The following is a 115343-nucleotide window of genomic DNA, read 5'->3' as shown; positions in this document are numbered from 1 at the left end:
TCACCGCGCGCAGGAAGATCTGCAGGCCGCCGTAGCGACGGATGTCGTAGAACGTCGCCCAGGTAGCGTTCTGGTAGCGCGCAGCACCGTCGGCGATGATCGCGCCGGCCAGCCCGTCGAGCGTATGGCCGACGATCTTGGGCGGCCCGGATGTGCCCGAGGTCAGCATCAGCCACTCGGTCGCGCGTTCGGTCTTCCATCCCGCACCCGGCCGTTCAGGTAGACCGGCGCCGACGACCAGATACGCGCCATCATCCCATCGGTGCAGCGGCCTGTCGGTCACGATGGCGTCGATCTCGGCATCCGCAAGCAGGCCCTCGATGTGATCCGGATCGAGGTCGGGCGGGCACAGAAGCATGCGGCGAGCGACGCCGTCGAGCTCGATCATCGCGAGCGCAGACTGCAGCTGTCCCGACGTCGCAAGCAGCACCGAGCGGCCGGACAGCTCGCGATATCTGCCGATCAGACAGCTGTACCCGAGAATGTCGGTCAGCGATATGACGTGCCGGGCATCGGAAATCGTGCGGCCCTTCAGCTCCGGGCCGAGATATTCGCGAAGCGCTAAGACGTCAGGCTGGGACATTCTCATATGCTCTGATGAATTCGCCGACGGTCGACGGGAAGGCGGCGTCCTCCGCGATGGTGAACGGATCGATGCCGAGATCGTCCTCCAGCCGCGCGACCAGGATCGCGAACGCCAGAGAATCGAACCCGGTGTCCTGCAGCGCCAGATCGTCCCGCAGCGGGGGAAGAGTGACCTTTTGCTCTTCAGCGATTTGCTGCATCGCCGAAAAAATCTTCAACTTTACCGACATGAACACCTCACCTCTTCCAAAAAACGGCTCTTCGAGCCGATGCTAAAACCTGATTCCGCCCTCCGCGACGCGCGCGTAGACGGCCCGGTCGATCGAACGATAGGTGCGGGTCGCCGGATCGCGCAGGAACAGCCGATCGCTGACGACGGAAGGATCGAATCCCTCGCGGATCAACCGCTGCTTGTTCATCTTGAACGTCTCGGTGGCGTCGAGTTCCGCGCAGAACCTGACGAAGACCGGAATGGCATAGACCGGGAGCCGGCGCGACAGGTGTTCCGCGAAGATCGCAAGATCGAAATGCTGGTCCACGACCAAGGCCGCCATGCCGGCGCGGCCGTCGGCGCCGGGGACGGCGGCCCCGTAGGTTGAGGCGTCAACAACGCCGGGGCAGTCCCTGATCGCGTCGTTCACCTCGCTGGTCGCGACGTTCTCGCCCTTCCAACGGAAGGTATCGCCGACCCGGTCGACGAAATAGAAGTAGCCCTGCTGGTCCCGATGCATCAGATCGCCCGTCCGGAACCAGGCATCGCCTTCGGCAAAGACGTTGCGGAGAATCTTCTTCTCGGTCTCGGCCGGCTCCGTATAGCCTTCGAAAGGTCCGCCGCCCCGATCTGCGGTGCCGATGCGCCCGATTGCCTCGCCGACCTCGCCGTGGGTGCAGGCGATGCAGAGCCCGTCGTCGCCGCGGACCGGGCTGCCGCTGTCGGCATCGACCTTCACGATCGAGGCGGGAAAGCGATGCGCCAGCAGCGGCGGGATACGGCCGATCGCGCCGGGTTTTCCCTCGAAGTTGAAAAGCGAAAAATTACCTTCCGTCGCGGCGTAGAATTCCAGCACCTGCGGAATCGCGAACCGCTTCGCGAACGCCTCCCAGATGTCGCCGCGCAATCCGTTGCCAACGGCCAGCCGCAGCCCGTGTCCGACCTCCAGCCCCGACGCCGGTGCGTTCAGGAGGTAGCGGCAGAGTTCACCGATATACTGGAAGACGGTGCAGTCGAAGTACATGATGTCGTCCCAGAAGTTGTCCGCTGAGAACCTCTCGGCGATCACGACCGAACCGCCGGCGCGAAGCATGCTGCAAGGCGCGACGACACCACCCACCGAATGATTGAGCGGCAAGCAATTGTAAAGGCGGTCGTGGATGGAAGCGTCTGTCAGCCCGGCAAACCATCCTCCCCAGCTGAGGATGCGGCGATGACTGACGTTTACCGCCTTTGGCAATCCCGTGGTGCCCGAGGTGTAGATCAGCAGGGCGCGTTCATTGATCGTGACGTCGCCGCGCTCGACGGAGGACAGCGGGCGTGGATCCGTGCCGGCGAGCGCCGCGTCCAGATCGGCGCCAGTGCTGCCAGGACCCAGTCTCCAGATCTGGGGCACGCGATCCAGGTGCGGACGTGCAGCTTCGAACGAATTCATGCAATCGGCGGCAAGCACGATGTGGTCGGCACGCGCGACGTCGATGCAATGGGCAAGGGACCGGCCGACCAGCCGGGTGTTGATTAGCGCCACCGTACCGCCGACGCTGCTGATTCCGAGCCAGCAGGCAACGTACTCCGGCCGGTTCGGCATCAGCAGACAGACGGTGTCGCCGGCGCGGACGCCCAGGCTGCGCGCCCAACGCGCATATTGGCTGATCCGGGCGCTGAGCTCCCCGTAGGTGAAGGATTGGCGATCCGAGAGCAGTGCAAGGCGTTCGGGTTGCCGTTTCGCCCATTCTTCGACGACGTCGGCGAACAGCCGTTGCGGCTCGGCGTCGATCCGCGAGGTCAGTTCGATGGCCTTCAGCCAGGCTTTGGTGGCAGACGGTCTGGGTCGCGGGTCACCGCTTTCAGTCGCCCGCTGAAGTGCGCCTGCTTTCATGATCTGACCCAGATGATTTCGATCGTTGCTCGCGCCGACCAGGTCGCGAGGCGGCAGAGCTGCGGCGGAAGGAGCGACGAGGCGCACCGGATCGCGCGCGATCTTGCGATCACTGTCGATGAGGTTTTGCTCGATCGCACAAGACGCATCTCTGTCCAACTCCCTTATCCCGTCGCAGGTCCGAGTTGGTTGAGGATCATAACCTCCAGCGTCTTCACTGATTGGAAATTCTCGGGCGTGATCTCGGGCTGGGGAAGGGTGAGATCGAACTCGGCTTCGACCTTGAGCATCAGTGCGACCATATCCATCGAGTCCAGTCCGATATCCACCAGCCGGGATTCCGGGTGGACATCCGCAATGATAGCGTTCTGCGCAAGGACGTTCCTGACGACGGAAAGAACACGCTCTTGGACGTTGGCGGCAAAGTCTTGCATTTCAGCTCCACTCATCGCGTGACGGGGCAGATCTTGATCGATGTCACGATACCTGACTGCAGCTCAGGTCAGTAGCTCCACTTCGGGGGTACCCCGCTTGGGAGCACGTTCTCGGCAACATCCACCTTTGCGCCGCCGACACCGCAACTGCGGTCGGTTAGATTGCCGCCATCGCACTCACGGAATTCGTCTCGACCCGTCGGGTCTTCGACCATCAAACCATCCAAATGGGAGCTGTTGGGCCATGAATGTGCAGGAAGTCCAGTTCCGCAGTCTCGCTCGGGAAGCCAGCCGAGTGCCATTCTCTCCCGATCGCGCTTCGTTCCAGCAGCGGGCTGCCGCCGTCGCGGAGGCTGCGGCGTCGGAGGCCGTAGCGGTCGACCGCGAAGCGCGCTTCCCGCAGAAGGCGATCGACGCTGCGCGCGCGGAAAGACTTCTAGGCGCCCAGATCCCGGTCGAGTTCGGCGGCGACGGCGCGTCGATCTCCGAGGTGGCCGACATGTGCTACACGCTCGGACGCGCCTGCGCTTCGGCCGGGATGATCTTCGCGATGCATCAGACCAAGATCGCCTGTCTGGTCCGTCACGGCGCGGGCAGCGTCTGGCACGAACGGCTGATGCGTCGCGTGGCCGCCGAACAAATGCTCCTGGCGTCTTCGACCACGGAAGGCCAGAACGGCGGAAACATTCGCTTCAGCTCGGCCGCGGTGGAGCACGAGGGTGCCGAGATATCGCTGGTGCGCGATGCGACGGTGATTTCGTACGGCGCCGAGGCGGATGGCATCGTAACCATCGCCCGCCGCTCCGACGACGCCACCGGATCCGATCAGGTATTGTTGGCCATCACACGTGACGACTACACGCTGGAGCAAACTCTCGCATGGGAGACGCTCGGCATGCGTGGCACCTGCAGCGCCGGCTTCAAGCTGAGCTTCAAGGGCTCCGCGGAACAGATATTTCCGGTGGCATACGAAAAGGTCCATGCGCAGACCATGACGCCCGTCGCGCACCTGTGCTGGTCGTCGGTCTGGGCGGGAATCGCGGCTGCGGCAGTGGACCGGGCGCAGCTCTTCATCCGCAAGGCCGCCCGCGGGGCCGGCGGCAACCTTCCTCCCGGCGCGCCGCATTTTACCTCCGCCAAGATGACTCTGACGAAACTGCGCGCTCTCATCGCCGCAAACCTCGATTCCTTTGCGGCCCGCGAACAAGACGAGCGCGCGCTTTCGTCCATCGACTTCCAGTCCTCAATCAATCTTCTCAAGGTAGAGGCCTCGGAACTCGCGGTCGCGGTCGTCATGCATGCGATGCGCGCGTGCGGCCTGTCCGGCTATCGCAACGACACCGATGTCAGTGTCGGCCGCCATCTCCGCGACGTGCTGTCGGCTCCGATCATGATCAACAACGATCGCATCCTTGCCAGCATGGGTAGCGCCACTCTGATGAGCGCCGTCCCGGCGTCGCTGCGCGATTGATTTTTTTCTCTAGGAAATGGGGTTGATATGAACGTAGCCATGTTTGCTGCACCGGCGGAACCCACTCAGGCTGAGGCTGATCCGCTGGACCATCTTGCCGACGTGCTGTTCCACAAGATGGGCTCTCCGGGTGTCTATGCCCGCACCGCGCTCTATGAAGACGTCGTGGAGCGGCTCGCGGCGCTGATCACGCGGCACCGCGAACCGGACACCGAGGTGATGCGCTTTCCTCCCGTCATGAGCCGCGCGCAGCTTGAGAAGTCGGGCTATCTGAAGAGCTTTCCGAACCTGCTCGGCTGTGTCTGCGGCCTGCACGGCACGGACAGTGAGATCGACGCGGCGGTCAGCCGTTTCGATGCCGGCGGCGACTGGACCATGTCACTTTCACCGGCAGATCTCGTGCTGTCGCCGGCGGCCTGCTATCCGGTCTATCCGATCGCGGCGAGCCGGGGTCCCCTGCCGGCGGGCGGCTTATGCTTCGACGTGGCCGCCGATTGCTTCCGTCGCGAGCCCTCGCGCCATCTCGACCGGCTGCAGTCCTTCAGGATGCGAGAATACGTCTGCATCGGCAGCCCCGACCACGTCTCGGCGTTCCGCGAGCGTTGGATGGTGCGCGCTCAGGAGATCGCCCGCGATCTCGGACTGACCTTCAGGGTCGACTATGCCAGCGATCCGTTCTTCGGTCGGGTCGGCCAGATGATGGCGGTGAGCCAAAAGCAGCAGTCGCTGAAATTCGAGTTGCTGGTGCCTTTGCGCTCCGAGGAGAAACCGACTGCATGTATGAGCTTCAACTATCACCGCGATCACTTCGGCACCACCTGGGGCATTAAGGACGCGACCGGTGAGCCGGCCCATACTGGTTGCGTGGCCTTCGGAATGGATCGTCTCGCCGTCGCCATGTTCCATACCCACGGCAAGTCCGTCGCAAGGTGGCCGACTGCGGTGCGGGATCTGCTCGGCTTCCCGCGGAACGACCGGTAGCCGACGACGGCATTCGAGGAACTGAAATGCACCAACGAACTCCCGAGGTAGCCCGCGACCGAAGAGCCGACGAAGGGCCAACCTCCATGAAAAGAGAGACCCTCGCCGTCCACGGCGGCTTCGACAACGATCCGACCACCAAAGCCGTCGCCGTTCCGATCTATCAGACCGCCTCGTACGCCTTCGACAGTGCCGACCATGGCGCCGCGCTCTTCAACCTCGAAGTGGACGGCTTTCGCTACACCCGGATCGGCAATCCGACCAACGCGGTGCTGGAGAAGCGCGTTGCCGCCCTGGAAGGAGGCATCGAGGCGATGAGCGTGGCGTGTGGCCAGGCCGCGGTGAACTATTCGGTGGTCAACATCGCGGAGATGGGCAGCAACATCGTCTCGGTCCCGCAGCTCTACGGCACCACGCATACGCTGTTCGCGCACATCCTGCCGAGGCAGGGCATCACGGTCCGGTTCTCGGAAGACGACAGTCCGGCGAGCATGGAGAAACTGATCGACGACGATACGCGAGCAGTGTTCTGCGAGAGCGTGGGAAATCCGGCCGGAAACGTTTGCGACATCGAAGCGATCGCCGAGGTCGCCCACAGGCATGGCGTGCCGCTGATCGTCGACAACACGGTTCCTACCCCGATCCTGCTCAGGCCGATCGAATACGGAGCGGACATCGTGGTCGAGTCGCTGACGAAGTTCATGGGCGGGCACGGCACCACGCTCGGCGGAATCATCGTCGATAGCGGCAGGTTCCCATGGGCGAAGCATCGCCGGCGCTTTCCGATGCTGAACGAGCCGGAGAAATCCTACCACGGGCTGGTCTTCACCGAGCGCTACGGGGCCGCCGCCTACATCGCTCGCTGCCGCGCCGTCTCCCAGCGGACCACCGGCTCCATCCTGGCACCCTTTAACGCCTTCCTGCTGCTGCAGGGCATCGAGAGCGTCGCGGTGCGTATCGAACGGCACGTCGAGAATGCCGAGAAGGTCGCGCGGTTTCTGCGCGACGACCGCCGCGTCGGATGGGTCAACTACGCGGGCTTTGACGATAACCCCTATCACGCGCTGACGCAGAAATATCTGGGCGGCCGCGCGTGTTCGCTGCTGACCTTCGGCGTGGCTGGAGGGTTCGAGGCCAGCAAGCGGTTCTACGACGCGCTAAAACTGTTCAAGCGGCTGGTCAATATCGGGGACGCCAAATCGCTTGCCTGCCACCCGGCATCGACCACCCACCGGCAAATGTCGCCCGAAGAGCAGGAACGGGCCGGCGTGCGGCCCGAGATGATCAGACTGAGCGTTGGTATCGAGCACGCCGACGACATCATCGCCGACCTCGATCAGGCGCTCCGTGCCGCAGATTGAATTGAGGTCAACCATGAAGGCATTCCGATGCCCGTCCTAGTAAATATAGACTCGTACGAACACCACCTCTTCTCAAGAGCGCGCAACGGAAGCGGCGCCGAGTCCCCGGGAAACCGGAAGGAGTGTCTCGATATCGGGCTGATCAACAACATGTCGGATGCCGCCTTGATGTCCACCGAGCGCCAGCTGTTCGACCTGCTCGGCGCGGCGGCCGGAGAGCTCCTGGTCAGGCTGCATTTCTACACGATGGAGACGACGCCCCGTTCGGACTGGGGGCGCGATTACGTGCGTCGCTACTACCGTGGCACCGACGATCTGCTGAACAGGAGCCTGGACGGAGTGATCGTGACCGGCGCCGAACCAAGAGCCGCCAGCCTGCCGGAAGAACCATACTGGTCCAGCTTCGTCCAAATCATCGACTGGGCCAGGGAGAGCACCGTTTCTTCGGTGTTTTCCTGTCTGGCCGTCCACGGGGCCGTCCTGCACCTGGATGGTGTGGAGCGCCACAGGCTGCCTGCCAAATGCATCGGCGTCTTCGCTCAAACGAAGACGAGAGATCATCCCTTGATGCGCAACGTTCCCGCAACCTTCAGAACGCCGCACGCCCGGTGGAACGAGGTGCAGGAGAGGGCTGTCGAGAGCTGCGGGTATTCCGTTCTCACCAAGTCGGCAGAGGCCGGCGTCGACTGCTTCGTCAAGCAACAGGGGAAGAGCCTCTTCGTCAATTTCCAGGGCCATCCGGAGTACGACACCCATAGCCTGTTGGCTGAATTCAGAAGGGACATGGGTCGTTTCCTCCGCGGCGAGAGCGAGGTCTGTCCGACGATACCGAGCGGCTATTTCGCCTCGGAGGCGGAAGAGATTTTGACGGCCTTCCGGCGGAAAGCCCTTTCCGACAGAAGTCCGGAGCTTTTCGCCGACTTCCCGGTCGACCAACTGGCGAAGGATCTGAGAAACGTCTGGCATCCGCCGGCACGGCGCATATACCGCAACTGGCTGCTGTACATGGCCTCGCAGCGAGCTGGACGCTCAAAGCCGTTTGCCTTCAACGGAAGTTATCGAACGAGGCCCAGGCCTGCCGCGGCGTAGATCATGGGTGCGTGCGGGCAACATGGAGAACTGGAGCAACGGCCGCGATCCGCTAGCCGGGCTCTCGCTCGCCGACCTGCCGACGAAGAAGCGGGAGCGGATTGTATGATGGAGTTCGGACCGTGATCCGATGCCGCGAGATAGGACCGGCCGACCTTGCTGCCATTGCCGATCTTCTGACGCGTGGCTTTGCCCGCCGTTCGCGCGACTACTGGATGGACGGGCTCCGGCGCGCTTCCGTGCGCGAGGTACCCGATGGTTTCCCCCGCTTCGGGTACATGCTCGACCATGAAGGGATGCCGGTCGGCGTTCTGCTGTTGATCTACACGGAACGGGACGATGACGGCGGGACCTCGATCCGCTGCAATCTCTCCAGCTGGTATGTGGAACCTGCGTTCCGCAACTATGCGCCGATGCTGACCAGCGTCGCGCAGCGCCACAAGCGCGTCACCTACGTCAATATCAGCCCGGCCTTCTCGACCTGGCGGACCATTGAGGCCCAGGGATTCCGCCCCTGTTGCGGCGGCTTGTTCTTCTCCTTTCCGACGCTGTCGCGTCCGACGAGGAGTATGGGCGTCGAAGTCGTTCAGCAGGGCACGCATGCGGTGGACGGCTTGTCCGACGCCGACGTCGCGCTGCTTGCGCGGCACGCGGGCTACGGCTGCCTGAGCCTGGTGTGCCGCGCGGGCGACGGCCGCGGTTACCCCTTCGTCCTGCAGCCGATGCGCAAACGCGGAATACCCGTGCCAGCGATGCGGCTGATCTATTGCCCCGACGTGGCCGACTATGTCGCCTGCGCCGGCGCCATCGGCCGCTTCCTGCTCCGGCGTGGCCGGATCCTGGTCGCCCTCGACGCCAATGGCCGCATGAAGGATCTGGTTGGCTTCTACAGGGGAGAGCGCGGCCGCAAATACTTCAAGGGACCGCGGTGCCCCCGGCTTGCCGATCTGTCGGATACCGAGCTGGTGATCTATGGACCGTAACTCTGCTGCCAATGGAGACCCGTCATGATACCCAACAGCAAGCCCGTCAGCCATTCGCAGACATGGACATTCTACCAAGGCCAGTGGCACGAGGGCAATGTGCCGATCATGGGGCCGCGCACCCATGGGCTTTGGCTCGGCTCGACCGTGTTCGATGGCGCACGCGCCTTCGAAGGCGTTGCGCCCGATCTCGACCGCCATTGCGCCCGCGTCAATCAATCCGCGCTCAACTTCGGGCTCAAGCCGATCGTCGATCTCGACACGTGGCTGGGTCTGGCGCGCGAAGGCATCGCGCACTTCGCGCCCAATGCCGAACTCTACGTTCGCCCGATGTATTGGCCGCAGAATGGCGTGGGCGGCGGCGTGCTGTTCGATCCGGAGACGATGGACTGGTGCCTTAGCATCTACGAAGCGCCGCTCCCGAAGCCTGTCGGCAACGCGATCACGCTGTCGCCGTTCCGCAGACCGACTGCCGAATGCGCGCCGGTCGATGCCAAGGCCGCCTGTCTCTACCCGAACTGTTCGCGGGCGCTGATCGAGGCCGCCTCGCGCGGCTTCCATAACTGCCTGATGCTGGACATGCTCGGCAACGTCGCGGAGTTCGGCAATGCCAATGTGTTCATGGCGAAAGACGGTGTCGTCTACACGCCGGCGGCGAACGGCACCTTCCTGAACGGCATCACCCGGCAGCGGGTGATCGAACTCCTGCGCGGTTCGGGCGCCACCGTGGTGGAGGCCACGCTGCGCTATGCCGATTTCCTTGCCGCGGACGAGATCTTCTCGTCCGGCAATTTTGCCAAGGTTGCGCCCGTCATTCGGATCGACGACCGGCAGCTTACGCCCGGGCCGTTCTATACGCGTGCGCGGAAGCTGTATTGGGAATTTGCGCACGCGGTAAAGCTTGCGGCGTGATGATGATGACCTTTCAACCGAGATCAAGTCGCATGGCTTTTCGAGTTGCCGATCTACTCGTGGATTCTCTGATCGCGCACGGCGTCGACCGGGCATTTAGCGTACCCGGCGAAAGCTTTCTTGCGCTCCTTGACGCTCTTTACGAGCGCGACGAGATCGATCTCGTGACTTGCCGCCACGAGGGAAGCGCCAGTCTTGCCGCAGTTGCCGACGCCAAGCTCACCGGCCGGGCCGGCGTGGTGATGGTAAGCCGCGGGCCGGGAGCATCCAACGCGGCGCTTGGTCTGCATGTAGCTTCGCAGGAGGCCATACCCCTCGTATTGCTCGTTGGTCAGGTCTGTACGTTTGAGCTGAATCGCGACGCGGTGCAGGAGATCGACACGGGGCGGGCGTTCAGTGGCCTTATCAAGTGGTCCACCAGAATCGATTCGGCGGCCCAGCTGCCCGAGATGATGGCGCGCGCATTCTCCGTGGCGCTTGGCGGCACGCCCGGGCCGGTGGTGATCGAGCTTCCTGAAGACGTTCTCGAGATGGAGGCGGGTCCGCTCTCCGCGAGGGTTCACGGCGTCGCGCGAGCCGAGCCCAGCCGGGCCGCCGTCGAGCAGGCGACCGTCATGCTTGGCAAGGCGGAGCGACCGATCCTGCTGGTCGGAGGAGAGTGTCGCACCGCGGAATTTCGTAAGGACTTGATCGCGCTGAGCGAGCGCTGGAATGTACCGGTCGCCGCCACCAACAAGATGCAGGATCTTTTTCCGAACGATCACCGGCTCTGGATTGGTCAGCTTGGCTTCTTCACGTCGCCGGCGCATGTTGCGCTCTTTGAGCAAGCGGATCTGATCGCTGCGATTGGAACACGGCTCGGCGACCTGTCTTCCCTGGGCTTTCGGTTTCCGCGACAATCGCCGCCGTCTCAGCCTCTGGTTCACGTCTATCCCGATCCGAATGCGATCGGGACTCACTTTCATACGGATCTTCCAATCGTCGCGTCGGCCCATCCGTTCTTGCAATCCTGGCTCGACCTGCCGGTCGTGTCGCGCGAGCGCGGTGGGTGGATCGAAGCCGTGGCGAAAACCCGAGAGGCGGTGCACGCATGGCCCGAGCCGGGTATCCCGAGCGCCGATGTTTTCGGGCATGCTGTTGCGGCCATCGCCAAGCGCTTCCCGGCAGATGGTATCGTCACGACCGACTCCGGCAACTTCGCCGCCTGGGTACACCGCATATTCCGCTTCCAGCCGTCGGCCCGGCTGCTTGGCTCCGCCTGCGGCGCGATGGGCAGTGGTGTTCCTTCTGCATTGAGCGCGAGCCTTCGTTATCCGAACAATCAGGTGATCGCGTTCTGCGGAGACGGCGGTTTTCTGATGACCGGGAACGAGCTGGCAACTGCCGTTGCCCGCCGGCTCAATATCAAGATTGTGATCTCCAACAACCAATCGTACGGCACCATCCGTTCGTATCAGGAGAAAGCGTTTCCGCAACGTCCTTGCGGTACCGACCTGTCCAACCCCGACTTTGCGGCTCTTGCCCGCGCATTCGGCGCGCAGGGCTATACGATCACGAACGCGGCGCAGGCAGCCGAGGTCGTCGCGGAAGCAATGTCGGCCAAGGGCCCCGTAGTGATCGAAGTTCGATCTGATGTACGCCAAACGCCCGACCGATCCCTCGCTGCCGCGCGTGCCGATGTATCGGAGCGCCGATAGGCTGTTTATCTGCGGCCCTCGGCCGCGAGCGCCTAATGATGCTGATTGTCCCCCGCTAGGTGTACCTCTGAAGGGTTACCTATGGATATCAGTTGCGTATTGATGGAGCGCGGGAGCCGATACCCATTCGTGCCGCCCATCTGTTCACATGATGAGGGCTCCGTGCAGAGCATAGCCCGGAAGGGTAGGTGTGATTCCCTAATGCAGGGAATAGGATGCGCAGGCGAAGGGCATAAAATCGCGCAACAACGGATTAGAAAAGGATATCACCATGGGACAGGTGATTGCGGTTGGGGCGCGGCACGCAAAAGCTGCGTTGCGCAAGCTGCTTGTGCTGGCGGCGCTCGCCCCGCTGCTCACGGCCGTTCAGCCGTCCGACGTGGATGCACAGACGCAACCTGCTACTCGTCAATTGCGACAGGTGCCGCCGCAAAAGCCGCAAGTGACGATGAACGCCTGGACGGTTGGCATCGCCGGAGGCCTTCTCGAGGGCGCGCCCATCCGTCTGGCGGCCGAAGTAGCCCGCGTCGTCGATGATGGTGACAAACTGCATGTCCTTCCGATCGTGACGCGCGGAGCCACGGAAAACGTGAACTCGCTACTTTACTTGCGCGGCATCGATGCCGCCATCATCAATTCCGACGTGCTTGAGGAATACAAGAGCCAGGTGCCCGATATTCAGCAGCGGCTGGCCTATGTGCTGAACTTGTTTCCGTCCGAGCTTCATATCTTCGTTCGTCCCGAGATTCAGAGCCTGAACGATCTTGTCGGCAAGAAGGTGAACTTCAATACCCAGGGCACCGCGGCGGCCTATTCGGGGCCGCTGATCTTCAGTCGTCTGGGCCTCGATGTGGAAAAGACCTTCATCCCGCATCAAATCGCGCTCGAGCAGATGCGAAAGGGCGAGATGGCGGCGGTCGTCTTCATTACCTCGAAGCCGGTGGATGCTTTCGTGCGCGGCCGCTGGGAGGCAGGGTTCAAGTTCCTGCCCGTCCCCTATGACCGCAAGTTCGAGGACTATTATCTTCCCGCAGCGCTCGATGCCACAGAATACCCCAATCTGATCAAGCAGGGCGAACGCGTAACGACGATTGCGGTGCCGACCGCGCTCGTCGCCTTCAATTTTCCAGCCAAATCGAACCGCTACGAGCGGCTAGCGCGCTTCGTGGACCATCTTTTCTCCCGGATTGAAAAGTTGCAGCAGCCTGGCTTCGACCAGAAGTGGAAATCGATCAATCTCGCGGCTACCGTTCCTGGTCTGGCGCGCTTCCCTGCGGCGCAGGCATGGCTCGATCGTGGGCCGCGTGCTGCGCATGCATCGCAATGAGACGCGCAGCCGTATGGTTCGTGGCTGGAATCACGCTCGCAAGCGGCAATGCGTTGGCGCAAGGGGCACAAGATCATCCGGCAGCGCAGCTTCACGATTGTTCCCCGGCTGAACGCGCAGCAGGCCTGGAGTGCCCCGAGAGGGCGCCGCGGACCACCGCGCCGCGTCAGGCGAACCAGGCAAACAACTGGATCATCAGCGTGACGATCTCACCCGTCGACTATTCACCGGTCGCTACCGCCACAACATCGTCACGCGATGGTGCAGGCGAATCCGGAGTGAAGCTTTCGATTCGCTGCCGCGGCGGGCGGAGCGAACTGGTGGTCGCCGGGCCCGGCGTTTCCGGTCGCGGCACCGATTATGCGATTTCCTATCGCGTCAACGATGGTCAGGGGCTGCAGATCGCGGCAACAGCGCCGACGTCCGGAATCGGAGTGGCGTTCGGGGGCGACGTTGTTCGCTTGCTGCAATCTCTTCCAGACAGCGGAAGCCTCAGTGTTCACCTTACATCCCGGATGGGGACTGCTCTGGATGCAGTGTTCTCGCTAGGCGGGCTGGAGGCGGTGCGTACGAAGATGGCCACTGTGTGCAGGTGGCCACATCCAGCCACGAAACCTAACGGATGAGCGGTCCAACAACGTGTATTGATAGGAGAGGCATCATGAGCATGTTTCAGTATATTGCGCGGGTAATCACCATGGCGGCGGCAACGGTACTGTTCGCCGCGCCATTCGCTGCGGCGGAGCAAGGCGGACGGTATTGGGTGCCGACAACGACGGAGCCCGCTCCGCCCCATCAGCGCATTGCGGCAAGGGCCACCACACATAACAAAGCAACCAAACAAAAAAGGGCACGAGCCCCTCTTGAAAGGGCACGATCCCCTCTCGCCGCCAACGCTCGGCTTGCCGACACCAAGGCGCACCGTTTGATTTTGCAGGTGAACACGAACGACCCCGCCGCCATGAATCTCGCGCTCAACAATGCAACGAACGTTGCGCAATACTACAAGGATGCCGGCGAGAAGGTGAAAATCGAGGTGGTCACGTTCGGGCCCGGCCTGCATATGCTGCGCGATGACACCTCGCCGGTAAAGGCCCGTATCGAGGAGATGGCGCTGAGCACGCCGGAGGTATCGTTCAAGGCCTGCGGCAACACTCAGGAAAGAATGCACAAGGCCGAGAACAAGGACATCCCGATTGTTCGTCAGGCGGAGGTGGTGAAGTCAGGCGTCGTGCGCGTGATGGAGCTGCAGGAGAAGGGTTGGTCCTATGTAAAACCCTAACCCGAAAGGGGTGGGGGTCCCCCATGCGAATCATAGGATTTGCGTAGCGGCGGGGCGTATAATAGCGCGACCTGAACGGGTCGCATCGCCAAGCGACGGGTGATTGCAGATGGGCCGCACGGTTATTCCCAGTGACGGATTAAATACCGTCTCCGATATCGAAAGCGCGTCGCGCAACGATTCGGACACGCCGCCGTTTGGGCAGAAGACATTGCAAAGGACAATGAGGCAACTGCCTGTGCCCGGACGATCCGTGCCCCTGTGGATGGCCGCCGCCATGCTCGCAATGACATGGGCGTCGGAAACGCAGGCGTCCCCCGATCGAGTGCGACCCTTGGCCGATGCGCAGCACGCGACGGCTGCCCGCAATCTCGATTCCGTTGGAACGGAGGGTGATGGCAATTTGGTAACCCTGCTGCCGAGCCGGGGCGGCTACGGCAAATCGGTGCAGGTTGTCCAAGCGACGATCGGCGACACAAGGCAGTCTCCGGAACAGGAACTTCACTGGGCGGAGACCCTGTCGCGCGAACTCAGCAATGCAAGGCGCGATATCGAGTTGCTGCAACGTCTCGAGCAAGAGCGCGATCGGGCCGAGAGGCTGGAGCAGGGTCTTGCCGCAGCGCGAAGGGATGTCGAAACCCAGAGCGCGCTAGCGGCTAAAGCGGTCGAAGAAACCGCGCGCATGAGGCAGGCTGCGCCGAGCGGTGCGGCGGAGTTGCAGAACTCCCTGCAACAGGCGCGTGAGCTGGCAGACCGGCTGGAGCAGGACCTCGCGGCGGCGCGACGCGATGTCGGGACCCAGACCGCATTGGCTGCAAGGGCAGGCGAGGAAGCGTCCCGGTCGAAACAGGCGGGGGAGAGCATCGCTGCGGAACTGCAGAAGTCCCTGCACCAGGAGCGCGAGCGGTCCGCGCGGCTGGAACAGGATCTGGCGACGGTGCGGAATGATGTCGAGACCCTGACCGCGCTGGCGAAGAAAGCGGGTGAGGAAACTGCCCTGTTGAAAGCGGCGGGAGAGAGCGGCGCAGAGCTGCAGAGATCCCTGCACCAGGAGCGCGAGCGGTCCGCCCGGCTGGAGCAGGATCTTGCGGCAGCGCGGGGTGATGTCGAGACCCAGGCCGCGCTGGCGGCAAAGGCAAGCGAGGAGGTTTTGCGGCGGAAGCAGGCGGCGGAAGCCGGGGCTGCCGAACTGAGGCAGTCGCGCGCAAGGGCCGACGCGCTGGCACAAGACCTCTCCCTGACGCGGAGCGCGATCTATGCATACGAAGCTCAGGCCCGCAAAGCTGGAGACGAAGCGGCAGAACTCAGGCAAGCAGCCGCAAACGGCGCGCCGTCGCCTGGCAAAGCCGCTCCGGACGAGCGCGAGCGGTTCGCGCGTCTGGAGCAGGATCTGGCGGTTGCCCGACGTGACGTCGAGACCCAGGCTGCGCTGGCGGTGAAAGCGGGTGAGGAAGCGTTCCGGCTGAAACAGGAAAGGGAGAGCGGCGCGGCGGAGCTGCAGAAGTCCCGGCAACAGGAGCGTGAGCGATCCGCGCGGCTGGAGCAGGAGCTTGCAGCGGCACGGCGTGATGTCGAGACCCAGACCGCGCTGGCGACGAAAGCAGGGGAGGAAACTTCCCGGCTGAAGGCGGCGGGGGAGAGCGGCGCGGCAGAGCTGCAGAAGTCCCGGCAACAGGAGCGTGAGCGATCCGCGCGGCTGGAGCAGGAGCTTGCAGCGGCACGGCGTGATGTCGAGACCCAGACCGCGCTGGCGACGAAGGCGGGTGAGGAAACTTCCCGGCTGAAAGCGGCGGGGGAGAGCGGCGCGGCGGAGCTGCAGAAGTCCCGGCAACGGGAGCGTGAGCGATCCGCGCGGCTGGAGCAGGAGCTTGCAGCGGCGCGGCGTGATGTCGAGACCCAGACCGCGCTGGCGGCAAAGGCCGACGAGGAAGCTACACGGCGGAAGCAGGCGACGGTAGCCAGTGCCGCGGAGTTGAGGCGATCGACCCAAAAAGAGCACGAAACGGCCGATTTGCTTGAAGGCCTCTCGATGACGCGGAGCGCTATCTATGCGTACAAGGCGCAAGCCCGCAAAGCTGGAGGCGAAGCGGCGGAACTCAGAGAGGCGGCTGCAAACGGCGCGCCGTTGCCTCGCAAATCGGCACAGGACCAGCGCGAGCGGCCCGCGTGGTTGCAGCAGGATCTTGCAGAGGCGCGTGCCGAGTGGGCACCAGCGGCGCCCCCGCGTGGCGATGCTCAGCTCGATTCCGAGCAAGCCGCGGTGGCGACAGGGTTGGTTGCGCGCGCGAGCGCGCTGCTCCGGCAGGGCGATATAGGCGCTGCGCGGCTTGTACTTGAGCGTGCCGTCGAGATGGGCAGCGCCCAGGCGAGCTTCGCGCTGGCAGAAACCTACGACCCATTGATCCTTGCGAAATGGAAAACTCAGGGCACGCGCGGCGATGCGAGCAAGGCGCAAGGTCTCTATGCCAGGGCCGACGCCGCGGGAATCCAGGAGGCGAAAGCGCGGCTGGAAGCGCTGCGTCGCTAGCGCATACACCAATCGACTGGCGACATCCGCGCAATCGTCTCCACGGCCGGCATCTCCCGGCAGGTGCTTCGTTCGAAAGCGGGCAGCGCCTTACGGGCAATTGTCCGCCGCCAATTACCCGTAAGGCTCACCGATGGTGTTCCGCTTCGTCTACCGCTCTCGCATCGACTCCTGCTTGTATCGCGCCAGCGGCGACAGAAGGTAGCTGATGATCCTGCGCGTGCCGGTCTTGATTTCAACCGTCACCGCCATTCCGGGGCCGAGCTTGACGAGCTTGTCCTCCACCTGCATCTCCGGACGGTCGAGTGAGATGCGCGCGGCATATTCCAGTTCTTGACCTTTCGGCTCACTGCTGCTCTGCGCTGTACCCGATCCCCGGTCATTCGAACCGCTCTGCGGCCTGTCGCGCGTGATGGCATCTGACGACACGCTGAGCACGTCGCCATGAAGGAGCCCATAACGCGTGAAGTTGAAGGTGTCGACCTTGATCTCGGCCTTCAGTCCCGGATGAACGAAGCCAATATCGCGATTGGAGAGCATGGCCTCGATCTCGAGCTGGCTGTCGCTCGGAACTACCACGGCCAGCGCCTGTGCCGGCGTCACCACGCCACCCACCGTATGAACGGCAAGCTGCTGCACGATGCCGTCGACCGGTGCGGTCAAGCGCTGTAGTTTCGTGCGCCGGTCCGCCTTGACCACCTCCTGCGCGGCGTTCGCAGCCTTCTGCTCGGCCTTCGCAAGTGCGTCATAGGTCGTGCGCCGATACTCCGCTGCGGTCCTTTCCTTCGTTTCCTTCAGCAACGCGGTGGCTGCGTCGGCTTCGAGCAGTCGACTTTGCTGCAAGAGGAGGTCCTGCTGAAGGCCGACCAGCTCCTGGTACTCCGAGAGGTAGATGACCTTCGAGGCCAATGCCTTCTCGACGAGGCCTTTGCGGATGTCGACGCGTTCCTGCAGCACCGGTATCGTCGCCTGCAGCTTCGCCGCGCTCGCCGACGTGGTCGCCCGTTCCGCTTCCTTCTGACCCAGCTGGCGCTCGATCTCCGCGAGCTTGGCGTTCTGTTCGGCGCGCTGGCTGATCAGGAACTGGCGATGCATTTCGACCTCGGCGGCGCTTGCGCTCTGCGGCGGCCGGAAGGCGGCGAGCGGATCAGCCGCCAGTGCCGCGCGCAGCCGCGCGACTTCGAGCTCGGCCGCAAGGAGATCGCTCTTTTGGCGCTCCTGGTCGGCTTCCGTCATCGTCGGGTCGAGCTCGATCAGGACGTCACCGGCCTTGACACGCTGTCCGTCGCGAACCTGGATGGCGCGGACAACGCCGGTTTCGAACGGCTGGATCAGCTTTGTGCGCCCACCCGGCACGATCTTGCCCGTCGCGCTGGCGACGATATCGACGCTGCCGAGCGACGCCCAAGCCAGCGCGACGCAGAAGAGTGCGATGATACTCGCCCCGATCGCACGCCCGATCGGCGACGGAGGCGATTCGGTGATTTCGAGCGCCGCCGGCAGGAACGCAATTTCGTTCTCGCGCCGGCGAACTTCGGCTCTCGGAAATGCAACGACGTTTCGGTTAGCGGACGTCATGGATACCAGCCTGCAAATAGTGAAGGTTTGCGTAACGACCGTTCGTGCGGATCAGCTCATCATGGCTGCCGTCCTCAACGATCCGACCATGCTCGATCGTAATGATCCGGTTCGCATTGCGCACGGTAGAGAGCCGGTGCGCGATGACGAAGACGGTCCGTCCGGCAGAAATTTGTTTCATGTTCTGCTGGATAGCGCGCTCGCTTTCGTAGTCCAGGGCGCTTGTCGCCTCGTCGAAGATGAGGATGCGCGGATCGGTGATAAGTGCGCGCGCGATCGCGATACGCTGGCGTTGCCCGCCTGACAGGCTGCTGCCGCGTTCGCCCACGACGGTGTCGTAACCTTCGGGTAGCTCAAGGATGAAGTCGTGAGCGCCGGCGAGCGATGCCGCCTCGATGACTCGCTCCATCGGCATGGCCGGATCGGCGAGTGCGATGTTCTCGCGAACCGAGCGGTTGAAGAGCACGTTCTCCTGCAGCACGACACCTATCTGTCGTCGCAGCCAGCTCAGATCAACCATCGAGAGATCGACGCCATCAACCAGCACGCGCCCGCTCTCCGGCACATAGAGGCGCTGGATCAGCTTGGTGATGGTGCTCTTGCCCGAACCCGAGGAGCCCACGATGCCGACGACCTGGCCGGGCTCGACGCTGAAGGAGACGTTGTGCAGCACCTCGGGGCCGTCGATGCGGTAGCGGAAGGTCGCGTGCTCGAACGTGACCTTGCCGCGGATCGCCGGCAGCGCGGCGCGGCCAGGATTGAAGCTCGGCTCGGGTTGGGTGTTGAGGATGTCGCCGAGACGATCGATCGACAGCCGGGCCTGATGGAAATCCTGCCAGATCTGTGCGAGCCGCAGCACCGGCGTGCTGACGCGCGCGGCCAGCATGTTGAACGCAACGAGCTCCCCGACTGTCAGTTCCCCGCCGATCACGAGCCTGGCGCCGAAGTAGAGGATTGCGGCGATGACCAGCTTGTTGATCATCTGCACTGCCTGGCTCGCCGTGTTGTTCAGGCTGAGCACGCGGAAGCTTGCAGCCACATAGCCGGCAAGTTGCTCCTCCCAGCGGCGTTGCATCTGCGGCTCGACGGCCATGGCTTTCAGGGTTTCGACGCCGGTGACGCTCTCGACCAGGAAGGCCTGATTCTCGGATCCGCGATTGAACTTCTCATCGAGGCGCCGGCGAAACAGCGGGGCAACTCCTGCGGAGATCCCGATGTAGAACGGGAAGGACGCGAGGACGATCAGCGTCAACGTCGTCGAGTAGTAGAACATTACCGCAAGGAAAACGACCGTGAACAGGAGATCGATGACCAGCGTAAGGGCCGAGCTCGTCAGGAACTGGCGGATATTCTCGAGCTCGCGGACGCGTGCCACCGAATCGCCGACACGGCGGACCTGGAAATAGGCGATCGGCAGCGCCATCAGGTGACGAAACAGCCGGGCGCCGAGTTCGACGTCGATACGGTTTGTCGTGTGCGCGAACAGATAGACGCGCAGCGTTTCGAGAATGGCCTCGAAAACGGTGAGGGCGACCAGGCCGATGATCAGAACGTCCAGCGTGCTCATGCTTCGATGCACGAGCACCTTGTCGATGACCACCTGGAAGAACAGCGGTGAAACGACGGCAAAGACCTGAATGAAGAAGGAGGCGACCAGCACCTCGCTGAGCAGGCTGCGATACTTGTGGACTGCACCGACAAACCAGCCGATATCGAAACGCCGGGAGAGATCTGTCAGGGTCGCGCGCCGGGCCATCAGGATGATGTCGCCGTCCCAGATGGCCTCCAGTTCGGCCTGCGTCATTGTTTCGGGTCGGGGGGACAACGGGCGCTGAACGAGGAGATTGTCGTCGACCACTTTGCCGAGGACCAGAAATCCGCCGTCGCGCAGCACGGCGATCCCCGGCAGCGGGGTAACCGCAAGCCGCTTCCAGCTCGTCTTCTGTACCCGTGCCTTGAGCCCAAATTCCTTGGCACAGCGCAGGATTTCGGTGACACCTACGCGCGCCGCGCCTATCCGATGGCGGATTTGACCCGGGTCGGCCGCGATACCATGGCTACGCAGCAATATCGTCAGCGCAACGAGCGCGGAGTCATCGGCATTGTCGGATTCGGGACTCGCCGCCGCGACTTCGGTGTTCACCGGCGGGGAAGCGATATCGCCTCGAGCGGCGAAACGTCCACGCATCAAGGTATCGCGGGCTTTCATCAAGGTATCGCGCGTGCGCATCAAGGTATCGCGCGTAGGCATCAAAGGCCCGACGGCACGCACCAGGGCGTCGCCGGCATGGCGCGCCAGCTCAACTCCGCGGGTGCTGACGCCGGCGAGTGCATGAAGCACCCGATTAGCGACGTTCTGAGGTCCGGGCAGGATCAAGCGGCCGTCCCAGATTTCCTCGAATTCCGCGCGCGTCATCACCCTGGGATTTGACCAGGTCGGATGCAGCACAAGCGCACCCCTGTCGTCGATTTTTCCGAGAAGCAAAAATCCGCCGTCACGCAGCGCTGCGATGCCGGGCAGCTGGATGCCCGCAAGTCGCTGCCAATGCGTCGTCCGCGAACCGAGATCGACTCCAAACTCGCGCGCGCAGCGCAGCATTGCGCGGATGCCGATTGCGTCGCTTCCGCATCGATCGCGGAGCTGCTCTGGCGTAGCGTTTACGCCATGAATCCGTAGGAACAGAGCCAGGGCTCGGAGCCCTAGATCTGCGGCGTGGGCATTTCCATTCTGGATCGCCATGTTTTCTACTCAACCCTTCGCGGCTACCGACCGCTTCCGATGTTCCTTCTCATGCATTCCCAAATTTCGATGTTGCCGCACCCGGGCGGCGAGCGCCCGGGTGCGGAAGCGGATCATGAAGCTGGTGGTCTGGTGAGGAACGATTCCTGACCCCAGGTCGTGCCATTCGATATGGCCGACACAATCTGACCGGAATCGACCCGGCCTGGGCTGGCGGCCATATACTGGTTCAGCAGCGCAAAGCTCTGGTTTGCCTGGGACGCCACGGCAGTGCTGGTCGCAGGCGCCGTGGCCGTGGTGGTCGCAGGTGGGCCAGCCGTCACGGTGATCGACTGTGGTGCGGAGGCCGTCAGCGTGCTGGTGACCGGGCTCGTGGTAGCAGTCGCAGGCGCCATTACCGTGGGGGTTTGCGGCGTCGTGGTGGTCGGCGTGGTCGGAGTCGTGGTGGTCGCAGACGGAGCATCCGACAGGGTCATCCACTTCGTCGAGGATGTCGTAACGGCGCCGGTGACCGGGTCCTTGGCGGTTGCGGTCAGCGTGATTGTGTCGACCGGATCGCGCGAGCCTCGGTAGTAGTTGTGCAGCGTCAGTCCGCTGTCAACCTGCGCCTTCGTCAAGGTGATGTCTCTGCCACTGAACGTGTGACCGAGGCCGTCGGTGATCGTCTCGTACGACGCCAATCCCCTGATGTTCACGGTCACTTTGTCGTTGGGATCGGTAGTTGACACCTTCACCCCGAGGTCGGCCGTACCGCCCCTGCCGTTCACCGTGAGCGTGTGATCCGCGACGGTGAGGACCGGCTTGACCGAGGATGGAGACGTCGGTGAAGTCGGGTTCGTCGGCAAGGTCGGGTTCGTCGGCAAGGTCGGGTTCGTCGGTGTGATCGGATCGACATCGACCTGGAGACCGGCGAAGGTCTTCAACGCGCCCGAAAGGTTCGCCGCCAGGCCTAATGCATCCTTGATGCTCCCGCCGGCCAAATTGACGCCGGTGATGGCAAGCGCCGAGGTATCGCGGTCGGTCGCCGCGACCGTCGTTTTGAAGGTGAGCGTATTCGAGCCCGACCCGCCGAAATAGGTGGCCTGGCCGCCATCATTGAGCGACAGCGTAGGCCTACCGGTGACGGTCACGGCCTCGCTGAAGCCGAGCGTCAATGTGATGGTATCGCCGACATGCTCGATTCCCGTTCCCGGTAAAGCGGACGCCTGCGTCACTGTCGGAGCGAGGTTTACCGGATTGGTTGGATTGGTTGGATTCGTGGGCGTGGTGGGCGTCCCCGGACCGGGTTCCAGGCCAGGCGCCGGATCTGCCGTCAATTGGGCCGGAGTGAGCGTAGTGAAATAGACCTGCTGATACTCGGTTGTCAGTTTGGTCCAGTTGTTGTTCCCGGCCAAGGGATTGTTGTTAAATCCGCTGACAAATCCAGCGCTGGGGCTTACCCACCAATCGGCGCCGAGCTGGGCCACCAGATTCGCATTCGGATCGTTGGTCTTCATTTCCGCTACGACGAAAATGCCGTCGACCGTTCCGGGTGAGTAAGTTCCGCGCCCCGTGGGCCAGAAATGGTCGTTGTATCCGCTTGTAGGCGCATCCACGCTTACGGTGCCATCGGACAATTTTTGCTGTTGCCATGGCACACTTGCATTACCAGCGAAGTCAGCGACATAATGGTGCCCACTGATGCCCTGCGTCGACTGGTTTTGCACCAGGACCCAGTCGCCATTTGTGAGATGCACATACGTACGGAAATTCGCGATCTGTACAGTGTCGTCCGACGGGCTCGGGCTGAGCGGCACTCCGGCCTGATTATAGACCACCCCCCATCCCGTGACAGCCGAGAAATTGGAAGGCGGGTTGTCGTTGGCAACCAGTGCGCCCTTATACCAGCCCCAGCTCGAAGGGACGCCTAGCGGGTATCCTTCGCTGTTCCCAGGCGTATTTTGATAGATGGCTTCGTTCAAAGCGCTTGTGGACACTAAGATCTCCTTTGCAGGAAAGTTGAAGTTGAAGTTGAAGTCGGAATTCCACTGCCGGGCATAGCGGGCGCACGACATATTGCTTGCTCGCAGTCTGGGACCGCGAACACATTTCAACGCTCGGACTGCGAGCGGATTCCAACGCATCGCAGCCCTCGGACTGCGAGCGGATTCCAAATGCAGTGGGAATTGCCCCCCCGACTGCTGATCGGTTGGTTAGTAAGCAAAAATGGCGAAAAGACTTCCAAAAAGTGATTTTAAACACATGTATATGGCCCTATACGTGCGGATATTTCGTCGAAACGCGGTCGACAGGCCGGTTCAAAACACCCACGTTGGATTTTTCTGTCAGATTTACGGCGGCGTCGCTGGGACGGGAGCGTCATGCGGGTCGTCCCAAAGCGTCGGCGAACCAAGCTTGCGGATCGGTCGACGCTCCCCACCGACTTCGCCACAGAGGTAGCCGAGGGGCGAGGGGTGTTGAGCAGGCTGGCCGGAGCTTCCAGTCGCTTTGGACTCAGCGATGAGTGGTACAGCGTGCGGCACGGCGTCGCCAGCTTGATGCACTTTCAAACCGGCAGCGGTGTTGTTCGCGTTCGCCCCGCGTACGGAGCCGTGGCGTTTCGCTACCAATCAGCGTCGAGCCGGGCCACCAGATTTGCGTTCGGATCGTTGATCTTCATCTGCGCTTCAACGAGGACACCGTTGACGTTCCGGGCGTGAAAGTGCCGCGCACCACGGGCCAGAAACGATTATTGTATCGCTGGCGTTGTTTGAATGCTGGACGTGTCACGCCATGTTTGCGGCACAGATCGACGACCGAAACGCCCGCCTCTGCTCTTAAGGCCCTTCAAAGAAAATGCGTTGTCCTGGAAACGCCGATAGATAAGCTATTTCAATGGCGGAGGCGGTTCGGCTTGTAGTTGCGATTTGGTCATGGTCGTGAAGAAGAAATACTGGTACGTCGTGGTCAACTTGACCCAGGCGCCCATGCCGACGGCGGGATTATTTACAAATACTCCATCTTGGTTGAGGTACGGAGCTGAGGCGCTTCTCCACCAGTCAGCGCCAAAGTTTGCGATCAGATTTGCCCTTGCGTTATCGGTGCGCAGCTGTGCGATCGAAAACACCCCGTCGACTGTTCCGGGAGTATACGAGCCCCTCGGAAAAATCCAGAAGTGATCGTTGTGGCCGGAAGCCGGCGAGGCCATTCTTGCGCTTCCGTCAGGCTGAACGACGAGACTCATTGGCGAAGAGGAGTCGTTGGAGAAATCTGCCACGTAATGCCCGCCTGCGACAGAATTCATGGCTTGATCTTGTACGAGTTGCCAGCCGCCACTCGTCAAGTGCACATAAACCCGATAATCCTTCAGATAAACATTGGCAGCTACGTTCGAAGCACCGACTTGCGGATATATTTGTCCCCAACCAGTTAGTGCAAGGAAGTCGGAAGGAGGAGCGCCGTTCCCCGTGGCAGCGGGGCCACCTGCATACCACCCGAATATGGTCGGGACTCCGTACGGATATAGTCCGTTGTCATATCCGGAATTCTGCGAAACTACACAATCGATAGATAATGAAGTGCAGATGGGTTGGGGCGCCGGACGCTTGGTCTCGGCGCTCGCCGATGAGACGAGGGCGCCGAGGAACATGAGAGCCGGGAGCGGAAGAGCAAGATAGTTTTTCATGGTATTTATGGATCCAATTGGGTCGATGATACAATCAGCAGCCACCGACGCGGACGAGAGGTTTCGCCGTCCGAGAAGCCGGCGAGTCGTGTCGCGCGGGGGGTCGTCAGACCTGAGGCTACGCTCCCATCTCACAGGCTTGCGCGACGTTCGCGGCAAGCACGTCTTTGGCGCCGCGCTCTGATCCACCCTCACGCACTCACCAGTGATCGGTAGGTGTCTGTCAAATTGGCGTTGTGTTTCTCGATGGAGAAGTGCCGCTCTGCTCGAATCCGCCCCGCAGCACCCATGCGCGCACGCAGCGAAGGATCGCGCATCAAGCGGCTGATGTGACGTTGGAGTTCCTCGGCATCGCCTGGCTCGAACAAGACTCCCGTCTCGCCTTCAACAACGAGTTCCGGAATGCCGCCTATCCGGCTCGCCACAACGGGTTTGCCATGAGCCATCGCTTCCAGCACCGACATTGGACAATTCTCGTACCACTCTGACGGCACGACGATTGCCGAGGCGCCACGGATCGTCGCCTTCAGGGGCTGTCCTGACAGCTGGCCAACAAACCGCGCGTTGGGGTATCGCATCTGCAAGCCACGCTCCAAAGGACCGGTCCCCGCAACCACCAGGTCCCAGCTGCCGGCAGCCTCATGGGCCCGCAACAGAGTCTCGACGCCCTTTTCTCTGGAAAGCCGCCCCAAATAGAGAACATATCCGTCGTCCTGCGCGCTCGCGTCGATTTCGGCGGTATCTACCCCATTATAGAGCAATACGACCTGTTCCGATCGGAACCGATGCAAAACCGCATCACGCATGAACTGGCTAGGCGCAAGAAATCGATCCACCTTTTCATAGCTGCCGAGCCAACGCTGAATTGCTGCTTCTGCGTAGAGCAGGGCACTGTCAGCGATGGCTCCGCCGGCACAGCGGTTCCTCAAGACGTGGCGGAAATCTCCGTCCAGGCACAGCGAACAAGGGCGACCCTCTCGCAGACGCAAATATGCCGGGCACACCGGCTTGAAATCGTGCAGCGTCAACACAACCGGAATGCCTCGCGACTTGGCAATGCTGATGATCGAGGGCGTTATCTGATGATAGATGTTATGGCAGTGCATCAGATCTGGTTGCGTCTTGTCGATGAGCGCAGCGATCTTGCTTACTGCCTCTCGCGAATGAATGAACGAAAGCGCGGGGCTCAGCTTCGACAGCTTGCCGCCTTTGCGATAGTCCTTGTTGGATACGAAATGGGATGCGTAAGGTGATTCACGATTCCGTTCGTCGTGCATCGAGAAATCGATCACTTGCTCGCCCGAGTGCAACAGGTAGTCGCGCTCCTGAAACATGACGACTTCCGCCCCGCCTTTGGGGAAGAAAAACTTATTGGCCATCAGCACCTTCATCCGCGCAGTCTCGTTCCCAAGCCGACGTTTGTTCACCCAGCCGACGCTTTATGCCGCCTAAGTTCGGCTTCTCCGCTGCGTACCGCTCTTCGATATACCCTGATGGTCTGCTTCACCACGGAGTGCCAGTCATAACGCTCGGCGACCCATCGGCGAGTGCTCTCGCGCATTTCCACCGGCCACGGCATGCCCGCGAAGGACTCCAATCGAGCCGCAAGTGCAGGCACATCCCCCAAAGGAAAATAGTGCTTCGCCTGCAATCCAATCTCCAGATGCGCGGGGAGATCACTGGCGATCACGGGAAGCCCGTAACTCAATGCCTCCAGCAGCACGATCGGCAAACCTTCGTGAGAAGATGGTAGGACGAAAACGCCGGCATGAGCATACAGCTCGCGGAGCGGAAGGCCGGTCTGGAATCCGGCCAAGATCGCGCCTGGGGTCGCATGGACAAGCGCCGCCACTTCCGCAGCGTATGCGTCCGGGTGATCGGAAGCCCCAATCACCACAAGCTTCCATCCGTTCAGCTTAGCTGTCGCGTAGGCCGCGATCAGATCCTTGTGCCGCTTCTCTGGCACCATACGGGTCACCGTCAACACGTATCGACCCGGTGTCAGCCCAAACGTTTGCAACGCCGAAGTGCTGCTCGGAATTTCCGGCAGGGCGACACCGTTAGGTATCACGTACGATTCCAGACCGTATTTGTGACGTATGAGGTTGCGGATCGTCTGAGAGATTACAATACGGCGGTTGCAGAACCGCATCCCCCATGCCTCTCCAGCACGGAGAACTGCCTTGGCAAATAGCCCCCATTTCTCTCGATCATAATCAGGGCCATGATGCGTCACAACCACATGCAGTCCCAACAAGCGTGCCAACGGCACCATCAAAGAGGGTCCGATTGCCTGGATGTGCAGGACCTGCGGGCGCCGCCAAGCTGCGGCCAGCACGCCCAGGAACGAATGAACTATCGTTTCAAGAGCCCGGGACTTGGGCGACCAGATTCGCAGGTAGCGCACCCCCTTCCAGCCGTCGCCGCGATCACGCGGCACATAGGCGGAACGCACGACCACCTCAACATCACAATCCAGCTCCCTCAACATCCGGCACAAGTGCTCCGCGTGAGCTTCCACTCCGCCTTGCACGCCGGGAAATCCGCGCAATCCAAGCATCATCACACGCAACATGGAACGACCCCGTGCTCACCAATATGGTCATGCTGTTTCAGCGAGGATGACCTTGCTGACGGTCACGTTAGGCCACTCGCCGATGTCGATGCGGGGCTAAAAGGCGTTACTGGGAGGGAGTCCGGAGTACCCACAAAGAGGCGTCCGCACGAGACTAGTGGTGGTCTTGGCAAATCCGCTCGTTCGATGCGATGCTTCCGCTCATCGAAATTGGGTTGTCCGAGCAGAGGTGGTCCCTGGCTCCATGAAACAGCAACTGAAGGATCTCGTGTGCCACGGGGTTAGCTGGGCTGGGCTTATGCCGGCCGTTCGAAGTCAATTTGCGGGCCGCGCCGCGATAATCGTCTTCCACGAGATACAGAGAGAGTTTCGATCTGAATTGGAAACCGGGACATCAGTTTCCCTATTTGAGCACTCACTGAGTTGGCTGCGGCGAGAAGGGTGGGAAATTGTGAGCCTCGACGAATGCCTTGATCGAGTGTCGAGGGACGACCGATCGCGTCGTTATGCAGTGCTTACTTTCGATGACGCTTACCGAGACAATGTTTCGGTGGCGCTTCCAATCCTAGAGCGTCATAATGCGCCGTTCATGGTGTATGTGCCGACTGGTGCTCCCACGCGAACCCTAGAATCGTGGTGGCTTGGATTGCGCGAATTAATTCGCTCACGGGATGATGTTACGGTCGATGCAATGGAGACCCGATTCCATTGTCCTGACGTTCAGGCGAAGGTATCCGTGTTAGCCCGTGCCACACAATGGGTTCATGAGGATTATCATCGTGCGGCCATGCTTGCTCCGACCTTCCGCAAAGCTGGTATATCGCTTCCTGCATTGAACGACGCATATTTGCTTGACGAACGGGAAATTCAGGTTCTGTCACATCATCCACTCGCGTCGATTGGCGGGCACACGACCTCGCACCCAGCGCTCAAGAATCTTGATAGTGCTGCCGCGCGAGCGGAAATGGCCGATAACCGAAACTATCTCCAGAACCTGACCCAAACGCCGGTGCGGCACTTCGCTTATCCATATGGCAACCCTAAAGCATCTGGTCCTCGCGAAGAGCAACTCTGCAGCGCAGTGGGCTTTTTGACGGCGGTAACTACACGGCCTGGACCCCTAGACACTCTGCCCTTAAATCACTTTGCGCTTCCTCGTGAATTCGTTGACTCAAAAGTGGGTTTTCAGGCCCGAATGAGCGGTCTCCAGCGGGCCTTTCGGATGCTGATTGGTGATGCACGCGCGGCATAACCTGCCGACCGTCGATCCGGGTCACCGGCGCAAGTTTGCGAAATTGCTGGTTGAGAAGATCTCGTCCGAGGCCACGAAATCGGCATAGCGCAGCGTTGACGCGGGTTCGATCACGCGCTGCCGGGCATTGCCGTTCAGGCAGGTGTCGATCGGCGCCGGCGTGTAGACGGTGCCACGAACCACGTTGGCATTGTCCAGAACTCCGAGACGTTCCCGAGCCGGTCCATCAGGCGGTTCTGGAACCCACTTGACCGCGGATTAATTGACGCGGCCATATGGGCCACTGGGTTACGGTCCGTGGATCACCAGTTCGGTATCCGACAGATCGGCAAGTCGGGGGCATTGTGGACCCTTGAAGTATTTGCGGCGGCGTTCCCTGTAGAAGCCGACCAGGTCGTTCATGCGGCCGTTCGCGTCGAGCGCGATCGCGACCTTTCCGCGCCGGAGCAGGAATCGGCCGATGGCGCCGGCGCAGGCAACATAATCGGCTACCTCGTGGCAATAGATCAGCTGCATCGCCGGAGGCGCGATCCGTTCTTTGATGCGCATCGACTGGAGGACGAAGGGATAGCCGCGGCCGTCGGCCGCGCGGCACACCAAGCCGAGGCAGCCGTAAGCTGCGTGCCGCGTCAAAATCGCGACGTCGGCTTCGGACAGGCTCTCGACCGCCTTCGCATCTCGCGGGACAATTTCGACGCGCATGCCGTTCGCCGGGCGCGATAGTGCCGGGAATGAGAAGAACAAGCCGCGGCAGTAGGGGCGGAAACCCTGGGTCTCGATGGTCGGCCAGGTCCAGTCCGCCGGGCTGATGTTGACGTAGGTGACATGATCATGGCGCTGCGCGACCTTGGTCAGGATCGGCGCGTAGTTGCGGTAGGCAGGTTCTACGTACCAACTGGAGAGATTGCAGCGAATCGAGATCGCGCCGCCATCGTCTCGTGCGGTGTAGATCAACAGCAGAATCCCGACGGGCGTCCCATCGTAGTCGAGCATGTAGCCGAAACGCGGGTAACCTTCGGGTACGTCGCGCACGGACTGTCGCCGAAGTCCGACCATCCACCAGTCGCGGGAGTGGCGCGTAAAACCGTGCGCCAGAAGACGGGCAACAGCGTCAAGATCGGCTATTCCTATCTCGCGACACCGGATCATGGTCCGAACTCCGTTATAGGATCGGCGCAGATCAACCCAGCTGAGCTGCAGGCGCGGCCGAGAGCGTAGCACATACCCGCCACCTCGGAGATCAACGCGCCATCCCTCGCCGAACTCGATCGGGATCTGGGCGCCAAGAAGCCTCTCCTTGCGCGCCGCGTCGATGGCCTTCCGTGGAAAGCGCGCCTCGCGCTCGGACGCTTCGGCCTTTGTCGCCGCGGCTTCCGTGACGACGACCGCCCGCTGCCGGAACGCGACGCGATCACGAGAGAGTACGACTCTGCTTTCCGCCCGGCCTTGTTCCGGTGCTGCCCTTCCTGCACGTTCATTGGTCCAACGCTTCCCATGTGATGGTCGAACGGATCCACGCAGAGATCAGTTCCGCGCGAAGCCGCTGGCGGCAATCTAACAGACCGCACTTGCGGGGTGGGCGGTGCAAAGGTGGATATCCAGGAACATGGACCCCAAGCGAGGTACCTCCGAAGCTGAACTGATGACCTAAGTGCGGTGCGGCGTGAAACAGCCAAATCGACGGTCGCAGCCATCCCTCCGGTTGGCGTGGAGGGAACAATTTTGGACAGGAATTTCCCCGGTCAGTGTCGCTCTCAGCTTCATCTCGGTTTCGAGAAGGCGCGAGGTACCTCTTTTGAGCCTCAACGAACGCTGCTCGGTCCAAAGTAGCCTCTTCACACTCTTTGCGAAAAATCGGATTGTTCAAGTCCCGGGAGAACTCGGCAACAGGCACGCCGGGATGCTTTCAATTCGAGGTGAGACCGATGCCGCTCGCGCTTATCGAAACTAGTCATTGCAATGTGGATCTCAAGCCAGCGCCGATTGAGCCATCCTGGATCATTGAAGGCAATCCGGAAGCCCGCAACTGCGCGCTGTCGGTCAGCGCAGATCGCGCGGCCTGCACGCTGATCTGGTCCTGCACCGAAGGCAAGTTCAACTGGTACTACGACTGCGACGAGACCATCGTGATCCTCGAGGGATCGATCGTGCTCGAGAGTGACGGCATGCCGCCACAGCGCTATGGAGTCGGTGACGTAATCTTTTTCCGCGACGGTGCGCACGCGAAATGGCATGTCGAGGGCTATGTAAGGAAGGTGGCCTTCTTCCGTAAGACCAATCCGGTGGGGCTCAGTTTGGCCGTCCGCGTGGTCAACAAGCTCAGGTCCTTGATCCCGCGGCGCCATGATCCTGCTGTCCAACGAGGGGTAGGCGCCACCGCTCGTTAGGGGCAGGGAGGGGATTTGCTGACAGAGACTGAGAAAGTTGGCGCGCGTAATCGGCTCCGCAGCAACGGGAGGCAGGCTGCAGGCGCAGTGCTTGACCGGTCATCAATCCCATTTGGGCTAGCTCGAACGGCTGCGCGGGGGTTGGTGTCGGTAACTCGATTGACCATTCTCGATGCCCCTTTGGCCCTTTGCCCGGGAGTCACTCGTTTTATAGGCTTGCCGAACAGCAAGATCGATTTCGTCGATTTGGACGAGGGGGCCGGCGGCTGTGCGGCGGGAATCCACGTTCGTTAAGGAAATGAATGTGTCCACGGAAACAGGACCGACTGTCAGCATCATCATCAAGGCGCTGAATGAAGAACGTCATATCGCCGCGGCAATCGAAAGCGCGCTCGGCGCGCTCGAAGAAAGCGACGGAGAGGTAATCCTGGCCGATGGCGGTTCGAGTGATCGTACCGTCGAGATTGCGCGCCGATACCCGATCCTCATCGTTCGGCTGAACCGAAGCGAAGATCGATCCTGCGGGTCGGGCGCGCAACTCGGTTTTCAGTACAGCCGCGGCCGCTATCTGCTGCTGATGGATGGCGATATGCAGGTGCATTCCGGTTTCCTGGCCGCCGCCATCGACACCCTGAGCCGAAATCCGAGCCTCGCCGGCGTCGGCGGCGTGCTCACCGAGCCCAGCTTGGTGAACGAAGAATATGAACAGCGACGCAAGCGCCATAATCCTTCCCGCCACCCCGGCCGTGTCACGCGGCTGGAGGGCAGCGCGTTCTATCGTCGAACGGCGATCGAGTCGATCGGCTATCTGACCGACCGTAACCTCCACGGCTTTGAGGAATTTGATCTGGGTGCCCGGCTGCATGCCGCTGGCTGGGCGCTTGCCAAGATAGACCGCCCGATCGCCCATCATGAGCCTCACACCGGGAGTGCCTATCGTCTGTTGCTTCGTCGTGTCCGCAGCCGGTTCTCCTGGGCGCCAGGCGAGCTGGTCAGAGCGGCTGTGGGTCGCCGACAGTTCTGGTTCGTCGTGCGGAACGACCGCCAGTGGAAGATATGCCTGCTCGTGACCGGCTGGTGGGTCACGGTGCTCACAATGCTGGCAATGCCGGGTTGGCTTTCGGCGGCTGCCGCCGGCGGGATATTCCTGTTTCCCTTAGCCGGCATGTCGCTACGCTGGCGATCGGTTCGGCTCGGCCTCTACTCAGTCGCGGCGTGGAACGCCATGGCTCTTTGCTTTTTGCCTGGTTTGTTGCGGCCGCGTCGTTCCCCGGCCAGCTGGATTGAAAGCACTGTCCTGCGGGACCGTCGTCACGAGCGCCACGGGACGGCGCACCAGGGCTGCCAGATACCCGGCGGGCAATCGAATATGCACGCGCGCGACGCCGAGGAGGCCAAATCGTGACGATCGCGCTGCCAGCGAGCCGGCATTCTCTCGTCCGGCCGTTCGCCGGAAGCGACCGTCTCATTCGCAGCACGCTGTTCCTGGCTTTATTTTTGCAGGTGTGGTTGACCGCGAGCCCGTTTCCCGACCAGTCGGATGCGAGCGCGCTCGAACTTTCAACCAACGCAAACGTCACGGGGCAAATCATTGCGATAGTGTTGACGGGCGCCCTGGGCGCGTTTGCGCTGACCCACCATTTGCGCGATATTGCGCGATTAGTGACGCCCATCCTCGTTGCAATTTTTCTGTGGTTCGCTTGCACCGCGGTCCTCTCGCTTCACCCTGATCTCGCCGCGCGTCGATTGGTGCTGGCGAGTTTCGTGATGTTCCAGGCCGGCATGTTTGTTCTTCTGCCGGAAGATCGCATCCACTTTGCGCGACTGCTGGCGGTCGGCGCTTTGTTCATCCTGGCTTTGTGTTATGCCGGAGTAATATTTGCGCCGCACGTCTCCATCCATCAAGTCACCGACCTTGCCGAACCGCAGCTCGCCGGGAATTGGCGCGGCTGTTTCGACCACAAGAACGGGGCGGGGGCCGGCATGGCAATCCTCATCGTTTTCGGCATTTACATCTTTCGTACGCTGAGCGGCGCACTCGGATCGCTGATCGTCGCGCTGGCGACGTTTTTCCTCATCTTCACCGAGGCGAAGTCGCCGATCATGCTGTTGCCGTTTGCGTTAGCCGTCAGCGCCGTATTTGTGTGGCTCCGCAGTACGGCCGCGAAGCTGATCGTCCTGATCAGCGTCCCGGCGGTCATCGGCGTCCTTACGATCGGATCGGTCCAGTTTGCCTCCGTGAACACGTTGGTCGAGGAACTGATGCCGGACCCGACGTTCACGGGCCGGGTCGATATCTGGCAGTTCACGCTCGATCATATCGCCCAGCACCCAATCGCCGGCTTTGGATTTCAGGCCTTTTGGGGAACGGGTGAACTGGTGAACAGCTGGACCTGGCGCGGACCGTGGGGTTACCGCGCTAGCGATGCACACAATGGCTATCTCAACATCGCGGTGATGACCGGCCTCGTGGGCCTGGTGCTGACGCTCGGTTGGGCATTCGTCCGGCCTTTCATCGACCACGTGCGCACTCCTCCGGGCCGCGCCGATCCGGCGCTCAACTTGATGTTCATCCAGACTTGGCTGTTCGGGCTCTACCTGTGCGGCTTCGAATCCGTGCTGTTCAGCAACGGCAACGGCGTGTGGTTCATGATTGTGGTGTCAATCTTCGGGCTGCGTCTTCAGGCCAGCGCCAAATAGGTCGGAGAGAGGGCATGAGGCTCTCCTCACCCTGCCTTCTGTCGATCAACAAATACTTCTGCCCACGGGGCAGGGCCGGAGCGGTCTTTCGAGCAGGAATCGCATGCTCGACGGTGCCGGCTGGCAGGTCGTGCCGAAAATTGTTCCACGCCATGGGCAGGCACTTCCCCGATGAGCTTGAATTCCGCCGGAACTAACCGCCGCAAATCAAGCTCCTGCAGGCTCGCCTTCGATATTGCCGACCCTGCGCGCCGCCGGGATTCCGGTCGTCAGGACCGTGCATGATCTCAAGCGCGCCTGTCCCGCCTACACCCCTGCCTACACCATGATGACAGCAAGCGGGCCATGTGAACGCTGTCGCGGCGGCCGCATTCACAATATCCGGTTCATCGCTGTATCGTTCGGGCTGAGCAGCAGGTCGCGGCGGTGGTGGCGAGGCTTGAACACCGCCCCGCCCGGGCATATCGGGCTGCGGGTCGTGGTGACGCATCACCTTGCGAACCATGAAGCGCGTTTAATCGCGCGAGCGATTAATTAGTTAGTTGCCGTTTCCCGGTCTCCTCACCGACATCCCCGCGCTCGCCGAACATTTCGAGGCGATGGACACGGCCGGCGCCGCGGCACGTTCGGCCCGATGGAACATAGGCGCTTCTTGAGGGACCGCGATTGGCAACAGGTCGCCCTGGCGGACACCCGATCTTCATATCCCGGCGCTGGCTCGCTCGCGCACCCGCCTGGATTCGATGCGGGATGGAGCATCATGCTCAAGTCCGCCGAATGGCCGACAGGGAGTAATAAAGGGCGATAGCGGAAAGGACGGTCACGCTCGCAATACCCCATATCACAGCACCGGTAATCGCGTATGAGACAAGGACGGTGATCCCGACGCCGATCACCAGCAGGTCGCGCGGCTCGAATGTCCTGACATCGAACAGGGTTTTTACGCGCGCCGCGAGCGGATAGAGCAGAGCACACGCGAGCGCCATCGTGATCGGAATCGCCGTCGGACCGAGTAACGGCGCTATCACGAACGGTGCGGTGACCAGCGCCCCGAAGGTCGAGGCGGTGGTCCTGAGCGAGACGTTCGCCTGGCCGGCGATGAGCAGCAGTCGGTCCGAAGTTGCAAAGAACGAATGCATGAAAGAATGGATCGCCAGCCACACCAGGAACGACCCTGCGCTGGTGTAATTGCCGAATAGCGGCAGCAGGAAGGGGCCGATGCATAATATGCCTGCGATGTTCAGCGCGCTGCAGCCGACCATCAGCTTGCGGCAGAATACGTACTCCTGGCGCAGCGCGGCGAGGTCCTTCGTCTGGATTATGTGCGCGGCGCGCGGCGCAAAGCGCTTGAGCAGCACGATCTGAAAGAACGAGTAAAGGGCTGCGATCCGTGAGGCGACCGCGTAATCCGCTACAACTTCCGATGGGAACAACATACCGGCGACCAGGATGTCGACGGCGCCCAATTGATTGGCGAAGAGCGTTGCGGCAACGAACTTGCCGCAGTAGCTCAGGTCCCAGGAGGTCCAAGGCCGCCAACCTCCGACCGAGCGGTCACACAACGACCGAGCGGACCATAGCCATGGAAGGAGAACTGAAAGAGTCATGGCGTGGGCAACGTATGCGTTCGGCAGGCCCGACAGCGCCACGGCGGGCAACAGCACCATCCGCACCGCGTTGGGAGCGGCTTCTCCGAGCGCGATCGATTCCGTGATGCGCGATCGCCCTTCGAGTGCGCCGGTCGACGTCACCAGCAATACGGTGAAAATTCCAAATGGCGCGAGTTCGCGGAACCAGGCCTCCAGCCCCGGCTTGGCGAGTGCATGCGCGATCGGCCCCGCGAGAACAAAGCCTGCGAGTGCGACGAGGGCGGCAGCCGCGGCGCTGAAGAAAGCCGAATAGCGATGCAGTCTGATTTCCGCGGTTCTGTCGTTGGGATGCCGCGACACGTGATAAATGAGCACCAGCGAGGCGCCGATCCCGAATGCCATGCCAATAACTCGATAGAAGCCAAAGGCGATCATCATGTCGCCGAAACTGTCTTTGGACAGTATGCGGTTAAGGATGATCAGCACGATGAACTGCGAGGCCAGCCCAAACACGCGGGCGCTGGATCCAGCTGCCAGGACGGCCAGATAGGTGCCGAGCTGGCCTCCACGGAAGGCCGCGCGAACGCGGTCTTGGGAAAGAAACGCGGCTAGCATCCTTGCTATTCCAATCCTAACGACTTGACGATTGACGGACCGAGTGCGGACCTTTCGGCGGGCTTTATCAAGAGACACCAATACTGCCGCTGTGGATTCATGTGGCGAGGGGGATTAACCAAAGACTGCGCCCTGCGCACGATCCAAACCCCTTCGTGCGCCTAACTGCCCAAACTCGGCTCTTTGTACTCGCGATGTCTTTCGAGCTCGGACGAGCCGTCCAACTGGGGTTTAGAGGCGCTGACTTTGCCCATTGGAACAACTGCGCGTCCTCCAGACCAGCCCTCCGGTGCGGCCGCTCGATCTGATAGATCTCGCAGCATTCCGATGGCGATGCCAAGAAGCAACCCTGCAACGATCGATACCCCGAGCACGATTCCGGCTTTCGGCGCACTGGCCGTCAAGGGACGCGACACATCGGTGAGCTGGTACGCCTCGAACGTCGATGAGGGTGGTTGCTGCTGCGCGGCTTCCATATACCGCTGCACACGGAGAAAATTATCATAGGTCCTTGCGGCGGCTTCCGCTTTGGCTTCCAGTTCTCGGAGCTCTCCCTGCATGCTCGCCATCGATTTCGATGACTTGCCTGCATCATCAGCGGAATCCGCGATCTCGTTCCTCTTATCCGTTAGAGCCTTCTTGGCAGCTGACACCTGGCTGCTCAATTCGTTGGTCCGATCCTTGATCCACCTCTCATTTTGCAAAGCCGATTTGTACTTTGCGTCCATCTGACTCACGATGTACGTTTCGGCGACAGTGTTCAGGATCGTCGCCGCGCGCTCGGGGTCGGAGGATTCGTAGGAAAGCTCGATAATGTACGTCAAGCCGACGCGCTTCGCCGAAAGCTTGCGGGCGAACGAATCCGTAGCCTGGCGCATCAAGCTGTATTCCGTTTCTGGCTTCCTCCAGCCGAGCAGCCGAGAGACCGACCTTTTCATGCTCTGCGCGAAGCCTTGCCCGGTAAATTCAGGATCGTTTGCCAAACCGAGTTTTTGGATCACGACGCGAGCGAGACCCTCAGACTCTATGATTGCGATCTGACTGTCCGTGATCGTTGAAACGGACGCAGTGTCTCCCGGTGCAGCTTTCGAATTTATGATGAGTCTCACGTTTGCGGTGAACGTTGGTACTGCAACGACGAGGTAGAGTAGAGCGATGAAAACCGTTGCCAGAAAGGCTAGGACCATGATCGACAGGTGTCGCCGTATGAAGGCCACCCCTTCTGCCAGAAACTCGTAAGGCGACCGAGAGTCAGGCGGCATATCGTCCTGATTTACCGAGCTTTCCGTTCTATAAATCTGCAGCATTTTCACGAACCTGTACTGGCGGTTACACTACCGGGCGCTGGGCATCAGGCGCAACACGACGGATATCTCGGTCTTATCGCCGTGCGATCCACTAAACAGAAGTCGGCTGGCAGAAGATGCTGCAGAGGTAGCCGCGTTAATAGGCATTCCAATACACCTTTCTGGAAAAGAAGGTCATGACCAGGATTTTGAGATCGAGAAGGAGTGACCAGTTGTCGATGTAGTAGAGATCGTGCTCCACACGACGCTGCATCTTCTCGAGGGTATCAGTCTCGCCACGGTACCCGTTGACCTGAGCCCAACCTGTAATGCCAGGTTTGACGTTGTGGCGGCGGGAAAATGACGAAATCAGCTCAGCGAACACTTCGTTTTGCGAGGTTGCGTGTGGGCGCGGGCCGACGAGCGACATGTTGCCGATCAGGACGTTGAACAACTGTGGAAGTTCATCGACATTGGTTTGGCGCATGAGGCGTCCCAGACGAGTCACCCGTGGATCGTGTCTGGTGACAGGGCTGAAGCTGTCGCCTTCCTCCATCACGGTCATCGATCTGAACTTCAGCACGCGAATCGGCTCGTTGTTGTAGCCGTGCCGTGTCTGGCGAAAGAACACCGGCCCACGGGAGTCGAGCTTGATTGCGAGGGCAACGATGACGAAGAGGGGGCTAACCATAATCAGCCCGGCGATTGCAGCGGCGACGTCGAAAGCTCGCTTTATGGCCCGGTTGAAAGGATCGAGGGGACACTGGAAGATCCGCATCGTCACCATGTCGCCGAACTGGGTGATCCGCGACACGGCCATGAGATCGATGGATCCAACAGGAAGGACGTGAACGTCAACCGGGAGGTCTGACAGGGCGCTGGCAAGCGCGAGAGCAGACGGAACTTCCGCTTCCGAAGGCAAAATCACAATGTCATCTGCTCGGAGAGGCCGGCAGTTTGCGACAAGCTGGCGCGCATCAAGCAGTGCTTGGGCCGCATCGGGAGGTGCTGCTACGGAGGCACCGGTGCGAGCCGTCGGAAAGTCGAACGAGTGGATGGTGCGAATCCCGGTGCCCATCGCTCGAACGGAGAACTGCAGGCAGTGACCCTGGTCTCCAATTAGAACGATGCGTCTGGCGTCGATCAGTCCCGCGGCAATGGCCGGCTGCAGTAGTGAGAACCATATTGCGCGTGTGCCAAGTACCGCGAGGAGGACGCTCACGGCCTGGGCGATCACAGTGGCGCGTGAATACTCTTCGGAGATTTTCAGAACGAATATTATCGAGAGGAAGAAGGAGAATGCGAGGAAGACGCTGCTTGCGCCACTCCATAGGAACATGTGGCGGGGCTGCGTCAGGATCCGGGAGTATTGGCCGAGCGCAATGGAAACGAGCAGCTCCAGTGTAGCAATCAGAAGGGATTCCTGAATGTACTTGGCGGGATCCGGCGAGACCAGGACCTGCCCCAGGATCAGTCGATGATAAAGGATGGCGGCGAAATAGGCCGCTACAGTTATGAGTAGGAATTCGGTACTTGCTGCCAATGCCAATAGGGCAGCCAGTCGGTTCTTGCCGACGCGTGCCGGGACTGTCCTGCCGACGCCGACCGAACGTGTCGAGGCCGGCAAATTGGTAAAGGAGGCGTAACTCATCGCACTCTGCCACCCAGCCATTCCGTCCCCCTGGCCAAATCAGTAGCATCGGAGCCGCCGGTCCGAACTGGCAATAAATGGGTAGGGAGGGGTAACCACGATGGTCGGTTGAGCTGCGGCACCGCGGGATTAAAATTACCGGAAAGAAATCCGCTCGCAATGCTCGGCCCTGATCAATCGAACAGAAGGAGTTACTGAGCGACCCAGCGCCAATGAGGGAGCAAGAACGGCAAGTCGTGCGGATGGCTTCTCTGGACGGTCGCTCGGACGATAGCGATGCCGGCGCGCGCTGCCTTCCATCAGGAGATTTGAAGAACTTCACGGACCACGTCCAAGCAGGGAATTGCCACCATGCGGAATACCGGACTGCGCAATGATTTCGATACCGATGTCTTCGGCAGCACGCTCGGCCGCAGCATCAAATGGGGCTTGGTGGCCGTTGGCCTCACGATTTTCGTTCCTCAAGCAAAGGCTGAGTATCGGGTCAGCATCGGAGACGTGCTGGAGGTCTCGGTGGCGGGCCTGCCGGAACTGCGGCATCGTGGTGCCGTCCAAATGGACGGGAATATTTCGTTACCACTGGTCGGAATGCTTCCAGTAGCCGGCCTGCCCTTGCCGCAGGTCCGGGACAAGATTGGTGCCGCACTGGCGAGCAAGGTGTTTCGACAGCGCGAGGCCGTCATCGTGATAGACGCGGATCAAGTCACTACGACGGTGGCGGAATACAGACCGATATACGTAAATGGGGACGTGTCGAAGCCGGGCGAGTACCCTTACCGTCCGTCCATCACCGCGCGTCAGCTCGTTGCTGTGGCAGGCGGCTACGACATCATGCGTATCAGAATGAATAATCCGTATCTCGAGTCGGCGGATCTGAGGAGCGAGTACGGGTCGCTTTGGACAGAACTCGCCAAGGAACAGGCGCGTATGTGGCGCATCAAGAACGAGCTTGGAGAGGCGACGCAGCTCAATCCAGGCATTCTGACGGACGTGCCCATAGCTCGATCGGCGATCTCGGAAATAGTCAATGCAGAAACGGAATACTTGAAAACGAAGCAGAGTGACTTTCAGCAGGAAAAGACATTCCTTCAAAGCGGCGTAAGGCGGGGAGACGACGAGATCCGTGTGCTCTCGGAGCAGCAGAAGAAGGAGGAAGAGGGGCTTCACTCAGACCTCGAAGAACTGCAGAAGGCGTCCGATCTCTTCGCCAGGGGTTCCTTGACCAGCCCTCGCGTTACGGATGCCCGTCGCGCGGTGTTGCTGTCGTCAACCCGGAAGCTGCAGACCACCGCGCAACTGCTGCAGGCCAAGAAGCAACAGGACGAGCTCACCAGAAAGCTGGCAAAGCTTGACGATCAGCGCAGGCTCGATCTGCTCCGTGAGCTGCAGGACACCAGCGTAAAGCTTAACCAAATTCGCGAGAAGTTGCAGAGCGTCGGAGAGAAGCTTCTATACACTACGATGGTTCGATCACAGCTCGCACGCGGAAGCGGTAACAAAACGGAGATTGCGATCATTAGAAAAGGCGACAAGGGCCAGGAACGGATCATCGCAAGCGAAGATACCGAGTTGGAGCCGGGTGACGCAGTCGAGGTCACCTTGCGATACCATGACCGGCCTGACGCTTCTCCCCGAAGCCTAAGCAGTTCAAGTATCCCGTCAGGGATGGGCCGGATCGACGCGACTGGGAACGATTCGCTGCGCGTCGGGAGGCGGTGACGAGGGTTGCCGCAACGGCGTTCGTCTTCGCCACGACACGCCTTGGCGCGGCTGCCGAAGCCTTCTCGCAGAAACAGTTATCGCGAGTGCGGGTCTGGAGAGCGTAGCCGGCGCCCAGGCAGGCATTGCACGCAAGCCGGTTGGACGAATACGGAAAGTGGCCGAAATGATCTTGTTGACAGGCGGCGCTGGCTACATAGGGTCTCATGTCTGTACCGCCTTGATGGAGGCCGGGCTCGACGTCGTCGTGGTCGACAATCTCTCCAACAGCAACAAGGCCTCTCTCCAACGGGTGCAATCCATCTGCGGGCGGTCGCTCGTCTTCCGGCACGCCGACATCCGGAATGAAGAGGCCATCTACGAAATACTTCGTTCCTGCGGGGTGACTGCGGTTATTCACCTTGCGGGGCTGAAGGCCGTGGGCGATTCCAACGTTCGGCCCATGACGTATTACGAGAACAACGTCCTGGGAACGATGCGGCTCGTGTCGGCCATGAAGCGGGCGAACGTGAAGTCGCTCGTCTTCAGTTCGTCTGCAACCGTTTACGGCGTACCCGGCTATCTGCCGCTCGACGAGAAGCATCCGCTCGGACCGACAAATCCGTATGGCCGCACGAAGTTCTTTATCGAGGAAATGCTGAGGGATCTTTACAGCTCCGACGACGAGTGGCGGATCGGTATCCTACGGTACTTCAATCCGGTTGGCGCGCACGAAAGCGGACTCATCGGAGAAGACCCGCTGGGCGTTCCGAGCAACCTGTTGCCGTTTGTGGCGCAAGTGGCGATTGGAAAACGAGAAAAGCTGCTCGTTTGGGGAAACGACTATGACACGCCGGATGGCACCGGTATCCGCGACTTCATCCATGTCGTCGATCTTGCATCCGGTCACCTCAGTGTCTTGCGCCACCTGAAACGGCCCGGGGTGCTCACGATCAACCTTGGAACGGGCAGCGGCAGCAGCGTTCTGGAAGTCATTCGAACATTTGAGGCGGTGAGCGGCAGGTCTATTCGGTATGAAATCGGGGCGCGCCGGGCAGGGGATGTCGCCATCTGTTATGCCGACCCCACGTTTGCGAAGGAGGAGTTGGGTTGGAAATCGGCGCGATCGTTGGAGCAAATGTGCGCGGACCATTGGCGTTGGCAATTGCAGAACCCCAACGGCTATCGTGATATCGAGCTTAAGGTCCAGGAGGTGAGCAAGCACGGAATGGCCCGACCGCATGAGCGGGCTTGAGGACGAGTTGCGGCAGCAAGCACGCCGCCCATCAGAGGTAGCCCGTTAAGACCCGAAATCTCCATGCCTCGCAGCGTAACTTGCAGATAAAACGGTGACGGTAGGGACAAACGATGCCGCATTATCGTGTCTACGTTTCGGACGAACACGGCCGGTTGGTGGGCGTGGTCAACTTTGACTGTACCGACGACGACGCAGCGAAAGAGCGCGCCAAGCAGTTAGGGAACGGCCACGAGGTGCAGCTTTGGCGACAGGTCACGCAGTTCAAATTCGAAAATCCGCCGGACCGATCCAAGCGGCGACGAGGCGCCCTCACGCACTAGGACCAGCGCAATCACGCGCCTGTGACGCTGTACCGCACACCAATGCCGATTGTGCCGTTGCGATAACTTCAGGGATCGTCTGATGGAACGATCCCAGCTCCAGCCAGCATGGTCCCAGCGCATCATCGACGATCCGACCACGGCCGAGATCACCGAGAAGCAGGCGCACGCGATCACATACCAGCTCGCCATCGCCAGGCGGTGCGCGCGACCGTGAGCCCCAGCCAGGCCGCCGCGTTCATCGGTACGGTAGCGGCGGATGCCGTCCGCTTCTCGCGAGACCTGCCGGATGGGGCCGGCCAAGCCCGGCTTCGAAGGCCTCATCTCAAGAAGGGCGGGCGCACCGTGGCGGTCTGAACGCAGCGACGGGTGGGTCGAGGTCAAGCGCGTGCAAAGGGCGGCATTTCCGGTCGTCGACTTGTGAAGGATCCGACCGGCGTCGCCGTCCTTCGCCTGGCCAAGAAGAGGGGCGCTACCCGACCTAGGTCGGTATTGACGGCTCCAGGTGGTCGCGCGCGGTTTCGAGCCGGATCGCCTTCTCCAGCGTCTCGGTGCCGATGTGTCCGTGTGACAGTGCAGGATTCCGTGCAGATCGAGATCGGCCACCAGCTTCGGCCGCCTGCCCGTCAGCGCCCGCTCGATTTCGCTGCGACCTTCGCGTGCCATTCTGGCTCGATGTCGGCAGCCGGACATCGCGCAACGCGAAGACGTCGTGGCGGCACGCTTCGTTTTCGCGCGCGCAACGCATGCAAACCGCGGCGGCACTGACTTTCAAATCCCGCCGCGATTGCCGGCTATTTACCTACCCGCGCTGCGCCAAGAGTCCTTGGGTGGATGTCCTTGCGGATCAGGCCGTCGTAACGCGCTACCTCGGCATGATTTGTCTCGTGGTTAAGTACTTCAACTGGCGCCGGCCCCCCGATTTGCTTGATTTCGGAGATTGCCGCGATGGGGGTCGGATGTCGCTCGCTCACATTTGAGATTGAGGGCTGAAAGCTGCTTGCCCGATTGTTCATCCCCCAAATCGCCGCTTGTGTCCGGTTCTGGACCCGGATCTTGCGCAAGATTGCCTTGACGTGGACCTTCACGGTCGCCTCGGCGATGTCGATTTTTCGCGCTATGGATTTGTTGGACTCGCCTTCGATCAGGCCGCGCAGAATCGACTTCTCCCGAGGGGAAAGCTGCGGCGCGATCGTGTCCTCGGTCGTAACGAGGATTGCCTCGCCGCTTTCGACGCTCGGCGCCGCCTCAGGCAGGTGGCTGCCTTTGGAATCGAGAAACAATGACAGGAATGCCGGCGGAAAAAATGTTTCACCCATCATCACCAACTCGACGGATTTGATGAATACATCACACCTCATTACGTCGACGAAAAAGCCGTTGGCGCCGGCCCGAAATGCCGAAACCAGTTCATCCAGCCGATAGTGATCGGCCACGATTGCAAAGCGGCCGCCCGGATACCTCTCTCGCAAGAGTTCGATTTGTTCCAGGGCGACGCCGAAATCATCACCGGTGTGGACAATGAGAAATAGCAATTGGTGTGGTTGGAGTTTGCCGGGCGGCAAATCATCAGCGCACGATACCGAGGCGGATGTGCGACAATTTGCTGCGCGTAGAATTCTGGCAATTCCTTCCCTAACTAAGATGCTTCTGCCAACGAGAACCGTTGAAAAAGATTTTTGCCTCCGCATTTTACTCTCCCGCCAAACGCAATTGTTTGAACTAAATGTAAATGATTGGCTTGTTCTTCAGTCGGTCGTCTTCTCTGGTCGCCTTGCTCCTTCGTTCTGAGGATTTTTGTTGGCGGATTTGAAATGCCCCGAATCTGTGATGCTTGTTTTCCTACGTTCGCAGAATATCGGCTTGGCAGGTTTCGAGGGATCCGCGTTAGTAAAGTCTTTACGAATGTTAGATTCGAATTCTCCGTATCCCTATATACCTTTGGTTATAGTGCCCGCTCGGGCAGCTGGATGTCGTTCATAATGGCTAACGACCCTTTCTTCCGCATTCTCTGAGCGAGTTGGTAGCGCGGCGCTGATCAAGCGTTGTGAAGCTTTTGCACTGCTGACGGTGTTGCCAAGTACGGACGCACTGGCGCGAGAGCTTCAAATGACGACATGCGAAAGCGAAGTAACGCGTCACTCGAAACCGATCCGTACTTCTACGGAAGCACCGCGAAGGGGTTACATCTTTTGTGACACAGACAGGCTGACAGGACGCGGGTTAACCTCGTTTTGCGTTGCGGCATCGAATGCGGTGCATTGTTGGAAAATTGTCTCGAACTCGTTTAGGCTAGCAATGAAGCAAGCAGCGGCGAGTGGGGTTTAAGTTATTGAGGGGACAGGCTGAAGGACCGCCCGATGCGTTGTACCAGCGTAGTGATCGCAGACCGGCATCCGATCGTTCTGCAGGGGTTGAGCCGCCTGCTTGGCGCCGACGCCGACTTCAACATTGTTGCGAGTTGCAGTGATGGTGCGAGTTGCATCGAGGCGCTGCGGAAGTTCGGGCCGGACATCGCAATTCTTGGCGTTTCTATTCCTGGCGTCACCGAGTCGGAAATTCTCTCCATCATCAATTCCGAGAATCTTGCCACGCGACTGGTCTTTTTCACCGCATCTGATGAGGACTGCGAACTGGTTATGGCAGCTGCGGCCGAAGGCTACAGCGTCATTTCGAAAGATACGGAGTCCGAAGCTCTGATGCAGGCCTTGCGCGAGGTTACGACAGGTCAGCGGCTGTTGCCGCTGCTTTCGCCAGAGCAAAAAATAACTCGGGAGCAAAGCGCGGTCGCTGAGAGTGCGCTGACAACGTTGACGGATCGCGAGCGCCAGATCATGCGCCTGGTGTCCGAAGGATTGTCGAACAAGGAAATTGGTCGACGGCTGAGTATTACCGACGGCACCATCAAGGTGCATCTTCATCACATTTTTCAGAAGCTCGAAATCAGTAACCGGACGGTGCTTGCGGCGCTCGCGATTTCGCAGAGCGATCGCGCGGGAGCCCCTGAAGACAAGCCGGCGCAGCCCATCTCTTCCGATTGATGGAAGGTGGGGACAGGCTGAGCGAAAACTCGTGCCGGTCTCAATCAGTAAAAGTAACCTGGAAGTACCAAGTCATCGGCGACGTCGATGCTGGATTGAACATGTCGTCCGCACGGCCGGCCATTTTTGCATGAGACGATAGCCTCATCGGTATTGATGGCGCGCTCTAACCCAATCGGGTGAGACGAAGTTCTGGCTTTCAGTGCCGCTTTGCCAGGCTGTCTCGTGCTGTGTCTAGGGCTGGTGGCACTACTTCAACGTATTCGCGATGAATGGTGGTCGGCGACTTATTTCCATCGAACAAGACGCTGACGCTATTAACGTAGACGCTCCCTCCGACAATCGTGCCGGTCTTGTTGGCAAGGCGCGCGCAGCGTGACGCACCAAGAGCGCTCATTCGAACGCGCACGCCAACCGGTAGATTGGACTTCATGGGACAGTCCAGGCTGCAATCGACTCAGTGCAGAGTTATTCTAACACACGACGATATTCGGCTGGATGCGGCGCAACCAGAACACTTCCTTGGCGCAGAAGCGGTTTTAAGGAGTACCCCCAATTGGGTGGTAGACTTGGCGCGTCGTCTGGCGACAGTCTAGGTGCGATTCGTGCACGTAGATCAACGCGGGCTGTATGCCGGTCGGCGCGCGGCCATCGAAGGCCTCGATCAGGGCGACACGAACGAGCGTTGTTCAAATGTGGTTCAACCGTTGGTTTCGTGCGTTTTCGAGCGGAGGCAAAATGCGTATTGCTCTGCCATACGCGGCTATTGTCTGGTGCATCGCTGTTGCGATTTGGATCGCCTTGGGCACGGCGTCATAGCGGACGCTTCGGTATCTGGCAGTGACGTCGCCGTCCAGGCATCGGCCTAAGCCTGCCGGAAATTGCAGAGCGCGGCCGGATTGTTCCGGAGAATCGCCCGCTAAAAGTCCTCGTCGCCAACCGGGCTGGCAAGGGTGCGAACGCGCGATAGATCGATCGGCTCAAATGTGGCGGATCACCTTCTCGGCGCACTTCAGGAAATTCCGGACTAACGGATTGAGAGAATCCCGGCGCCAGCAAACCGCGACATCGATGGCGTCGTCGGCATCCAGGAAGGGCCTGAACACGACGCCCGTTGGACATCCGAGTTCGGCGCAGGCAGGAAGGATCGCCAGGCCTTCTCCGGCGAGGACCATGCTGAGAGCCGAGTGGACCGTTTCGACCCGGTTCGCAACCGGCATACCGACCTGATGCCGCCTCAGCAGCGACGTCACAACGGAGGTCGCCGGATCTTCGGTGGGCCAGGGCAAGCTGATAAGCGGACGCCCTTGCAGTCTTTTTACCGGCACTGCGGCGGAGCGCGCCAGCGGCGAACCGGCCGGCATGGCCAGCATCAATCGCTGCGTTCCGATCGTGGAGGCTTCAATCTCGCTGTGGCGAATTGCAGGCATGCACAGTGCGACAGTCACGCTGTGGTCCAGCAACCGCGCCTCCCGCGTCGACGCGCTCAGTTCTATGAACTCGAGGTCGACCTTCGGAAGTGACCTTCGGAGTTCCGGAACGAGCTTGGGCAACACGGCGTGGGCGAGCGCGAACATGTATCCGACTGACAATCTTCCCCGGCGTCCAGCCGCCACCGCGCGGGCTGCCTCGAAACCTTCAGCCGTCAAGGCCAGCGCTTCGCGCGCGCGCGACAGCAAGGCACGACCGGACGCCGTCAGCTCCATTCCCCGGGTGTCCCGACGAAACAGCGAAGTCCCTACTTCCGATTCCAGTTTGCGAATCTGAACCGACAATGGCGGCTGCGCCATACGAAGGCGGACGGCCGCCCGACCCACGCTGCGTTCTTCTGCAACGGCAACGAAGTAGCGGAGACGGCGGAGGTCCATTATTGGCATACCGAAATCTCATGCCATACCGAAATCGTATGGCTCGGTTGTGCGATGGTATTGGACCTGAAGTCAATGCGAATGTCATCTTTGCGTCAAATCGATCCTGGGGCTTTAGCGTGATGAGCGACGAACTGTGCCTGCTGCCTGCCAGCGAACTCCGCGCGCGGATTGCCCGCAAAGACGCCTCACCGGTTGAGATCATGCGTGCCGTGCTTGCGCGCGCCGAGCGAATGCAGCCCGAGTTGAACTGCTTCATCACGCTCTGCGGCGATGAGGCGATGGCCGAGGCAAGCAAGGCCGAGCATGCGGTCATGGCCGGGGAGCCGCTGGGTCTTCTTCACGGCATTCCGTTCACCGTGAAAGATCTGGTTAATACCAGGGGGGTGCGAACGACTTTCGGAGCGGTCCCCTACAAGGACAACGTTCCTGATCATGATGCGGTCGCCGTGGCGCGAATGCGGGCAGAGGGTGCCATTCTCATAGGCAAGACCACGACGCCGGAGTTCGGCACCAAGTGCCTCACGGATTCGCCGTTGTTCGGCCGCACGCGCAATGCCTGGAGCGGCGCGCGCTCGAGCGGTGGCTCAAGTGGGGGAGCGGCGGTTGCCGTCGCCGGCGGCATCGCGCCTCTGGCGATCGCGACGGATGGCGGCGGCTCGACGCGGATTCCGGCGGCCTGCAACGGCGTTGTCGGGCTGAAGCAAAGCAACGGCGTTATTCCCCACAGCCAGGTGCACGACGCGTTCGGCAACCAGACCTATGTTACCCCGATGACGCGCACCGTCGCGGACACCGCATTGATGATGCAGGCAATGTCGGGAGAGGATGCTTCCGATCCGTGGTCGATGGGATTCCCGCAATGGAATTTTGTGGAGGGATCGGCTCCAAACGGCGATCTGCACGGGCGCAGGATCGCATTCTGCCTTGCGCCTTCAGGCCGGCCGGTTGCGGCCGATGTCGCTGCTGCATTCAAGGCCGCGCTTGTCAGGCTGGAAGCCCTTGGGGCCGAGGTCGAGGAAATGTCCGCCGACGGATTTGAGGTGGAGCCGATCTGGCGGGCCATCAATCACACCGCCTGGCGCGCACGATTCGAGAAGCTCGCGGCCGATCATGGCGATGTGCTGAGCGAGACCTTCATGAAGCAACTGGCGCTGGCCACGAAGGTAAGCGGTGTTGACTATCAGCAGGCGATGTTTGACCGTACGGCTCTGTTCCGGCGGATTCAGAGTTTGTTGCAGAGGGTCGATATTCTCGCGATGCCAACCATCACCCGCACCGCGCTTCCGATCGATCAGGACCTGTTCGGCACGATAGAAATCGACGGGCGGGTGTTGAGCGACGTCCGGCCAAGCTGGTTTCCCTGGACGATGCCGTTCAACATGACCGGCCATCCGGCGGTCAGCCTGCCCTGTGGCTTTGACGCGGACGGCCTGCCGATCGGCATTCAACTCGTCGGCAAATTCCGTGGAGACATCGAACTGCTGCGCGTCAGCGCGTTGTTAGAGGGCTCGCAAAATCTGCTCGGCCGGTGGCCGGGCTTGGACGGCTAAGCGAACATGCGGCCGCCATCACACCTGATCGCTGACAAGGGACGGGCCGCCAACAAGGGAATCGAGACTTGAGCGTCTTCCTTTTCCGCCGCTTTCTGACGCTGATGGCGACGCTGGTCGGCGCGTCGCTCATCATCTTTTTCGTTCTGGATGCCTTGCCCGGCAACGCCGCACAGATGCTGATGGGCGCGGATGCCTCGCCTGACGCTGTCCGGGCGCTGACGGTCAAGCTCGGGCTGGATCAGCCGCTGTACTATCGGTACGTCCTTTGGATCAAGGGGATGCTGACCGGCGATCTAGGCAACAGCTATGCCTATGGCACCCCTGTCGCCGGCCTGATTGCGGAGCGCCTCACGCTGACCATTCCGCTCGCAGTCATGTCCATGTCCATGACGGTCGTGCTGGCTCTTTCTGCCGGAATCTATACGGCGGCAAATCACAACAAGCTCGGCGATGTGGGCGTGATGTCGTTGACGCAGTTCGGCATCGCGCTTCCCAATTTCTGGTTCGCCATCCTGCTGATCCTGCTGTTCTCGGTGAAGCTGCAATGGCTTTCGGCCGGCGGATTTGCCGGCTGGGACGAAAGCATCATTGCCGGGATCAAGTCGCTGCTGCTGCCTGCGATCTCGCTATCGGTGGTGCAGGCGGCGATCCTCGCAAGGGTCACGCGTTCGGCGGTGCTTGAGGTGCTGCGTGAGGATTTCGTGCGCACCGCACGCGCCAAGGGTTTGAGCAAGCGCGACGTCCTGTGGCAGCACGTGCTGCGCAATGCGATGATCCCGGTGATGACGATCATGGGCCTTCAGTTCGCCAACCTGCTGGCGGGGACGATCGTGATCGAGAACGTGTTCTATCTGCCGGGTCTCGGCCGGCTGATCTTCCAGTCGATCGCCAATCGCGACCTGATCGTGGTGCGCAACTGCGTGATGCTGCTGGCGGCTGTGGTCGTCATCGTCAACTTCGTGGTCGATGTGCTCTATGCCTTCATCGATCCGCGCATCAAGGTACACAGCCTATGAGCATCCCGCTAAGCGCCTCAGTCGAGGTTGGGGCCGCCACCGCGCGACCGCGGCTTGCGAGCGGCTTCTGGCGCCGCGCGCTGCGCCACCGCAGCTTTGTCACGGGCGGCACGCTGAGCCTGGTGGTGCTCTGTGCCGCTTTGCTGTCGCTGGTTTGGACGCCGTGGTCCGCCTATGAAATCGACGTGGCCTCCAAGCTGCGACCACCGTCGGCCGCGCATTGGCTCGGCACCGACGTGCTCGGCCGCGATATCGTCTCGCTGCTGCTGGTAGGCGCCCGTTCCACCATCATGGTCGGCATCATCGCCGTCGGCATCGGCCTCACTTTCGGGGTGTGTCTTGGACTGATCGCCGCCGCGCGCAAGGGCTGGACCGAAGAGATCATCATGCGGATGAGCGACTTCACTTTTGCGTTTCCCGCGGTGCTCTCGGCCATCATGCTGGCGGCGGTCTTCGGCCCGGGCATGGTGACCTCGATCGTTGCCATCGGCATCTTCCAGATTCCGACTCTCGTCCGGTTGACCCGTGGATCGGCCAATGCGATCTGGGCGCGGGAATTCGTGCTGGCCGCGCGCGCCTGCGGCAAGGGCGGCTTCCGCATCACGATCGAGCACGTGCTGCCCAACGTCCTGCCGATCCTGATCGTGCAGTCGACGATCCAGTTCGCTCTCGCAATCCTGGCCGAAGCGGCGTTGTCCTATCTCGGGCTCGGCACGCAGCCGCCGCAGCCGTCCTGGGGCCGCATGCTAAACGATGCGCAGACGCTGCTGTTCCAGTCGCCGATGCTCGCGGTCTATCCGGGCGCTGCGATCGCCATCGCTGTGCTTGGCCTCAATCTGTTCGGAGACGGATTGCGCGATCTGCTTGATCCCCGGCTGGCGCGGGAGCGTTGAACATGAGCGGGTCCGGCAACGCGCCTTTGATCGAAGTCAGCGACCTCGGCGTGCGGCTCAACACCAGCCGCGGCCCCGCGCAGGCCGTTCGCGGCGTCAGTTTCTCGCTGAGGCGCGGCGAGACCCTGGGCCTCGTCGGCGAATCCGGATGCGGCAAATCCGTCACCGCGCTGGCGCTGATGGGCCTCTTGCCTGACAGTGCCGTCATCAGCGGCAGCATCCGCCTCGACGGCATGGAGCTGGTGGGTCTGCCGGATGCAAATTACTGCAAGCTGCGCGGTAATCGCATCAGCATGATCTTCCAGGAGCCGATGACCGCGCTCAATCCGATGCACACGATCGGCCGTCAGGTGGCCGAACCGTTGCGGCGCCACACCAATTGTTCGGCGGGAGAGGCGCGCAAGCAGGCCATCGCCTTGCTCGATCGTGTCGGGCTTCCCGATGCGGCGAAACGCGTCGATGCCTATCCGCACCAGTTCTCCGGAGGGCAGCGGCAGCGTGTTACCATTGCCATGGCACTGGCCTGCCAGCCCGACGTGCTGATTGCCGATGAGCCGACCACGGCACTCGACGTCACCATTCAGGGACAGATTCTCGACCTGATCGCGGATATCGTTGCCGAGCGCGGCATGTCGATGATTCTGATCTCGCACGATCTCGGCGTCATCGCCGAGAATGTGCAGCGCATGATGGTGATGTATGGCGGCACCGTCGTGGAAAGCGGCGCGACGGATGCGGTGTTCACGCGCATGGGACATCCCTATACGCAGGGTCTGTTTCGCGCTCGCCCGCGCCTTGGAGCGCGCAAGGGCACCCGGCTGAAGACCATCGCCGGCACCGTTCCCGAGCTTGCCGATCTGCCCTCCGGTTGCACTTTCGCCGACCGCTGCGCGATCGTCGAGGATCGTTGCCGCGTGGCGCCGCCGGCCGCGGTGGACGTCGGCGCCGGCCACGGCGTGCGCTGTCTCAGGACGGATGTTTCGATGGCCGAAGCGGTTGGAGTTTTGGGCGCATGACCATGCCTGAGCAGACGCCGCCGCCCGCCGAACTGCCGCTGCTCGATGTGAAGGATCTGGCGCAGCGCTACACCTTGCCGCGCGAAAGCGTGTTCAAGCCGGCGGGGCAGGTGCATGCGCTCAACGGCGTCACCGCAAAGGTGACGGCGGGCCGAAGCCTCGGTGTGGTCGGCGAGTCCGGATCGGGCAAGTCGACCTTCGCGAGGCTGGTGATGGCGCTGGAGCGGCCGTCGTCAGGTTCGGTGTCGCTCATGGGCCGCGACCTGAACCGGCTGCCGGCTGACGAGTTACGCCGCGCCCGGCGTGATTTTCAGATGGTGTTTCAGGATCCCTACGGCTCGCTGGACCCCCGACAGACCATTGCGCGCATCGTCGCGGAGCCCTTGACCGCGCTCGGACGGATGGATCGCGCCACGTTGCGTCAGCGCGTTGCCGACGTGCTGCGGCAGGTCGGACTGCGCGAGGCCGACATGGACAAGTTCCCGCATGAATTCTCCGGTGGCCAGCGCCAGCGCATCGCGATCGCGCGTGCGCTGATCACCCAGCCAAAACTGATCGTCGCCGATGAGCCGGTCAGCGCACTCGACGTCTCCGTGCAGGCGCAGGTGCTCAATCTCCTGCAAGACCTGCAGGATCAGTTCGGGTTGAGCTACGTCCTGATCAGCCACGATCTGGCGGTGGTGGATTATCTCTGCGACGAGATCGCGGTGATGTATCTCGGGCGGATCGTCGAGCAGGGGAGCCCTGAGGATCTGTTCGCGCATTGCGCCCATCCCTACACGCGGGCGTTGCTCGAGGCGGTGCCGCGCGCCCGGGCCGGCGGTGTGCGCCGGCGTCGCGGTGCGCAGGTGATCGCCTCGCATTCGGTGGGCGCAACGGGATGTCCCTACGCGTCACGCTGTGCGCTGGCCGACCAGCACTGTCGCGAGGTCGCGCCTGCGCTGCGCAAGGTGGGCCCGGCGCAATCAGCCGCGTGCCATCGCGCCGAGACGGTGATGGCATTGCCTCCGGTAGCGTCGGAGGAGGGTTAGCCTTTTATGCGGGACTGGCTTAGTCTGGTCGCGCGATATTTCAGGGGAGCAAGGGATGTTCAGGAAGTTAGCCATTTTTGCAGTTGTGGCCGCGTTCGCCGCCGCGCCGCTGCCGAGTCTGGCGCAGGGCAAGAAGGACAGCGTCGTCATGGGCATGACGCTGGAGCCGCCGGGACTCGATCCCACCAACGCAGCCGCTGCGGCCATTGCCGAGGTCACGCTCTATAACCTCTATGAGACGTTGACCAAGATCAACGAGGACGGTTCGGTATCGCCCTTGCTCGCCGAGAGTTGGCAGGCGTCGGCCGACCTGAAAACCTATACGTTCAAGCTCCGCAAGGGCGTCAAATTCCACAACGGCGAGCCGTTCGATTCCTCTGCGGTGAAGTTTTCCTACGATCGCAACGCGGCGCCGACCAGCACCAACAAGGACAAGAGCCTGTACCAGGCGTTTGAGTCGGTCACCGCGCCTGACGCGGAGACGATCGTGGTCGTGCTCAAATATTCCGAACCGAACCTGCCGTTCCTGATCGGTCAGGCGGGCGGCTCGATCGTCGAGCCGAAGAGTGCACCGACCAATGCGACGCAGCCGGTCGGCACCGGACCCTATACGCTCGGTGCCTGGGCCAAGGGATCGTCGATCACCCTGAGCAAATGGCCGGATTATCGCAACGCCGCCGCGATCAAGCTTTCCAAGGTGACCATCCGCTTCATCGGCGATCCCGCCGCGCAGGTCGCGGCGCTGCTGTCGGGTGACATCGACGTGTTTCCGCGCGGCGCGGTGGCGCGCAGTGTGGCGCAGTTCAAGGCCGATCCGCGCTTCAATGTCCTGATTGGCGGCTCCAGGGCCAAGACCATCGTCGGCATTAACGAACGGAGGAAGCCGCTCGACGATGTGCGGGTTCGTCGCGCCATTCTCGCCGCCATCGATCGCAAGGCGATGATCGATGGCGCTGTCGATGGATTTGGTTCGCCGATCGGCAGCTTTTATACGCCGGGATCGCTCGGCTATGTCGATACGACAGGCATCAATCCATACGACCCGGAAAAGGCCAAGAAGCTGCTGGCAGAAGCGGGCGTCAAAGCGCCGCTGGAGCTGAGCCTCAAGCTGCCGCCGCCACCTTATGCGCGGAACGGCGGAGAAATCCTCGCGGCCCAGCTCGCCAAAGTCGGCATCATCGCCAAGATCGAGAACGTCGAATGGGCGCAGTGGCTGTCACAGGTCTTTGCCGGCAACGGCCCGCACAATTTCGATCTCACCATCGTCTCGCATGTCGAGCCGTTCGATCTCGTGAAGATAACCGAGCCGGACTATTATCTCGGCTATAACAACGAGGCCTTCAACGCGCTCTACCAGCAGATCAAGGCAACACCGGCCGAGGCCGAACGCGCCAAGTTGCTCGGCGACGCGCAGCGCATGCTGGCGACCGATGCGGTTGCCGGCTTCCTGTTCCAGCCGCAATGGATCACCATTGCGAGCAAGAAGCTGAAGGGTGTGTGGAAGGAAGTCCCGCAATTCGAAAATGACTTCTCCGCCTGGTCCTGGGAATAGCCGTCTCGCGAGGGGCGGTTAGCGGACCTGTCGGAAGCTGTTGCGGCGACCATTGCGCGCCTGATCGTGTGAGATCATGGGGCGGCCGCTAGTATCGCGTGCTGACGTCCGCCCCTCACCTCGATCGCGGCAACGCCGATGATCGCGCCGACGCGGCGGGCAAGCCTTTCGACGGCCTGGCGGTCACGGACGTCGATGGAAGCCTGGAGTTTGTATTCGCCGGCTTCCTCGCGGGCATCGACGGCCGCCAACCGCAGGTCGGCGACGCGCACCTGGTCGAGAAGGCGGCCGAGCGCGGCATGTAGATCGCTTGCGTGCAGCTCCAGAATGAACACGGCATCCCCATTCAAATTTGGAGAAGTTGTATCCGTGTTTCCCGAGAAGAGGCTTCCTTTTGCCTGGCAATTTGGCAAGTTAGCGATATAATTATCCTCGGAAACTAACCAATACCCAGAATAGAGTTCTCGGTTATGAAGGCGACGCGGCGGAAGGACTCACTGCGCCTTGACGAGACCGACCGGCGCATCCTGCGGGCGATGCAAGCCGATGCACGGCTCACGACGGCGGAGCTGGCCGACAAGGTCGGGCTATCCACGACGCCATGCTGGAACAGACTCAAGCGACTGGAGAAGCAGGGTTACATCGACGGCTATGTTGCGCTCCTCAATCAGGAGAAGCTTGGTCTGCCGGAAACAGTGATCATCGAAATCACGCTCGACCGTCACGATGAGGAGGTGCTGGAGCGGTTCGGAGAATTGCTCGCTGGCTTGCCCGAAGTGATCGAGGCCTATCTCACCACCGGAGATTATGACTATCTGGTCAAGGTCGCCGTCGAGAGTACGGCCGGCTACGAACGCTTCCTGCGTGAAAAGCTTTATCGCATTCCAGGCATCCGCCACAGCCGATCGTCATTCGCGCTGCGGTGCCTGAAGAAGCTGACCTCGATTCAGGTCTGATCTTCAGGTGTGCGGCTTGCGATCGCCTTCGCCCCAGACATGGCGCGAACGTTCGAGGTGGCGGCGCATCACCGCAACAGCGACGGCCTCATCCTGCTCCGACAGCGCGTCGAGCAACTGGAAATGCTCACTGGCCGACTGCGCGATATGCTCCCGGGTCGATCCATTCTTGAAGCCGTGAAGCCGAACGCGATCACGTAGCGTCTCGACCAGGTCGGCGAGGGGCTTGTTGCCGAGTGTGGCGATGAGCCCAATGTGGAATTGGCGATCGGTCTCCAGGAACTCAATGAGATTGCCATCATCGGCGGCGCGTTTCGTGGCTTCGGCAAGATGGCGCAGTTGCTCGGTCTGCGCGGGCGTGAGGCGAGCCCGCGCGATCTCGGCGACAACAGGCACTTCCAGCAGCAGGCGGATCGCGAAGATATCGTTGAGTTCCCCCGGTGACAGCGAGACCACGCGGAAGCCGCGATTTCGTACGGGCTCGAGCAGGCCTTCGCGCGCGAGATCGAGCAGAGCTTCGCGAACGGGTGTCGCCGAGACGCCGAGATCGATCGCAAGACGCGGGACGGAATAGAGCTGATCGGGCTGCATCTGTCCCGTGATGATCAGCCCGCGGATCACCTGCCTCGCTTGCTCCCGCAGGCTGGGTCCGGACACCAGGCTCGATGCACCGATTTGTCGAAGATCCATGGCTTTTACTACCCGAACCCCCCGGATGTGTAAATGTAACGTGTGACATACTACCGTTGACGCCTTCCAAGTGATATGTGATATATTACTATAAAAGGAACGCAGAAAAAGGGAGGTTTGCCGTGGTGGAGCGCATTTTGATGATCGTATCCGACACTGTCCGCTGGGACATGCTCGGCTACAACGGGGGCCACGTCCGAACTCCCAATCTCGATCGGCTCGCTGCGCGATCGATGGTCTTCGATCGCTATTATGCGTCGAGCTTTCCGACAGTGCCTGCGCGCTACGACTATCTCACCGGCAAGCCTGCCTTTGCCGGCGTCGGCTGGGGTGCGCTGCCGCGCGCGGATCGCTCGATTGCAACCTCATTGACCGAAGCGGGTTACACGACGCTCGGCGTGGTGGACACGCCGTTCTACCAGGTCAACGGCTATTCATATGATCGCGGCTTCAACTTCTTCTACGACATGAAATCCCAGCTCCTGGGGACGCCGCATTACAGCTCCTACACCGCGCCCAACAAGACCAAGCGCCAGGGCGAAGGCAAGCTTCCGCAATGGCCGATCACCGGCAAGGTGAAGCCCGATCCCCGTACCGGCGAGATGGATTGCCCGGCACCGATCACCATGGTGCAGGCAGCCAAGTGTCTGGAGGAAATCTACCAGGATAAATTCTTTGCGCTGGTCGACACCTGGGATCCGCATGAACCGTGGGACCCGCCGGCCTATTACGTCAGACACTATCTTCCCGACTATGCCGGCGAACGCGTGCACCCGCCCTATGGCGACTGCAAGAAGCACGGCATGACGGATCGCGACATCGCGGTGGCGCGCGCGCTCTATAGCGGCGAGCTCGAACTGGTCGATCGCTGGATCGGGCATCTGCTCGACCAACTCGTCTATCTCGGCATCGAGGACTCCACCGCCATCATCTTCGTCTCGGACCACGGCTTCCTGCTGGGAGAGCACGGGCTGATGGGCAAGATGGTCCGCAGGGCGCCCGGCGAAGCGACGTGGATGCGTTCGCCGCTCTATGAAGAGATCGCCAGGGTGCCGCTGTTGATCCATGTGCCGGGCGCAAAGCCCGGACGAACTAACAAGCTGACCTGCGCGCTCGACCTCGCTCCCACGATCTGCGACATGGCCGGCCTGCCGCGCCAGGCGGAGATGCAGGGACTCTCGCTGCTCCCCGCCGTCCGGGGGCAGCCCTTCGAAGGGCGCGATCACGTGCTGACGGCTCTGCCGCTCGCCAATCCCGGCGAGACGGTCGAAGTGGTCGACGACCTGATGCGGACGGTAGTCGAATGGCAACCTGTCACCATCACCACGAAAGACTGGTCGCTGCTCTACGCAACTCCGAGCGAGCCGGTCGAACTCTATGATCTGCGCTCCGATCCGAAGCAAACGACCAACGTGGCGCCAAAGCACCCTGCCGTCATCCGTGCAATGCTGGAGATGTATGCAGAGGACCTGCGCCGCGCTGGAGTCGCCAGCAAGTACAGCGATCCGCGCCTTGCCGCCTTGCTCGAACGCGCATGACGGTTCGCGACATCGCTCGGAAGGACTCAATGCTGCCGAGGCGGCATCGTCGAGATCGCTGAGGCCTCGCGGAAGACGTCGCTGAGCGTGTCCATCAAACAGCGCAAAGGATGGGACAGCGAATTGCTGTCCCATTCTCTTTCGTCTGCATCAAGCGAACCATCAACCTGCAAGACTACGGTGATGATGACGGCCGTATCCTCGGCTGGCTAATCAGTCGACCCTCACCATCAGGGTGCGGCCGTTGACGTAGCCGATGGCATAGGTGTGGCCGTTCATCGTTTTATAGTGAAACTTGCGGTGACCGCCGACGACGGCATTGGGTTCGTTGTCGCCGAGTTGGTTGTGGGTGTTGTTGGGCCGGGTGATCATGACTTCTCCATCTCCGTCCGACCGGCAGCGGTTATCGCTGCCCTCACGTCGGCGGTACAGAATAGGGGACGGCGCTTTACCCCGCTGTTCCCTGGGGAACAGCGCAAGACAGCGAGCATTCGAGTGTTTGCGTGCCCGATAACTTATTGGAAATAAGGAACTATATGGGAGTGAAGTGACCTGGCGGGGCTGGCAATTGTTAAGCCCTCGAGAGCCTTGGGGGCTGTTCGGCGTCTCTCTCCCGCATGCGGGTGACAGAGATTCAGACTTGAGGAAGCCGGCGCTGCAATTTGTCGCAGCGATTTGTCGTGGCAGCATCCAAACGCGCTCGATGCGGGCTCGAGAACATCGGTCGCGGCCGCGTGTCATCCATTTGGTTTACGATTGCTCCTGAGCTGATCGGCAGTTCGGTAGTGAGATCACACTGGAAGCCTGCCATTGTGGCTTCCGGTTGCCTGGACTTGGCTGCTCCGCTAGCATCAATCCCGCAATAGAGCGGATTGTACGATGCGTTTCATGCTTCAGGGATCGCGGCGATACTTCGGGCATCCGTTCGATCGACGAGAGGTCTTGGGCTTCGTCGGCACGCTGCTTGCGTCAGCAGCCCTCAGTTCGCCAGTGCGCGCCGCCGATCCTGCCGGCCGCGTCGAAGAGGTGAAGGGCGAAGCGTTTGTCGATGCGAGCAGCCAGCAGCGGCCTTTGCAGAAAGCATCCTCGCTTTTTGTCGGTGATCGCGTCGGGACGGGTCCATCCTCCCGGCTGACGATGTTGATGGGCGAGGACACGACGATCAAGCTCGGCGAAAAGGCGCAACTGGTCATTGATCAGTTTCTTTCGACGACCGGAGGCGAAATCTCGCTGCAGTCTGGTCCGATGCTTTTTGACCGGCCGAGTGGGAGCCGGCCCGTCCCAATGAAGATCAGGAGTTCTTACGGACTCATTGCCGTCCGCGGCACGAAATTCTTTGCCGGGCCGAGCAATGGCGTTTTTGGCGTGTTTGTCGACCACGGCACGGTCACTGTTTCCGGAGGTGGGAGCGAGGTCGTGCTACAGGCAGGAGAGGGGACAAACCTGGCCACTCCGGGTTCGAAACCCTCCGCGGCCACCAAGTGGGGCACGGAGCGGATTCGCGGCGCTTTGGACAGCGTTAGTTAGCTTCTCTGATCAATTCGCACGGCATGCAGGAAAACTTCACGATGGAGATCCTGAAGACGCGGTGAGATTTTCCGGTCTGACGTCAAATCATTGCAAACCGAGGCCTTTCATTCAGGCGACAAATGTCCAGCAAAGATACTCTCGTTTCTCTTCTGTCGAAAACCGAACTCTTCAAGGGCCTGGCTGTCGAGGATCTCGAGGCCTGCATTCCGTCCTTTCGCGAAGCCAAATTCAAAAAGGGACAGGCGCTGTTTACGCGCGGCGAGCGCGCGACAGGCCTTTACCTCGTCGCGGAAGGACGTGTGCGACTGGCGATCGCCACCGAGGATGGTCGCGAACTTAGCTTTCGGCATGCGACAGCGGGCGAATTGCTCGGTGAAATTGCGGCGCTTGATGGCGGCACAAGGAGCGCCGATGCTACCGCCCTCACGGCGGTGACGACCTACCGGCTCGACAAGGAGGATTTTCGCAAGCTTTGGACCGCGCGGCCGGTGCTGTCCGAGCGGCTGATATCGTTTCTCTGCAGCCGGCTGCGGGACACCAGCGGACAACTTGAGTCGATCGCGCTTCATCCGATGCATGTTCGGCTGGCGCGCTTCTTCCTGGTCGCGATTGGCGACCGCAAGCCGGTGCCGGGAAAGCGGCTGCCGCTTGATCTCGGCATGTCACAGGGCGAACTCGCCCTGCTGCTCGGCGCCAGTCGTCCCAAGATCAACGAGGCGCTGGGCAAGCTGGAGGAAGTCGGCGCCATTGGCCGCACGCTCGACCGAATCTTCTGCGATCCGCTCAAGCTCGCCGAAGTTGACGGGTCTCATGCTTAGCCGGCTGGGCAAGACTCATTCAGGCCTGATTGCCGGACTTCTAGCCCTCGTGCTGTTCCTCGCCGCCCTATTGTTGATGCCGAGGGAATGGCGGAACGTATCTCGTGAAAGGGCATTCGATGTGGTGCTTGCAGCCGACCGGCAGATCCGCCGATCGAAGCCGCAAGAGACAGCAAGCGCTGTTCCGGTCGTCGTTGTCGATATCGACCGGCGCACGCTCGACGATTTGGGGCCGTGGCCGTGGCCGCGCGAGACAATGGCGCGCCTCATCGAAGCAGTGGCCAGTGGCAAGCCGGCCGTCGTTGGAATCGATGTCCTCTTTACGCAGGTGGATACCCGCTCTCCAGCCGCGTTGGCGCGACAGCTCGGCTCTCTCACCGGCAATCAAGATATCAGCGCGCTCGCTGGCGGTCTTCTCGACGGTGACAAGCATCTCGCCGCGGCGATGAAGAGCGTTCCGGTGGCGCTCGGATTTGTTCTCGATGCCGACAAGGCCGACGCCGTCCCAGGGGTGCCGGTTCTCGCACGCCACCCGGTCGTGCTGGATGGCCTCTGGCGCATGAGCGGTGGCCTTGGGCCGGTGTCGCCGCTGGTCGACGCGGCGAAAGGGCTTGGCGCGCTTTCGTTGCCCGGAGACGCAGATGGCAGGATCAGGCGCGTGCCGCTCCTCGTCGGCGCCGGCGAAGCGACGCGACCGGGCCTGGCGCTGGAAGCGATCCGGCTGTTTGAGCGCTCGCCGGCCTATTCCGTCGATGCCAACCCGCAGCGGATCATCGTCGGCGATCTCGAAGTGCCGCTGCCCGCCGACGGCCTGTTGCGATTGGCCGGCGCCGATATCCGCAAACGGGAGGCGCGCACGATCTCCGCGGCTGACGTCGTCAACAACAACGCTGTGCAACGCGCGCGGCTTGCCGGCGCTATTGTATTGATCGGCGGGTCGGCGCCGGAGCTTGGCGGATTGCGCGAAACGGCAACTGATCCGCTTGTCCCATCGGTCGAGATTCAGGCCGATGCCATCCAGCAGATTTACGCGCGCCGGGCGCCACAAGCGGTCCCTCTAGGCTTTGCTTTGACCCTGATCATGGGATTGATAGCCGTGGTCGCCGCGTCGGCTTTGTCGCCGGTGTTGGGTGCTTTTGTCGGCCTGACCGCTTTGGCGGCTCTCTGGTCGGGGGCGATCTTCGCGTCTCTGGTCGGGGATCGGCTGATCGATCCCATGATGCCGTCCATAGGAGGCCTGTTCGTCTTCATGACATCCTCCGTGAGCTCTTACGCGCTGGTGGCCCGTCGCGAAGCACGCATCCGGAGCCGCTTCGAGCAACATCTGGCGCCGGCGGTTGTGAAGCGGATCGCCGAGAATCCGGGCCTCCTGAAGTTGAGCGGCGAGAAGCGCGAGATCACCGCGCTGTGGACCGACATCGAGGACTTTACCGCGATGACGCATCGCGCAGGACCCGAACAGCTTGTCGCGGTGCTCGACGAATATATTGAAGGGATGGCGGCCATCGTGATGAAGCATGGCGGGATGGTCGACAAGATCGTCGGCGACTCCGTCCACGCGTTCTTCAACGCGCCGCTCGATCTCAGGGACCACCCGCAACGCGCGCTCGACTGCGCCGAGGAGATCCGGATATGGGCGAAGGGATTCCAGTCACGGAACGAACCGTCCCACATTGGCTTTGGCCGCACGCGTATCGGTATCGAAACCGGTGAAGCCATTGTCGGCGATATCGGGATCAGGTCAAAGCTCGACTACACTGCCCACGGCGATTCCATCAACTCGGCGGCGCGCCTGGAGGCGCTCAACAAGCGCTATGGATCGACCATCTGTGTCGGCCCATTCGCGGCCGCGCGCTGCACGACAACCCTGTTCAGGCCGCTCGGTGTGGCGTCACTGCGCGGCCTTGACGTGCCCGTCGAGGTTTTTGAACCCTGGCCGCCGGAGGCCTCGGCGGATTGGCGCGAACGATACATTGCGGCGTATCGGTTGATCGAAGGCGATAAGGCTGGCGCGGCGCAGTTGTTTGAGGGCTTGGCCGCAGAGTGTCCCGGCGACCCCGTTCCGCGCCTGTTGGCCGCGGAGTTGCGGGCCGTGCTGTCGACGTAGACAGATGCAGCGCTCACAGCCTGGTCGGCGCACCGCTTCCGAGAATGGCGGCAATAGCGGAATTGCCCTCCGCTTCGAGCGCTGTGATGCGCTCCCGCGCCCAGAGATAGGCTGAGTCGAAAATCTCGGTGTGGCGTTCGAATTCGGTTACTCCGACTCCGGCCGGAATCGGTGGCCGCATGACGTGATCGAGCGGTGCGGCCGGGATTGTATCATAGCGCTGATGGGCGACGAGGCTCCGCCACAGCACGTTGACCGCGTTGGGTGCCGCCGGAAGCAGCTTCTTGCGGAACGGCACCAGCATCGCGGCAGCCAGTTCCAGCCGGCCGGGCAACGCCGCGTAGTCGACGTCAAACGTCTCGACCTCGGGTTCGCCGAAATGCACGACCAGATTGGGGCCGCTCTTGAGTTGATGCATCGGATCCAGTGGGACGTTATCGATCAGGCATCCGTCGACCAGCATCGCGCCGTCCTTGGTGTAGAAGGGCGGCAACAGCCCGGGTATGGCGCTCGATGCGCGCACCGCCTGCCAGAGCAACCCTGACTGGATCAGTTCGAGGCAGTGCGTCGAAAGGTTGGTTGCGACCGCCGCGAAAGGCCGCCAGCAATCCTCGATCCTGCATTGCGCTCCGTATTGTTCGGCGAGCGCGCGATCGAACGCCTTGTGATCCAGCAGCGCGTATCGCGGCCAGGTCGGGCGGCGGAAGCTGCGGCTCTTCACGAAGATCTCGTGGGCGCCGCGTTCGAGACGGTCAGCCTCGAAGTTCTTGGCGAAGCCGGCGGCCATGGCGGAGCCGACGCTGGTGCCGACAAAGATGTCGAACGTCACGCCGCGTTCGCGAAATGCCTTGTAGATGCCGGCATGGGCGAATCCGAAGCTTCCGCCCCCAGCGGCCACGAATCCAATCGCACGCCCGGACAGAAAACGGATCAGGCTGTCGATGTCGAGCTGATCCTCGAGCGCGACGTGGTGGTGCATGAAGCAGGGCAGGCGCGCGAGCCACGCCGTGGTGCCGCTGACTTCGCCGCTGCGCCGGTCATGGATACGCACGATCCGCCGGGCCGACACCGGATGCACCTGGCAGGCGAAGGTTTCGATTTCGGTCAGGCCTTCCGCAGGCGCATCTCCGCGACATGCCAGCACCACCATGTCCGCCTGCCGGATCGCCTTCCGCGTCCAGGCCGGCACCTCACCGCTGCCGAGATAGATCACGAGCGGCGAAACCTGTTCGAGCTTGTTGAGCCAGTCGGTGACTTCGGGGGCGTCCAGTGCCCGGCCGGGAAACATCGAGCTGACGCGGGCTGGATCGACGATCTGGGCGTTGGTCCCGGCGAGGGTCTCGCGCATGCGTCGATAAAAGTCGGCTGGAATCGGCTCAAAGCCACCATCGATCAGCGCCACCGTGCGGGCCATCGGCGAAGTGCGCGTCGTTGGAATCTGTTCCGTTCGCTTCGCAAACCGAAGCGCGAGCGCTGCAAGCAGCGCCTCGGCAATCGCCGGCGTGTTCTCCGCGAGGCTTTGGTAGGCGGCGCGCGTCAGCACGAGCACGCTGGTGTCGCGGATGGCGATCACATTGGCGGTCCGGGCAAGGTTGGCGAAGAACCCGATTTCACCGACCAGTTCTCCGGCGCGCAGTTCGGCGATCGGGAGGGAGTCGCCGGTTCGGCGTACCGCGAGGGCGCCGTGCAACACAATGTAGAGTGAGTCGGCAGGGTCCCCCTGCGCCACCAGCATTTCGCCGCGGACGAGGTCTTGCCGGACCATGGCATCAAAGGTCTTGAATCGCTGCTCCGGCGAGAGCGCCTTGAACAACGCGAGGTCCTCCGACAGCCTTCCCCACGCAAATACCGGACCTGGCTTACTCATCGGCGCCTTCCACTGCGAGGCTGTGATGCTATCGCCAGCAGAGCTCGACGGCGAGCGATATCAGGTTCGGTGTTGCTTATTGCGGTATTTCGTAACTGTCGACGGCTGGCCGTGGCCGGACAGGCGGGTAGAGGATGTTCGTTGCTGCGCAGCAAAACGCGATGCGGCACTGCAACGACCGTCCAATACAAAAGAGACCGCCTGTGGAGGCGGTCTCTTCCGTGCTGTCAACGCCTTCAGCGTTTAGAAGGGGAAGATGTTGCGGATGAGGTTACGGAGCCAGCCGAGGCCGTCGCCCCCACTGGTGCCGTTGCCGCCGCCGCCGCCGGTGCCGCCTCCGGTGCCGCCGCCGTGCCCGCCGGCAGGTTTGCCGCCGCTAACGATGGAAAGCGCTTCGTCGTTGAGAAGGTCGTGGTTCATGGTCGTCTCCTGTTTTGTAGCGAAGGGATGATCCGCTTCGTCTATGGTCAGGAGATTAGGATCCGCGCGCGGCCTCGCGCAGTGACAGGCGTCACGCTGCGAAACGACGTCGCGCCGGGTGATTCATATCACTAAAGCAACTGGCGCTTGGCGAATGAAGCAAACATTCCCGGCGTGTTGCTGAGCTCGTCATAGCTTCCGGTCTGCACCACCTTGCCATCGACCAGCACGATAATGCGATCCGCCTGGCGGACCGTGGAGAGCCGGTGCGCAATGACGATCCGCGTCACATTGAGGTTGCCGAGCGAGTTGCTGACGATCGCCTGCGACTGATTGTCGAGCGCGCTTGTCGCCTCGTCAAACAGCAGAACACGCGGCCGGCGCGCGACCGCGCGGGCGATCATGATGCGCTGCCGTTGGCCGCCGGACAGCGTATTGACGCCTTCGGCGACCACGGTGTTCATGCCCATCGGCATCGCCTTGATGTCGTCCTCCAGGCCGGCGAGCCGCGCCGCCTCCCAGGCCTGGTCGAGCGGCAGCTGGACGCCGCCGCAAATATTGTCGTAGAGGCTGCCGGTTGCCAGCTTGCCGTTTTGCAGCACGACGCCGAGCTGACGGCGCACCGCGCTGATGTCCAGCGTGTCGATGGCCTTTCCGTCGAGGAATACCGTGCCGGACTCCGGCTTCTCGAACCCCAGCAGCAGCCGGAACAGCGAGGACTTGCCGCTGCCTGACGGACCGACGATGGCGACGTATTCGCCTTGCGCGATTCGGAGCGAGACATTCTCGAGCACCGGCGGACCACCTTGCGTATAGCGGAAGGTCACGCGCGACAGCTCGATCGTTCCGGACAGCTCGCCCGGGGATTTGCGTTCGTCCGACAGTTCGGCTGCCCCCGAAATCAGCGGTCGAAGGCGGGTGATGCGGGGGATGGCGATCAGCGATTCGCTGATGCCGGATGCCCAGGCGCCGATTGAGGCCATCGACTGACCGAACGCGGAAAAAAACGCCAGGAAGCCGCCGACATCCAGCAGCAGCTTGCTCTTCAGATAAGTCGCCGCCGCGAAGATGATGAGGGTGGCGATCAGCGGATACGCCGTCTCGAAAACGCCAAGGGCATTGGAGGCCTTCTGCGACGAAATGAAATTGCGCTTTTGCCCGGCGAATTGCTTTGACCATACGGCGAGCGCACGCGCGGTCGCGTCGGCGACGCGCAGCTTTCCGATACCGGCGATCAGCTGCAGCACGAAGCCGTCGATCTTGCCCTGCTGGGTAAAATACTTGTTCTCATAATAGAGGCGCAGCGCGCTGGTGGCGATGATCAGCAGCGCCCGGATCAGCGTCAGCAATAGCGCGATCAACCCCAGCTTGACATCATAGTAGAGCATCAGGCCGATGCTGAACCAGGCGAACACGCCCATCAGCATGCTGCGCAGCGCACGCCCGGTGAAGACCCGGCGCGCCGCGTCGATGCCCATCGAGCGGTCGACGAAATCGCCGACGGTGTATTCACGAAACAGCGATGTCGGCAGCCTGAGTACCCGGTCGATCACCGCGGCCTGCAATCGCCAATCCATCAGGCCTTCCACTCTCAGCATCGCGAGCCCCTCCATCGTCTGGATACTGGCGATGGCGATGGCCGTGACGGCGAGGGCGAGCGCACAGAACGTGAGCTGATCGAGTTCGCTGCGGGGTATCACCGAATTGATCAGGACGTTGGTGATCAGCGGCGTCACCAGCGACAACAACCCGATCGCGACGATCGAAATCGCGATGCGAAGGAAGCTGCCGGTGGAATGCCGGAACGAGAACGTCAGCAGATCCCGGAACCGAAGCGGGCGGGCCGGAAGTGCCGGATAAAACGATACCGCCTCCGGCGCCAATTCCATGGCGACCGACCGGTCGACCGGCCGCCGCGTTCCCGTTGTTGTGTCGAGCATCACATAGCGGCGGTTTCCGCGGCGAATGAGCGCGACCGGATTTCGTGCCTCGCCGTGCCATGCGACCAGGGGCCCGGCGTCCTCGGTCCACCACTCGCCCCGCAACAGCGTTCGCCGCACGCGCAAGCGCGCCGCGCGGGCAATCTCGACGGCACCATTAAACCCGGCTTGGGCAAGGACGGAGCGGGGCGGGACGGAGAACGGCATCTTGATCGCTTCCACCACTATCCGGCAGGCGTTGAACAGGGGATCCGCCGAGTCGGTCGCCATCTCGGTGTGGGTGGAGCGCTGCACGACGACGTCGGAAAGGCGCTCAAAGGATTCCGCGGTCTGCGTTGTGATCAATTCGGTGCGAAGCACGAGACGCCGCGCCTCGCGCTCGACGTCGCGGGCCAGATATTCCCTGATGCAGCTTGCCACGCTGAGATGGAATTGATCGACGGCGCGCCACAATTGGTCGGCGTCCGGCATCGCCTCACTGCCGAGCGCGCTGCAGCCCGATTGACCTGCCTCGATCCACATGCCTGACGTCAGCGGCAGCGGCGGGCCTCCAGCTGCAATCGATGGTTCAAGCCCCATCGGCTTTGCCGTCCCGGCTTGCAGGGAGACCCAGACAATGCTGCGCGCCGGACCACGGCGCCGTTCGCCCGCCGGGATTTCGGCCGCGCCATCGCTCGCGACTTCGAGCATGTCCCAGCTCGGGTTGGGTCCGGCGATCAGCCGCGCAAGCCGCCTGATCCAGGTGGTGACCGGGTCCGGGGATTGAACGTCCATGCGCGGCACAAGCAGGGCTTCGGTGCCGGGGCTTCCGACCGCGAGCACTTGAATTTGCGGATCCGACCGGTTGAAGCCTTCCTGCAGATCGAGAATGATCTCTCCACTCTCGGCCCGAAACAAATGGTGCCGGGCGCCGTCGGTATTGCCTTCGACAAGCCGGACCGCGAAGACATCGACATGCCCCGCGGTGATCTGGAGCGCGTAGCCGCGGTGATCAAGCAGCTTTGGATGCCGTCCGTCGAAGGCGATGTGGCCCGCCGCATGGGCAGCCCCTTCCTGATTGGCCATCGCCTGGGCCTGCTGGAGGAGAGATTCACTCATTCCTGCGCCACTAGTCTTGCGTACGTGCCCTGAAGGCCCATCAGTTGTTCGTGGGTGCCCCGCTCGACGATCTTGCCCTGCTGCAGCACGATGATCTCGTCGCAGTCACGGATGGTGCTGAGGCGGTGCGCGATGATGATACAGGTGCAGCCGCGTCGCCGCAGATTGTCATCGATGATCTTTTCGGTGATCGGATCGAGCGCGCCGGTGGCCTCATCGAGTACCAGGATGGAGGGGTTGGAAACCAGCGCCCGGGCGATCTCGATCCGCTGACGCTGGCCGCCGCTGAAATTGGTGCCGCCCTCGTTGATATAGCAGTCGTAGTTTCCCGTTCGCGTCGCGATGTCTTCGTGGATGACGGCATCCTTCAATGCCTGCGAAAGGTCGGCCTCGGTGATGGTCGAGTCCCACAGCGTGAGGTTTTCGCGTGCCGTCCCCTCGAACAGGAAGATGTCCTGGTCGACATAGGTGATCGAGTTCGCAAATACCTGCGGCGGAATCTCCGGCAAATTCCATCCGTCGACGCGAACCTCGCCGGCCCAAGGTTTGTAGAGACCGCAAATCAGCTTTCCGAGGGTCGATTTTCCACTGCCGGAAGCGCCGACAAGGGCTACCCGCGAACCCGGATGGATGTCGATCGAGATGTTGTCCAACAGCGGCGGCTCCAGGATCGAGTAGCCGAATTTGATATTGCTGAGCTCGACCCGGCCTGTCAGTTTTGGCGGAAAGTGCTCGGGCGCGATCGTTGGCTTGTCCGACTTTCCGAGCGGATAATTGTAGACGTCTTCGAGGCGCTCCAGCCCGCCCTTGATGGTCTGCACGTTGCCGAAATAATTGACGAGTTCGGTCACCGGTTCGGAGAAGCTTGCCATCAGCGACTGGAAGGCGACGAGGCCTCCGAGGGTCAGCGATCCCTCGATGACGCGCAGGCCGCCAACGCCGAGAATCGCGGCCACGGTCAGTCCCGTGAATAGCGTCGGCAGCATATCGAGATAGATCGACGAGGCGCCGAGTTCCTGCTCGGCGTTCAAGGCCTTGGCCTGGATGCCGGCCCATTGGCCGAACGCCTCGTCCTCCAGGCCGCTGGCCTTGAGGGTTTCGATGCTGCGCACCGCGCTGACGGTGGAGCCGACGAGCTTGCCTTGCTCCAGCGCGAGGCTGCGGCTGAGGTCTTCGCGACGTCCTCCGATGAACTTCAACGCCAGCACATTCGCCAGCGTCATGCTCACGCCAATGATGGCCAGCGGGAGGTCGTAGATGGCCATCGCCGCGGCGAAGAAGACGATCGACGTCAGATTGAGCGCATTCGATGCGACGCCGCTCGAGAGCAGGCGGCCGATCTGCTCGTTCGCGCCCACGCGGTTGGAGATATCGCCGGCGTGGCGCTGGGTGAAGAACTCGACCGGCAGCGCCATGACATGCCAGAGAAAGCGGCTCACCATGACGACCGAAAGCTTGGTCTGCAGGCGCAGCAGCAGCGATTGGCGCACCAGCGTCAGCAGCGCGCGGATGATCGCGGTCAGGGCCATGCCTATCAAGAGCGGAATGAACCAGCTGCTGGTGCGCTGGATCAGGATGTTGTCGATGAATATCTTCGAGAAGCCGGCAGCGACGATGGCGGGCACCACCAGCGCGAGGCTGACGAGCACCAGCAGGCCGACAGGGGTCTTCGAGAAGCGCAATTCGCGCAGCAGCAATCGCAAGCCTTGCGGCTTGCTGCCCGACCGCTGGAATTCAGCCGTCGGCTCCATGGTGAGCGCAACGCCGGTGAAGGCGAGATCGAGCTCGGCCATGTCGGTGCGCCGCCGTCCGGTCGCGGGATCATTGATGTAAACGTCGTTGCCGTCGATCCCTTCGAGCACCACGAAATGATTGAAATTCCAATGGATGATGCAGGGCATCGGCAGTTCGTGCAGCGTCGTCGGCTCCTTGCGAAAACCCTTGGCATCGAAGCCAAAGGTGCGCGCCGCCCGGACGATGTTGCTTGCCTTGCTGCCGTCGCGCGAGACACCGCACGAAACGCGAAGCTGCTCCAGTGGAATCCACGCGCCGTGGTGCGCGAGCACCATCGCCAGCGCCGCCGCGCCGCACTCGACGGCCTCCATCTGAAGGATGGTCGGCGTCTTCTTGACGTTCCTGCGCCAAAACAGCCTTCGGAACCGGTGCCAGAGGGAAGGCGGCCGGAACTGCGGCGGAAGCGGTTGCTGCGGCGGGGCGCTATCCATCAATTCCGGTCAACCGCCTGATGAGGGGCACCACCAGGTCGAGCGGGCGTTGCCGCCGTGTGGTGATTTCCGCGCGCGTCAGCGTTCCGCTGGAGAGGCGGATCGGCGGCCCCTGTCCAACCGCCCAGCGGTATCCGCTGACGGTTTCGGGGTCCTGCTCCAGGCTGACCGTTGCGGCGTAGGCGGCTCCTTCCTTTGAAAACCGGGTAACCAGATTGTCGTTGTGGAGGACGGCTGCCATGCCCTGCGGCGTCATCGGGAAGTCCGATATCGTCACGACGGTGCCGACCATGGTCCCGAATTCCTCGCGCTTCACCGTGGAGGGCTCGATGCGGACCGGCATCCCGAGCTTGACGTTCTTGCCGCGCTCGGCGGGAATATAGATCAGGGCTTCCAGCTTCTGGCCTTCGCTTTCGATCGCGACGACAGGTGCACCGACCGCAAGCACGGCGCCCGCCGAGACCTTGATTTCGAGCACGCGACCATCGACCGGGCTGATGATCTGGGTGTTCTGGGTCAGCAGCCCCGCCGCGGATTCCATCTGCCGGCGGGCGTCATTGAGGGCAAACTCGGATGTCTGGCTCTCGCGTTCGCGCTGGGTTTCCAAATCGGTCTGAGTCGTCCGGATCTTCAGGATTTCATTGAACGTGTCTTCTTTTCGCTGCTGGGCGTCGTTGAGATCCCGGCGACGCTCCTCAAGTGTGCGCCGCGTCGTCAATCCCTTCGCCATCAAATCCTCGAGGGTTTTGACGTCGTTCGTCAGATAGTCGATGCGCTGCGTGGTCGCCTTGATGACCTGGTTGAACGCGGCTTCGAGCTTCGCAAAGTTCTGTGCCTTCGACGCGAGTTCGCGCTTGGTTTTGTCGATCAGGTCAGCGTGCTGGCGTTCCTTCTCGCGGAAAACTTCGACGGCAGCCTGGTGGCGTTGCTGGATGTCGGTCTGAACGATCTCCGCGATCGGTTGCCCCTGGGTGACGCGGTCACCGACCATGACGCTGATGGTTGCCAGCCGGCCGGAGGCGGCAGAAGACGCCTCGACGACGCGGCCGCCACCGCTGATCAGAATGCCCTGGCCTTCAGCACGGGTAGGGACGCGGCCCACAATGCCCCATGTGACGGCTGCGATAAGGGCGATGCAAATGGCAAATACCAGCATCCAGTCAAACGGTCTGGTAATGCGGACGAGATGATCAAGCTGTTCGGGCGAAGCGGCGCGCTGCAGCGCGACGGCGCGAAATGTCCGCTGCGAGAGATCGGTCATTTTCCCGGGTCCGTAACCAAACCGGGGACGGCCTCCCCAGCCGCGAGCAGTCGCTGATTTTTCTCATCACGCACAGCTCTATTCCTCTCGGGGCAGATAATACACAAAAGCCGATGCAGAACAACCAAACGGGCCTGCCCACTCACGCCGGAACGCGCGTTCGTCGTGCAAAAATGACGCAGGCCAGGTTCGGTCCGCCCTAGCAGCGCACGCAATCGCGAACTATGCTTGGCCACCAGGTCCGAGGCTGATCCAATGGGCGTAACCGCCGTCTGGAAAATGATGGGCAGAGTGGTGGGGGGCGGCAAGAAACCCGCTTGCGCGCCCAATGGTCGGTCCATAACCCGCCTGCGTCGCGGATGGGTGCGGCCGCTTGCCCTCGGCGTCACGATGCTCGTGCTGGCGACGACCGTGTCCAGCAGCGGCGTCCTCAGCGAAAGCGATTTCAAAAAGGTCGAAGCCATAAAGCCGCTATTCCAGAACTTGATGGGTGATCTCGTTCAGGCCGCCAAGCGACCCGATATTTCCACTGGCGACGCCGATTGCATTACGTCGACAATCCGGGAACTGCTTCAGATCTCCGAGGAGCTTTCGAGTTACGAATATCTCATCACGATCGAAAAGGAGATCACCGACTTCGGCGAAAACAGCCCGGTGAAGGGCGTCGTCAAATTCGCGATCGAAAAGACGAATACGATCCTTGCCGAGGAGCGGAGACGATTGGTTCAATTGTCGGACCGCTGTTCGCGCTTCCCGCTGGCCTTCGGCAAAACGCAGCAGGCGCTGCAATTCATCGACACGACAACCAATCTTCTCAATTCCATTCAGGTACGCCTGTGAGTGAGTGGCGTTCATGCCTGTCCCCTTTATTCTGTGATTGCCAGAATAGGTTTGCGCGTTAGCTTCACCGTGACGGACGTCACAAAGCGCCGACACGGCTTAAGGCGCTGCGCTGCTATTGCGTGAGAAGTCCGCGCTTTGCCGCCAACGAGCAGAACCCGCAGCCGCCGGGAGCGGGCGTGGTTCGGCGGATTCCGCATCATCCCGAATCCAGCACGTGCATCGCCATGCCGTTGACGCGCGCAGCGTTGGCAACGCCGGTGTTGAATCCCTGACCGGTCACCGTCGCCGGGCGGCATGGGAGATTCGATTTGGCTTGCGCCGCCATCGGGGCGGGGACCGCGCTGTCCGGCGCCAGCCGTCGCAACGGCAAGACCGCCGAGCCGCAACAATATCGGCACCGATCCAGCGAGACCGGTTCATTCGCCGGCCATGCCGGCAGCAGCCCCGGGGAATGGCGCGTCAGCGACACCGTTATGTCGGCCCGCCCGGCGGGGTGCGGACTTGGCGGCCCGTGCGGGCCAACGCCCAAAATACTGCGCTCCGCGGGGCGAGCCCCTGGCTGAACCGTTGGCATTTCACCCCTAAGATTCTCTTTGCATATCTTTGTATACATAGTTATACGTAGCGGAAAGCCCCGATCTGGCTTTCTGGGAGGCCGCGATTTCCAACACTGCTGAGGACGACACGCTTGTGATCTTCCCGGGCCCCGCGTCATCGCGGGCCGCCGGCGGGCTGGCCGAGCATGCCTATCGGGCCATCCGCAATGCGATCCAGGAAGGCCAACTCGAAGCGGGCCAACGTGTTCTCGAGCTGGAGTTGTGCGCCTGGCTCAAGGTCAGCCGTACGCCCATTCGCGAGGCGATGCGCCGCCTGCAATCCGACGGCATGCTGGTCCATGCGCCGGGCGGCGGGCTGTCGGTCGCGCAACACGACCTGCGCGCGGTGGCCGAACTCTACGATGTGCGCGAGCGGCTTGAAGGTACGGCCGCGGCACTGGCTGCACGCTTTGCCGACGCGACCGAAATCCACATGCTGCAGGCGATGCTGGATTCACATCGTCAATTGCCTGATGACCCGAAAGTCCACGCCCGGGAAAACACTCTCTTCCACGAGCAGATCTACCGCGCCGCTCACAATCGGTTCCTGATCAAGAGTCTGCAGGACCTGCATGACTCTGTCGTACTGCTGGGCCGCACCACCTTCGCGGCACCCGGCCGTATCGCGGAAGCGCTGGGAGAGCACCAGGCGATCGCGAATGCCATCGCGCGGCGCGACGAGGCTGCCGCCGAAGAGCTGGCCCGCCGTCACGTCCGCCGCGGCTACGAACTGCGCCTCAGCGCGATGGCCGAGGCCGCCCGCGCCGGATCGCAACATCGGATCGATAGCCGGAAAGAAACGCCCGACAAAAAATAATTCCGAACAAGACGCGGCAAAGGCACGCGCCGCAATCGCCGCCTTGCTGCGATCCACACCAGGTCAATCCCACAGGAGTTGAGTAATGAACAAGTATGACGTCATCGTCGTTGGTGCGGGCAACGCCGCTCTGGCTGCCGCGGTGTCCGCCAAGGAGAATGGTGCCGAGCGCGTCGTTGTGATCGAGAAGGCGCCGCGGGAAATGCGCGGCGGCAACACGCATTGGAGCGGCGGCGTGCTGCGCTTTGCCTTCGACGATCCCCGGGAAATCGGCGAACTGCTCCCCGACGTCGAGGATGAATACGAGAACTTCTATGACGGCGTATCGCCGTACTCGAAGGAGGATTTTCATGGCGACCTGATGCGCGTCACCAGCGGACGAACCGATCCGGTGTTGTCGAAGCTGCTCGTCCATAACTCGTTCGACACCGTGAAGTGGATGAAGAAGGTCGGCGGCATCAAGATGGAGCCGGCGATCACGCTTTCCGCAGTCAAGAAGGACAACGTCATGGTGTGGGCGCGCGGCCTGGTCGTGCGCGCCGAACACGAAGGCGTCGGCCTGTCGCGGAGCTGGTTCTCGACCGCCGAGCGGCTCGGCATCGAAATTCGCTATGGAACCGCGGCGACCGAGCTGCTGGTGGGCGACGATGGCAGGATCAACGGCGTCAAGGTGCGTGATGACGACGGCGTCTCGGTCCTGAATGCCAGGTCGGTGATCCTCGGCTGCGGTGGATTCGAAGCCAACGTACAGATGCGCACCCAGCATATCGGTCCGCTGGTCGGTGCGGCGAAGGTGCGGGGCACGCCGCACAACCAGGGCGACGGTTTGCGGATGGCGATGAACATCGGTGCCATGCCGTGGGGACAGTGGAGCGGCTGCCACGCCACGCCGATCAGCGCGGATTGGGGCGAGTTTGCACCACGCGAACTCACAGATCGCAGCAACCGGCTGAGCTATGTCTATGGCGTCATGCTGAACCGCAAGGGACGGCGCTTCGTCGATGAAGGCGAAGACGGTGCGCTCTTTACCTATGCCAAGTTCGGGCGCGCGATCCTGGCCGAACCCGGCGCCAAGGCCTGGCAGATATTTGACTCCAGGGTCGTTCACCTGCTGGAGCCGCGCTACCAGACCAGCAAGCCGATCACAGCCAACACTCTGGAAGATCTCATTGAAAAACTCGACTTCGACGACAGGGATCAGGCGCTGAAGACGCTCGACGAATACAATGCCTGCGCTTGCGAGATGGACGATGGCTTCGATCCGACCAAGAAGGATGGTCTTTCCAGCAAGGGGCTGGCGCTGGAGAAAACCAACTGGGCGCTTCGAATCGCAAAACCGCCGTTCTACGCCTACAGCGCCACCGGCGGCATCACCTTCACCTTCGGCGGACTGAAGGTGAATGAGACGGCGCAGGTGATCGGCACCGATTGGCGGCCGATCAAGGGCCTGTTCTGCTGCGGCGAAATGGTCGGCGGCCTGTTCTACGACAATTATCCGGCGGGCACCGGTCTGGTATCGGGCGCGACGTTCGGGCGGATTGCAGGGCGCAGCGCGGCAGCGGCGGACTGAAGTCTGCACGGGAGAACCGACATGAGTGACGCGTCTGTTGCATCGTCGAAGGCAGGTTCGGCGGAGCACGCTTCGTCCGGAACCACGCTGCTCCAGCATCTGGCCGAGCGGGTGTTGGCCTTTGAGAAGCGTCAGCTCACAAAGGGAGCGGTCGCGTCGGCAAGAGCCTGCATCCTCGATGCGATCGGCGTGACCCTGGCCGGCTATCCGGAACCCTGCACGCAGATCCTGCTCAAGACCCCGGGCGTCGCGACGGCGCCCGGACCCGCGCTGATATTCGGCTCGGCGCGGCGCACCAGCGCACTCGATGCTGCGCTGATCAACGGCACCGCATCGCACGCGCTCGATTTCGACGATTTCAGCGGCATCATGGGCGGCCACCATTCGGTGCCGCTGGTGTCGACGCTGTTTGCGCTGGCAGAGGAGCGCGGCGGGACCGGCGAAGACCTCGTTGCCGCCTACGTGATCGGCGTCGAGGTCGAGATCAGGCTGGCGCGGGCAGTCAATTTTCATCACTACGACAAGGGCTGGCATCCGACGGCGACGCTCGGCATTTTTGGCACCGCGGCGGCCGCCTGCCATCTCATGAAGCTCGATCATGCCAGGACGACGATGGCGCTGTGCATTGCGGCCTCGCTCGCAGGTGGCCTCAAGGCCAATTTCGGCACCATGACCAAGCCGCTCCACATTGGTCAGTGCTGCCGCAACGGCCTGCTTGCGGCCCTGCTGGCCGAGGGAGGGTTTGACGCCGCCACCGACGTGTTCGAGCATCAACAAGGCTTCCTCAACGTCTTCAACGGGCCCGGCACGTTCGACCCCGATAAGCTCTTTCAGAACTGGGGCGCGCCGTGGGAGATCGAGGCGAAATCGATCGCGCTCAAGCAATTCCCTTGTTGCGGCAGCACGCATCCCGCGATTGCCATGGCGCTCCAGTTGCGGCGCGAGGACAAGGTCAAAGCCGCGGACGTCAGCCGCATCGAAGTGCTGCCGCATGGCCGGCGCCTGCGCCATACCAACAATCCGCATCCGCAGACGTCGCTGCAAGCCAAGTTCAGCGTCCAGTATGTCGTCGCGCGCGCGCTTCGCTATGGCGTGCTTCGGCTGAAGGATTTTGAGGGCGACGCGCATCTCGATCCGGAGATCACACGGCTGCTGGATCTCACGACCGCAAGCCCGCACCCCGATATGGCCGACGATGCCGAGGACCAGTGGGGCGCGGAAGTCATTGTGACGCTCGAGGACGGTACCCGCCTCTCGCGGCGCGTCGACAATCTCGTCGGTCGTGGCGGTGACAATCCGATGAGCAGCAGCGAACTATGGGACAAGTTCAACGATTGCGCGGCGCGCAGCCTTCCCCGTGAGCAGATCGCGCCGCTGTTCGAGCGGCTTGAAACCCTCGAAAAAGTCACCGAGATCGCACAGGTCACGCGCCTGCTCGAAGTCAGCGAATTGCACAAGGCGCCGGCGAAGAAGGTCGTCTTCGCGCCGCGAGGTGCTCATGAGGCTCAGGAGACGACCTGGGTGCCTTGAGCGAGGCTTCCAACGACCTGACTATCAGGCCGGCTTGGCCCAGTTCTGATACATCTTCAGCAGCGCCACGATATCCTGGCCGCGAAAGCCCTCGGCCAGTGCGACGGCATAGAGTTCGCGCGTCGCAGAGGCCGACGGCGTCGGCATCCGCGTCATTCGCCCGAGTTCGACCGCAAGCGCGAGGTCCTTCTCGCCCAGCTCCATCTTGAATCCCGGCGAGAAATCTCCCTTGATCGCGTTCGGAAAGCGCTTGGTGAAGTGATGCGAGCGGCCGCCGCTGACCGACAGCACGTCATAAAGCTTGTCCGGCTCGACGCCTGCGGCGACGCCGAGCGCAAAGGCTTCCGCCGCGACCAAGACATTGCCCATCGACATCATGTTGTTGACGATCTTGACGACCTTCGCGGTTCCGACCGGGCCGGTGTATTTCCATTCGTTGCCAAGCAGCTTGAGGATCGGCTCGGCCCGGGTCACGTCGGCCCGCTCGCCACCGGCAATCAGGATCAGCTTGCCGGCGCGCGCCTCGTTGGGGCTGCCGCTGACCGGACAATCGACCACTGCGATTCCCTTGGCGACCGCTGCCTCGGCGGCCTGCCGCATCGTCTGCGGATCGATGGTGCTCAGCTCGATGCAAAGGGTGCCCTTGGCCGCATGGGCGACGATGCCGTCGGCGCCGAGCCAAGCTTCCGTCACGGCTTTCGGATCGGGCAGGCTGGTCAGCACGATGTTGCGGCCCTCGAGCGCTTCCGCGATGCTCGATGCCATCCGAAAGCCGTCCTTCGTGAGGCGCGCGCGCTGATCGGCGTTGACGTCATAGCCGACGACGTCGAGGTTGGACTCCCTCAGTCGTCCTGCCATCCCCGATCCCATCTGCCCCATTCCGATGACCGCGACCTTCTCAGACATGTCGTTCTCCCGATTCTTTTGTTGCGAGGTCGTGCCGAGCTGTCGCTGAAGCAGACTCATCGCTCGACTCTATACAGAGGTGCCGGTGCCAAGGCGACGGCGCAGCCCCGCAGGCGGTGCAACGGCGTGCACCGGTGCCGCATGATGAAAACTGTAGACAGTTTGGGGCGAGGGCGGTAGCGTCCGTGCAATTCGGTCGGGCACCGCCGCGATGCTCGCGGCCACCGGCCTGCATCGGTCCAACAGATGATCAATGGGAGCGAGACTTGAGACAGCCTGTGCAGTTTGCCGCGATGTGTGAGCATCCATGAAGATCGCCCAAGGAAAATTTGTCGTGACCGGCGGCGCCAGCCTGATCGGATCGCATGTCGCGGAACAATTGCTGAGCCAGGGTGCGCGGGAAGTCGTGCTGCTCGACAACTACGCGCTCGGTAGTCCCGATACCGTCCGGTCGCTATTGGGAGACCCCAGAGTAAAGCTCGTGCGCGGCGATATCCTGCGCATCAACGAACTCTATGACGCCTTCGAAGACTGCGACGGCGTGTTCGCGATCGCCGGTTTCCTGACGTTGCCGCTCAGCCAGAATCCGAGCCTTGGGCTTGCCGTCAATGTCGAGGGACAGGTCAACATCTTCGAGGCGTGCCGCTACCGCAACGTCAGGAAGGTGGTGTTTTCGTCGTCGATCGCGGTCTACGGCGATCCGGCGCCGGGCCTGATCGACGAGTCCGCCCCGGCGCAGCTCGGCACATTCCAGCCCGCCACAGCGCTGTACGCGTGCACCAAGCTGATCGGCGAAAATCTCTGCCGTCTGTACAGCGCCAAGCACGGCATCCAGGGAATCGCGCTGCGATACGCAACGGTTTACGGCGAACGACAGCACTATCGCGGCGTCAATGCGCTCTACATCATGGAGAATTACGACCGCATCATGCGCGGTGAGCCGCCGGTGATTCCGGACGACGGCAGCGAGGTGCATGACTATGTTCACGTTGCCGACGTCGCCCGCGCCAACGTGATGGCGATGGCGTGCGATATCACGGCTGAGAGCTTTACAGTCGCATCGGGTGTTGCGACCGATCTCAATCAGGTGGTGGCGCTGTTGCTGAAGTTCACCGGCAGCGACCTCAAGCCGGTCTACAAATCGGCTACTTCGAGCGTGCGATCGAGCGTGACCAAGCAGCTCGATTTCAGCATCGCCAAAGCCGAGAAGATGCTGGGCTGGAAGCCCGAGGTTTCCATCGAGGAGGGCATCCGCCGGCTGCTGGAATGGCGCAAGGCGCAGGACACTCCAGCAAGCTAAGGGGAGCGCATGTCGGAATACGAGATTCTCGCGGTTCGTTACGCCCATAATGCCGAACGGCGCATTTCGGAAAATTTCCTCGGTGGCGATGCGCATGACGGGCCGATGCCGATGGATTTCTTCGTCTGGGTGCTGAAGGGCGACGGCCAGACCATCATCGTCGATACCGGCTTCGATGCTGACATGGCCAAGCGCCGCGCGCGCAAGATAACGCGCCCGGTTGCGGAAGGCCTGAAGGTTGCGGGCGTCGATCTTGCCGGTGTCAAGGACGTCGTACTGACTCATATGCATTACGACCACGCCGGCAATCACGAGATATTTCCGAACGCGCGCTATCACATCCAGGAGCGCGAAATGGAATACTGCACCGGCCGGTGCATGTGCCATTCCAGTTTGCGGCATCCGTTTGAGGCTGACGACGTCACCGCGATGGTGGGCAAACTGTTCCAAGGCCGCGTGAAGTTTCATAATGGCGCGAGCGAGATTGCCGATGGTGTCACGGTGCATCTGGTCGGCGGTCATTCGCGCGGTCTGCAGTTTGTGCGCGTCCGAACCCGGCGCGGATGGGTCGTACTCGCCTCGGACGCGTCGCACTATTATGCGAATTTCGAACAGTACCGGCCTTTCCCGGTCGTGGTCGACGTCAGCGAGACGCTCGAAGGTTATGACGCGATGCGCCGGCAGGCGTCGTCGCTGGCGCACATCGTGCCCGGCCATGACCCGCTCGTGCTACAACGCTATCCGGCGCAGCCGGGCGGTCCGGCAGACATCATCCGCCTGGATGCCGAGCCGCTGAAATAAGGACAAGGATCGGCCATGGCAAATGCTCGACTTCGTGCGGTGTTCATGCGGGGCGGCACTTCCAAGGCGGTGATGTTCCGAAGGGACGATCTGCCGGCCGACCCGAAGGCTTGGGACTCTATCTTTCTGGAGGTCATGGGCTCGCCCGACCCCAATGGCCGGCAACTCGACGGCATGGGCGGTGGAATCTCGTCGCTGTCGAAGATTTGCATCATCGGCCCGCCGAGCCGGCCGGATGCGGATGTCGACTACACCTTCGCGCAGATCGGTGTGCGCGACACTTTTGTCGACTATGGCGCCAATTGCGGCAACATGTCCTCGGCGGTCGGGCCGTTCGCGTTCGACGAAGGGCTGGTGACGGCGCCAGCCAATGGCGAAGCCACGGTCCGCATTCACAACACCAATACCTCGAAGATCATCGTTGCGCGCTTTCCGGTCGAGGATGGTTCGCTGGCCGCCACCGGCGATATCGAGATCGATGGCATCGCCGGGAAGGCGGCGCCGATCCGGCTGGAGTTCCTCGAGCCCGGCGGCGCGCGGACCGGCAAGCTGCTGCCGACCGGAAACGCGGTTGACGATCTCGACATCGGCGGCGGGGAAAGCGTGAAGGCCTCCTGCGTCGATGCCGCAAACCCCTGCGTCTTTGTTGCGGCAAGCGCGGTCGGAAAATCCGGCGATGAACTGCCTGACGTGCTCGACAATGATTCCGTCTTTCTGCAGCGCATGGAAGCGATCCGCTGCGCGGCATCGGTCAAAATGGGGATTGCACCGGATCTCGATCAGGCGCGGCGGATGACCGGTATTCCCAAGGTCGCGATGGTAACGGGCCCGCGGGCCGGACGAACGCTGTCGGGGCGTGAACTCGCGCCGGCGGATGCCGACATCTGGGTGCGGATGATCTCGGTAGGGCTGCCGCATCGCGCCACGCCGATTACCGGAGCGATTTGCCTTGCGGTGGCGTCGCGCATTCCCGGCAGCATTCCGGCCGAACTGTGCAAGGCGAACGGACCCATTCGTATCGCGCATCCGTCGGGCGTCACGCTGGTCGACGCCGGCGTTTCGCCTGCCGGCTCCGGCGCGGTGAAGGCGGACTATGGCGCGGTCTACCGCAGCGCCCGCCGCCTGTTCGAAGGCAATGTGGTTTATCGAACGGCCATCGCTTAGTTGTATACAGTTGCGGGAACGCAGGTTTCCACGATTGATTGTCCTTCACGAAGGGACATACTAGAGCGTTTTCCAGCGAAGTGGACACCGGTTCGCGTCAAGAAAACGCGTCAAAACAAGAATTAGAGCCCCGTTCCGATTCCATCGGAACGGAAAAGGCTCTAGTAAGTACAAGGGCTTGGCTGAGAGCGAGCCGGCAGGCGTCTGTGCGGGCTCCCACGGGAGCGGTATCGAAAGGCTTTCATGAACGGCATCTTGAGCAACAAGGTCTCTGCCCAGTCGCTGGTGGATGCGCTCGCCGAGCGGATCGAGGCGGCGATCATGAGCGGAGACCTGCAGCCGGGCAGCAAGATCAGCGAGCAGGCGCTTGCCGCCTCGCTCGGCGTCAGCCGGGGTCCATTGCGCGAAGCCATCCGCCGGCTCGAAGGCCGAAAGCTGCTGCAGCGGACACCCAACATCGGCGTCCGCGTCGCAAGCCTGTCGCCGGGCGATCTGTATGAAGTGCTGCAGGTTCGCGAAGCGCTGGAAGGGATGGCCTGCGGGCTCGCGGCCCAGCATATGACGGATGATGAGCTGGAGGCGCTTTCCGAGCTGCTGGACCAGCACCAGCAGCAGAAAAGCGTCCAGGAAGGCACCGGCTATTATCAGGAGTCGAAGGACTTCGATTTCCACTTTCGCATCGTCAAGGGCAGCCGCAATGCACGGCTGGTCCAGATGCTGTGCGAAGACCTCTATTATCTGCTTCGGGTCTACCGCTACAAATCGAGTACAAAACCGGGACGCGCCAAACAGGCTCTGCGTGAGCACAAGGACATCGTCGCTGCGCTAATGCGGCGGGATTCCGTGGAAGCCGAACGCAAGATGCGGCTGCATATCAGCAACGCCCGCCAGTATGTCGAGGAGCAGATGAGGGAAGCGGCCGCCCGGCAAGAAGTCGCGCCGCCCGTCCGGAAGCCGAAGGCAGGTACGGCGTGGACAGGCAAAAGCAAGGCCGCGGTTCAGTCGCGCAGATAGCCTCCAGCCGCCGCTTTCATCGACCGGTTTGCTTTTGCGGCATTCCTTCGGGCGTGATCGACGTGATGATCGATGAATCGAGGGCCTCATATTCGTGATAACCGATGGTCGCGTATAGTTCGGCCCGCGTTTGCATGCGATCTATCAGGCGGTGGGTGCCGCCATCTTTGCGGATGCCGTCATACAGTTCGGCCTGCGCCTTTGCGGCCACGCGAAGCGCGCTGACCGGCCAGATCACCATCTTGTAGCCGAGCGCCTCGAACTCGGACGCCGTCATGAACGGCGTTCGTCCAAACTCGGTCATATTGGCCAGCAGCGGCACCTTGATGGTCTCGGAAAATTTGCGGAACGCTTCCGGGTCATGCAGCGCCTCAGGGAAGATCGCGTCAGCGCCGGCTTCGACATACAGCCGGGCCCGGTTGATGGCGCTGTCGAGCCCTTCATCCGCGGCCGCATCGGTGCGGGCCACGATGTAGAGATGCCGCCGCGCCTTGGCGGCGGCCGCGATTTTGGCCGCCATATCCTCCGGCGCGATCAGCTTCTTGTCGTTGAGATGGCCGCACTTCTTCGGCAGGATCTGATCCTCGATCTGGACGGCCGCAGCACCCGCGTCTTCGAACGCCCGCACCATGTTCATCACGTTCAGTGCTTCGCCAAAGCCGGTATCGCCATCCACCAGCACGGGAAGTTGCGACGCGCGGGAAACCTGCCGGACGAAGAAGCAGACGTCGTCGATCGTGAGGATGCCGAGGTCCGGAAGCCCCATCGACGCGGACATCGCCGCTCCCGACAGATACAGTGCTTCAAACTGCGCGGCCTTGGCCTGCAACGCGGCGAGGCCGCAATGGGCTCCGGGAATCTGCAGGATGCCGGGACGCTGCAATAGTTTCCGGAAGCGCTCGCCGGCGGCCAGCGTCGGCAGGTCACTGGCGACGAGATATGTCATTTGGCTCCCGCCTGGTCTGTTTCGTTCCTGATCATATCCGTCATGCCTGCTTGCGTCGTCGCCCGAACGGGCGGCGGTCAGGAATGTTTCCTGCATGGGCCTCAAACTGTCAACAGTTGACTTTAGTCAATTCCCTAAGATAGGTTCCGCCATCCCGTCGCCCGACAGGGCCGCGGACGAAAGCAACAGAAAAATCGAGAGGGGTTGGCAGCAAGCTGCTCCCCGACACCAGGGAGGTAGCCATGCGTGGATTTTTGAAGGTCGCGCTTCTTTCGACGGCTTGCGCTGTTTCCTCATACTCGGCTTCGGCGCAGACGTTGAAGCTCGGCGTTCTGGCGACGCTTTCCGGCGCCGGAACCGCGTGGGGGATGGCGATGCAGGGCGCGGCCGAACTCGCCGCTGAAGACGTCAACAGCAAGGGCGGACTGGAGGTCGGCGGCAAGAAGTACAAGGTCGAGATCGTCGCCTATGACGACCACTACAAGGCGGCGGACGCGCTGACCGCGTTCAACCGCATGGTGTTCGACGACAGCATCAAGTTCGTGGTCGGTCCGCTCGGATCGGCGCCGGCGCTGGCGCTTCTTCCCGTCAGCACGGAAAACAAGGTCATCACCATGACCATGGCCTTCACCCCGAAGGCGCTGTCGGCCGAATACAAGTACAGCTTCCGTCCGGTGATCCCGTCGGACGTGTTCTCCGATCCGCAAATCAAGTGGGTGGTGCAGAAGTTGGGCGCCAGGAAGATCGGCGGCTTGTTCCCGAACGACGAGTCCGGTCAGCAGGTCGGAGCCGCCAACGAAGCTGCCTATGAGGCGGTCGGTGCCAAATTCGTTGCCAAGGAGTTCTTCGAGCGCGAGCGCGTCGATTTCGTGCCGCTGCTGACCCGCGTGCTGGCGAAGGGCATCGATGCCTTTGAACTCAACGGCAACGCGCCGCAGACCGCGGGATTGCTGGTCAAGCAGCTTCGTGAACTTGGCTTCAAGGGGCCGATCATCCGGACCGGCGGCGACGCCACCGCCGATATCCTGAAGGTTGCCGGCAAGGATGCCACCGAGAACGTCTACGTCCATCAGCCGATCAATACGGATTCCCCGGCGATCCAGGAGTACACCAAGCGCTTCGAGACAAAGTACAAGACGCCGCTGAACGCCTTCAGCCCGTTCTTCTACGCCAACGTGCAGATGGCGTTCGCTGCGATGCAGAAGTCGGGAACGGTGACGGATAGCGACAAGGTACGCGAAGCGTTGCTTGGCCTGAAGGATTTCGAAACCGTGCTCGGCAAGGTGAACTGGATCGGCGAAGCGCAGTGGAAATCGAACCAGCAGCTCGACGCGCCATTCTACGTGGCGCTGCTCAAGGGCGGCGCGGCGCAGGTCGTGGCCAAGTGCACGCCCAAGGTCTGTGAATGAACGTCGCAGGCATCTCCGGGAAAATGGACGCCGCCTGACGCGGGAGAATGGGTTTGGACTATTCGATACTTCTTGCGCAGGCTGTGCTGAACGGTCTCGTCATCGGCGCGATGTACATGCTGATGGCGGTCGGTTTCACGCTGGTGTTCGGGATCATGCGCGTGGTCAATTTCGCGCATGGCGAATTCTATATGCTCGGCGCCTTTACGGGATTCTTCACCTACGTCTATTGGGAGATCCCGTTCGTCGTCTGCCTTTTGATCGCGGCGCTGACGATCGGCATTCTCGGCATGCTGGTCGAACGCACGTTGATCCAGCCGTTTCGTTCGGATGAGATGTCGGGGATGATCGCGACGCTTGCGATCTCGGTGATCATCCAGAACGGCGCCGTCCTGCTGTGGGGACCCCAGCCGCGCGCGATGCCCGATATCGTGACGGGCACGCTGGCGATCGGTCCCTTCAGTTTTCCCTGGTCGCGGCTTGTCGTCATCGCAGCAGCCGCGCTGATCTTTACCGCGTTCTGGCTTTTCATGCAGCGAACGCGGCTGGGGCGGGCGATGCGGGCGGTCGCCCAGGATACCGAGACCGCGCTGATCCAGGGCATCCGCGTCAACTACATCTATCCGCTGGCCTTCGGCATGAGCGTCGCGCTCGCGGCGCTGGCCGGGGCGCTGATGGGGCCGGTGTTCTCGGTCTCGCCCTTTGTCGGCCTCACGCCGATGCTCAAGGCCTTCGTGGTCGTCATTCTCGGCGGTCTTGGCTCGGTCCCGGGCGCGGTGGTCGGCGGCCTTCTGCTCGGCATGATCGAGAGCTTCACCGCCACGATCTTCGGATCGCTGGTGTCCGACATTCTGCAGCTTCTGCTGGTCATTCTGATCTTGCTGGTTCGGCCCGCCGGCCTTTTGGGACAAAGGGAGGCCTGATTTGGAGGGATCATCCACCGCCACGATGGGCCGCGATGAGCCGCGCCTCGCGCCACGTCGCCGTTTGCTGGCAGGTATCGCGCTGGCCGTCGTGCTCGCGGCGGCTCTCGTGCTGCCGCAGCTCACGACAAACCAGTTCTACATCCATCTGGCGAACCTGATGCTGCTCAACTCGATCTTCGCGGTCAGTCTGGGCCTGATTGCGTCGGTCGGGCAGATATCGCTCGGACACGCGGCGTTCGTGGCCGCCGGTGCCTACGTCTCGGCCCTGGCCGCGCTGAGCTTCAAGCTTCCTCCGATCCTCGGCATCGTGCTGGCGGGGCTTGTGACGGGGCTGGCGGCGGTGCTGCTCGGCAAGGTCTTGCTTCGGCTGCGCGGCGTCTATTTCGTGCTGGTGACGTTTCTGGCGGGACAGGTTTTCACGCTGATCGTGCTGAACTGGGAAAGTGTCACCCACGGCGCCAACGGGCTGCTCGGGATTCCCGCGATATCTATTTTCGGCCTTCCGCTCTCGACGCGCCTGCGCTTCTACTATTTCGCACTCGCCGCCTTCATTATCGTCGTGACGTTCGTCTGGGCCCTGATGCGCTCGCAATACGGCCGGGCGTTCCGTTCCATCGCGGAGAACGTGCGCCTCGCCGAATCAAGCGGCATCGATGTGAGCCATTACCAGATCGTGGCCTTTGCGCTGGGTAGCGGCATTGCAGGAGCCGCCGGTGCGGCGATGGTCCACTATATCCGCTTTTTGTCGCCGGACAGTTTCACGTTCAACGACTCGATCGCGTACATCACCATGCTCGTCGTCGGCGGGCGTCACACGATGGTCGGCGGCGTCCTTGGCGCTTTGTTCCTGACGCCCCTGCCGGAGCTGCTGCGCGGCTTCGTCGGTGCGCAGCACATTATCTACGGCGTGATACTGCTTTGCGTATTGCTGTTCATCCCGAACGGTCTCGTCTCGATCGGACGATCCTTCTTCAGCAAGGGCTCGGAGACGGAGACGCCGAAATGAGCGATGCATTACTGGAAGTGGATGCGATCAGCCGGCGGTTCGGCGGCCTGAATGCGCTGAAGGACGTTTCGTTCTCGATCAAGTCAGGTGAGATTGTCGGGTTGATCGGCCCCAACGGCGCCGGAAAGACAACCTGCTTTAATGTCGTCAGCGGGGTCATGTCGCCGTCGGCGGGCGCCATTCGCTTCGAGCAGCGCAGCATTGTCGGCAAGAAGCCGAGCGCGATCGTCAGCGAGGGATTGGTGCGGACGTTTCAGGCCACGACGATTTTCCCGGATGCCACGGTCATCGAGAATGTCATGCGTGGCGCGTTTGCGACCACGCCGGTCTCGATGCTGGGTTCGATTTTCAACACCCGCGCCGCACGTGCGGCGCTGTCGGCGACCCGAAGCCGGTGCGAGCTTTTGCTTGAACGCCTGTCGTTGCTCCAGTTCCGTCAGCGCCGCGCTGGAGAACTGTCCTATGGCGGTCAGCGCCGCCTCGGCGTTGCCATCGCGCTTGCCGCGCGTCCCAAGCTGCTGATGCTCGATGAACCGGTGGCGGGATTGAACCCGGAAGAAGCCGCCGATTTCGGCCGGTTGATCAAGGAACTGCACAAGACGGAGAACATCTCGGTGCTGCTGGTCGAGCACCACATGCGGCTGGTGATGGGGTTGTGCGACCGGCTCGTCGTGCTGGACCACGGCGAGAAGATTGCCGAAGGAGTTCCCGCGGAAATCCGCGCCAATCGCAGCGTCATACAGGCCTATCTCGGCGCCGAGGAAGCAGCATGAGCAAAGCGCTTCAGGTACGTGACATTCACGTCGAATACGGCCATCGGGTTGCCATCTCTGGCATCAGCCTCGATGTCGCGCCGGCGCAGATCGTCTCGCTGGTGGGCAGCAACGGCGCCGGCAAGACCAGCACGTTGCGGGCGATCATGGGATTGCGATCGCCGAGCCAGGGCGAGATCAGTTTTGGTGGTGTGCGGATCGACAAGATGTCACCGCCGGATATCGTCTCGCAAGGCATTGCGTTGTCGCCGGAGGGACGCCGCGTGTTCCCGCGGATGACCGTCCACGACAATCTGCTCGTGGGCGGGTATTTGCAGCCGCAAGGCAGCAGCCTGCATGCTTCCGTGGAACGGATGTTCGGCTTCTTTCCAAAACTCAGGCAGCGCCGCGACCAGATGGCAGGCCTGCTGTCCGGCGGCGAGCAGCAGATGCTGGCGATTGCGCGGGCGTTGATGGCGGCGCCGAAGGTGCTGTTGCTGGACGAGCCGTCGCTCGGGCTTGCGCCAATCATGGTGCAGGAGATCGGCCGCTTGATCGAGACAATCAACCGGGAGCAGGGACTGTCGATCGTGCTGGTCGAGCAGAATGCGAACCTTGCGCTCCGGCTCTGCCACTACGCATACGTGCTGGAGAACGGCCGGATCGCGCTCAGTGGGCCCGGTGCGGAACTCGCCAAAAGTGACTACGTCCAGCGTGCCTATCTCGGCGTTTAGGCGACCCAGTTTCGGGTACCTACAGGGCGTGGTTTCATTAGCGCGCAGGACTACAGCGGGTTTGATGACGGCTGACTTCCGGGGTTAGCCGCAAACCGGACATGCCGCCGACTTGCCAAAATCGACGCGATAGACCCAATAGTAAGTGACTTTGTCTGGCTGAATGTGAACCAGAACGCCAAATTCCGATACAAACCCCAGGATTTCAAAGTTCGCCCAGGGGAAATGGCATGAGGCCGACGGATTGGAGATTCTGGAGCGCGCTCTTTGCCGCTACGATATTCCTGGGTTATTCAGCCGCATTCCTGGGTTATTCAGCCGCCGCTGACCAGTGTGATTCTGCGCAGGACCCCGAGGCTGCGATCGCTGACTGTACCCGGGGCATCAAGTCGGGGAAATCGAAAGGGCGCGATCTGGCGGCTTACTACAACAATCGAGCTGTCGCTTATCGCGCCAGGGGCGACAACGACCGCGCCATCGCCGACCTGAATGAGGCGATCCGGCTCGATTCGAAATTGGCCATGGCCTTCAACAATCGAGGTGCCGCTTACAACGAACAGGGCGACAACGACCGCGCCATCGCCGACTTGAATGAGGCGATCCGGCTCGATCCAAAATTCACCATGGCCTTCAACAATCGAGGCAACGCCTACAACGCCAAGGGCGACAACGACCGCGCCATCGCCGACTTCAATGAGGCGATCCGGCTCGATCCCAAATTGGCCAGGGCCTTCCAAAATCGGGGTAGCACCTACCACGACAAGGGCGATAACGACCGCGCCATCGCCGACTTCGATGAGGCGATCCGGATCGATCCCGAAGATGCCAGCGTCTTCAACAGTCGAGGTAACGCTTATCGCGCCAGGGGCGACTACGACCGCGCCATCGCCGACCACAACGCGGCGATCCGGCTCGATCCAAAGTCAGTCAAGGCTTTCGTCGGCCGAGGTGTTACTTATCACGCCAAGGGCGACCTCGGCCGCGCTATCACCGACTACAATGAGGCGATCCGGCTCAATCCGAAGTCTCCCCTGGCCTACTTTGCCCGCGGGCGTTCATATCTCTTTGCCGGCTCGGTCGAAAAGGCGCTGGCCGATCTCGACCAGGCAAGTGCGCTAGCGCCGGACAATGCCTATCTGGCGCTGTGGGTCGAGATCGCCAGTCAGCGAAACAATCTCCCGAGCCGTCTGGCGCAAACCAGCTCCCGGATCGACATGAAGGTCTGGCCGGCGCCTGTCATCAGACTTTTCTTGGGCCAGATGACGCCTGCTGCTGTCCTTGCCGCCGCCGCCGATCCTGACGTCACCAGGAAGAAGGGCCAAGTCTGCGAGGCGAATTTTTACAGTGGTGAGCTCTCATTGACGAAGGGGTTGAAAGATGAGGCAACTCGCCTGTTCCGTCTGGCGGCAAGCGATTGCCCGCGCAGTTTCAACGAGTGGGAGGCCGCCAACGCTCAGCTGAAGACACTTGGCGTGGTCCCATGAGCAAGTTTGACCCGGCTTCCAGATTGCGCTTGCGAGTTAGAACCGGACAGTCAGTTTGAATCCCACCAAAGGGAAAATTACATGAAATTTATGGCCCTAGCTTTTTCATGCCTCTTAGTTCTTTCAATGCCTGCCAATGCAAATGAAGCGGACTCCTTTAATGCGATGGTCGCATTGGCCAATAAAGGAGATGCAGAGGCGCAATACCATGTTGGCATGATGCACAATAATGGCATCGGCACCCAAAAAGATCGGAGGCAGGCATTTGAGTGGTTTCAAAAATCCGCTGGGTCTAATGACCCGCTGGGAGCCTATAAGCTTGGTTGTTATTATGACGGGCAAGGCGCGGGCGTTGTAACGTCTGACACAAATGAAGCATTAAAATACAAACTTGTTTCTGCCAAAGCCGGTTATGCGCTTGCCCAGCACGATGTTGCTATTCTGTATGACAAACAAGGAAATTCAGAAGAGGCGCTGAAGTGGTGGAAGATGGCAGGCGACCAGGGACATCCCCAGTCTCTCTATAGTTTATCCATTTCGTATTCTGCGGGAAAAGGAGCGCCAAGAGATTTGTCGTTATCGTATGCCTATTTTAAACTCTCAAAACTGGCGCCCCAAAAAAATGTGAATGAGATGGCTGCTATGTTGTCCAAACCAGAACTTGAGAAGGCAGAAAAACTGGTTTCCGAATGGAGCCCACAACCAACAGCTCTGACACTCAAGGCAAAGAGCGGTGTCAGGAGGGCGGAAGAACTCTTAAAAGCCACCAGGAAGTAGGTGTCCTCTGCCGATTGCTTCGATGTCCGTTGTCGGGGGACGATCGGACGTCGCCGACCCGACGTTAACTTCCCTTGATGCTCTCCCTGCCTGGAGATCCCGGCGAGGTTCATCTCGCGCTTGCAGCCACCACGTCGCTTTAGCAGTAAAGCGGACATCACCGAAATCTATGGGTTCACGCCCTAGTTCACCGTCGCGCCGGACGACTGGATGATCTTCGTCCATTTCGCGGTTTCCTCGCTGAGGAATTGTGCGAAAGCGGTACCGGAAATGTTGCCGGGCTCGGCGCCGAGTTCGGTGAACCGCTTCTGCACGTCAGGCATTTTCAGGATCGCGTCAACCTCGCTCTCCAGCTTTGCAAGCACCGGCGCTGGCGTTTTCGCCGGCGCCACCAGGGCGAACCATGCGGAGGCTTCGAAGCCGGGCACGCCGGATTCTGCGACCGTCGGCACATCGGGAAGGGCGTTCGCGCGTTTGGCGCCCGCCACCGCAATCGCCTTGATGGTCTTGGCCTGAACCTGCGGCAGCACCGCGGGGATATTGTCGAACATCATGGGGATGTGCCCCGCGATGAGATCGTTCATGGCGGGTGCCGCGCCCCTGTAGGGGAGGTGAACGATATTGATGCCGGTCATGCTCTTCAGCAATTCGCCCGCGAGATGATTGGTCGAGCCGTTGCCCGACGATCCGAAGTTGATGGTGCCCGGTTTTGCCTTGGCGAGCGCGATGAGTTCCCTGACGTTGCTGGCTTCGACCGACGGATGCACCGCAAGCACGATCGGTACCGAGGCGACCAGCGCCACCGGAGCGAACGCCTTTGCCGGATCGTAAGGCAGGTTCTTGTAGAGCGCTGCGTTGATCGTAAGCGGCGGCGGCGCCGTCAGCAGCAGCGTGTGCCCGTCCGGCTCCGAAGTCGCGACCGCATCCGCGCCGATATTTCCGCCGGCGCCGGCGCGATTTTCGATCAGGAATGTCTGGCCGGTCCTCTCGCCAAGTTTTTGCGCCAGGATGCGGGCGATGATGTCGTTGGAGCCGCCGGCTGGAAACGGTACGACGATCTTGACGGGGCGGGATGGATAATCCTGCGCCGTGGCGGTGCCGCCGAACAGGAAGGCGCTGAAGGCGACAAGAATAGCGCGACGACTGAATGGCCCCATGCTGCGTTTCCTCATCCCTGGCATCAGTCTTGCTTTCGCAAGATCTTATTGGTCGCTGATGGAGAATTACAGGATCAGCATGAATGTCAACCATGCGTTGTCCTGCACCGTATTGCCAGCAGCCTTCGAACTCGCCGAAGGCACGGTTCGGACTTCCCAGATTGCATTCGCGATGGCGCCGGACGACGATGACATCGTCGATTCACGATTGTCGGGCTGACGAACATGGCTCCATATTGGCTCGTTCGGTTGAATGATCTGCTGGCGTGGCTCAATCCAGCGCTGGGCGGTGTTGCCGCCATTCTGGCGTTGCTTGTCATCGCAACTGCCGCCGAACGTTTGCCCCGGAATGGGTCCAGTGCAATCGCTCAGGCGGCTCGCCCCGTCAGTGTAGTTGCGCCGGCCGAATGTGTTCGCGCGGCCTTGCCGCCCGAATGGCGGGATCTACGACTCCACGACTAGGGGTGCGTGCTTTTGCGCCGGAGCCTTTTCCCTGCGGGGGATCGTTCCGATGGCGATGCCTCCCAGGATCAGAAGCATCGCGACCACCAGGTCGGTCGTGACCACTTCACCAAGAATGATCGCTGAACTTGCGACCCCGACGACGGGTGTCGCGAGCAGCCCGAGCGATGTGACGACGGCGGGCAAGCTGCGATTGGCAGTCGACATTGCCCAATTGGCCAGTGCGGTTCCGATGATCCCGCTGAACAGAAACAGCCCAACCAGCTGAGCACTCCATGTCGGATGCGGCACGCCGTCCTTGAGAAGCGCCAACACGGAGACCACCACCGTGGCCAGCAGCATCTGCCAGAAGACGAGCTGAAACGGCGTTGATATCCAGCGATGGGCGCGCACATACACAATGCTGACTGCCCAACACAGGGCGGCCAGCAATATGGCGCCGCTTCCGGCCAGCGTGTTGACGTCGGCCCAATTGAAGGCAAGCGGATTGAACATGACGGTAAGGCCAGCCAGACCAAGCGCCATTCCCAGCGAGCGCGATGGTGTCATTCGCTCACCCAGAAACAGCCAGGCGGCCGGCATGACCCAGAGCGGCGTCGTGTAGCCGAGGACGATCGAACGGCCGACGGCGGCGAACTGCAGGCCGTAGGCGACCAGCGCCGAAAACGCCACCAGATGGAATATCGACGTGACGAACACCACCGGCAGGTCGCCGCGGCGCGGCACGATCATCTCGCCGCGTGCGAAAAGAAGCGCGGCCAGCGCCACCGTGGCGATGCCGGAACGGAATGCCGTCGTCCATAGCGGCGTGACGCTTTGGACGAGGGTCTTGGTAATCGTCCAGTTCAGGCCCCAGGCGATCACGATCACCGCGAACAGCAGGAATGCGCCGCGGCGCGACAGATGGGTCTGCATGATGATCCCTATTGGCTGGGCTGCACAAACCATAACCTTGACTGGCATGATTGATAGGTCCATTTTCATAAAAATCATGGAGCCAGTTTTGTCCAATCTCCTCTCCGGAACGATCGATCTGAGGTTCGTCCCGCAGGATGGCGGTCGCCTGGCGCGCCAGATCTACGATCGCCTGCGCACCGCAATCCTGTCGGGCGCCTTGCCGCGGGGATACCGGCTGCCGTCCAGCCGGGGGCTGGCGGAAGATTTCGGGGTCTCGCGAAACACGGTCTCAACTGTCATCGATCAGCTGGCGGTGGAAGGTTACATCGTCGTCGCACGCGGACGCCGGCCGGTGGTCGCGGCGGTCGAGAAAATGCAGCTGGTCTCCGGTGATCAATCTCCGGATCATGAGCGTTCCGGCTTCATGCGGGTCTCCCGTTGGGCGAGGCAGGTCAGCCGGTCGGACTGGCACTTCACGAACGAAGGAGGGAGTCCGCGGCCATTTGCTCCGGGGCTCGCCGATGCCCGCGAGTTTCCACACGAGGTGTGGGCGCGCTGTCTGCGCCGCGCGGCCCGCAGCAGGCATGCGGCGGGAATCAGGGCCAACCATCCGGCTCTTCGATCGGCGTTGCTCAGCCATCTCGTGGAGCATCGCGGCGTCAAGGCCGACGCGCGCAGGCTGATCATTACGTCGTCGGCCCAGGCTGCCATCGAATTGATATCGCGGGTCCTGCTCAATGAGGGCGATCTGGCGTGGATCGAAAGCCCGGGATATGGCGGCGCGCGCGTGGCGCTTGAGGCGACCGGTGCACGGGTCAAGGGAATGACGCTGGATCGGAGCGGGTTGCGCCTGGCGGGGCGGACCGATCGTCCGCGGCTGATTTTCTGCACACCCTCGCATCAATACCCGACGGGCAGGCTGATGCCGATCAAGCGCCGGCAGGAACTGTTGGCATTCGCCGCGGAAGCGGGCGCGGCGATCATCGAGGACGACTACGACAGCGAGTTTCATTTCGACGGCCGGCCGGTGGTCGCGTTGCAGGGCATCGATACGGCCAGCAACGTCTTCTATGTCGGGACCTTCTCGAAACCGATGTTGCCGGATATCCGCGTGGGCTACGCGATCGTGCCCGACAGCCTCGTTGAAACATTCGAGAGGATGCAGCGGCATACCGGCCAAATGGTGATGGGTGCGATGCAGCTCGCGCTGGCGGAGTTTATCGGCGACGGCGATTTCGCAGCCCATATTCGCCGGATGACCCGCATCTATCGCGGCCGCCGTGACCACCTGACGCATGCGCTGGCTTCAGCGGCCGGAAGCAAGCTCGCGATCACGCCGCCGGCCGGCGGCATGCAGCTTCTCGCCCGGCTGGAACCGGGATCAGATGACTGCCGTCTCGTGGCTGATCTGGCGAGGATTGGAGTAACGGCGCGGCCGCTTTCCCGTCATTTTACCGGAAAGACCGCCGAGCACGGGCTGTTTCTTGGATTCGCCGCCTGGAATGAAACCGAAATCGATGCCGGTGCCGAACTTATCGGCAAGACGATCGCAAGGAATCTCCGCGGGCGATGATTCAGGCCGCAGGCCGGAAATGCGCGGGGGAATGTTTGGTATCGCGCCGGATCAGGCGGCGAAGCGTGGACGGCTCCGCATAGCCTACTTGCCGGGAAATCTGATCGACCGACAGGCGCGTGGTCTCAAGCAGATATCTTGCGGTCTCAAGCCGGATGCGTTGAACGAACTGAATAGGCGAGACGCCGCAGGTCGCCGCGATGCGCCGGGCAAATGTGCGCGGCGCGAGCGCGACGGCCTCGGCGAGTTCCTCCATCGCAAAATCGCGCGCGATATTTTCCCGCACCCATTTTTCCGCCTTTGCGATTTTCGGGTCCTGGCTCGCCAGATAATTGATCGCCATGAACGGCACCTGGGAGCGCCGTTCATCCAGCAGCAGATAATTGGCGCAGGCGTTGGCCAGCTTCGGTCCGGCAAACTTGCCCACAATCGCCAGCATCAAGTCCATCTGCGCCATCGCCGCGCCGCCGGTCGCAATTGGCCAATCGGGCACGACAATCCGGTCGCTCGCCAGTTCGACCATCGGATAGCGCTCGCGGAACAGCGGGCCGAGCCACCATGTCGTGGTCGCCCGCCGGCCGTCCAGCAATCCGGTTTCCGCGAGCAGGAAAGTACTTGCGCACGCCGCGGCGAGCGCGGCGCCGGCTTCGAACGATTGAATCAGCATGTCGTAAGCATGCCGGCAGGCCGGGCTCTTCAGTTTCGCGTCGAGTTCGTCTGCTGACGCAACTCCAAGGCCAAGACCCGGGACAATGACGAGGTCGGCGCCACGCAGCCTTTCTCGTTTTCGGCGCGGGCCCAAGCGCACCGTCGTGACGTCGAACGGTAAGGTACGTTTGGCCGTCTTGCTGATCTGGTTGGCAGTCGCCATCACGTCATGGGTGATGGCGGCGCCGGAAGCCAGGCAGCCCTCGATTTCAACGACCGTCACCTTGGTCATGTCCAAAAATCCCCGATCAATGTCATTTTTGACACTAGGCAATCCGGCGCGGAATCGCAATGATCGGCATCAAGGCTGACGCGGCGTCGCTAGTTCAGGCGGCGCCGATCGTTGCGCGCGCAGGGAGTGAGGCCAGATGCCGAAACGATCCATGAAGCAGGATGACCCGCTCGAGGATTTCAAGCGCCGCGAGATTGCACTCGATGGCATCACCAAGGCGGTGCATGTCGCCGGCAGTGGGCCGGCGGTGATCGTGATGACCGAGATGCCCGGCATCAGTCCTCATGTGGCGCGTTTCGCCCGTTGGGTGCGCGACGCCGGGTTCACGGTCTACATGCCTTCGCTGTTCGGTCGCGATGGCGCTGTTCCCAATGTGGAAGAGGGCACCGCAGTCTTTCAACGCGCCTGTGTCAGCGCTGAGTTCCGGGCCTTGGCCGCCAATCAATCAAGCCCGGTGACGCAGTGGCTGCGGTCGCTAGCGAGATTTGCGCATGGGGAGTGCGGCGGTCCCGGCGTCGGCGCCATCGGGATGTGTTTTACCGGAAATTTTGCGCTGACGATGATGCTGGAGCCATCGATGCTGGCGCCGGTCCTGTCCCAGCCGTCACTGCCGCTGAACGATCCGGCAGGCATCGAAATCGCGCCGGACGAAATCAAGGCCGTCCGCGAACGGCTCGATCGGGAAGATCTGACCGTGCTGGCCTATCGCTTCGAGGGCGACAAATTTTGCATGGCGCAGCGCTTTGCGGCCTATCAGGCGGCGCTCGGCGACCGTTTCATCGGCCGGGTGCTTCCCGACAACGCGGCGAACACCGATGTTCCCGAGTTTTTCGAGCGCTACGTCACCACGCCGCATAGTGTCGTGACCGCCCACCTGATCGACGAAGCCGGCCAGCCGACCATCGCAGCCCGCGACGAGATCTTGGGCTTCTTCAAGCACCGGCTGGCGCCCTGACGCGCCAGGCGCCGCACAACTGCCGCGAGGTCAAGGGAGGATCCCGCAACAGGACTCCGGAACGTCTCGACCAGCCCGTCAATTTGCATCAAGCTGACGCGTCTGCGTAATGTCACGCACATAAAATCGGCAGGATGCAATTGCAGCTTGCCATCAGGCATTGTGAGAATTCTCCATGAGCGCTGAAATCAAACCCTATCGCATCTCGGTCGGCGACGATGTGCTCGACGATCTGAAGTCGCGGTTGCGGAATACACGCTGGCCGGAGGCCGAATTGGTCGACGACTGGAGCCAGGGCGCGCCGTTGAAATGGATCAAGGAGATTTGCCGGTACTGGGCCGAGGAACATGACTGGCGCGCCCGCGAGGCGCGCCTCAATCGCTTTACGCAGTTCACGACCGGGATCGACGGGCTCGATATTCATTTCCTGCACGTCCGTTCGCCGCATGCGCAGGCCATGCCGCTGATCATCACCCATGGTTGGCCGGGTTCAGTCGTCGAATTCCACAAGGTGATCGAGCCGCTCACCAATCCGACCGCTTATGGCGGCAGCGCCGCCGATGCCTTTCACATTGTTTGTCCGTCGCTGCCCGGCTTCGGCTTTTCGGCCAAACCCACCACGACAGGTTGGGGCGTCGATCGAATTGCCGCCGCCTGGGCGGTGCTGATGAACCGTCTTGGCTATGCGCGCTATGGCGCGCAAGGCGGTGACTGGGGCTCGGCGGTGACGACCGCGCTGGGCGCGCAGGATGGCGAACACTGCGCCGGCATTCACATCACGCTGGCGATGTCGGCGCGTCCCAACGTGGACGGGCAGCCGACGCCAGAGGAAGCGCGGGCGCTGCAGGGCATCAAATACTATGCCGACTGGGATTCCGGCTATTCCAAGCAGCAATCGACCCGGCCGCAAACCCTGGGCTATGGGCTGACGGATTCGCCGAGCGGCCAGGCGGCGTGGATTCTCGAGAAATTCTGGGCCTGGACCGATTGCGACGGGCACCCCGAGAATATTCTCGGCCGCGACGAACTGCTCGACAATGTCATGCTGTATTGGGTGACCGCGACCGCCGCCTCATCGGCGCGTCTCTATTGGGAGAGTTTTGGGCCGAAGCGCCGGACGCCCCACAAGGTCACGATCCCGAGCGGGGTTGCCGTGTTTCCCAAGGAGATCGTCACACCGGTGCGGCGGTGGATGGAAGGAAGCTACACCGACATCCGGCAGTGGCGCGAATTGCCGAAGGGCGGTCACTTCGCGGCCTTCGAGCAGCCTGAGCTGTTTGTGCGCGAGGTGCGGGACTTCTTTGGGGTTTTGCGCCAGCCTCTGGCGCGTTGATCCGATCGTTCAGAGATACCAGGCGAGCACGGCCTTGAGCTGGGCGCTCTCGATCACCGGCAGCACGACGATCTGATTCATGCCGGCCGCGCGTGCTGCCTGCGCCGCAACTGACTCATCGACCTTCAGATGCTCGTTGATCGCGGGCATGCCCGTCGCCCAGGCACCGCCGATGCTGCCTTCGCCTTTGCCGATGCTCTTTGACGCGTAAATCGATTCAAGCTCGGTATTCCTGCTGCAATCACCGGAATGAAAGACCAGTGCCGATCGCGATGGATTCGGCACCCAGATTTCAAAACGCTTGGCGATCGGGGTCGCCTGCGCCGACAGGAACGTCATCACCCAGGTTTTTTCAGGTGACGTCGTGTAGGGAATGCCGACACCGCAATTGATGCCGATTTCGGAAGCTTCTTCCCAGCGCAGGAAGCGCTTGGAATTGTGCAGGTCCTTGATGATCAGCGGCATGCCGGCTTTCCAGGTCCGCCCGGGCAGGCCAAAGCCCCGCGGAAACTTGGTGTGCCGCGAGTTGAACTCGAACATGTCGGCCGTGCCGTAATAGCCGTCGACAAGCCCCATTTCGTGGCTGACGCCGGCATCATTGTGCCAGAGTTCGATGGCGCCGACGTGCTTCTCGTCGTCACCGCAGAACAGCACCATGACAGCCATCAGGAATTCGCCGGCGAACACCGGCAGCGCCACGCCACAGGTCAACCCGGCTTCGATCGCCTCGTCGGTGCGCTTGAAGTAGGAGTTGGCAAATTTGGTGAGAATGACCGGATGGCCGGAGGCCCAGGCCTTGCCGGGCAACCCTTCATCGTAGGCAAACAGCGCATTTTCGCTGACCGCCTTGAACTCCGAATACTCCTCGCTGCAAAGACTGCCGCCGAATTCCAGACGCGTGCGGGTCCGGTCCGGTACCCACAGTTCAACCACTCGAATGAACGTCTTCATCGGGACGCACCTATCGCCTCATCGACGACCAGCATCCGCGATCTAGCGACGGTATGTACGATCAAATTACAGGCAAGCGCCGCCCAAACTTCGTGCGAAGTGCGTCAACGGGCAGGACGGAACCTCAATTCCGATAGGACGGATCGATGCGATCGAGTTTACGTAGATAAGCGGGCCAGGCGAGGTCGCCATTTCGGGCCGGCCGGTCAACCCGCGGCCGCATCTTGTCGTAGGTCGCTTCGAGAATGCTTTGGGGCGGGTAAGTCAATTTGGTGTTGCAGGACAGTGCCATGATCTGCACTTGGCAGGCGCGTTCCAGGCGCCACAGCACGTTGAACGCCGATGGCACGGTTCTACCGACGACGAGCAGCCCGTGGTTGCGCAGGATCATGGCTTCGTGGTCGCCAAGGTCCCTGACCAGCCGCGCACGCTCGTCGACGTCGTCGGCGATGCCTTCAAAATCGTGGTAAGCGACATGCAGGAACCGCATCGAGGTCTGGGCCAGCGGAAGCAGCCCGCATTCCATCGCCGAGACCGCCATGCCGGCCGGCGTGTGCGTATGCGCGACGCAATCCATGTCGTGCTTGGCCATGTGAATGGCGCTGTGAATGACGAAGCCGGCGAGATTGACGTTGTAGTCGGTCGCATTGAGCAGCGTGTTGCCGTCGACGTCGACCTTGATCAGGCACGATGCGTCTATCTCTTCGTAGAGCATCCCGTAAGGATTGATCAGGAACTGATCTGTCGTTCCCGGCACCCGGCAGGAGATATGATTGGCGATCATTTCGGTCATGCCATACAGCGCCGTGAGGCGGTAGCAGGCCGCCAGATCCACTCGTGCCTGCCATTCCTCCGCACTGACCTGCTCGCGAACTGATCTCACGACCTTGATGGCAGGCGAACTGACTGGGGGATTCATGGCGTTTCTCCACTAGGCGGGATTCATTGGGCCAAGCGGGGCCCGATCATTTGGTATGGAGGATAGCTGCAGAATTCGCTGCGCCGCAAGGCAAGCCATGCCGGTTTATTGCAGGGCTGACGGGCGAAATCCGAATGCACCGGTTGGCGCAATTCCGCTTCGATGCCAGTATCGCGTGTCCGGCGTTCAGGTTTGGGACGATCGAGGGAGTACCATGACTGAAGGCCGCTATCGGCTGATTGGATCGACCGCGTCGCCATACGCCATCAAGCTGCGCGCACTGATGCGCTATCGCAGGATTCCTTTCGACTGGGTCATCATGACCAAGGCGCTCCGGAAGGCGACCGAACATCTGCGGCCGAACCTGATCCCGGTGCTGCAATATCCCGACGGCACGTTTCGTGGCGAGACCACGACATTGGCTTACGACCTGGAGCGGCGTCACCAGGCGCGGTCCGTCATCCCCGACGACAAGGCGGTCGCATTCGTGTGCGACCTGCTGGAAGATCTCGCCGACGAATGGGCAGTCAAGCCGTTGTTTCTGTATCGATGGTGGGATCCGGAGGATCAGGCCTATGTCTCGCGCTGGGCCGGCGAAGAGTGGTCGGTGTCGGAGGCTGCGACCGGCAGCCCGGAGGAGATCGAGCAGTTCCGCCAGCGGCAGATTTCACGGATGGTCATTCTCGGCGCGACCGTGGAGAACAAGCCGTTGCTCGAAGAGAGTTACTTGCGAATGCTCGCGGCGTTCGAACCGCATGTCGGCATGACGAATTATCTGTTCGGCAGCCGGCCGTCGCTCGCCGATTTCGCCTGGTTTGGCCAGCTCAGCGAGATGGCGACCGATCCGACGCCGATGCGGATCATGCGCGAGAAGGCGCCGTTCACGGATCACTGGGTGCGTCGGCTGGATGACGCTTCGGGCGTCGAGGGCGAATGGTATCCGCGCGCGCAGGCACTCGGCGGAATGGCTGAGGAGCTCTTGAGAATTACGGGCGAACTCTATTTGCCGTTCCTGGTCGCAAACGCGGAAGCCTTTGCGAAAGGCCTCGACCGGCTGGAGATCAACGTCTGGGGTCTGCCCTATGCGCTGGCACCGTTCAAATATCAGGTGAAGTGCCTGCAACAGCTTCGCGAAAAATTCGCAGCCTTGGATGCGGTAGATCGCGCCGCATTACGACCGGTGCTGGAGCGTACCGGATGCTGGTCTCACCTGATGGCTTCCTGAAAGGTCAGCCCTTGGGAAAATCCTTGCGCATCGCGATTTCGGCGGCGTCGCCGGGTGACAGCACATTGCCGTCGAATGCCGGCTGACGTTCGGTCACGATGTCGTAGAGCGAAATCTGCTTGATCGGCTTCGCCAGCAATTCCCTGATGCAACCCGCCAAGGTGCCGTTGTAAACGAGATACGGCGTCTTGCTCGCGACCCGCTCGTTCTTCAGCGAAGGCCACTTCTTCAGGTCGGCAGGCGCGTCATAGGCAATCGGGAGGCTTTCTCTGAACATGCCCCGGTTCCGGCGTTTCAACCACCAGACAGGTTAGCCAAACCTGGTAAACAGATTGAAAACGGGAACAGTGCGCGATTACTTCCGGTGCCGGCTGCCCAGCGCGGCCGCAATCGAGTCAGGGTTCTTGATGCGCTCGATCAACAGGTCAATGCGGTCGCCGCCCCAGAACAATTCGCCGTTGAAGACCATGGTCGGCACGCCGAACACGCCGAGATCCTCTGCCTCGTCGATGATGCGGTCATGTTCGGCCCGAGCCGGACCGTGGACATAGGCTTTGAATTCCTCGGCCGAACCGCCAAGCGATGCAATCAAGCCGGCAATATCCGACAGTTCGTCGATTTCGAGATCATGGCTCCAGAAGCGCCGGAACACCGTGTCGTGGTAGGAACGAAACAGGCCATGACGCTGCGCGAACAGCATGCCCGCGCTGGCATAGAAGGCATCATAGATGCGCCGCGGGCCCTTCATGGTGAGGCCCTGCGCGTTGGCATAGCGCCGCGCGTCCATATAGGCGTAACGCACCTTGCGCCAGAAATGCGGTGTACGCTCTTCCACCGTGCCCATGAACTCGGCGACGCGTAGCGTATAGGGCAGCCATTCGAGCTCGACGCCGTATTCGTCCTCGAGTTCGAACAGCCGCTTGTTCGCGACAAACGCGTAGGGGCTCTTGTAGTCGGTATAGATTCGTATGCGAGGTTTTGTCATCGCCGCTTCCTGTCACGATCGGGTAATTGTTTCCGATCCAAATGACGGAAGCAATCTAAGGAGATCTCGTCGATCGCCGGAAAGCTGTCATGGAGTCAAACGAATGAGAGCCAAACGAATGGGCCCCGGTGCATTCAAGCAGCGCGGGGCCCTACATCTTCGTTATAGGCGAAGGGTTTTCTGGTAGACACCAGTGCATCTTCAAAATCGAAAAGCGCTTGGCCTTTGCGCTCCGATCTTGCGCATATGTTTGAATTTTTAGGCGGCGCAACGGGGCTAGCAGCTGCTGTTCACCCAATTTGCGTCGAGACCTTGCGGTTGAGCAAGGTCACTGGCTTAGCCGGTGGCGTCATGCTCCTCTCCAAGAGTGGGCCTTACGGACTTACGTCCGCATCCGCTGCTTGCAGGTCGATCACATGATCGGTCGCCATTCCCGCGAGGCAGGGAGCCGAAGGCTCCGCTACGCCGACAGGTGCAGCGTTTGAAATGCTGCGGCAGATATCGTCAGGTGTCAAGTTTATGCTGAGAAAAATCGCACTTGGGTTCCCGTGCGTACGCCCGCCGGATGGAAGAGGGTTCCGCTCTTGAGCGCCATTTTGAAGCGATGAACTCATGCTTTGGTCTGCCGATACTGGTTGAAATCCGGATCATGAGTCATCGCCCAGTAATCGACGAACCGCCACGGCATCGCTGAGAACACCCGGCCCTGGCCGTTGCGATAGTAGGTGGTCATGCCCGGATGAGACCAGATCAACTGCTCATGCTCGGCATCGACTTTCTCGATGTACTGATCGTGAGCTTCCCGGCGAACATCGATCGCGGCGATGTCGCGCTCGATCATCTCGACCAGGCAGGCACTGATGTAGCGGCTCTGGCACTCCGACTGAAAGATCACGCTGCCGCCATGCGCGGGCCCGGAGTTCGGGCCGAGCATGACGAAGAAGTTCGGGAAGTCGGGCACGGTGAGCCCGAGATAGGCTGTCGGGTTATCGTTGGCCCAGGCCTGCCTGAGGTCCTTGCCGTCACGGCCGGTGATGTTGAGGCGCGCCGCCATCTCGGTGACCTTGAAGCCGGTCGAGATCACGATGATGTCGGCCGGCCGCGATTTACCGTCTGACGCGACAATGCCGTCAGCTGCGAAATGGTCGATGCTGTCGGTGACTAGTTCGACATTCGGTTTTGTCAGCGTCTTGAACCAGTTGTTGTCCAGCAGGATGCGCTTGCCGTAAGGCGGATAAGTCGGCACGCATTTTTCAATCAGGTCGGGACGGTCCTTGAGTTCGGACAGGATAAAATCCGTCAACTCCTCGCGGTGGCGGTCGTTGCCCTTGTTTACGGCGCGCTCGGGATGCGGCCAGTTCGGATCCTTGCGCAGGAACGGCAGCAGGCCGTCGCCGTAGCGCCAGAACATGTTGAAGCGGTACCACTGCACATAGAAGGGCAGATGGGCGAGCAGCCATTGCGCACCGTCGCTGATCGGGTCGGAATAGCCCGCGACCGGTCGTGCCCATTGCGCGGTCCGTTGATAGACGGTCAGCGATGCCACCTGGTCGGCGATCGACGGCGCCAGCTGCATCGCGGTGGCGCCGGTGCCGATGACAGCGACATGCTTGCCGTCGAGCTTGATGTTGTCCGACCACAATGCGGAATGCAGGGTCTGCCCTTTGAAATTTTCTTCGCCCTTGAAATGCGCGGGCGAGGGGTCGTTGAGCTGACCGATCGCGCTGACAATGGTCGTCGATTCAACGATCTCTTCGCCATTTGCCGTCTTGAGCGTCGAAATCCAGCGCCGCTTGCTCTCATCCCAGCGCGCAGACGTCAGTTCGGTGTTGAGGCGAAGGTGCTGTCGAATGTCGTATTCGAGCGCGACCTTCTTGAGATAGTCGAGCAATTCCTGACGCTGGGCGAAGTAGCGCGTCCATGGATTACGGGCGCCGAACGAGAAGGAGTAGGAGTGGTTCGGCGTATCGACGCCGCAACCGGGGTAGCGATTGACATACCAGGTACCGCCGAGTTCGGCGTTCTTCTCGACGATGGTGTAGGGAATACCGAGGCGGCCCAACGCGACGCCAAGGGCGATTGCGCAGACACCGGCGCCGACAATCAGCACATGCTGCTGCGCCAGTTTGTCGTCGGCCGGAGGTTTGGTCCAGCTGATGTCGCGGGGGATAAAGCCCATTTCCTCGCGCATCAGCGGCGCATACTCCGGCGTGACGTTTTCGCCGAGCGTCACGCGCATCATCTTCAGCATCAATTCGTCGCCGGGATCTGATATCACAGGCTTGGGCTCGCCATTGGCGAACAGCTTCACGACAGCAGCGCGGATTTCGTCCTGCACTTCGCGGGGCAGGCCGGCCTCGGGGTCGGGGATCAGGCGAACGTCGCGCCTCGGCTTGTACGGTGGCTCCAGCCAGCGTTCATCGCCGGTCATGTGGACCAGCACCATCAGCAGCACGCGGATATCGCCTTCGGCGATGGCCGATGCGAGATCGAGTTTCTTGCGGGGCATCTCGATATTCATGCTCGTATCCTTGTTACGTGCCAGGCGCTTCGCGCAGGCCGCCATAGGCGGCCCAGGTGGTGCCGGCGATGTATCCGGCGTCGACCGGCAGGTTGATGCCGGTGACACCGCTGCTCATCGGTGACAGCAACCACGCAATCGCCTGCGCGACCTCGATCGGCTCGACCAGCCGGTTCATCGCAGTCGGGTTTTCGAGCAGGCGCTTGTTGAGCGCGCCGGAGGCAATGCCGGCTTCGAGCGCCGCGGTGCGGGTGAAGCCGGGAGAGACGGCATTGACGCGCACGCCGGTGCGGCCCCATTCGGCGGCAAGCGTCTGCGTGATCTGAATGACGCCGGCTTTGGCGGCGGTGTAGGCGTGGATCGGACCTGATGTCATGCCCGCGACCGACGCGACATTGACGATGGCGCCATGCCGGCGCTCGGCCATTTTGACGCCAACGCTGCGGGCGACCAGAAATGTCCCGCGCAGGTCGATATTGATCTCGCGGTCCCACTGATCCATCCGCACGCGCTCGATTGGATGCATCTTGCCGAACACACCGGCCGCATTGACGAGGCCCGTGATCGGGCCGTGCGCCGCCTCGATATCCGCGATGCCGCTGACGACGGCGCTCTCGCTGGCGACATCGAAAGGGGCAGGCCACAGGATCGTCCCGGTGCCGGCCAGTGGTTCCGGCGCAATGTCCGTGATCACAACACGCTGGCCTTGCTCGGCCAGAAGCGTGGCGGTTGCCGCGCCAATGCCGCGGCTGCCGCCGGTGACGAGAACGATACCCTCAGCGCTCATGGTCGTTGCCTTTGCCGGCTGAATTGAAAAGCCCGCGCGTCATCAGCTTCTGGTAGGCGGAGATGACATGGTCGGGCACGGCCGTGACCGCACCGTCCGAATAGGAATACCGCCGGCTCAGATAGCCGCGGGCACCCATCAATATTTGGACGATCGCTTCGAACTCCTCGTCGCTGTAACTGTCGACGGTACCCGCAAGTCGCGCACGCTTCAGGATGCGAACATAGGCCGTCGAGATATTATCAAAATGCTTCTGGTAGCCGATCGGCGCAAAGAACTCGGCCTCGTTGAGGATGCGCAGGAATTCCGGTACCTCGCGGATGAAGTCGAAGAAGGCGCCAAAGCGTTCGACTTCCTGCTGCGCGGTCTGCGCCGTGCCGGTGCGCGCACGGATGAAGCGCACCATGTCGATGCCGATTTTCGGCAGCAATTGATCCAGCAGTTCCTGGCGGTTTTCGAAATGATTGTAGAACGTGCCTTGCGCGACGCCGGCTTCCTCGGTGATGCGGGCGACGGAGGCTTCGGCATAGCCGTATTTGCCGACGATCTTGGTCGCGGCATCGAATATCTTGCGCTTGGTCCAGGCGTTGCGCTCGACGCGGTTGAGTTTTGTGACCTTGCCGGAATTGGTTCGCGTTGACTGCGTCATGAAGCCTCCAGTTCGGCGCGCAGCACGCGCTTGAGCACCTTGCCGGACGGATTGCGCGGCAGGCTGTCGCGAACGATCAGTTGCTTCGGCACCTTGAAGCCGGCGAGCCGCGCGCGGCAATGATCGGTCAAAGCAGGCAGCTCCAGCGCGGCGCCTTCTCCCAGCACCACGATCGCGACGGGCTTTTCGCCCCATCGCGCATCCGGCATGCCGATGACGGCGCATTCGCGCACCTGCGGCAATTCATAGATCACGCGTTCGACTTCGGACGACGCGATATTCTCGCCACCGGAGATGATCATGTCCTTCTTGCGGTCGGTGAGATAGAGAAAGCCGTCTTCATCGAGATAGCCGACGTCGCCGCTGCGGAACCAATCGCCGAAAAAGGCGGCCGCGGTTTTTTCGGGATCTTTCCAGTAGCCTTGGGTGACCTTTGGTCCGCGCAGACAGATTTCGCCGTTTTCGCCGGGTGCCAGGCGATGGCCGGCATCGTCGCGGATTTCGATCTCGACATGGGCGATGGCGCGGCCGGTCGAGCCGATCTTTTCGATCTCACGGCCGGCTTCCATGAAAGTGTCGCCGCCGCAGGTTTCCGTCAGACCATAGGCGTCGATGTAGCGGGCGTTCGCAAAATATTCGGAGAAGCTGCGGATGCGCGCTTCCGGTGTCTTCTCGCCGCCGCCGATCGCCCATCGCAGGCTCGAGACGTCGTAGCGATCGCGGGTCCGGCAGGTGAGGATCGCCGTGGTCATCACGGGCGCGAACCAGGCTGCGTTCAGTTTCTCGGCAGCGATCGCCGCCAGCGCCTGCTCGGGTTCGAAGTTGCGGTGGATGGAAAGCATGCCGCCATGCCACAGCACGGCTATACCAGGCAGATCGAGCGCGCCGACATGGTAGAGCGGGCCGACCACCAGCAACCGCGTCTCCGCGTTCAGTCCCAGCGCCAGCGTCTGGTCGGCTGACTTCCAATAGATGTTCTCATAGGTGAGCATCACGCCCTTGGGGCGGTCGGTGGTGCCCGACGTGTACATCAGCCGCATCAGATCGCGCGGTTGTCTTGGATGCATCGGGGCGGGGGCGATGTCAGGCGGGAGCCGCGAGATGCCGGATTGCGCGGCCTCATCGAGCAGCACCACGGGAACGTTACCTTCTGCGATGCCGGCCAGCTCTTCGTCCGCGATCAGAATGCGCGCGCCGGAATTGCCAACGATGTAGCCGACCTCGTCGGCCGACAGCCGATAGTTGATCGGCAGAAACACCGCGCCGATGTGGCTGGTTGCAAATACCAGTTCGAGAAATGCGGTGCTGTTCTTCATCAGCACCGCGACGACATCGCCGGCGCCGATGCCGCGCGAGGCCAGCCAGCCGCCCACGTGGCCGATGCGGCGGTGGAAGTCGGCGTAGGAGATCTCCTCGCCGCGGTATTTCAGCGCACAGCGGCCCGGCGTCCGCCTGGCGTGAAACGCGATGAAGCTCGAAAGGTTGATCATTTCTCGGCTCAAAAGGCCGGATTCCGGCCCGATCTCCCGTTAGATGAATTATGACTCGTAATTCATATTTGGCTTGACGTCACCCCCTTTGCTCTGAAATCTTGTGAGTACGGGGGCAACACGATCCCCGGCTGGGATTTGGGCAGGAAACTGGGAACGCAAACCCGAGAGGGAGGGAATAATGACGAGAACCCGCAAACCGGGCATCAGCCGCCGTTCAACCCTGGCGCTGATGGGCGCCGGTGCCGTGACTTTCGCGGCACCATGGGTGGCGCGGGCGCAGGCCAAGACCATCAAGGTCGGCATGCCGACCATTCTCTCCGGCCGCGTGGCGCAACTCGGAACCTCATCGCGCAACGGCGTGATGCTGGAAGTCGAGAAGGTCAACGCCGCCGGCGGCCTCGCCGGACGGCAGATCGAGATGGTGATCCGCGATTCCAAGGGGCAGCCGCAGGAAGCCGCCCGCGTGGCGCGCGAACTGGTCAACACCGATGGCTGCGAACTCCTGATCGATGCCGAGGCCTCATCCGGAGCGTTCGCTGTGCACGAAGTCGCGCGCGATCTGGGCGTGCTCTGCATTCATACCAACTCGGAAACCTCGGCGCTGACGGCCGATCCCAAGCAGCACATTCCCAACGCGTTCCGCACCGCGCGCCAGGGCGTGCATGACTCGATCGTCGGCGGCAGCTACGCGGCGGCGATCTCCAAGGCGAAGGGCCTGAAGAAATGGGCCACCTGCGCGCCGGATTACGCCTATGGCCGTGACACCACGGGCGAGTTCACGCTGTATCTGAAGCGCTTTGCGCCTGATGTCGAGATCATCAGCGAGTCCTGGCCAAAGCTATTCCAGCCCGACTACACCGAGGTGGTGACGAAAATCCTGCAGGCCAAACCACAAGCGCTGTATTCCTGCCTGTGGGGCGGTGATCTGACCTCCTACATCGATCAGGCCAATATCTATGCGCTGTTCACCCAGATGGAGGTGTTCGCCGTCAACATGGCCGACTACACCGCGCTGACCGTGGTGAAGAACCTGCCCAAGGGCATTCATTCCGGTAACCGCTACATCAAGACCTATCCTGCGACCGCGGAGAACGCGGCCTGGGGCGATGCCTACAAGGCGAAATACAATGAGTACCCGACCAACTGGTCGTGGGAGAACGCAACCGCGATCATGTTGCTCGCCGAGGCCTCGAAGAAGGCGAATTCCGCCGACGGCAAGAAGCTTGCGGAGGCATTGCGTGGCCTCAAGATCAAATCGCCGTTCGGCGCCGACGGCACCGTGACGATGCGGGCCGAGGACCAGACCCTGATCGGCTATGCAATCGGGTGGGGCACGACGATTCCGCAAGAGCCCTACGTGCCGGAGGTCAAGCCGGGCGACTGGAAGACCATTCTCGAACTCGAAGCCGAGTGGAAGAAGAGCAAGGGTTACACCTGATCGATCCGCGAAACGGAGGCGGCGCAGGCCGCCTCCGTTCACCGCCCCATGGTTCTTTCGCGCGCCGATCTTCCGGCACGCCGTAACGGATATTTTCCTTGGATCTCGATACACTCACCGGCTGTCTCGCCAGCTCCGCCTGTCTGGTGACGCAAACCACCAGCGGCTTCATCATCGGCATGTTGCTGTTTCTCGTCGCCGTCGGGCTGACGCTGATTTTCGGCGTGCTCAAGGTGGTGAATTTCAGCCACGGCGCCTTCTATATGTTCGGCGCCTATTTCGCGATGACGGCCTATCAGCTCACTGGCAGTTTTGCGCTGGCGATGCTGTGCGGTGCGGCCGGCACCGCGCTGCTGGGCTTGATCTTCGAGCGCGTCTTCATGAGCCGGGTCTACGGCCGCGACGTGTTGATGCAGGTCCTGGTCTGCTACGCCTTCGTGCTGATATTTGACGATGTCGTACGGATGATCTGGGGACCGGAATTCAAGTCGATGGGCATGCCGGCGGCGTTCCAGGTGCCGCCGCTGTTCATCGCCGGCGGCGTGGTGCCGCCCTATTATTTGCTGCTGATCAGCGTCGCGCTGCTGGCCGCGATCATTCTCGGCCTCGGTCTTTCGCGCACCCGGATCGGCAAGGTGATCCGGGCCGCGGCGCATAATCCGGGCATGGTGTCCGCGCTCGGCATCAACACCGGCCTGATCTATGGCGGTGTGTTCGCGCTCGGCGGCATGCTGGCGGGATTGGCCGGCGCGCTCGCGGCACCCGTGCGGTCACTGACACCGGGGATGGGATTTTCGGTGCTGATCGAATCCTTCATCGTGACTGTCATCGGCGGAATGGGCTCGATCCTGGGCGCGCTGATCGGCGCGCTCCTGATCGGCATGATCCGCTCGTTTGGTTCGCTCGGCTTTCCCCTGTTTACGGAAGGCCTGATGTACCTGTTCATGGTGATCGTGCTGGTCTCCCGCCCGACCGGCCTGTTCGGCAAGGAGGTCGCGTGACCGAATTGCAGGCCGAACAGGCGAGCAAGGTGCTCGACAACTCCGTTACCCAGGCAAAGCCGCGCCCCAATCGGGATGCCCTGATTGCGCTTGCGGTCTTTGTCGTGCTCGCCCTGCTGCCGATGCTCACCAGCAGTAAATTCCTGCTCGACTTCGTGATCCGTTGCGCGGCCTATGGGCTGTTCGCGACGTCGCTCAACCTTTTGGTCGGCTACACCGGCCTGACGTCGTTTGGCCACGGCATGTTCTTTGGGCTCGGCGCCTACGGCTTCGGGCTGATGATGCAGAAGACCGGTGTTGCCGTTCCCGTGGCTTTCGTTGCGACGCTGGCGATCACGTTTGTCGTCGCCCTCGTCATTGGCGCCATTTGTGTACGGCTGAAGGAGATCTATTTCGCCTTTGTGACACTGGCGTTCCAGATGCTGATCCATTCGACCATCCTGTCCTGGGTGTCGCTGACCGGCGGCGATCAGGGATTGCGCGGCGGCATTCCCCGGCCGCCATTTTTGGGCATTGACCTGTCGAACCATCTGCATTTGTACATTGTCAGCTGCGCGCTGCTGGTGATCGGGCTGTTTTTGATGCACCAGATCGCGCAGTCGCCGTTCGGCTACACGCTGCGTATGATCCGCGACAACGCCACGCGGGCGAGCTTCATCGGCATCGACGTCTGGCGCGCCAAACTGACGATCTTCGTGCTCGCCGCGCTGTTCGCCTCGACCGGCGGCATCATCATGGCGCTGTTCGTCTCCGGCGCTTATCCGGAATTCGCCTATTGGACGATTTCGGGCGAGGGCATCTTCATCAACATGCTCGGCGGCGTAACCACCTTCCTGGGGCCGATGGTCGGCACCGCGCTGTTCCTGATCCTCAACGATACCGTCACCCGTGTGACCGAGTATCACGGCATCGTTCTCGGCATCGTGATCCTGTTCTTCGCCATCGGCCTGCGGAAAGGCCTGATGGATTTCGTGATCGAATGGTACGCGCAGCGCCGCGAGCGTTCCGGGGAGCGCGCATCATGAGTCCGGCGGCAAAAGCGCGGGTCAGCGTGGTAACGGGCGGTGCCAGCGGGATTGGCGCAGCTTGCGCGCGGGAGTTGGCCGCAAGCGGCGATCTCGTGATGGTCGTCGATCGCGATTTGGCGAAGGCAGGGGATGTCGCCGCGGAATTTGGCGGCAAGGCCTACGTCGCCGATGTCGGGGACGAGACCAGCGTCGAGGCTTGCGCGGAAGCGATTGAGCGCGAATGCGGGCCGGTCGATGTGCTCGTCAACAGTGCCGGGATCATCCAGGTGCCGGTGCGGCCGCACGATTTGCCTATGTCGGCCTGGGACGACGTCGTTCGTGTCGACCAGCGCGGGACCTATGTCGCCTGCCTCGCCTTTGCCCGGCGCATGATCGCGCGCAAACGCGGCAGCATCGTCAACATCGCCTCGATCGCCGGCATGCGCTCGATGCCGTTACATGCCTACGCCCCGGCCAAGGCGGCCGTGATTGCGATCACCGAATGCCTTGCCGCGGAGTGGGGCCCCTCCGGCGTGCGGGTGAATGCCGTTTCTCCGGGCTATACGCTGACGCCGGCGCTGAAAAACGCGATTGATCGTGGCGAGCGGGATGTCTCCGCGCTGACAGCCAATGCCGCGCTGCGCCGTCTGGTCGATCCTTCCGAAATCGGTCGTGTTGTCGCCTTTCTCGCCTCCGATGGTGCGTCCGCGATCACGGGCGCCAATTTGCCGGTCGATTGCGGCTGGTTGGCCGGAACATCGTGGAGCACCTATGGCGGACTTCGGGAGGCGAACGGCTAGCCATGCTGGAAATTCGCGCACTCTCGAAATCCTTCGGCGGCGTCAAGGCGACCGACAACGTGACGCTGGACTTTGCTGACGGTTCGTTGACCGCTGTCATCGGCCCCAATGGTGCCGGCAAGAGCACATTCTTCAATTTGATCACCGGGGCGCTGAAGCCGGATTCCGGTCAGATCCTGCTCAACGGCGTCGACCTTGCCGGGCGTTCGCCGCCCGAGATCGTGCGCCATGGCATCGGCCGCGCGTTCCAGGTCGCAAGTATTTTTCCCTCGCTCACGGTGCAGGAAACGATGCTGGCCGCCGTCGGCGCCGATCAGCGCCGCGCCGGTGTTATGCATCGAAGATTTCCGCTGGCTGAAACCCGCGACCGCGCCGAGCACGCGATGGAATTGCTGGGGCTTGCCAGCAAGCGCAGCCGCACCGCGGCGACGCTGTCGCATGGCGACCAGAAGCTGCTCGATATCGCGCTGGCGCTGGTGCTCGATCCCAAGGTCCTGCTGCTCGACGAGCCCACCGCCGGCATGGGCACCGAAGAGCGCTGGCGCATGATCGACAAGGTCAGGGAGCTCTGGGAGAAACAGAAGATCACGGTCGTCTTCATCGAGCACGACATGGATATCGTGTTCAGGATCGCGCCCGAGATCGTGGTGCTGTGCTACGGCCGGATTCTCGCGTCAGGCAAGCCCGATGCAGTCCGCCGCAACAAGGCCGTCATCGAGGCTTATCTCGGCACCGAACATCACGCGGAGGCCGCGATATGAGCGCGCAGCCGGTGGTGCAGGTCGAGGACCTCGACGTTTTCTACGGCAGCAGCCAGATCCTGTTCGGCGTCGGCCTGTCGGTGCGGCAGGGCGAGACCATGGCGCTGCTCGGCCGCAACGGCGCCGGCAAGTCGACCACGATGAAGGCGATCATGGGCCTGGCGCCGGCGCGCCGCGGCAAGGTCACCCTGCGGGGCAGGACCGTATCCGGGCTGAAGCCGCATCACATCGCCCGCGCCGGCCTCGGCTTCGTGCCGGAGGATCGCCAGATTTTCCCCGAGCATACGGTGGAAGACAATCTGGAAATCGGCGCCAAGAAGGGTCCCGATGGCCAGGACGAATGGTCGATCCGGCGCATCTACGATGTATTTCCGCTGCTGGAGCCCTTGCGGCACCGGATCGCGGGACGTCTATCGGGCGGCGAGCAGCAGATGCTGGCGATTGCACGCACCCTGATGGGTAATCCGGCGCTGCTGCTGCTGGACGAGCCGAGCGAGGGGCTGGCGCCGATCATCGTGCAAAGGATCGGCGAATTGCTGCGACAACTTCGCGGCACCGGTGCCACGGTGTTGATCGCCGAGCAGAACATGCATTTTTGCCTTGGCCTTGCGAGCCACGCGACGGTTATCGACAAGGGCCAGATCGTCTACACATCCGGTATCGAAGAGCTGAAAGCCAACGAAAACATTCGTCAGCGCTATCTCGCGCTGTAGCTTTCGGTCCGACCGGCTGTGGGAGGATAAATGGCTATCAAGCGTACGCTATCGCCGACGCATGAGGCCCCGTACCGGGGTCTGCGTGTGCTTGATTTCGGGCAGGGCATCGCCTCCCCCTATTGCGCGATGCTGCTCGGCGTTTACGGTGCCGAAATCATCAAGGTCGAGCCACCGGAGGGGGATTGGTCGCGTTTCCTGGGCACGACCTATGGAAACCATACGACGCTGTCGGCGGTCTATAACCGCGGCAAGCGCAGCCTCTGCCTCGATTTGAAGCACAAGGACGCGATCGCAATCGCCCGGAAACTGGCCAAAGACTGCGACGTCCTGATCGAAGGGTTTCGCCCCGGTGTCGCCGCCCGGCTTGGAATTGGCTACGAGGAGCTGTCGCGTGATAATCCCGGCCTGATCTATCTCTCGGTGAGCGCATTCGGGCAGAGCGGACCCTACTCAAAACGGCCCGGCTCGGATTCCGTTGCGCAGGCGTTTTCCGGCCTGGTGTCGATCAACGTCGGCAATGACAAGACCCCGCACCGGGTCGGCACCACGGTCTCCGACGTCGTGACCGGTGTCTACGCCTTCCAGGCGATTGCCACCACGCTGTTCGCGCGCGCCACCACCGGCACCGGCCGCTGGATCGACGTCAATCTCTGCCAGTCGACGGCGGCGCTGCTCGGCCACAAGGTCGCCGAGCATATTCTGGAGGGCGGCGCGCCGCGGGCGCTTAACGTGCCGGCGGGTTCCTATCAGACCAGCGATGGCTGGATGATGGTGACGCTGGTCAACGAGCCGCAATACAAGCGGCTGTGTGCCGCCATCGAGCGTGACGATCTCGCCAGCGATCCGCGCTTTGCGGACTTCGCCAGCCGGGCTGACGCGGCCGACACGCTGATCTCACAGCTGCGCGAGGTGTTTCTGGCGCGACCGACCGAGGCCTGGCTGTCACGGTTGCATGCGGCTGATATCATCGCCGAACGCATCCTCAATCCCGGGGAGTGGCTGCGCAATCCTCACGTCGAAGCGACCAACGCGTCGGTGTGCCAGGATACCCCCGGCGTCGGCCCGGTCTACACGCCGCGCACGCCGGGTATTGCCAGCCTTTCCGAAGACGCACTTTGCCCCGCGCCGGATATCGGACAGGATAGCGTTGCGGTCCTGACCGAGGCCGGACTCGATCGCAGCACCATCGATGATTTGATCGCGGCCGGCGCGGTGCGTCAGGCCAGACAATAAGGAAGCGGCATCATGAGCGCTGAACTCGTTCGCTACTTCGTCTCGGACAAGATCGCGGAGATCATGCTGGACCGGCCGCCGGTCAACGCGCTGAGCATGCCCCTGATCGATGCACTGCTGGCAGCGCTGCAGAAAGCGAAGGACGATCCGTCGGTATCTGCCGTCATCATCGGCAGCCCGCACAAGGTGTTTTGTGCCGGGCTCGACCTCGACATCGTCAGGGGCAAGCCCGGGATCGAAACCAAGAAATTCCTCGAGCGGCTGTATTTTGCACTCAACGATACCCAGTATCGCATGGGCAAACCGACCATTGCCGCCGTCGACGGCGCGGTGCGGGCCGGCGGCATGACGATTGCGATCTCCTGCGACATGATCATCGCCGGCGATACCTCGACCTTCGGCTATCCGGAGATCGATGTCGGGCTAATTCCGGCGATCCACTTCGTGCAACTGCCGCGGCTGGTCGGAAAGCATCAGGCATTCGGGCCGCTGTTCCTGGGCGAGCCTTTTGATGCCGCGACCGCATTCCGCATGGGCCTTCTGAGCGAAGTGGTCCCGAAGGGGACCGCGCTCGACCGCGCCCGTGATATTGCGCGAAAGCTGGCCGCCAAGTCGCCGATCGTGATGAAGATCGGCCGCGATGCCTTCATGCGGGCGGTCGATGCCGATTTCCGCCGTTCGGTCGAGAACGCGGCCGAGAGCTTTGCACTGGTGGCGACGACGGAAGATTGTCAGGAAGGGTTGAACGCGTTCGTCGAAAAGCGGACGCCAAACTACAAGGGGCGCTGATGGCCGGATTATATTTCGAGGAGTTCGAGGTCGGCCGGGAATTTCATCATGAGTTCAGCCGCACCGTCACCGAGATGGACAATACGATGTTCAGCCTGCTGACGATGAATCCGCAGCCGTTGCATATCGATGCGCATTTCTCCGAGAATACCGAGTTCGGCCAACGGCTGTTCAACAGCCTCTATACGCTCGGCATCATGATCGGCATGAGCGTCTACGATACGACGCTGGGCACGACGGTCGGCAATCTGGGCATGACCGACGTCAAATTCCCAAAACCGGTGTTTCACGGCGATACGCTGAAATCCCATACGAAGATCATCTCCAAACGCGCCAGCAAATCTCGGCCGACGCAGGGGATCGTCGAGTTCGAGCACACCATGACCAATCAGCGCGGCGAAGTGGTCGCGAGTTGCCGTCGCACCGGCCTGATGCATTGCAAACCAAAGGCGTGATTTGATGCGATCGTTTCTGTTCGTTCCGGGCGACAGCCTGCGCAAGTTCGAAAACGCTGGGAAGACCGCGGCCGATGCGTTGATCCTCGATCTCGAGGATTCGATCGCGCCGGACGAGAAGGTCGGGGCGCGCCGCACCGTGCGCGAAATGCTCGCTGCGCGGAACCCGAACCAGAAGATCTACATCCGCGTCAACGCGTTCGATACCGGCATGACGCTCGGCGATCTCGCTGCCGTGATCCCGGGCCGGCCCGACGGTGTCGTGCTGCCGAAATGTGCCGGCGCCGCCGACGTTAATAAACTGTCCCTGTATCTGGATGCGTTTGAAGCTGCAGCTGACATCGAACACGGAACCACCCGGATCGTGACGGTGGCGACGGAGACGGCGCGGGCGGTGCTCAAGCTGCTCGACTTCGAGAACATGAGCCCGCGGCTGTGGGGCATGATGTGGGGCGCGGAGGATCTCGCGGCATCGCTTGGTGCCTCGCGCAACCGGACCGCGGGCCGATATCATGGGCCGTTCTTGCTGGCACGCGACCTCTGCCTGATCAGTGCCGCCGCTGCCGGCGTCGTCGCGATCGATACCATCGCCACTGATATCAACGATCTCGAAGGCTTACGGGAAGAATCGATTGCCGCGCGTCAGGACGGGTTCCTGGCCAAGGCGGTGATCCATCCCAAGCACGTCGATGTCGTCAACGCCGCCTTCCTGCCGACGGACGAAGAGATCGCCTGGTCGGAGAAGATCGTCAAAGCCTTCAACGACAATCCGGCCTCCGGCGTCGTCAAGATCGACGGCAAGATGATCGACAAGCCGCATCTGCGCGCTGCCGAAAAGATCTTGGCACTGCGGGCCAAGTAGGGTGGGCAAAGGCGCTCTTGCGCCGTGCCCACCATCTACGTCGATGACCTGAATGATGGGCACGCTGCGTGCGACAAATTGGCCCGTCGGGCAAAGTTTCGCTTTTACAGAAGGGCAAATCAGGTGCACAGATATCGCCATCCCGTCCTACTCAGAAGGGCGTCGGCCGTCGTCACGGACGTTGGGCGGGTTGCGGTGGACGCTGGTTTACGCCTCGACGACGGCGTGGATAAGCGTACGGCAAAACCGTGTGGTCCTGGCACCCGTTGCAGGTGTCAAGCTGTCGGGTAGGCGAGAGCTGAACGGCAGCGACGGAGTCAACCAAGAACTCGTCTCCGGGGAGAGCACGGCATAAGCCGTAAAGCCATTGCGCAGGGAAGGCCG

98 protein-coding genes (1 of these 98 running past the window's edge) are annotated in these 115343 nt (G+C 61.7%); 59 read left to right on the top strand and 39 right to left on the bottom strand.

The window, feature by feature from the left end; genetic code table 11:
* From JQ611_RS25540 to JQ611_RS25525, 4 genes are all read right to left on the bottom strand, one after another.
* A protein-coding gene (locus JQ611_RS25540) for an AMP-binding protein (RefSeq protein ID WP_212466941.1) crosses the window boundary here: on the bottom strand, positions 1-583 show its 5' portion. The gene continues 803 nt to the left of window position 1, outside the view; only the first 583 of its 1386 coding nucleotides appear in the window; the start codon lies at positions 581-583; the stop codon falls past the left edge of the window.
* On the bottom strand, positions 570-815 hold the full coding sequence (locus JQ611_RS25535; protein WP_212037805.1) for an acyl carrier protein: 246 nt from the start codon (positions 813-815) through the stop codon (positions 570-572). Before JQ611_RS25535 ends, JQ611_RS25540 begins: the two co-directional genes overlap by 14 nt.
* 42 nt (positions 816-857) lie before the next feature.
* Complete coding sequence (locus tag JQ611_RS25530) at positions 858-2675, bottom strand: long-chain-acyl-CoA synthetase (RefSeq protein WP_212466951.1); 1818 nt, start codon at positions 2673-2675, stop codon at positions 858-860.
* Positions 2676-2839: 164 nt separating this feature from the next.
* On the bottom strand, positions 2840-3109 hold the full coding sequence (locus tag JQ611_RS25525) for an acyl carrier protein (protein ID WP_192738752.1): 270 nt from the start codon (positions 3107-3109) through the stop codon (positions 2840-2842).
* 244 nt (positions 3110-3353) lie between these two features.
* Between JQ611_RS25525 and JQ611_RS25520 the strand changes: the two genes are divergently transcribed.
* From JQ611_RS25520 to JQ611_RS25475, 10 genes are all read left to right on the top strand, one after another.
* Positions 3354-4580: an acyl-CoA dehydrogenase family protein gene (locus tag JQ611_RS25520; RefSeq protein ID WP_212466940.1), complete on the top strand. Its 1227-nt coding sequence runs from the start codon at positions 3354-3356 to the stop codon at positions 4578-4580.
* 27 nt (positions 4581-4607) lie between these two features.
* The gene (locus JQ611_RS25515) at positions 4608-5561 is read left to right on the top strand and encodes an amino acid--[acyl-carrier-protein] ligase (RefSeq protein WP_212389565.1); all 954 of its coding nucleotides are present in this window, start codon (positions 4608-4610) and stop codon (positions 5559-5561) included.
* A gap of 86 nt (positions 5562-5647) precedes the next feature.
* On the top strand, positions 5648-6922 hold the full coding sequence (locus JQ611_RS25510; protein WP_212466939.1) for an O-acetylhomoserine aminocarboxypropyltransferase/cysteine synthase family protein: 1275 nt from the start codon (positions 5648-5650) through the stop codon (positions 6920-6922).
* Between the two features lie 27 nt (positions 6923-6949).
* Positions 6950-8011 (top strand): homoserine O-succinyltransferase, encoded by a 1062-nt coding sequence (locus JQ611_RS25505; protein WP_212466938.1) that lies wholly within the window; start codon positions 6950-6952, stop codon positions 8009-8011.
* Positions 8012-8112: 101 nt separating this feature from the next.
* Positions 8113-8994, top strand: coding sequence for an acyl-CoA acyltransferase (locus tag JQ611_RS25500; RefSeq protein ID WP_212466937.1), 882 nt, complete (start codon positions 8113-8115; stop codon positions 8992-8994).
* 24 nt (positions 8995-9018) lie between these two features.
* Entirely contained in the window at positions 9019-9906 is an 888-nt protein-coding gene (locus JQ611_RS25495) for a branched-chain amino acid aminotransferase (protein WP_212466936.1), read from the top strand.
* A 32-nt stretch (positions 9907-9938) separates the two neighbouring features.
* Positions 9939-11603 carry a thiamine pyrophosphate-dependent enzyme gene (locus tag JQ611_RS25490; protein WP_212466935.1) on the top strand — a complete coding sequence of 555 codons (1665 nt, stop codon included), beginning with the start codon at positions 9939-9941 and terminating at the stop codon, positions 11601-11603.
* A gap of 331 nt (positions 11604-11934) precedes the next feature.
* A complete protein-coding gene (locus JQ611_RS25485; protein ID WP_312012177.1) occupies positions 11935-12930 on the top strand; it encodes a TAXI family TRAP transporter solute-binding subunit in 996 nt (331 codons plus the stop codon).
* A 661-nt stretch (positions 12931-13591) separates the two neighbouring features.
* On the top strand, positions 13592-14212 hold the full coding sequence (locus JQ611_RS25480) for a DsrE family protein (RefSeq protein WP_212466933.1): 621 nt from the start codon (positions 13592-13594) through the stop codon (positions 14210-14212).
* Positions 14213-14321: 109 nt separating this feature from the next.
* On the top strand, positions 14322-16739 hold the full coding sequence (locus tag JQ611_RS25475; protein ID WP_212466932.1) for a hypothetical protein: 2418 nt from the start codon (positions 14322-14324) through the stop codon (positions 16737-16739).
* A gap of 150 nt (positions 16740-16889) precedes the next feature.
* Here the strand turns inward: JQ611_RS25475 and JQ611_RS25470 are convergent, their stop codons facing one another.
* The 6 genes from JQ611_RS25470 to JQ611_RS25445 all read right to left on the bottom strand — a co-directional run bounded on the left by JQ611_RS25470 (position 16890) and on the right by JQ611_RS25445 (position 27296).
* Positions 16890-18317, bottom strand: a complete 1428-nt coding sequence (locus tag JQ611_RS25470; RefSeq protein WP_212389574.1) for an HlyD family type I secretion periplasmic adaptor subunit — start codon at positions 18315-18317, stop codon at positions 16890-16892.
* The gene (locus JQ611_RS25465; RefSeq protein ID WP_212466931.1) at positions 18304-21057 is read right to left on the bottom strand and encodes a type I secretion system permease/ATPase; all 2754 of its coding nucleotides are present in this window, start codon (positions 21055-21057) and stop codon (positions 18304-18306) included. Before JQ611_RS25465 ends, JQ611_RS25470 begins: the two co-directional genes overlap by 14 nt.
* Before the next feature lie 113 nt (positions 21058-21170).
* Positions 21171-23111 carry a hypothetical protein gene (locus JQ611_RS25460; RefSeq protein ID WP_212466930.1) on the bottom strand — a complete coding sequence of 647 codons (1941 nt, stop codon included), beginning with the start codon at positions 23109-23111 and terminating at the stop codon, positions 21171-21173.
* 812 nt (positions 23112-23923) lie between these two features.
* Positions 23924-24721: a hypothetical protein gene (locus JQ611_RS25455; protein ID WP_212466929.1), complete on the bottom strand. Its 798-nt coding sequence runs from the start codon at positions 24719-24721 to the stop codon at positions 23924-23926.
* Positions 24722-24912: 191 nt separating this feature from the next.
* Positions 24913-26112: a glycosyltransferase family 4 protein gene (locus JQ611_RS25450; RefSeq protein WP_212466928.1), complete on the bottom strand. Its 1200-nt coding sequence runs from the start codon at positions 26110-26112 to the stop codon at positions 24913-24915.
* Positions 26113-26144: 32 nt separating this feature from the next.
* Positions 26145-27296 carry a glycosyltransferase family 4 protein gene (locus JQ611_RS25445; RefSeq protein WP_249133441.1) on the bottom strand — a complete coding sequence of 384 codons (1152 nt, stop codon included), beginning with the start codon at positions 27294-27296 and terminating at the stop codon, positions 26145-26147.
* A gap of 244 nt (positions 27297-27540) precedes the next feature.
* Here JQ611_RS25445 and JQ611_RS25440 point away from each other — a divergent pair, with 244 nt between their 5' ends.
* Positions 27541-28548 carry a polysaccharide deacetylase family protein gene (locus tag JQ611_RS25440; RefSeq protein ID WP_212466927.1) on the top strand — a complete coding sequence of 336 codons (1008 nt, stop codon included), beginning with the start codon at positions 27541-27543 and terminating at the stop codon, positions 28546-28548.
* 21 nt (positions 28549-28569) lie between these two features.
* Here the strand turns inward: JQ611_RS25440 and JQ611_RS43070 are convergent, their stop codons facing one another.
* Positions 28570-28731, bottom strand: coding sequence for a hypothetical protein (locus tag JQ611_RS43070; protein WP_212466926.1), 162 nt, complete (start codon positions 28729-28731; stop codon positions 28570-28572).
* Between the two features lie 105 nt (positions 28732-28836).
* The gene (locus JQ611_RS25430; protein ID WP_312012178.1) at positions 28837-29673 is read right to left on the bottom strand and encodes an acyl-CoA acyltransferase; all 837 of its coding nucleotides are present in this window, start codon (positions 29671-29673) and stop codon (positions 28837-28839) included.
* On the opposite strand from JQ611_RS25430, the gene JQ611_RS42750 reads away from it, so the two are divergent.
* The 4 genes from JQ611_RS42750 (at position 29620) to JQ611_RS42745 (ending at position 33635) form a co-directional block, all read left to right on the top strand.
* Complete coding sequence (locus JQ611_RS42750; RefSeq protein WP_312012179.1) at positions 29620-29766, top strand: hypothetical protein; 147 nt, start codon at positions 29620-29622, stop codon at positions 29764-29766. The genes JQ611_RS25430 and JQ611_RS42750 overlap by 54 nt on opposite strands.
* 707 nt (positions 29767-30473) lie before the next feature.
* Entirely contained in the window at positions 30474-30935 is a 462-nt protein-coding gene (locus JQ611_RS25425) for a cupin domain-containing protein (RefSeq protein WP_212466924.1), read from the top strand.
* 304 nt (positions 30936-31239) lie between these two features.
* The gene (locus JQ611_RS25420) at positions 31240-32340 is read left to right on the top strand and encodes a glycosyltransferase (RefSeq protein ID WP_212466923.1); all 1101 of its coding nucleotides are present in this window, start codon (positions 31240-31242) and stop codon (positions 32338-32340) included.
* Positions 32337-33635, top strand: coding sequence for an O-antigen ligase (locus tag JQ611_RS42745; protein ID WP_212466922.1), 1299 nt, complete (start codon positions 32337-32339; stop codon positions 33633-33635). The genes JQ611_RS25420 and JQ611_RS42745 overlap by 4 nt, the downstream gene beginning before the upstream one ends.
* Positions 33636-34399: 764 nt before the next feature.
* Here JQ611_RS42745 and JQ611_RS25410 read toward each other — a convergent pair.
* The 3 genes from JQ611_RS25410 to JQ611_RS25400 all read right to left on the bottom strand — a co-directional run bounded on the left by JQ611_RS25410 (position 34400) and on the right by JQ611_RS25400 (position 38776).
* Positions 34400-35839: a lipopolysaccharide biosynthesis protein gene (locus JQ611_RS25410; RefSeq protein WP_212466921.1), complete on the bottom strand. Its 1440-nt coding sequence runs from the start codon at positions 35837-35839 to the stop codon at positions 34400-34402.
* 161 nt (positions 35840-36000) lie between these two features.
* On the bottom strand, positions 36001-37146 hold the full coding sequence (locus JQ611_RS25405) for a hypothetical protein (protein WP_249133438.1): 1146 nt from the start codon (positions 37144-37146) through the stop codon (positions 36001-36003).
* Between the two features lie 136 nt (positions 37147-37282).
* Complete coding sequence (locus JQ611_RS25400; protein WP_212466920.1) at positions 37283-38776, bottom strand: undecaprenyl-phosphate glucose phosphotransferase; 1494 nt, start codon at positions 38774-38776, stop codon at positions 37283-37285.
* A gap of 351 nt (positions 38777-39127) precedes the next feature.
* Between JQ611_RS25400 and JQ611_RS25395 the strand changes: the two genes are divergently transcribed.
* Positions 39128-40495, top strand: a complete 1368-nt coding sequence (locus JQ611_RS25395) for a polysaccharide biosynthesis/export family protein (RefSeq protein WP_212466919.1) — start codon at positions 39128-39130, stop codon at positions 40493-40495.
* A 166-nt stretch (positions 40496-40661) separates the two neighbouring features.
* Positions 40662-41729 (top strand): UDP-glucose 4-epimerase GalE, encoded by a 1068-nt coding sequence (gene galE, locus JQ611_RS25390; RefSeq protein WP_212466948.1) that lies wholly within the window; start codon positions 40662-40664, stop codon positions 41727-41729.
* A 218-nt stretch (positions 41730-41947) separates the two neighbouring features.
* Here galE and JQ611_RS25385 read toward each other — a convergent pair whose 3' ends face one another.
* Together JQ611_RS25385 and JQ611_RS25380 are read right to left on the bottom strand one after the other, a co-directional pair.
* Entirely contained in the window at positions 41948-42718 is a 771-nt protein-coding gene (locus tag JQ611_RS25385) for a hypothetical protein (RefSeq protein ID WP_212466952.1), read from the bottom strand.
* 128 nt (positions 42719-42846) lie between these two features.
* Positions 42847-43743, bottom strand: coding sequence for a response regulator transcription factor (locus JQ611_RS25380; RefSeq protein WP_212466918.1), 897 nt, complete (start codon positions 43741-43743; stop codon positions 42847-42849).
* Positions 43744-44412: 669 nt separating this feature from the next.
* On the opposite strand from JQ611_RS25380, the gene JQ611_RS25375 reads away from it, so the two are divergent.
* The gene (locus JQ611_RS25375) at positions 44413-45093 is read left to right on the top strand and encodes a response regulator transcription factor (RefSeq protein ID WP_212466917.1); all 681 of its coding nucleotides are present in this window, start codon (positions 44413-44415) and stop codon (positions 45091-45093) included.
* A gap of 980 nt (positions 45094-46073) precedes the next feature.
* On the opposite strand, the gene JQ611_RS25370 is transcribed toward JQ611_RS25375, so the two are convergent.
* Positions 46074-46961: a LysR family transcriptional regulator gene (locus tag JQ611_RS25370; RefSeq protein ID WP_212466916.1), complete on the bottom strand. Its 888-nt coding sequence runs from the start codon at positions 46959-46961 to the stop codon at positions 46074-46076.
* A 122-nt stretch (positions 46962-47083) separates the two neighbouring features.
* Here JQ611_RS25370 and JQ611_RS25365 point away from each other — a divergent pair, with 122 nt between their 5' ends.
* From JQ611_RS25365 to JQ611_RS25340, 6 genes are all read left to right on the top strand, one after another.
* Positions 47084-48514 (top strand): amidase, encoded by a 1431-nt coding sequence (locus JQ611_RS25365; RefSeq protein ID WP_212466915.1) that lies wholly within the window; start codon positions 47084-47086, stop codon positions 48512-48514.
* A gap of 68 nt (positions 48515-48582) precedes the next feature.
* Complete coding sequence (locus JQ611_RS25360; RefSeq protein ID WP_212466914.1) at positions 48583-49533, top strand: ABC transporter permease; 951 nt, start codon at positions 48583-48585, stop codon at positions 49531-49533.
* Positions 49530-50426, top strand: coding sequence for an ABC transporter permease (locus JQ611_RS25355; RefSeq protein ID WP_212466913.1), 897 nt, complete (start codon positions 49530-49532; stop codon positions 50424-50426). Before JQ611_RS25360 ends, JQ611_RS25355 begins: the two co-directional genes overlap by 4 nt.
* A gap of 2 nt (positions 50427-50428) precedes the next feature.
* Positions 50429-51442, top strand: a complete 1014-nt coding sequence (locus tag JQ611_RS25350; RefSeq protein WP_212466912.1) for an ABC transporter ATP-binding protein — start codon at positions 50429-50431, stop codon at positions 51440-51442.
* Positions 51443-51444: 2 nt separating this feature from the next.
* Entirely contained in the window at positions 51445-52473 is a 1029-nt protein-coding gene (locus JQ611_RS25345) for an ABC transporter ATP-binding protein (protein ID WP_409411297.1), read from the top strand.
* A gap of 55 nt (positions 52474-52528) precedes the next feature.
* On the top strand, positions 52529-54025 hold the full coding sequence (locus tag JQ611_RS25340) for an ABC transporter substrate-binding protein (RefSeq protein WP_212263856.1): 1497 nt from the start codon (positions 52529-52531) through the stop codon (positions 54023-54025).
* A gap of 74 nt (positions 54026-54099) precedes the next feature.
* Here JQ611_RS25340 and JQ611_RS25335 read toward each other — a convergent pair whose 3' ends face one another.
* Positions 54100-54360, bottom strand: coding sequence for a hypothetical protein (locus JQ611_RS25335; RefSeq protein WP_212466910.1), 261 nt, complete (start codon positions 54358-54360; stop codon positions 54100-54102).
* A 135-nt stretch (positions 54361-54495) separates the two neighbouring features.
* Between JQ611_RS25335 and JQ611_RS25330 the strand changes: the two genes are divergently transcribed.
* Positions 54496-54981: an Lrp/AsnC family transcriptional regulator gene (locus tag JQ611_RS25330; RefSeq protein ID WP_212034820.1), complete on the top strand. Its 486-nt coding sequence runs from the start codon at positions 54496-54498 to the stop codon at positions 54979-54981.
* Between the two features lie 3 nt (positions 54982-54984).
* Here JQ611_RS25330 and JQ611_RS25325 read toward each other — a convergent pair whose 3' ends face one another.
* On the bottom strand, positions 54985-55671 hold the full coding sequence (locus JQ611_RS25325) for a GntR family transcriptional regulator (protein WP_212466909.1): 687 nt from the start codon (positions 55669-55671) through the stop codon (positions 54985-54987).
* Between the two features lie 140 nt (positions 55672-55811).
* On the opposite strand from JQ611_RS25325, the gene JQ611_RS25320 reads away from it, so the two are divergent.
* Positions 55812-57209: a sulfatase gene (locus JQ611_RS25320; protein ID WP_212263858.1), complete on the top strand. Its 1398-nt coding sequence runs from the start codon at positions 55812-55814 to the stop codon at positions 57207-57209.
* 213 nt (positions 57210-57422) lie between these two features.
* Here the strand turns inward: JQ611_RS25320 and JQ611_RS25315 are convergent, their stop codons facing one another.
* Positions 57423-57581, bottom strand: coding sequence for a hypothetical protein (locus tag JQ611_RS25315; protein ID WP_212389597.1), 159 nt, complete (start codon positions 57579-57581; stop codon positions 57423-57425).
* A gap of 507 nt (positions 57582-58088) precedes the next feature.
* Between JQ611_RS25315 and JQ611_RS25310 the strand changes: the two genes are divergently transcribed.
* The 3 genes from JQ611_RS25310 to JQ611_RS25300 all read left to right on the top strand — a co-directional run bounded on the left by JQ611_RS25310 (position 58089) and on the right by JQ611_RS25300 (position 61664).
* Complete coding sequence (locus tag JQ611_RS25310; protein WP_212263860.1) at positions 58089-58736, top strand: FecR domain-containing protein; 648 nt, start codon at positions 58089-58091, stop codon at positions 58734-58736.
* Between the two features lie 122 nt (positions 58737-58858).
* Entirely contained in the window at positions 58859-59557 is a 699-nt protein-coding gene (locus tag JQ611_RS25305) for a Crp/Fnr family transcriptional regulator (RefSeq protein ID WP_212263861.1), read from the top strand.
* On the top strand, positions 59550-61664 hold the full coding sequence (locus JQ611_RS25300) for a CHASE2 domain-containing protein (protein ID WP_212466908.1): 2115 nt from the start codon (positions 59550-59552) through the stop codon (positions 61662-61664). Before JQ611_RS25305 ends, JQ611_RS25300 begins: the two co-directional genes overlap by 8 nt.
* A gap of 13 nt (positions 61665-61677) precedes the next feature.
* Here JQ611_RS25300 and JQ611_RS25295 read toward each other — a convergent pair whose 3' ends face one another.
* From JQ611_RS25295 to JQ611_RS25275, 5 genes are all read right to left on the bottom strand, one after another.
* Positions 61678-63531 (bottom strand): patatin-like phospholipase family protein, encoded by a 1854-nt coding sequence (locus JQ611_RS25295; RefSeq protein WP_212466907.1) that lies wholly within the window; start codon positions 63529-63531, stop codon positions 61678-61680.
* A gap of 243 nt (positions 63532-63774) precedes the next feature.
* A complete protein-coding gene (locus tag JQ611_RS25290) occupies positions 63775-63951 on the bottom strand; it encodes a hypothetical protein (RefSeq protein WP_212466906.1) in 177 nt (58 codons plus the stop codon).
* Positions 63952-64082: 131 nt separating this feature from the next.
* Complete coding sequence (locus JQ611_RS25285) at positions 64083-66989, bottom strand: NHLP bacteriocin export ABC transporter permease/ATPase subunit (protein ID WP_249133437.1); 2907 nt, start codon at positions 66987-66989, stop codon at positions 64083-64085.
* Positions 66986-69214 (bottom strand): NHLP family bacteriocin export ABC transporter peptidase/permease/ATPase subunit, encoded by a 2229-nt coding sequence (locus tag JQ611_RS25280; protein ID WP_212263864.1) that lies wholly within the window; start codon positions 69212-69214, stop codon positions 66986-66988. The genes JQ611_RS25285 and JQ611_RS25280 overlap by 4 nt, the downstream gene beginning before the upstream one ends.
* Positions 69207-70475, bottom strand: a complete 1269-nt coding sequence (locus tag JQ611_RS25275) for an NHLP bacteriocin system secretion protein (protein WP_212263865.1) — start codon at positions 70473-70475, stop codon at positions 69207-69209. Before JQ611_RS25275 ends, JQ611_RS25280 begins: the two co-directional genes overlap by 8 nt.
* Before the next feature lie 255 nt (positions 70476-70730).
* Between JQ611_RS25275 and JQ611_RS25270 the strand changes: the two genes are divergently transcribed.
* The 4 genes from JQ611_RS25270 to JQ611_RS25255 all read left to right on the top strand — a co-directional run bounded on the left by JQ611_RS25270 (position 70731) and on the right by JQ611_RS25255 (position 75831).
* Positions 70731-71315 (top strand): hypothetical protein, encoded by a 585-nt coding sequence (locus JQ611_RS25270; protein WP_249133436.1) that lies wholly within the window; start codon positions 70731-70733, stop codon positions 71313-71315.
* A gap of 693 nt (positions 71316-72008) precedes the next feature.
* Positions 72009-72731 (top strand): GntR family transcriptional regulator, encoded by a 723-nt coding sequence (locus tag JQ611_RS25265; protein WP_212263866.1) that lies wholly within the window; start codon positions 72009-72011, stop codon positions 72729-72731.
* Positions 72732-72816: 85 nt separating this feature from the next.
* Positions 72817-74301 (top strand): FAD-dependent tricarballylate dehydrogenase TcuA, encoded by a 1485-nt coding sequence (tcuA, locus tag JQ611_RS25260; RefSeq protein ID WP_212263867.1) that lies wholly within the window; start codon positions 72817-72819, stop codon positions 74299-74301.
* Positions 74302-74322: 21 nt separating this feature from the next.
* Positions 74323-75831 carry an MmgE/PrpD family protein gene (locus JQ611_RS25255; RefSeq protein WP_212466905.1) on the top strand — a complete coding sequence of 503 codons (1509 nt, stop codon included), beginning with the start codon at positions 74323-74325 and terminating at the stop codon, positions 75829-75831.
* Positions 75832-75855: 24 nt separating this feature from the next.
* On the opposite strand, the gene JQ611_RS25250 is transcribed toward JQ611_RS25255, so the two are convergent.
* The gene (locus JQ611_RS25250) at positions 75856-76797 is read right to left on the bottom strand and encodes an NAD(P)-dependent oxidoreductase (protein ID WP_283813405.1); all 942 of its coding nucleotides are present in this window, start codon (positions 76795-76797) and stop codon (positions 75856-75858) included.
* Between the two features lie 247 nt (positions 76798-77044).
* Here JQ611_RS25250 and JQ611_RS25245 point away from each other — a divergent pair, with 247 nt between their 5' ends.
* The 4 genes from JQ611_RS25245 to JQ611_RS25230 all read left to right on the top strand — a co-directional run bounded on the left by JQ611_RS25245 (position 77045) and on the right by JQ611_RS25230 (position 81016).
* Positions 77045-78037, top strand: a complete 993-nt coding sequence (locus tag JQ611_RS25245) for an NAD-dependent epimerase/dehydratase family protein (RefSeq protein ID WP_212263870.1) — start codon at positions 77045-77047, stop codon at positions 78035-78037.
* 9 nt (positions 78038-78046) lie between these two features.
* Positions 78047-78838 (top strand): N-acyl homoserine lactonase family protein, encoded by a 792-nt coding sequence (locus tag JQ611_RS25240; RefSeq protein ID WP_212263871.1) that lies wholly within the window; start codon positions 78047-78049, stop codon positions 78836-78838.
* A 15-nt stretch (positions 78839-78853) separates the two neighbouring features.
* Positions 78854-80002, top strand: a complete 1149-nt coding sequence (locus tag JQ611_RS25235; RefSeq protein WP_212466904.1) for a 2-methylaconitate cis-trans isomerase PrpF family protein — start codon at positions 78854-78856, stop codon at positions 80000-80002.
* Positions 80003-80245: 243 nt separating this feature from the next.
* On the top strand, positions 80246-81016 hold the full coding sequence (locus JQ611_RS25230; RefSeq protein WP_212466903.1) for a GntR family transcriptional regulator: 771 nt from the start codon (positions 80246-80248) through the stop codon (positions 81014-81016).
* 16 nt (positions 81017-81032) lie between these two features.
* Here the strand turns inward: JQ611_RS25230 and prpB are convergent, their stop codons facing one another.
* Positions 81033-81962, bottom strand: a complete 930-nt coding sequence (gene prpB / locus JQ611_RS25225) for a methylisocitrate lyase (protein WP_212466902.1) — start codon at positions 81960-81962, stop codon at positions 81033-81035.
* Positions 81963-82204: 242 nt separating this feature from the next.
* On the opposite strand from prpB, the gene JQ611_RS25220 reads away from it, so the two are divergent.
* From JQ611_RS25220 to JQ611_RS25190, 7 genes are all read left to right on the top strand, one after another.
* Positions 82205-83371, top strand: coding sequence for an ABC transporter substrate-binding protein (locus JQ611_RS25220; RefSeq protein WP_212263875.1), 1167 nt, complete (start codon positions 82205-82207; stop codon positions 83369-83371).
* Positions 83372-83424: 53 nt separating this feature from the next.
* Positions 83425-84294 (top strand): branched-chain amino acid ABC transporter permease, encoded by an 870-nt coding sequence (locus tag JQ611_RS25215; RefSeq protein ID WP_212263876.1) that lies wholly within the window; start codon positions 83425-83427, stop codon positions 84292-84294.
* A gap of 1 nt (position 84295) precedes the next feature.
* Positions 84296-85303 carry a branched-chain amino acid ABC transporter permease gene (locus JQ611_RS25210; protein WP_212466901.1) on the top strand — a complete coding sequence of 336 codons (1008 nt, stop codon included), beginning with the start codon at positions 84296-84298 and terminating at the stop codon, positions 85301-85303.
* Positions 85300-86076, top strand: a complete 777-nt coding sequence (locus tag JQ611_RS25205) for an ABC transporter ATP-binding protein (RefSeq protein WP_212466900.1) — start codon at positions 85300-85302, stop codon at positions 86074-86076. The genes JQ611_RS25210 and JQ611_RS25205 overlap by 4 nt, the downstream gene beginning before the upstream one ends.
* Complete coding sequence (locus JQ611_RS25200; protein ID WP_212263879.1) at positions 86073-86789, top strand: ABC transporter ATP-binding protein; 717 nt, start codon at positions 86073-86075, stop codon at positions 86787-86789. Before JQ611_RS25205 ends, JQ611_RS25200 begins: the two co-directional genes overlap by 4 nt.
* Before the next feature lie 230 nt (positions 86790-87019).
* The gene (locus JQ611_RS25195; protein ID WP_212466899.1) at positions 87020-88273 is read left to right on the top strand and encodes a lipopolysaccharide assembly protein LapB; all 1254 of its coding nucleotides are present in this window, start codon (positions 87020-87022) and stop codon (positions 88271-88273) included.
* A gap of 81 nt (positions 88274-88354) precedes the next feature.
* Complete coding sequence (locus JQ611_RS25190; protein ID WP_212466898.1) at positions 88355-89050, top strand: tetratricopeptide repeat protein; 696 nt, start codon at positions 88355-88357, stop codon at positions 89048-89050.
* Positions 89051-89232: 182 nt separating this feature from the next.
* Here JQ611_RS25190 and JQ611_RS25185 read toward each other — a convergent pair whose 3' ends face one another.
* On the bottom strand, positions 89233-90207 hold the full coding sequence (locus JQ611_RS25185) for a tripartite tricarboxylate transporter substrate binding protein (RefSeq protein WP_212466897.1): 975 nt from the start codon (positions 90205-90207) through the stop codon (positions 89233-89235).
* Here JQ611_RS25185 and JQ611_RS25180 point away from each other — a divergent pair.
* Positions 90206-90427, top strand: a complete 222-nt coding sequence (locus tag JQ611_RS25180; protein WP_212466896.1) for a hypothetical protein — start codon at positions 90206-90208, stop codon at positions 90425-90427. The two genes, JQ611_RS25185 and JQ611_RS25180, sit on opposite strands and share 2 nt — an antisense overlap.
* 224 nt (positions 90428-90651) lie before the next feature.
* On the opposite strand, the gene JQ611_RS25175 is transcribed toward JQ611_RS25180, so the two are convergent.
* A complete protein-coding gene (locus tag JQ611_RS25175) occupies positions 90652-91632 on the bottom strand; it encodes a DMT family transporter (RefSeq protein WP_249133435.1) in 981 nt (326 codons plus the stop codon).
* 40 nt (positions 91633-91672) lie between these two features.
* On the opposite strand from JQ611_RS25175, the gene JQ611_RS25170 reads away from it, so the two are divergent.
* Positions 91673-93139, top strand: coding sequence for a PLP-dependent aminotransferase family protein (locus tag JQ611_RS25170; protein WP_249133434.1), 1467 nt, complete (start codon positions 91673-91675; stop codon positions 93137-93139).
* Position 93140: 1 nt separating this feature from the next.
* On the opposite strand, the gene JQ611_RS25165 is transcribed toward JQ611_RS25170, so the two are convergent.
* Positions 93141-94079, bottom strand: coding sequence for a GlxA family transcriptional regulator (locus JQ611_RS25165; RefSeq protein WP_212466894.1), 939 nt, complete (start codon positions 94077-94079; stop codon positions 93141-93143).
* Positions 94080-94215: 136 nt separating this feature from the next.
* Between JQ611_RS25165 and JQ611_RS25160 the strand changes: the two genes are divergently transcribed.
* Positions 94216-95034 (top strand): dienelactone hydrolase family protein, encoded by an 819-nt coding sequence (locus JQ611_RS25160; protein WP_212466893.1) that lies wholly within the window; start codon positions 94216-94218, stop codon positions 95032-95034.
* A gap of 175 nt (positions 95035-95209) precedes the next feature.
* Entirely contained in the window at positions 95210-96367 is a 1158-nt protein-coding gene (locus tag JQ611_RS25155) for an epoxide hydrolase family protein (RefSeq protein ID WP_212466892.1), read from the top strand.
* Positions 96368-96376: 9 nt separating this feature from the next.
* Here JQ611_RS25155 and JQ611_RS25150 read toward each other — a convergent pair whose 3' ends face one another.
* A complete protein-coding gene (locus JQ611_RS25150) occupies positions 96377-97318 on the bottom strand; it encodes a GAF domain-containing protein (RefSeq protein WP_212389614.1) in 942 nt (313 codons plus the stop codon).
* A gap of 124 nt (positions 97319-97442) precedes the next feature.
* Positions 97443-98237 (bottom strand): class II aldolase/adducin family protein, encoded by a 795-nt coding sequence (locus tag JQ611_RS25145; RefSeq protein ID WP_212389615.1) that lies wholly within the window; start codon positions 98235-98237, stop codon positions 97443-97445.
* Positions 98238-98451: 214 nt separating this feature from the next.
* On the opposite strand from JQ611_RS25145, the gene JQ611_RS25140 reads away from it, so the two are divergent.
* Positions 98452-99462, top strand: a complete 1011-nt coding sequence (locus tag JQ611_RS25140; protein WP_212466891.1) for a glutathione S-transferase N-terminal domain-containing protein — start codon at positions 98452-98454, stop codon at positions 99460-99462.
* A 4-nt stretch (positions 99463-99466) separates the two neighbouring features.
* Here the strand turns inward: JQ611_RS25140 and JQ611_RS25135 are convergent, their stop codons facing one another.
* The 6 genes from JQ611_RS25135 to JQ611_RS25110 all read right to left on the bottom strand — a co-directional run bounded on the left by JQ611_RS25135 (position 99467) and on the right by JQ611_RS25110 (position 105894).
* On the bottom strand, positions 99467-99739 hold the full coding sequence (locus JQ611_RS25135) for a hypothetical protein (protein ID WP_212389617.1): 273 nt from the start codon (positions 99737-99739) through the stop codon (positions 99467-99469).
* Between the two features lie 78 nt (positions 99740-99817).
* Positions 99818-100447, bottom strand: coding sequence for a 2-hydroxychromene-2-carboxylate isomerase (locus JQ611_RS25130; RefSeq protein WP_212389618.1), 630 nt, complete (start codon positions 100445-100447; stop codon positions 99818-99820).
* 610 nt (positions 100448-101057) lie between these two features.
* Complete coding sequence (locus tag JQ611_RS25125; RefSeq protein ID WP_212466890.1) at positions 101058-102968, bottom strand: NAD(P)/FAD-dependent oxidoreductase; 1911 nt, start codon at positions 102966-102968, stop codon at positions 101058-101060.
* Positions 102969-102981: 13 nt separating this feature from the next.
* The gene (locus JQ611_RS25120) at positions 102982-103755 is read right to left on the bottom strand and encodes an SDR family NAD(P)-dependent oxidoreductase (RefSeq protein WP_212466889.1); all 774 of its coding nucleotides are present in this window, start codon (positions 103753-103755) and stop codon (positions 102982-102984) included.
* Positions 103745-104404: a TetR/AcrR family transcriptional regulator gene (locus JQ611_RS25115; protein ID WP_212466888.1), complete on the bottom strand. Its 660-nt coding sequence runs from the start codon at positions 104402-104404 to the stop codon at positions 103745-103747. The genes JQ611_RS25120 and JQ611_RS25115 overlap by 11 nt, the downstream gene beginning before the upstream one ends.
* Complete coding sequence (locus JQ611_RS25110; protein ID WP_212466887.1) at positions 104401-105894, bottom strand: AMP-binding protein; 1494 nt, start codon at positions 105892-105894, stop codon at positions 104401-104403. The genes JQ611_RS25115 and JQ611_RS25110 overlap by 4 nt, the downstream gene beginning before the upstream one ends.
* Before the next feature lie 181 nt (positions 105895-106075).
* Here JQ611_RS25110 and JQ611_RS25105 point away from each other — a divergent pair, with 181 nt between their 5' ends.
* The 10 genes from JQ611_RS25105 to JQ611_RS25060 all read left to right on the top strand — a co-directional run bounded on the left by JQ611_RS25105 (position 106076) and on the right by JQ611_RS25060 (position 114959).
* A complete protein-coding gene (locus tag JQ611_RS25105; RefSeq protein WP_212389623.1) occupies positions 106076-107335 on the top strand; it encodes an ABC transporter substrate-binding protein in 1260 nt (419 codons plus the stop codon).
* Between the two features lie 98 nt (positions 107336-107433).
* Entirely contained in the window at positions 107434-108336 is a 903-nt protein-coding gene (locus JQ611_RS25100; RefSeq protein WP_212389624.1) for a branched-chain amino acid ABC transporter permease, read from the top strand.
* The gene (locus JQ611_RS25095; RefSeq protein WP_409363312.1) at positions 108333-109361 is read left to right on the top strand and encodes a branched-chain amino acid ABC transporter permease; all 1029 of its coding nucleotides are present in this window, start codon (positions 108333-108335) and stop codon (positions 109359-109361) included. The genes JQ611_RS25100 and JQ611_RS25095 overlap by 4 nt, the downstream gene beginning before the upstream one ends.
* Positions 109358-110143, top strand: coding sequence for an SDR family NAD(P)-dependent oxidoreductase (locus JQ611_RS25090; protein ID WP_212466886.1), 786 nt, complete (start codon positions 109358-109360; stop codon positions 110141-110143). The genes JQ611_RS25095 and JQ611_RS25090 overlap by 4 nt, the downstream gene beginning before the upstream one ends.
* A 2-nt stretch (positions 110144-110145) precedes the next feature.
* The gene (locus JQ611_RS25085) at positions 110146-110904 is read left to right on the top strand and encodes an ABC transporter ATP-binding protein (protein ID WP_212466885.1); all 759 of its coding nucleotides are present in this window, start codon (positions 110146-110148) and stop codon (positions 110902-110904) included.
* Entirely contained in the window at positions 110901-111617 is a 717-nt protein-coding gene (locus JQ611_RS25080; protein WP_211998685.1) for an ABC transporter ATP-binding protein, read from the top strand. The genes JQ611_RS25085 and JQ611_RS25080 overlap by 4 nt, the downstream gene beginning before the upstream one ends.
* A 30-nt stretch (positions 111618-111647) precedes the next feature.
* Positions 111648-112853, top strand: coding sequence for a CaiB/BaiF CoA-transferase family protein (locus JQ611_RS25075; protein WP_212466884.1), 1206 nt, complete (start codon positions 111648-111650; stop codon positions 112851-112853).
* 12 nt (positions 112854-112865) lie between these two features.
* On the top strand, positions 112866-113642 hold the full coding sequence (locus JQ611_RS25070) for an enoyl-CoA hydratase/isomerase family protein (RefSeq protein ID WP_212466883.1): 777 nt from the start codon (positions 112866-112868) through the stop codon (positions 113640-113642).
* On the top strand, positions 113642-114097 hold the full coding sequence (locus JQ611_RS25065) for a MaoC family dehydratase (RefSeq protein WP_211998688.1): 456 nt from the start codon (positions 113642-113644) through the stop codon (positions 114095-114097). The genes JQ611_RS25070 and JQ611_RS25065 overlap by 1 nt, the downstream gene beginning before the upstream one ends.
* Before the next feature lie 4 nt (positions 114098-114101).
* Entirely contained in the window at positions 114102-114959 is an 858-nt protein-coding gene (locus JQ611_RS25060; RefSeq protein ID WP_212466882.1) for a CoA ester lyase, read from the top strand.
* The last annotated feature ends 384 nt before the right edge of the window (positions 114960-115343 follow it).

The sequence above is a fragment of the Bradyrhizobium sp. AUGA SZCCT0182 genome, assembly GCF_018130185.1.
Classification (GTDB): domain Bacteria; phylum Pseudomonadota; class Alphaproteobacteria; order Rhizobiales; family Xanthobacteraceae; genus Bradyrhizobium.
This window is presented reverse-complemented; position numbering and strand designations above follow the sequence as displayed.

What these genes read in the sequence shown, in the direction of transcription:
- JQ611_RS25535 (WP_212037805.1), bottom strand. Translation starts at nt 815, where the DNA reads ATGTCGGTAAAGTTGAAGATTTTTTCGGCGATGCAGCAAATCGCTGAA.
- JQ611_RS25530 (WP_212466951.1), bottom strand. Translation starts at nt 2,675, where the DNA reads ATGAAAGCAGGCGCACTTCAGCGGGCGACTGAAAGCGGTGACCCGCGA.
- JQ611_RS25525 (WP_192738752.1), bottom strand. Translation starts at nt 3,109, where the DNA reads ATGCAAGACTTTGCCGCCAACGTCCAAGAGCGTGTTCTTTCCGTCGTC.
- JQ611_RS25520 (WP_212466940.1), top strand. Translation starts at nt 3,354, where the DNA reads ATGAATGTGCAGGAAGTCCAGTTCCGCAGTCTCGCTCGGGAAGCCAGC.
- JQ611_RS25515 (WP_212389565.1), top strand. Translation starts at nt 4,608, where the DNA reads ATGAACGTAGCCATGTTTGCTGCACCGGCGGAACCCACTCAGGCTGAG.
- JQ611_RS25510 (WP_212466939.1), top strand. Translation starts at nt 5,648, where the DNA reads ATGAAAAGAGAGACCCTCGCCGTCCACGGCGGCTTCGACAACGATCCG.
- JQ611_RS25505 (WP_212466938.1), top strand. Translation starts at nt 6,950, where the DNA reads ATGCCCGTCCTAGTAAATATAGACTCGTACGAACACCACCTCTTCTCA.
- JQ611_RS25495 (WP_212466936.1), top strand. Translation starts at nt 9,019, where the DNA reads ATGATACCCAACAGCAAGCCCGTCAGCCATTCGCAGACATGGACATTC.
- JQ611_RS25490 (WP_212466935.1), top strand. Translation starts at nt 9,939, where the DNA reads ATGGCTTTTCGAGTTGCCGATCTACTCGTGGATTCTCTGATCGCGCAC.
- JQ611_RS25480 (WP_212466933.1), top strand. Translation starts at nt 13,592, where the DNA reads ATGAGCATGTTTCAGTATATTGCGCGGGTAATCACCATGGCGGCGGCA.
- JQ611_RS25475 (WP_212466932.1), top strand. Translation starts at nt 14,322, where the DNA reads ATGGGCCGCACGGTTATTCCCAGTGACGGATTAAATACCGTCTCCGAT.
- JQ611_RS25470 (WP_212389574.1), bottom strand. Translation starts at nt 18,317, where the DNA reads ATGACGTCCGCTAACCGAAACGTCGTTGCATTTCCGAGAGCCGAAGTT.
- JQ611_RS25465 (WP_212466931.1), bottom strand. Translation starts at nt 21,057, where the DNA reads ATGGCGATCCAGAATGGAAATGCCCACGCCGCAGATCTAGGGCTCCGA.
- JQ611_RS25460 (WP_212466930.1), bottom strand. Translation starts at nt 23,111, where the DNA reads ATGTCGTGCGCCCGCTATGCCCGGCAGTGGAATTCCGACTTCAACTTC.
- JQ611_RS25455 (WP_212466929.1), bottom strand. Translation starts at nt 24,721, where the DNA reads ATGAAAAACTATCTTGCTCTTCCGCTCCCGGCTCTCATGTTCCTCGGC.
- JQ611_RS25450 (WP_212466928.1), bottom strand. Translation starts at nt 26,112, where the DNA reads ATGAAGGTGCTGATGGCCAATAAGTTTTTCTTCCCCAAAGGCGGGGCG.
- JQ611_RS25445 (WP_249133441.1), bottom strand. Translation starts at nt 27,296, where the DNA reads ATGTTGCGTGTGATGATGCTTGGATTGCGCGGATTTCCCGGCGTGCAA.
- JQ611_RS25440 (WP_212466927.1), top strand. Translation starts at nt 27,541, where the DNA reads ATGAAACAGCAACTGAAGGATCTCGTGTGCCACGGGGTTAGCTGGGCT.
- JQ611_RS25425 (WP_212466924.1), top strand. Translation starts at nt 30,474, where the DNA reads ATGCCGCTCGCGCTTATCGAAACTAGTCATTGCAATGTGGATCTCAAG.
- JQ611_RS25410 (WP_212466921.1), bottom strand. Translation starts at nt 35,839, where the DNA reads ATGCTAGCCGCGTTTCTTTCCCAAGACCGCGTTCGCGCGGCCTTCCGT.
- JQ611_RS25405 (WP_249133438.1), bottom strand. Translation starts at nt 37,146, where the DNA reads ATGCTGCAGATTTATAGAACGGAAAGCTCGGTAAATCAGGACGATATG.
- JQ611_RS25400 (WP_212466920.1), bottom strand. Translation starts at nt 38,776, where the DNA reads ATGAGTTACGCCTCCTTTACCAATTTGCCGGCCTCGACACGTTCGGTC.
- JQ611_RS25395 (WP_212466919.1), top strand. Translation starts at nt 39,128, where the DNA reads ATGCGGAATACCGGACTGCGCAATGATTTCGATACCGATGTCTTCGGC.
- galE (WP_212466948.1), top strand. Translation starts at nt 40,662, where the DNA reads ATGATCTTGTTGACAGGCGGCGCTGGCTACATAGGGTCTCATGTCTGT.
- JQ611_RS25385 (WP_212466952.1), bottom strand. Translation starts at nt 42,718, where the DNA reads ATGGCACGCGAAGGTCGCAGCGAAATCGAGCGGGCGCTGACGGGCAGG.
- JQ611_RS25380 (WP_212466918.1), bottom strand. Translation starts at nt 43,743, where the DNA reads ATGCGGAGGCAAAAATCTTTTTCAACGGTTCTCGTTGGCAGAAGCATC.
- JQ611_RS25375 (WP_212466917.1), top strand. Translation starts at nt 44,413, where the DNA reads ATGCGTTGTACCAGCGTAGTGATCGCAGACCGGCATCCGATCGTTCTG.
- JQ611_RS25370 (WP_212466916.1), bottom strand. Translation starts at nt 46,961, where the DNA reads ATGGACCTCCGCCGTCTCCGCTACTTCGTTGCCGTTGCAGAAGAACGC.
- JQ611_RS25365 (WP_212466915.1), top strand. Translation starts at nt 47,084, where the DNA reads ATGAGCGACGAACTGTGCCTGCTGCCTGCCAGCGAACTCCGCGCGCGG.
- JQ611_RS25355 (WP_212466913.1), top strand. Translation starts at nt 49,530, where the DNA reads ATGAGCATCCCGCTAAGCGCCTCAGTCGAGGTTGGGGCCGCCACCGCG.
- JQ611_RS25350 (WP_212466912.1), top strand. Translation starts at nt 50,429, where the DNA reads ATGAGCGGGTCCGGCAACGCGCCTTTGATCGAAGTCAGCGACCTCGGC.
- JQ611_RS25345 (WP_409411297.1), top strand. Translation starts at nt 51,445, where the DNA reads ATGCCTGAGCAGACGCCGCCGCCCGCCGAACTGCCGCTGCTCGATGTG.
- JQ611_RS25340 (WP_212263856.1), top strand. Translation starts at nt 52,529, where the DNA reads ATGTTCAGGAAGTTAGCCATTTTTGCAGTTGTGGCCGCGTTCGCCGCC.
- JQ611_RS25330 (WP_212034820.1), top strand. Translation starts at nt 54,496, where the DNA reads ATGAAGGCGACGCGGCGGAAGGACTCACTGCGCCTTGACGAGACCGAC.
- JQ611_RS25325 (WP_212466909.1), bottom strand. Translation starts at nt 55,671, where the DNA reads ATGGATCTTCGACAAATCGGTGCATCGAGCCTGGTGTCCGGACCCAGC.
- JQ611_RS25320 (WP_212263858.1), top strand. Translation starts at nt 55,812, where the DNA reads ATGATCGTATCCGACACTGTCCGCTGGGACATGCTCGGCTACAACGGG.
- JQ611_RS25315 (WP_212389597.1), bottom strand. Translation starts at nt 57,581, where the DNA reads ATGATCACCCGGCCCAACAACACCCACAACCAACTCGGCGACAACGAA.
- JQ611_RS25310 (WP_212263860.1), top strand. Translation starts at nt 58,089, where the DNA reads ATGCGTTTCATGCTTCAGGGATCGCGGCGATACTTCGGGCATCCGTTC.
- JQ611_RS25305 (WP_212263861.1), top strand. Translation starts at nt 58,859, where the DNA reads ATGTCCAGCAAAGATACTCTCGTTTCTCTTCTGTCGAAAACCGAACTC.
- JQ611_RS25300 (WP_212466908.1), top strand. Translation starts at nt 59,550, where the DNA reads ATGCTTAGCCGGCTGGGCAAGACTCATTCAGGCCTGATTGCCGGACTT.
- JQ611_RS25295 (WP_212466907.1), bottom strand. Translation starts at nt 63,531, where the DNA reads ATGAGTAAGCCAGGTCCGGTATTTGCGTGGGGAAGGCTGTCGGAGGAC.
- JQ611_RS25290 (WP_212466906.1), bottom strand. Translation starts at nt 63,951, where the DNA reads ATGAACCACGACCTTCTCAACGACGAAGCGCTTTCCATCGTTAGCGGC.
- JQ611_RS25285 (WP_249133437.1), bottom strand. Translation starts at nt 66,989, where the DNA reads ATGAGTGAATCTCTCCTCCAGCAGGCCCAGGCGATGGCCAATCAGGAA.
- JQ611_RS25280 (WP_212263864.1), bottom strand. Translation starts at nt 69,214, where the DNA reads ATGGATAGCGCCCCGCCGCAGCAACCGCTTCCGCCGCAGTTCCGGCCG.
- JQ611_RS25275 (WP_212263865.1), bottom strand. Translation starts at nt 70,475, where the DNA reads ATGACCGATCTCTCGCAGCGGACATTTCGCGCCGTCGCGCTGCAGCGC.
- JQ611_RS25270 (WP_249133436.1), top strand. Translation starts at nt 70,731, where the DNA reads ATGGGCGTAACCGCCGTCTGGAAAATGATGGGCAGAGTGGTGGGGGGC.
- tcuA (WP_212263867.1), top strand. Translation starts at nt 72,817, where the DNA reads ATGAACAAGTATGACGTCATCGTCGTTGGTGCGGGCAACGCCGCTCTG.
- JQ611_RS25255 (WP_212466905.1), top strand. Translation starts at nt 74,323, where the DNA reads ATGAGTGACGCGTCTGTTGCATCGTCGAAGGCAGGTTCGGCGGAGCAC.
- JQ611_RS25250 (WP_283813405.1), bottom strand. Translation starts at nt 76,797, where the DNA reads ATGAGTCTGCTTCAGCGACAGCTCGGCACGACCTCGCAACAAAAGAAT.
- JQ611_RS25245 (WP_212263870.1), top strand. Translation starts at nt 77,045, where the DNA reads ATGAAGATCGCCCAAGGAAAATTTGTCGTGACCGGCGGCGCCAGCCTG.
- JQ611_RS25240 (WP_212263871.1), top strand. Translation starts at nt 78,047, where the DNA reads ATGTCGGAATACGAGATTCTCGCGGTTCGTTACGCCCATAATGCCGAA.
- JQ611_RS25235 (WP_212466904.1), top strand. Translation starts at nt 78,854, where the DNA reads ATGGCAAATGCTCGACTTCGTGCGGTGTTCATGCGGGGCGGCACTTCC.
- JQ611_RS25230 (WP_212466903.1), top strand. Translation starts at nt 80,246, where the DNA reads ATGAACGGCATCTTGAGCAACAAGGTCTCTGCCCAGTCGCTGGTGGAT.
- prpB (WP_212466902.1), bottom strand. Translation starts at nt 81,962, where the DNA reads ATGACATATCTCGTCGCCAGTGACCTGCCGACGCTGGCCGCCGGCGAG.
- JQ611_RS25220 (WP_212263875.1), top strand. Translation starts at nt 82,205, where the DNA reads ATGCGTGGATTTTTGAAGGTCGCGCTTCTTTCGACGGCTTGCGCTGTT.
- JQ611_RS25205 (WP_212466900.1), top strand. Translation starts at nt 85,300, where the DNA reads ATGAGCGATGCATTACTGGAAGTGGATGCGATCAGCCGGCGGTTCGGC.
- JQ611_RS25200 (WP_212263879.1), top strand. Translation starts at nt 86,073, where the DNA reads ATGAGCAAAGCGCTTCAGGTACGTGACATTCACGTCGAATACGGCCAT.
- JQ611_RS25195 (WP_212466899.1), top strand. Translation starts at nt 87,020, where the DNA reads ATGAGGCCGACGGATTGGAGATTCTGGAGCGCGCTCTTTGCCGCTACG.
- JQ611_RS25190 (WP_212466898.1), top strand. Translation starts at nt 88,355, where the DNA reads ATGAAATTTATGGCCCTAGCTTTTTCATGCCTCTTAGTTCTTTCAATG.
- JQ611_RS25180 (WP_212466896.1), top strand. Translation starts at nt 90,206, where the DNA reads ATGCTGCGTTTCCTCATCCCTGGCATCAGTCTTGCTTTCGCAAGATCT.
- JQ611_RS25185 (WP_212466897.1), bottom strand. Translation starts at nt 90,207, where the DNA reads ATGGGGCCATTCAGTCGTCGCGCTATTCTTGTCGCCTTCAGCGCCTTC.
- JQ611_RS25175 (WP_249133435.1), bottom strand. Translation starts at nt 91,632, where the DNA reads ATGCCAGTCAAGGTTATGGTTTGTGCAGCCCAGCCAATAGGGATCATC.
- JQ611_RS25165 (WP_212466894.1), bottom strand. Translation starts at nt 94,079, where the DNA reads ATGACCAAGGTGACGGTCGTTGAAATCGAGGGCTGCCTGGCTTCCGGC.
- JQ611_RS25160 (WP_212466893.1), top strand. Translation starts at nt 94,216, where the DNA reads ATGCCGAAACGATCCATGAAGCAGGATGACCCGCTCGAGGATTTCAAG.
- JQ611_RS25155 (WP_212466892.1), top strand. Translation starts at nt 95,210, where the DNA reads ATGAGCGCTGAAATCAAACCCTATCGCATCTCGGTCGGCGACGATGTG.
- JQ611_RS25150 (WP_212389614.1), bottom strand. Translation starts at nt 97,318, where the DNA reads ATGAAGACGTTCATTCGAGTGGTTGAACTGTGGGTACCGGACCGGACC.
- JQ611_RS25145 (WP_212389615.1), bottom strand. Translation starts at nt 98,237, where the DNA reads ATGAATCCCCCAGTCAGTTCGCCTGCCATCAAGGTCGTGAGATCAGTT.
- JQ611_RS25140 (WP_212466891.1), top strand. Translation starts at nt 98,452, where the DNA reads ATGACTGAAGGCCGCTATCGGCTGATTGGATCGACCGCGTCGCCATAC.
- JQ611_RS25135 (WP_212389617.1), bottom strand. Translation starts at nt 99,739, where the DNA reads ATGTTCAGAGAAAGCCTCCCGATTGCCTATGACGCGCCTGCCGACCTG.
- JQ611_RS25130 (WP_212389618.1), bottom strand. Translation starts at nt 100,447, where the DNA reads ATGACAAAACCTCGCATACGAATCTATACCGACTACAAGAGCCCCTAC.
- JQ611_RS25125 (WP_212466890.1), bottom strand. Translation starts at nt 102,968, where the DNA reads ATGAATATCGAGATGCCCCGCAAGAAACTCGATCTCGCATCGGCCATC.
- JQ611_RS25120 (WP_212466889.1), bottom strand. Translation starts at nt 103,755, where the DNA reads ATGAGCGCTGAGGGTATCGTTCTCGTCACCGGCGGCAGCCGCGGCATT.
- JQ611_RS25115 (WP_212466888.1), bottom strand. Translation starts at nt 104,404, where the DNA reads ATGACGCAGTCAACGCGAACCAATTCCGGCAAGGTCACAAAACTCAAC.
- JQ611_RS25110 (WP_212466887.1), bottom strand. Translation starts at nt 105,894, where the DNA reads ATGATCAACCTTTCGAGCTTCATCGCGTTTCACGCCAGGCGGACGCCG.
- JQ611_RS25105 (WP_212389623.1), top strand. Translation starts at nt 106,076, where the DNA reads ATGACGAGAACCCGCAAACCGGGCATCAGCCGCCGTTCAACCCTGGCG.
- JQ611_RS25090 (WP_212466886.1), top strand. Translation starts at nt 109,358, where the DNA reads ATGAGTCCGGCGGCAAAAGCGCGGGTCAGCGTGGTAACGGGCGGTGCC.
- JQ611_RS25085 (WP_212466885.1), top strand. Translation starts at nt 110,146, where the DNA reads ATGCTGGAAATTCGCGCACTCTCGAAATCCTTCGGCGGCGTCAAGGCG.
- JQ611_RS25080 (WP_211998685.1), top strand. Translation starts at nt 110,901, where the DNA reads ATGAGCGCGCAGCCGGTGGTGCAGGTCGAGGACCTCGACGTTTTCTAC.
- JQ611_RS25075 (WP_212466884.1), top strand. Translation starts at nt 111,648, where the DNA reads ATGGCTATCAAGCGTACGCTATCGCCGACGCATGAGGCCCCGTACCGG.
- JQ611_RS25070 (WP_212466883.1), top strand. Translation starts at nt 112,866, where the DNA reads ATGAGCGCTGAACTCGTTCGCTACTTCGTCTCGGACAAGATCGCGGAG.
- JQ611_RS25065 (WP_211998688.1), top strand. Translation starts at nt 113,642, where the DNA reads ATGGCCGGATTATATTTCGAGGAGTTCGAGGTCGGCCGGGAATTTCAT.
- JQ611_RS25060 (WP_212466882.1), top strand. Translation starts at nt 114,102, where the DNA reads ATGCGATCGTTTCTGTTCGTTCCGGGCGACAGCCTGCGCAAGTTCGAA.